Below are 115,343 nucleotides of genomic sequence, written 5' to 3' on the forward strand. Positions count from 1 at the left end.
GTGTTGCTGAACGTCTGCTTGCTGCAACTCAAGAAACAGCAATGTTGACTACGTTCAACGAAGTAAACATGAAACCAATCATGGAAATGCGTAACCAGTACAAAGAAGCGTTTGAAAAACGTCATGGTGCACGTCTAGGCTTCATGTCATTCTTCGTTAAAGCTGCGACTGAAGCACTGAAACGCTATCCAGCAGTGAATGCGTCTATCGATGGCGATGACATCGTTTACCATGGTTACTATGACATCGGTGTAGCAGTTTCTTCTGACCGTGGTCTAGTGGTTCCTGTACTTCGTGATACAGACCGTATGAACTATGCTGAAGTTGAAAATGGTATCCGTGCATACGCTGGTAAAGCGCGTGAAGGTAAACTTGCGATTGAAGACATGACTGGTGGTACTTTCACAATTACCAACGGTGGTACTTTCGGTTCATTGCTTTCAACTCCAATCTTGAACACTCCACAAACTGCGATTCTGGGTATGCATAAAATCCAGGAACGTCCTATGGCAGTGAATGGTCAGGTTGAAATCTTGCCAATGATGTACCTAGCGCTTTCTTATGACCACCGTCTAATCGATGGTAAAGAAGCTGTAGGTTTCCTTGTAACAATCAAAGAATTGTTAGAAGAACCAGCTCGTCTGATCCTTGATCTTTAATTCTAAAGAATAAATCCATGGGCTTAGGGTGATCCTCTAGGCCCATTTTTGGAGAGAATAATGTCTCAACAATTCGATTTAGTTGTAATCGGTGGTGGCCCAGGTGGCTACGAAGCTGCAATTCGTGCTGCACAGCTTGGTTTTAAAGTTGCGTGTATCGAAAAACGTATTCATAAAGGTAAACCTTCTTTAGGTGGTACTTGCTTAAACGTCGGTTGTATTCCTTCTAAAGCACTTCTAGATTCTTCTCACCGTTATGAAGATACTGTTAAGCATTTAGATGACCACGGTATTACAACGGGTGAAGTTGCTTTCGATTTGTCTAAAATGCTTGCGCGTAAAGACAAAGTCGTTGAACAATTGACTGGTGGTGTTGCGCAGTTACTTAAAGGTAATGGCATAGAATGGTTACAAGGTACTGGTAAATTACTTGCTGGTAAAAAAGTTGAGTTCGTACCGCATGAAGGCGAAACTCAGGTTTTAGAGCCTAAATATGTCATCCTTGCATCTGGTTCTGTACCAGTCAATATTCCAGTTGCTCCTGTAGATCAAGACCTGATCGTAGACTCAACTGGTGCGCTTGAATTCCCAGAAGTGCCTAAACGTCTTGGTGTGATTGGTGCTGGTGTAATCGGTCTTGAACTTGGTTCAGTATGGCGTCGTCTGGGTGCGGAAGTTGTTGTATTTGAAGCAATGGACGCATTCTTGCCAATGGCTGACAAAGCATTGGCAAAAGACTACCAAAAACTGCTGACCAAGCAAGGTCTTGATATCCGCATTGGTGCAAAAGTTTCTGGTACTGAAGTTAACGGTCGTGAAGTGACTGTTAAATACAGCCAGGGCGGCGAAGACAAAGAACAGACTTTCGATAAGCTGATCGTTTGTGTAGGCCGTCGTGCTTATGCTGAAGGCCTATTGGCTGAAGACTCAGGTATCAAACTGACTGAGCGCGGTCTGGTTGAAGTAAACGACTGGTGTGCAACTTCTGTTGAAGGCGTATACGCAATCGGTGACTTGGTACGTGGTCCAATGCTTGCACATAAAGCAATGGAAGAAGGCGTAATGGCTGTTGAGCGTATCCACGGTCATGCTGCTCAAGTGAACTACGACACTATCATTTCTGTCATCTACACTCACCCGGAAGCGGCTTGGGTAGGTTTAACAGAAGAGCAAGCCAAAGAAAAAGGTCATGAAGTGAAAACTGGTCAATTCGGTTTTGCTGTAAATGGTCGTGCTTTGGCTGCTGGTGAAGGTGCTGGTTTCGTGAAGTTTGTTGCTGATGCAAAAACTGACCGTCTACTTGGTATGCACGTGATTGGACCTGCTGCGTCTGACATCGTTCACCAAGGTATGATCGCACTTGAGTTTGTATCTTCGGTTGAAGATCTACAGTTGATGACGTTTGGTCACCCAACGTTCTCTGAAGTCGTACATGAAGCTGCTCTTGCAGTTGATGGTCGTGCGATTCACGCGATCCAACGCAAGCGTAAGTAATTCTTCAAAGAGCGGCTCCGGCCGCTCTTTTTACATTTGGTGGTTGTTTTTGAATGAATAATCATCTAAAAATAAAGATAAGTAAAATTTAAGATCCAAAAATACCAATATTGATTGATGTGAACCAAGAAATATTGGGAATACGTGTAATAACAAAGTCAAATAAGTAGTAAAAGGTTAATCAATGAATTTACATGAGTATCAAGCAAAAGCGTTATTAAAAAAATATGGGATGCCTGTACAAGAAGGTATTCTTGCTACCAATGCTGAGGAAACAGTACATGCTTTTGAGCAGCTTGGTGGGAAGTTTGCAGTATTAAAAGCGCAGGTTCACGCAGGTGGTCGTGGCAAAGCGGGTGGGGTAAAAGTGGTAAAGTCGGCTGAAGAAGCAGCTGAATATGCCAATCAGATTATTGGTTCACGTTTAGTGACCTATCAAACCGATGCAAATGGTCAGCCAGTCAATAGTATTTTGGTGTCTGAAGATGTGTATCCGGTCGAGCGTGAACTCTATTTAGGTGCAGTGGTAGACCGTTCTAGCCGTCGTATTACTTTCATGGCATCCACTGAAGGTGGTGTTGAAATTGAAAAAGTTGCAGAAGAAAATCCTGAAAAAATCATTAAAGTCGAAGTTGATCCTTTAGTAGGATTATTGCCATTTCAGGCGCGTGAAGTGGCGTTTGCACTTAAGTTAAAAGGTAGCCAGATCAATCAATTTGTTAAAGTCATGACAGCTGCTTACCAAGCCTTTGTCGAAAATGATTTTGCTTTATTTGAAATTAACCCACTCTCTGTTCGTGAAAATGGTGACATTCTCTGTGTCGATGCCAAAGTCGGTATTGATTCAAATGCGCTATACCGTCTGCCTGAAGTTGCTGCTTTACGTGATAAATCACAAGAAAATGAGCGTGAGCTGAAAGCATCTGAATTTGACCTGAACTATGTTGCTTTAGAGGGTAATATTGGTTGTATGGTCAATGGTGCCGGTCTTGCGATGGCAACCATGGACATTATCAAGCTTTATGGTGGTCAACCAGCTAACTTCCTGGATGTAGGTGGTGGTGCAACCAAAGAGCGTGTCATCGAAGCATTTAAAATTATCTTGGCAGATTCTTCTGTACAAGGTGTCTTGATTAATATTTTTGGTGGAATTGTACGTTGTGACATGATTGCTGAGGCAATTATTGCAGCGGTTCAGGAGGTAAATGTCACTGTACCTGTAGTCGTTCGTCTTGAAGGGAACAATGCAGAGCTTGGTGCCAAGTTACTGGATGAATCTGGTTTGAAATTGATTTCTGCAAATGGCTTGGCCGATGCTGCAGAAAAAATTGTTGCTGCAGTAAAAGCTTAAGGAGTATCACAATGAGCGTATTAATTAATAAAGACACCAAAGTTTTAGTCCAAGGCTTTACAGGCAAGAACGGTACATTCCACTCTGAACAGGCTATTGCCTACGGCACTAAAGTTGTTGGTGGAGTAACACCGGGTAAAGGTGGTCAATCACATCTGGATCTGCCAGTATTTAATACTATGCGTGAAGCGGTGCAAGAAACTCAAGCTGATGCTTCTGTGATTTATGTGCCTGCACCTTTTGTCCTCGATTCTATTGTAGAAGCTGTTGACTCAGGTATTGAGCTGATTGTTGTGATTACTGAAGGCGTACCAACACTGGATATGCTAAAAGCTAAACGTTATCTGGAAACCAATGGTAATGGTACGCGTCTGATCGGTCCAAACTGTCCGGGTATCATTACGCCAGGCGAGTGTAAGATCGGGATTATGCCGGGTCATATTCATCAGCCAGGTAAGATCGGCATTATCTCACGTTCAGGTACTTTGACTTATGAAGCGGTTGCACAAACCACTAAATTAGGTCTTGGACAGTCAACCTGTATCGGAATCGGTGGTGATCCGATTCCAGGCATGAACCAGATTGATTGCTTGAAACTGTTCCAGGAAGACCCGCAAACTGAAGCCATTATCATGATTGGTGAAATTGGCGGTACTGCGGAAGAAGAAGCAGCTGAGTATATCCAGTCGCATGTGACCAAGCCGGTGGTAGGTTATATCGCTGGTGTAACAGCGCCGAAAGGTAAGCGTATGGGTCACGCAGGTGCCATCATTTCTGGCGGTAAAGGAACTGCTGAAGAGAAGTTTGCAGCTTTTGAACGCGCGGGAATGGCGTATACACGTAGTCCTGCAGAGTTGGGTTCAACCATGCTTGAGGTTTTGAAAGAAAAAGGTTTGGCTTAATTTATTAAGCTGATAAAAAGCCCTCAATATTGAGGGCTTTTTTATAATTGCTATAAAAGGAAATTAAAGTCTAACTAAATGATAAGTCGAAAATTGAGTATTTAGTTATCTATACCAGCTTTAGCTTTCAGGCTTTGAGTCATCCCATTGATGTCACCACCCTGAATGCCTAATTCATTCATCAGGCTATCAATCAAAGGTGCCTGGCTACGATAACGCAAAGCACTATTCACCACCTGATCGGAGAGGGCAACATTGCTACCTTCATGATGGGTATCTGCCTGACAAGAGCCCGCATGTGTGCTATGTAAACCATTCACTTGCAGAATCTTGATGTCATCAATGTTTTCCATCGGCTTAACACTTTCACGAATGATTTCAGGTAAGTATTTCAGCATGGCTAGGCGGATTTGCATTTCCACCTGTTCAGATGACAGTACATTATTTGCTTCATTCACTGCGCGGGTACCTTCAGCATCGACTTGATACTGTTTCTCCATCGCTTGAGAAAGTAAGACTTTTGCATCCGCTTCACCTTTGGCTTTCAAGCGAACTTTTTCAGCTTCGGCTTCAGCGGCAATACGAACCGCTTCTGCATCATCAGCTGCTGCCTGTTTGCCAGCTTCTGCTGCAACGATAATGGCAATTGCATCTTTCTCAGCCTGTTCTTTCGCTGCAACCAGTTCAACCGCTTTTTGACGTTCTGCTTGCTGGATCTGGCGGACAGTGACGACTTCTTCTTCCGCTTTAACCGCTTGAGCACGTGCCTGATCAGCTAAAGCTTTGGCTTCAGATTCAGCACGGGATTTTTCTGCAATTGCAATCGCACGATCCTGTTCAGCCAGTTCAATCGTTTTCTTCTGTTCAACTTGGGCTTTTTGAATGATTTGTGCTTTCTGAATGTTTTCATTTTCAACATCACGAGCTGCCAAAATGCGTTTCAGTTCTACTTCACGTTCAGCAGCAATGCGAGCTTCTTCCGCTTCACGTTTTTTTGCAGCTTCCTGAGCTGCAATTTCAGCTAACTGTTCAGCGCGGCGAATCGAAATTTCACGTTCCTGTTGCAGTTTGGCATATTCTTCTTCACGGATAATTTGTAGACGTGCTTGCTCAGCTTCCAGATTTTTGGCTTTAATGGCCAGATCTGTATCCTGTTCAATATGATTACGCTTACGGCGACGATCTTCAATCGTTTCAGTGAGTTTGGTTAAACCTTCAGCATCGAAAGCATTTTGTGGATTGAAATATTTAAAGCCGGTTTGATCCAGACCTGTTAAAGAAACAGTTTCCAGTTCCAGACCATTTTTGTGCAGATCTTCAGATACCACTTGCTGTACTTTTTGTACGAAGTCGACGCGTTTCTCATGCAATTCTTCCATGGCCATTTCAGCGGCAACGGCGCGTAAAGAGTCGACAAATTTACCTTCCACAAGATTTTTCAGTTCATTTGGTGACATGGTCTTTTGACCAAGAGTTTGTGCTGCCGTAGCAATCGAATCGGCAGTAGGCTTTACGCGCACATAGAATTCAGCCATCACATCGACACGCATGCGATCACGGGTAATCAGCGCCTGATCATCGGCGCGACGGACTTCCAGCCGTAGGGTATTCATATTGACGGGAATGATTTCATGTAGCACCGGTAGCACCAAAGCTCCGCCACCTAGAATCACTTTTTCACCACCCCAACCGGTACGCACAAAAGAAATTTCTTTACTGGAGCGACGGTATAAACGTGCAATGATTAATCCGAAGGTGACTAGGCCAACGAATATAATCCCTGCAATAATCAAAACATTATATAAATCAAAATTTAGCATTGTTATAAAGTCTCTTTGGGCAAGCTTGATTTTTATAGGAAATTGGTTTAATTAAAGTTCAATAGCCTGAAAGCCATTTTTAGTTTTTTGAGTCAGAACCACTGTCTGACCTTGATTAAATATTTCATTGCGTTCAGGTTCGACCAGCACATAATGGGTCTTACCATGCTGATCCTGAACTTTGGCCTGAGCAGGGGAGTTAGCTTTGGCATCTCCCAGAATAATGGTAGCGGTTCGTCCGATCAGTTCATCGCTATAGATCGCGATGGTTTCATCCTGAGGCAGAATTTTGGCAGCAAGCACGGACAGCCCACGTACAATCGGCATGCATAAAAATAAACAGGCAGGGGAAATAATCCATGCATTTAAAAGCTGACTGGTAAATCGTTCGAACAGGCCTTGGATCAATAAACCGCTCAGACCATAACTGGTCAGGAAAATAATGAGCCAGATAAAGAGAGGCAGGCGACCCAGATAAAGCCAGTCGAATACTTTATTGAACAGGCCGGTCTGCTGATCAATACCTACTTCCGGATGAAGCGGTTCTTCAGGCAGAAATTGTTCGAACATATTCTGGGAACCACCTCCTAGCATCAGCAAGACACATTCCAAGGCAGCAAACATCAGCATCAGGCTTAAACTGATACTAAATACAATGTTGGAAGGATGAATGAACAGTTCCCACATGAGTTTCTGTCTCTAATTATGGTTTTATAGAAATTTTATGACCCTGTTAAAGATAACAGTTATTAATAAAATTGTAAGCAAAAAACAACAAAAATCCCAATCGGGATAGCTTGATAAAATCCAAAATTTAACAATATGTGATGAGCTTTTCTTAGCTGCAAATAAATGTCGACTATTTTATAGGTGGGCGAATCTGAGGTTTTATCTCAAGAATAGAAAAGCAATTGTGTACATTTGCTTTTCTGTCCCTAGGTAGATGTATAAAAGAATTAAAGGATGGCGGTCTGGATACGGACTTTCATTTCTAGGGCTTGTTGCAGGATATAGTTCTTCATCCATTGCACCTGTTCGCCCATTGGATTGGTTTTTACTGCAGTCTCCAGAAATTTAAGTTCAGGCTGATTAAATAGTTGTTCGTCGAGAGCCTGTTCCAATGCCTGAGTATTTGCAGACAAAGGAAGGGCCACCAAGAAAAAGGCTTTAGGATAGTTATAGAAAGCATAAAGCAGATTGAAAGCTTTTTGATCACTTCTCAGATTGCCGGCACCTATTTCGTAACCTGCCTGCTGGTTGCTATAAGTCATACCGAGCAGGTATTCCCATTGACCGTTCAGCTTACGCAGGCCAAACTGCATGCCAATCTGATCCGCGGTCAATTCATGCTGGATATAAATGTTTAAAGGACTGCCATCTTCAGTATAGGGTTCCTGAAGAACCAAAATATGTTGCTGGTGCTGGTAAATAAAACCGGCAAGTTTTGCCTGTTCCAGACGGGATTTTAAAGTATCTAAATCAAATTCGTTATAAGGCATACATAGTTTATAAATTGGAAGAACTAATCCTACTCTAATTTTTTTTCACCACGATGTGAACTGTCCGTTTAGATGATTAATATATCATTTCATTGCTAAAAGTAATCTTCCAGAGTGCTTTGACTAAACAATCAATTGTCTTTATTTAGCTAAGCTATCAGATTCATAAAAACTGATAGTTGATATTAGTGAATTTTTATATGACGTTTTAATATATGAATATCACAAAACAAGCAATCGTTATGAAAAGTTAATCACTATAATGAATATAAATTTTATAAAGTGTAATAAGTACACGTGTAATACGCAGGTTGTCCATGTCATTAAATGAGGAAAGACTTACTCATCTTAAACAGCTTGAAGCTGAGAGTATTCACATCATTCGCGAAGTTGCTGCCGAGTTTGAAAATCCGGTTATGCTTTATTCAATCGGTAAAGATTCAGCAGTCATGCTGCATTTAGCACTGAAAGCGTTTTATCCTGCAAAACTTCCATTCCCGCTACTTCATGTAGATACCGGCTGGAAATTCAAAGACATGATCAAGTTCCGTGACAACATGGCCAAAGAACATGGCTTTGATCTGATCGTGCATCAGAACAAAGAAGGTCGTGATGCGGGCGTAAACCCATTCGACTATGGTAGCTCTAAATATACTGACATTATGAAAACCCAAGGCTTGAAACAGGCACTGGATAAATATCAGTTTGATGCTGCTTTCGGTGGTGCACGTCGTGACGAAGAAAAATCACGTGCCAAAGAACGTGTTTATTCATTCCGTGATTCTAAACACCGTTGGGACCCTAAAAACCAGCGTCCAGAACTTTGGAACCTTTACAATGGTAAAGTGAACAAAGGCGAAAGTATTCGTGTATTCCCGCTGTCTAACTGGACTGAGCTGGACATCTGGCAATATATCTACCTAGAAAATATCAAACTTGTTCCATTGTACTTAGCTGCTGAACGTCCAGTCGTTGAGCGTAATGGTACACTGATCATGGTTGATGATGAGCGTATGCGCCTGAATCCAGGCGAAGTGCCACAAATGAAATCGGTTCGTTTCCGTACTTTAGGTTGTTACCCATTAACAGGTGCGGTTGAATCAACTGCAACAACTTTACCGGAAATTATCCAGGAAATGCTTTTAGCGACCACATCTGAACGTCAAGGCCGTATGATCGACCATGACGAAGCAGGTTCGATGGAAAAGAAAAAGCAGGAAGGTTACTTCTAAGAGAAATCTCCCCCTAATAATCTCCCCAAACCCCTCTTTACCAAAGAGGGGCTTAAAAAAGCGGAGGAAAGTCCTCCTTTAGTAAAGGAGGATTTAGGTGGATTTGAAGATTAGAAACGATTTCAACGTATTTGTGGAGCTATGAGCGATGTCTCACCAATCAGAACTTATTAGCCAAGACATTTTGGCTTATTTGAAACAGCACGAAAATAAAGACTTATTGCGTTTCCTGACTTGCGGTAACGTGGATGATGGTAAATCTACTCTTATCGGCCGTCTGCTTTATGATTCAAAACTGATTTATGAAGATCAGCTGCAAGCGGTTACCCGTGACTCTAAAAAAGTAGGTACCACAGGCGATGCACCTGACTTGGCGCTTCTTGTAGATGGTCTGCAAGCTGAACGTGAGCAGGGTATTACGATTGACGTAGCTTACCGTTATTTCTCTACTGAAAAACGTAAGTTCATCATTGCCGACACCCCAGGGCACGAACAGTACACTCGTAACATGGCAACTGGTGCGTCTACTGCGGATCTTGCAATTATCCTGATCGATGCGCGTTACGGTGTTCAGACTCAAACACGTCGTCACTCATTTATTGCGAGCCTTCTAGGTATTCGTAATATTGTGGTTGCAGTGAACAAAATGGACTTGGTTGAATTCTCTGAAGCACGCTTCAATGAAATTCAGGCTGAGTACAACAAGTTCGTGGATCAGCTGAGCGATCGTAAACCTGAAAATATTGTATTCACGCCAATTTCTGCATTGAACGGTGATAATGTTGTAAACAAATCACCAAATACGCCGTGGTACCAAGGTCAGACCTTAATGGAGACTTTGGAAACTGTAGAAATTACACGTAATACCAGCAAAGACGAATTCCGTTTCCCAGTTCAGTACGTTAACCGTCCTAACCTCGACTTCCGTGGTTTCTGCGGTACGATCGCACTGGGTGAAGTAAAAGTTGGTGATGAAATTGTTGCGCTGCCATCTGGCAAGAAATCAACAGTGAAAGAAATTGTCACTTTTGACGGTAATCTGGATCATGCTGTAGCTGGTCAAGCTGTTACTTTAACGCTAAATGATGAAATTGATATTTCACGTGGTAACGTGTTGGTGAAAGCTGGCGAACAACCACTGATTTCACGTTCTGCTCGCGCATCTGTGGTATGGATGAACGACCAGCCGCTGGTGGTTGGTAAACTTTATAATGTGAAGTTTGGTACTCAAACGATTCCTGCAAAAGTTGCGAAAATTAACTACCGTACCAATGTCAATACATTGGAAAAACTACAAGTAGAGCAGCTGGATCTGAATGCAATTGCTGATGTCACTATCGAATTTGATGCGCCAGTGGTATTTGACCGTTATCAAGATAGCCGTTACACAGGTTCATTCATTTTCATCGACCGTCTAAGCAACGTGACTGTTGGTGCGGGTATGGTTGAAGCTGCAGTAGAATGGACTGCCCACAACGAGCCTGTAACTGCTGAAGCACGTGCTGCACGTTTAGGACAAAAACCTGCTGCGGTAACTGTAACTGCAAAAGCGCTGGAAAATACTCAAGCGCTTGAAAGCCTGTTGATCCAACAAGGTGTAGTTGCAATTGCGAAAGCGGGTCTGACTGCTGAACAGGTTGCACTTGTTCGTGAAACTGGTGTAGTAGTGATTACTGACCTTGCAGAAGGTACAGATGTGACTTATACAGCCGATACGGTTGAAGAACTTGCTGAGAAAATCGTGGAATTGGTTCGTCTATAAGGCTAGACTGATTTGAAGAAAAAACCCGCTGTAAGGCGGGTTTTTTATTGCCTGAATTTTGAATGTTTGAAAATCATTCGGTTATTCAAAATGTGATCTTTCAATTTATATGTAGCTTTATACAATGCTCCGTAGATGGAGGGAATGTATGAAAAAATTATTATTACTAGTTGGACTATGTGTAGCTTTTGGAGCAGAAGCCAAGCAGAGCAGCCAAAGTACGGAAGCAATTAAACAGAAGATTATTCAACAGTCGATTGAAAGCTATCCGGGAAATTGTCCTTGTCCATACAATACAGCGCGTAATGGTAGTCGTTGCGGCAAGCGTAGTGCTTATAACCGTGCTGGTGGTTATGCACCGTTTTGCTATCCGGAAGATGTCAGTGATCGAATGGTGCGAGAATATAAAAGTTAAAATTTAAGTTGAGGGACTAAGATTATAAATCATCTATTTTTATACATTTAGATAAGACAGTAACTATAAAAAAAGTTCCTAGTTAATTGTTGTAATCTCAACTGAGAAAATGGCTTTATAAGGAAGGATTTTTTCACAAGTATTTCGTGCCTATTTTTTCTTCTTAAATTTAACTTTTATTGCTTCACTTGAAATAAATTCAATATTATCTATGAAAAGATATATCTTAATTAAATTTAAGATATATCTTTTCAATGTCTAGAACTTCTGATACTGCATTAAAAGAAGAGCGAAAAAACTCTCCAAAACCTCGTAAACGCCTTTTTGAAGCAGGTGAAATGAAACTGCTCGTGCTGCATTTTATTGCCCAAGCACCCAAATACAGCTATGACATTATCAAAGATGTTGCTGCTTTGGTCGGGGGGAACTATAAGCCGAGTACAGGTACGATCTGCCCAACAATTAACTACCTTGAAGAACAGCAATATAGCCAAGTGGTCATGAGTGCTGATGAACGCAAGCAATATCACATTACAGACAAAGGCCGTGAACATCTTACAGATAGTCAGGAAACTCTACAAAGAGTTCTTAACCGTTTTGAAACCCGTCGCCGCATTCAAGAAGATGAGCGCTATATCGATATCCATAATTCAATGGAAAGCCTGAAAGCTTCACTACGATTCAAACTGCAAAATGAACTTCGTCCAGAGCAGATCAGTGATATTGCTGCCCAGATTGAACAGGCTGCAATTAATATCCGTCAACTGTAGGAGCAGGACATGAAACAACATCTCTATGAAGTGACTGTTCAACATCTGGCTGATGCCCAAGGTAATCCATCAACCTATACTGAGGAGCTACAGTTTCAGGTGGGTAATCACGATGACATCTTTAAAATACTGGAAAAACTTCAAGCCAGTCAGTTGCTAGATGAGGAAAGTACCAAAGCATTTGTTATCGGCTTAAAACTGTTTAGTGAAGTCATGCTGGAAAATAAAGAGTTGCCACTCTTCAAGGAATTCATGCCGCAATTTGCCCAGTTTATGAAATCCTTAAAACAGACAGTGAAAGCCCAAAGTGAAGAACAGTAAGTATTCTAAAGGTCATTTATGAAAAAGAATCTCCCAAAATTTCACCCAAAACATCTGAACTGGTTAATGCCCTTAATCCTTTCCGGCATTATGAGCGGTGCGATTTCCTGCTTTAATATGCTGCTGAATAAAGGTTGGAGCGATGCGTTTATCTCGCTATGGTTACATGCTTGGGGGCTGTCATGGCTGGTGGCATTTCCACTGATTCTGCTTGTATTGCCGCTGGTACGCAAATTCCTGATGCAGTTTGTGCAGATGTCAGATCAATCTGCTAAATAAGAAATTGCTTATTCGAATCAGTCGGAATCGGATGACTTATTCAGAACTTGAGACAAAATAGATTTCATTTCAGACAAGCTTTTCACACCCGCAATACGATGAATAATCTGGCTATTTTTAAAGATTAGAGTGGAAGGCAAGCCATAGACATTATAGCGTAAGGTCAGAATCGGTGATTGATCGACATTGATTTTACCGAACTTAATTTCTGGGTTATGCCCAGCATATTGTGCTGCCAGTTCCTCAAAAACCGGAAAATTCTGTACACAAGGCTTGCACCAGTCAGCATAGAAACGGATCACAGCAAAGCCTTCAAACCATTCGAAGTCACTGTAATTATCTTCATTGTAGGGGATGACTGCTGACATGAATTTGCTCTCATCATTTCAAAATTAAGATTTAAACCAGCTCATAGTAAGTTCAGCTTGACCGGTATTCTCATCGATTCCTTGATTGATCATCTTAAAACCCTGCTTTTGGTAAAAATGAACTGCTGATGTATTTGCAGCATAGACATTTAAATGCAGCTGATTACATTGCTGTTTTAAGAAATTAACTAAACGGCGGCCATAGCCAGCACCTTGCTGCTCAGGATCAATGAAAAGTGCAGCTAATATATTTTCCGATTTTAATAATGAAACAAAGCCAAGCACCGTATGATTTTCTTTAAGGACATAGTTTTCTGCTAAGGGTAAATATAAATCTCGCATTTGAAGCAGCTGATTTTCCCAATAACTAGCAGGAATAAAATCATGCGCCCTTACAGAAGCCTTGAACCAGATCTCAAGAATAGCGTCGATATCCTCTGTTTTCGCTTTTGTAATTATTGTCATCAATGGTCTTATATCAATTTACTAAATAGGCAGCTGATTATACATAAGTCCATGCTGCTTCAATCCATAGCATTTCTATGTTCAAATAAGTTCGAAAAATACGAAACATGAATATTAGGGAAAGAATCCATGACGCAATACAGCATGCAACAAGTCATCATTACAGAACCGGGTGGTGTAGAGAAACTCGCTTATGAAACGGTTGCCATCCCTGAACCTAAAGCAGACGAAGTGCTGGTTAAGGTACATGCTTTCGGGATTAACCGTCCGGATATCTTGCAGCGTCAGGGTTTGTATCCAATGCCTAAGGGCGTGACTCCTGTACCAGGTCTGGAAGTTGCCGGTGAAGTTGTTGCAGTCGGGAGTGAAGTAAGCCAGTTTAAAGTAGGTGACAAAGTCTGTGGTCTGACCAATGGCGGTGGTTATGCAGAATATTGCGTCGTGCCTGAAAGCCAGACTTTAAACATTCCTGAAGGTGTGAGTTTTGTACAGGCTGCGGCGATTCCGGAAACCTTTTTCACTGTATGGGCAAATGTGTTCCAGATGGGTAAGGCTAAGGCAGGAGAGACTGTACTGATTCATGGCGGAACTAGCGGGATTGGAACCACAGCCTTAATGCTGTGCAAATCATTAGGCATCAAAACCTTCGCGACAGCAGGCAGTGATGAAAAAATTCAGGCGATTTCACATCTGACCACAGGAATCAATTACAAGACCCAAGACTTTGAGCAGGTCATCAATGAAGCTACGGATAATGCCGGTGTAGATGTGATTCTGGATATGGTGGGTGCGCCGTACCTAGAGAAAAATCTGAATCTGCTGCGCCGTGATGGTCGTCTGGTGTATATCGCATTCCTGGGCGGCGCTAAAGCTAAGGATGTAAAATTGGGTCAAATCATGATGAAACGTTTGACCATTACTGGTTCTACCATGCGTGCACGCAATACGGCTGAGAAAGCTGAAATTGCCCAAGGCCTGAAAGAGCATGTGGCACCACTCTGGGCAAAAGGTGAATGTTTACCGATGATCTATAAAACCTTCAAATTTGACCAGATTCAGGATGCGCATACAACGATGGATACGGGTGAACATATCGGTAAGATTGTGGTGGAAATCATCTAATTATTCTTGTGATAGAAATACTAAAAGCCAACTTTTGTTGGCTTTTATTTTGCATAAAAAAAAGATAACTAATTTAAATTAATTGCTTGAAATAGGGATATAAATTTTAAAAAACGGTAAAAAGTGTCGATTATTCGACACAACCTGTCAAAACTGAGGAGTAAATTAGCGCTTAAATATAATCTGACTAAATTGTTTGGTATTAGATGAAATGTCACGTATTAAAAGGAAGTATATTATGAAGATAGTGTCCACCCCTTATACGCATGAACATGGCTTTCGTGCATTGAAGCGTTTGCATAAAGCGATTATCCGTAATCAGTTACTTCGTTCCGATCTACACAAGCTGTATCAAGCCATGTTGCATCTGGAACGCTATATGGAACGGCTGAGCCACTCAGCACCGAAACCTCACTACAAACGTCGTAAAAAATCTTAAAAAAACACCTTGCTATTAGCCTTAAGTTGAAGTGAATAACTCTAATCTTGTTTTTATTTGGCTGTATAATTTTCCCATAATTTAAAAATTCTAAGCAAATGATTCATTGTGCTGCACAAGCGGCACGAAGAGGGTATTTATGAAGGGCAATGCGTCAACGCATGAGCGCCTCGCAGACCGTTTGGCAAATATTTTAACCAAACTTAATATAGGGCATCAGTTAAGTGTACAGGAGCTGGCACGAGAATTTCAGGTCAGCACCCGTACCATTGAGCGTGATTTTGTTCGTCTGAATGCGTATTTACCGCTCATACAGGATCAAAATACCAAACGCTATTATCTTGAGCCTTCATATTTAGGGCGTTTCAAGTTGCAGGATATCCAGAATTTTGCACAGTTGTCCGGAATCAGTGAGCTGTATCCGGCACTGGATATGTCTTTTATTCGTGAATTGCTGGATGAGCGGGCAAATCAGGTATTTTCGGCAAAAGGTTATTATTTTGAAGATGCCAAACAGTTTGCCGAGCATTTCAAGCTGCTTGCAGGGGCGATCTATAAACGGCAGCAGATTGAGCTGCAATATTCCGAACAAACACGGATCATCCAGCCATACCGATTGATTCATCATCATGGCATCTGGTATCTGGCTGGTGTCACTGAAGCTGAACTCAAAACTTATCGTTTAAGTCAGTTGCAGGAAGTCAAACTGGTTTTTGAAAATGAAAGCTTTGAGCATGATCCTGAAGTTCTGAAAATGCTGGCAGATGAAGACAGCATCTGGTTTGGTCAGCAAAAACAGCAGGTTTTGATGAAGGTGCAACCTGAAGTCACGGTATTTTTTAAAGAGCGCCGTTTATTTCCGGAACAGCAGATCGAACAGGAATCAGAGTCTGGAGAATTGTTAATTAGTTGTCAGATTCGTCATGAAATGCAGTTGCTGCCACTGGTACGTTACTGGCTACCGCATGTAAAGATCATTGAGCCGATTCATTTTCAGGAAAAACTGGAACAGGATCTGGAAGGTTATTTACGCTCTGCTGGATAATATTTTGAAAGCAGAGCAGGTTGGCGAATGCTTATAGAATTCTATTGAGAATTAGATTTAGCAAATTACAGGCATAAAAAAACCAGCTTTCGCTGGGTTCTTTATTTGCACCATCTTCAGTAGTAGAAGAATGGTGCCCGAGGCCAGACTCGAACTGGCACGCTTTGTGGGCGGGGGATTTTAAATCCCCTGTGTCTACCGATTTCACCACTCGGGCTTTAACAAGATTGGAGGCGGAGGTCGGAATCGAACCGGCGTCCACGGAGTTGCAGTCCGCTGCATGACCACTCTGCCACCCCGCCGCGTCTTGTTGATGCGTATATTATCAAGCTCTGAAAAAAAAACAATAGGATATTCATTTGTATGCGCATAAAAACAGCATATGGCGGAAAATATTCAGAATTATCATGTAGAATGTGCAAAATTGATTCATATCAACACTTGGGAGAAGTGCCGTGGCATTAGTTCTAGACGGTCGTGCATTAGCGAAGCAAATTGAAGCTGACTTGTTAACTCGCGTAGAAGCGCTGAAAGCAAAGTCAGGTCGTACTCCAATTCTTGCGACTATTTTGGTGGGTGACGATGGCGCATCTGCAACTTATGTACGTATGAAAGGTAATGCTTGCCGCCGTGTTGGTATGGATTCATTAAAAGTTGAGCTTCCAAAAGAAACGACTACTGAAGAATTGCTGGCTGAAATTGAAAAACTGAATGCAAATCCGGATGTTCACGGTATTCTGTTACAACATCCGGTTCCTGCACAAATTGATGAACGTGCTTGTTTCGATGCAATCTCGCTTGAAAAAGATGTAGATGGTGTGACTTGCCTGGGTTATGGTCGTATGGCGATGGGTGAAGCAGCTTACGGTTCTGCTACTCCTGCAGGTATCATGACCATCCTGAAAGAAAACAATATTGAAATCGCAGGTAAACATGCGGTAGTGGTTGGTCGTTCTGCGATTCTAGGTAAACCAATGGCAGCAATGTTGCTTGAAGCGAATGCTACAGTGACCATTTGCCATTCACGTACTCAAAACTTGCCTGAATTTGTAAAACAGGCTGACATCGTTGTAGGTGCTGTGGGTAAAGCTGAACTGATCCAGAAAGACTGGATTAAACCAGGTGCAGTGGTTGTTGATGCTGGCTTCCACCCACGTGATGGCGGTGGTGTGGGTGATATTCAATTAGTCGGTATCGAAGAAATCGCTTCTGCTTATACCCCAGTTCCGGGTGGTGTAGGTCCTATGACAATCACTACGCTGATTCGTCAAACTGTAGAAGCTGCTGAGAAGGCTTTGGGTTAATTGAAATTTTAATTAGTTACGGCGGAGTTGTATCGTTGTGACTATAGATGTAAGAAGCTCATTCGTTACTTTTGTTTCGGCAAAAGTAACCAAAACCATTTGTCATTCGTAGAACTCGTCATATTTCTTTTACGTGGTTGATACGTCGCAGAAACAGGATAGATTAGATTTCAGTCTGCTCGAACAGCTGCGAATGACATGGTCACTTATCCAATTTAATGTATAAATTCCAATAAAGATATTTTTGCATCAAGGCTTTTTTCATGAGCTGTACTGTCCAATTCCCTAAAGCCCCTGAACATCTTTTACAAGCCTTGCATGATGTGATTCCAAATTGCGAATTACACGCACAGCAACTCCCTGAAACGCCAATTTCACTTTGGCTGATTCCACCAGTCTTTCCGACAGACAAACTAGATGATGAAGTGATTCGTCGTATCTGGAATGATACGCCGTACTGGATCTTCTGCTGGGCATCAGGATTGGCCATGGCACAGTGGTTGCTGGCTGAACCGCATCATGTCAAAGACAAAGTGGTACTAGATTTTGGTGCAGGATCAGGTGTTGTTGCTATTGCAGCGAAAATGGCAGGAGCCAAACGTGTGATCTGTTGTGATATCGATCAGGTCAGTCTGAATGCCTGTCGTGCCAATGCTGAGTTAAATGATGTTGAGCTGGAATATCTGGATGATCTCTATAAAGCAGAACAGGTGGATATACTGCTAGCGGCAGATGTGCTTTATGATCAGTGTAACCGTTTCTTCCTGGATGAATTCCTGAAATTTGCACCAGAAGTCTGGGTCGCAGATAGTCGGGTGAAAAATTTTAGTCATCCGCAATATCTCAAACTGGATGAACGTAGTGCGACTACCTGGCCAGATCTGGATGAATCACCAGAATTCCGTAATGTCAGCTTCTATCGAACTAAATAACATCCAAGAATTGAAAAAGAAAAAAAAGGGCATCAAGCCCTTTTTTATGCTCTGTTTTATGAGCAGGTATAGCGAATCACACGTACAGTGGTAGGGCGAGCTTCTAATGCCTCTCGGGCACCCGGATTTTCACTGTTATATAAATCAGGTGTATTACTCAAACTGATTTGGGTGCGGCTATCCCCGAGTTGACGGCCATACTGAACCTGTTCAGGAGTTGGGTTAACTATTTCCTGACTATTAATAATCTGGATATTATAACTTTTAGAGGTTCCAAGAACTTGTCTGCAAGCAGCCTGTAACCTGTTTTCATCCTGACTTGGTCGTCCTGCTAATGTATAGCTTAAGGTTGCGGAATTTTCTGAACGTTCCAGAATTTCATAACCGGTCTGACCGTTAAATTGTTGAGGTGCCGTCTGACATGCTGTCAGGCCTAAAGTGCCGATAGTTAAACCGAGTAAAAAAACTGTTTTTTTCATCATGATGATTTCCCGTATTTTTATCAGACAAGTATGCCATAGCAATGAAATAGCGGAATGGCAGTAAACATAAAATTCCAATAAAAAAGCTTTCCGAATGTTTCCATCCGGAAAGCTCCTAAAGCAATACAGTTACTTAGTCATCAGTAATCATGCTGTGCTTTTTAGTGTCTTTCATAAAGACATAAGTGAGCAGCGACAGGCCAATCATAAAAGTAATGTAATAGAAGAAGTAATTTTCATGGCCGGCATTCTTAAAACTTAAAGCCACTAGTTCTGCGGTACCCCCAAATAGGGTGTTAGCAATTGCATAAGGTAAAGCTACACCTAGGGCACGAATGTGTGCAGGGAATAGCTCAGCTTTTACCACTGCATTAATCGCCGTATAACCAGTCACAATTACCATACCGCTCATACACAGCATGAATGCGGTTGTTGGGTTGGTAGTTGAGCCTAAGCCATTAAAGATAGGAATGGTAAATAGTACACCAAGCACACCAAAAGCAATCATGATTGGCTTGCGGCCAATCTTGTCAGAGAGTGCACCCACAACTGGTTGCAATAACATGAATACGAAGATGGCGAGGGTTGTGATTTCAGTCGCTGTAGTCTTTTCAAAACCAGAAGTATTGACTAAGTACTTTTGCAGATAAGTAGTGAAAGTATTGAAAGCTAAAGTACCACCTGCGGTCAGCATGATCACGGTAAATGCCTGTTTAGGATATTTGGTGAATAAGGCTAAGGCACCGGATTTAGGACCACCTTTTTTTGCTTGTTCAACAGCCTGTTTTGAAGATTGTGTTTCTACCAGACCGCGACGGATCCAGAACACTACAATCGCCAGGAATGCACCGATCAGGAAGGGAATACGCCAGCCCCATTCAGTGAGTTGTGCTTCAGTCAAAGTGCGTTGTAGGAAGATCAAGACACAGAGTGCCAATAGCTGACCTGAGATTAGGGTCACATACTGGAAGCTTGAGTAGAAACCACGGTGATTTTTACCTGCCATTTCGGTCAAGTAGGTGGCACTTGAACCGTATTCACCACCCACACTCAGACCTTGCAATAAACGAGCAAATAACAACAGCGCAGGGGCCAGCATACCCACTGAATCATAGGTAGGTGCACAGGCGATAATCAGGGAACCGACACACATCAAAGATACAGAAAGTGTTAAACCGGCTTTACGACCCTTACGGTCAGCGTAAATCCCCATAATCCATGCGCCAATCGGACGCATCAAGAAACCAAGTGCGAATACAGCAGCAGCCTGAAGGAGCTTGACGGTATTGTCACCATCAGGGAAGAACTGTGAAGCGAAATATAAGGTAAAGGCTGCATAAACATACCAGTCGTACCATTCGACCAAGTTACCTGCAGAACCACCGAGAATAGATTTAACCCGTGTTTTACGGTCAAGCTGCGGTGTAGCAGCTTCAGGAAGTGGCTGATTCACAACATTGCTCCAAAGGAATGCTGTAAAACACATCTTTTTTAAATTTTCATTGCTATAAAATCTAAAAAGTTATGTTTTAGTGAGAGAGAAAGTGAGGAGATTTCATATATTTATACGCCTCCAAGTTTTCTCTTTTTATAGGACTTTAGTCTTAATAAATAATGGAATTTTCAAATATTTTTATAAAACATAAATTTACCATTTGTTTAGAGTAATTGCTTGATTTTTATATTGGATTGATTGGTCAAATGCTGTTCTTTAAGGAGATTAATGAATGATGAAAAGTGGTTTTCATTTAGATGTAAAACAGATTAAAAGATTGACTTTAACCTTGCCTTAAAATAATAAAAAAAGGCCGCTTACGCGACCTTTTTAAAATTAAATCAGCAATTAAGCAGATTTGACCGCTTCAAGAAGTTCAGCTTGGCGTTTTTTCAACGCTTCTGGCAGACGATCACCCAATTTGTTGAACAATTCAGTGTGGCTTTCAAGTTCTTTGATCCATTGATCTTTGTCTTGAGAAGTTACCAGGTCAAACTGTTCTTTAGTGAAATCAGAACCAGTCCAGTTGAGCTGTTCGTAAGTAGGTACACGGCCGATTGGAGTTTCAACAGCATCAGCACGACCTTCACAACGATCGATGATCCACTCAAGAACACGCATGTTTTGACCGAAACCAGGCCATACGAAGTTGCCTTCGGCATCACGACGGAACCAGTTCACGTTGTAGATACCAGGAAGCTTGTTACCAGCAGCAGCAGCTTTTTCGCCAACTTTCTCACCCATTTCTAACCAGTGAGTGAAGTAGTCAGCCATGTTGTAGCCAGCAAATGGAAGCATCGCAAATGGGTCGCGACGAACGATACCTTGTTGACCAACAGCAGCAGCAGTTGTTTCAGAACCCATGGTGGCAGCTTTATAAACACCGTCAACCCAGTCAAATGCTTCTGAAATTAGAGGCACTGTGTCTGCACGGCGACCACCGAAGATGAACGCAGAAATTGGAACACCTGCTGGATTTTCCCAGTCAGCATCGATAGAAGGGCATTGACCAGCAGAAACTGTGAAACGAGCATTCGGATGAGCTGCTTTTTCTTCACCAGTGTGTGGTTGACCTTTCCAGTTAGTCAGATTCGCAGGTGCTTCTTTAGTCAGACCTTCCCACCAAACTTCACCGTTGTCAGTTACAGCAACGTTTGTATAGATCACGTCTTTATGAAGCGTTGCCATACAGTTTGGGTTAGTTTTGGTATTTGTACCAGGAGCTACACCGAAGAAACCAGCTTCAGGGTTGATCGCATATAAGCGACCATCTTCACCTGGTTTGATCCAGGCAATATCGTCACCTACAGTTTCAATTTTCCAGCCTTCGTAACCTGCTGGTGGAATCAGCATCGCGAAGTTTGTTTTACCACAAGCAGATGGGAATGCAGCTGCGATGTAGTGTTTTTCGCCTTTAGGGCTAGTCACGCCAAGGATTAGCATGTGTTCAGCTAACCAGCCTTGTTGACGACCCATATAAGATGCAATACGTAAAGCCAGGCATTTTTTACCTAACAATGCGTTACCGCCGTAACCAGAACCAAATGACCAGATTTCACGAGTTTCTGGGTAGTGCACGATGTATTTTTCTTTGTTGCAAGGCCAAGCAACATCTTTTTGACCTTCTTCAAGTGGTGCACCTACAGTGTGTACGCAAGGAACAAATTCACCATCTGTACCTAGAACGTCATAAACAGCTTTACCCATACGAGCCATTTTAGACATGCTAACTGCTACATAAGGAGAGTCAGTTAATTCGATACCGATGTGCGCAATGTGTGAACCCAAAGGACCCATAGAGAATGGAACCACATACAGGGTACGACCTTTCATTGAACCGTCAAACAGACCATTCAATTTTTCGCGCATAACTGCTGGATCTTCCCAGTTATTGGTCGCGCCAGCATCTTCTTTATTTGCAGAACAGATAAAAGTACGGTCTTCAACACGAGCAACGTCAGAAGGATCAGAATTTGCAAGATAAGAACCAGGATGTTTCTCTTGGTTAAGCGCTTGCATTGTGCCGTTAGCGATCATCAAGTCGATATAACGTTGATATTCTTCTGCGCTACCGTCACACCATTCAATTTTTGCTGGTTTTGTTAATTTAGCAATTTCTTCCACCCATGCAATAAGCTTAGGGTGACGAACGAATTCTGGTGCGTTCACTTGGGTCATGGTGAGGCCTATCTCAAATGTGTACAAAATTTTGTACAAAGTACAATCTGGTCAATAAAATACTGGCCAGATGAAATATGAAAAAAAGTGGCTGTATTAAAGCATAAAATCATCAAAAAAATAAGACTAAAGAAGTGCTGGATTTTATTTGGAATATTATGCTATTTTCTGTTTAAATTTATATAAAACAATAAGATATAAATAAATTCAAAATCCTAAATATGTATTTATTAGCTTTATGTGTGGTATTTATTTTAATTATTTTTATTTAAATCAAATGTTTAATTAAAATTGTTCAGTTATATTTGTTATTGATTAAATAAATGGTCGCCATTCGAATTTTACATAAAGCAACTATTAATTGTTTATGAATTGGACAAAATGCCAATAGGTGTGCATCAATCTGTGTAAAAAATGTCTAATCAATCTAAACCCTTATCCATTATTTATAATCATAATTCTGGTTTCCGTCTATTCGACCAACAAGAAAAATATGAGCAATTACTAGATATTTTTGCAGCGCATGATTTTGAGACTAAAGCCTTTGAAATCAACGATCCAGAACAGTTCAAAAAAGTCATTGCTGAAGTGCTGCAACGGCATCAACAATCGCCGGATCATGGTGTGGTCGTGGCAGCAGGAGGAGATGGAACGCTCAATTCAGTCGCCAAACACCTGCTTGAAACTGATATTCCAGTCGGAATATTGCCTCTAGGTACTTTTAACTATGCGGCAAGATTGCTGGATATTCCCTTAGATTTGGTTGAAGCCGCACAAGTCATTGCAACGGGTCAAACCAAACGTATCCATGTGGCACGCATCAATCAGGAAATCTACCTGAACAATGCTAGTCTGGGCTTATATCCCTTATTTATTAAAAAACGTGAAGACTATAATCGCATATTTGGCCGTTTCCCTTTACATGCCTATACCTCAGCACTCGATGTGTTGATTCGTGACCGTAAAGAATTAAAACTGGAAATCTGGGTAGATCAGAAGAAATATCCGGTCAAAACTCCACTGATTTTCTTTGGCAATAATCCACTACAGTTAGCAGACATGAAAATGCGGATTGCCCAAGCTGCTGAGCAAGGGAAGGTGGCTGGGGTTGTGGTCTCTAAAAGTGACAAGCTGACGTTATTCAAGCTGGTATATCAGTTAATTCGGGGCAAAATTGATCAAGCCTCCGATGTCTATAGTTTTGCTGCAGATCAGGTGCGAATTGAGTCTAAACGCAAAAAATTAATGGTTGCCATAGATGGGGAAACGGTAGAAATGACACCACCGTTAAATATTTCAGTTTTAAAAAATAGTTTAAGTGTAATGGTGCCGCATGATTCTGCATCTCTCTGATCTACATTTTGGTACAGAAAGACCTGAATGTTTGGAAGCCATCCAGCAATTTTGTCGGGATCATGCACTGGAAGCGGTGGTAGTCAGCGGCGATCTCACCCAGCGAGCACGTTTGGGACAGTTCTTTGCATGTAAACGGTTTCTGGATCAGTTGAATACGCCTTATCTGGTGATCCCGGGGAATCATGACATTCCGCTTTATCATTTATGGAATCGGCTATTTACTCCATTTACCCGTTATCAATTATTTTTCGGTGAACTCGAGCCTGTTTTAGAAACTGAACATTTTTATCTGATTGGGGTAAATTCGATTAGACGTCGATATCATACCAAAGGCCATTTATCCCTTGAGCAGATTCAAAGGATTGACCTGAAACTACAGCAGGCGACTGCTTCCAAAATTAAGATTATTGTCAGTCATCAACCTTTTTATGTGCCATTTCAGAATAAGCGGGGTTTTAAGGATATTCCCCTAATGGCCAAAATTGCACTGGAGTCCTGGTCACAGCATGGTCTGTTTGCTGTATTGCATGGGCATTTGCATCGTACCGCAGTCTATGATTTGAACCGTATATTCGAATTGGGAGGAGATCATCCGGTTTATGATGTACATGCTGGGACTTCTGCCTCGCATCGACTACATAAGAATCAGCCGAATAGCTTTAATGCAATTGATGCAACAGGAAAAATTACGCAATATTGTTTTGATGAACAGTTAAAAACCTTTGTTCCACAGCCTGATCCCATAAATAAATAGACAAAAAATACGCAATCCATCAAAAAATCAAAAAAAAACCAATTTTTTTTCATTTTTGCCCTTGAAGCGTTTTATTCCATCTCCATAAAAAGGACATCAAAAAATTTTGATGATGACCAATGGAATAAATAAGTCGTCATCGGTGATCTAAAAAAGACTTAGTCTGATGGAGTTATTTATGAGCAACATTCGTCCATTACATGACCGCGTTGTTATTCGTCGTGTTGAAGAAGAAACAAAAACAGCTGGGGGCATCTTACTTCCAGGTTCTGCTGCTGAAAAACCTGCACAAGGTGAAATCATTGCAGTTGGTAATGGTCAAATCACTGACAATGGCGTACGCGCGTTAGACGTAAAAGTTGGCGACAAAGTATTGTTCGGTACTTATGCAGGTACAACTGTAAAAGTAAACGGCGAAGAACTTTTAATCATGAAAGAGTCTGACATTCTGGCAGTATTAGAAGCTTAATCTGCGCCAGATCGTTTTACTCATTCCAATTCAGATTTTGTAAAGATACAACAATATTCGGAGTCAAATATGTCAGCTAAAGACGTAAAATTTGGTGATTCAGCTCGTTCAAAAATGATCGCTGGTGTGAACATCCTTGCAGATGCGGTGAAAGTGACTTTAGGTCCTAAAGGCCGTAACGTTGTAATCGACCGTTCTTTCGGTGCACCGCACATTACTAAAGATGGTGTATCTGTTGCGAAAGAAATTACCCTGAAAGACAAATTCGAAAACATGGGTGCGCAACTGGTTCGTGAAGTTTCTTCAAAAACCAATGATATCGCAGGTGACGGTACAACAACTGCAACTGTATTGGCTCAAGCAATCCTGAACGAAGGGATCAAGTCAGTAACTGCGGGTATGAACCCAATGGATCTGAAACGTGGTATCGACCTTGCAGTTAAAACTGTTGTTGAAAATATTAAACAAACTGCAAAACCAGCTTCTGATTCTAAAGCGATTGAGCAAGTCGGTTCGATCTCTGCAAACTCTGACACCACTGTGGGTTCTCTGATTGCACAAGCAATGGAAAAAGTAGGCAAAGAAGGCGTAATCACTGTTGAGGAAGGTTCAGGCTTTGAAGATTCGCTTGATGTTGTAGAAGGTATGCAGTTTGACCGCGGTTATATTTCTCCATACTTTGCAAACAAACAAGACACGTTGACTGCTGAACTTGAAAACCCATACATCCTGTTGGTTGACAAGAAAATTAGCAACATCCGTGAATTGATCACTGTTTTGGAAGCTGTTGCGAAAACTGGTAAGCCTCTTCTTATCATCGCTGAAGATGTTGAAGGCGAAGCGTTGGCTACACTTGTAGTAAATAACATGCGCGGCATTATCAAAGTATGTGCGGTTAAAGCACCTGGCTTCGGTGACCGTCGTAAAGCAATGCTTCAAGATATCGCGATCCTGACTGGCGGTACTGTGATTTCTGAAGAAATCGGTATGCAGTTAGATCAAACTTCACTTGAACACTTAGGTACTGCACACAAAGTGACTGTATCTAAAGAAAATACAGTGATTGTTGATGGTGCTGGTGATGCAAATCAGATTTCTGAGCGTGTTCAGCAAATCCGTGCACAAATCGAAGAATCTACTTCTGAATACGACAAAGAAAAACTTCAAGAACGCGTTGCTAAATTGGCAGGCGGTGTAGCAGTTATCAAAATCGGTGCTGCAACTGAAGTTGAAATGAAAGAAAAGAAAGACCGTGTAGACGACGCACTTCATGCAACTCGTGCTGCAGTTGAAGAAGGTGTTGTTGCGGGTGGTGGTGTTGCACTGGTACGTGCTGCATCTGCACTTGATGGTCTGACTGGTGCTAACGATGACCAAAACGTAGGTATCAACATTCTTCGTCGTGCAATCGAAGCTCCTCTTCGTCAAATCGTAGCCAATGCTGGTGATGAGCCATCTGTTGTGATCAATGCTGTGAAGAACGGTGAAGGTAACTATGGTTATAACGCTGCGACAGGTGAATATGGCGACATGCTGGAAATGGGTATTCTTGACCCTGCGAAAGTAACTCGTTCTGCACTTGAGCATGCAGCTTCTGTTGCTGGCTTGATGTTGACAACTGAATGTATGATTACTGAAATCCCAGAAGAAAAACCAGCGATGCCTGATATGGGCGGCATGGGTGGAATGGGCGGTATGATGTAATTCATTACCCGATTATATGCTCAAAAAATCCCCGCTTTTGCGGGGATTTTTTTAATTTTAAATAAAATAAAAGTGAGATTTTCATGAAAAATATAGTAGAATTTGAGACTTAAGTTGACTTATAGTCATAAATGATTGATGAAGTATTCAATTTTTTTTAAATAAATGAAAAATGTTTACTTTTGTAATATTTTTAGGCTTGGTTTTTGTAAAGTTTTGATTTATTATTTGATCAAAATATAATTGATATATATGGCAATATGAGCAATACAGTTATAAATGAGGGTGAGAATTCAGATGATCAATCTAAACTTGTATTGGTGAGTAAGGATGAATTAAAATCTTTATACCGAAAATTAAGAGAGTATGAAGATCGTTTAAAGAAAAGTGAATATGAACATAGAAAGCTATTAGCTTACTTCACTCAAAAGATTACAATTGATTAAATTCATCAATCAACTTTTTAATAATATCTTTCTGGGTATTTTTTAAAGAGCGAAACTTTAAATAATAATCCAAATCTTCAGTATCATGTTCTGAAACTTGAGGGGCAGGATTAAAATCATGGTCTCCAAATCTTAACCATTGGTTGGAAACATTAAGCCAAATTGCGAGTATTGCCAATTTATCTTGGCTAGGAATTGCCTTTCCTAACAACCAGTTATTTGCTGACTGTACTGAAATAGCTGGACCGTCATAACGATAATTAAATTCTTTTGATAAATAAGTAGGACTTATAGGATGTCTTGCATTTGTTAAAGCACTTTTCAGCCGTTCAGCAAATAGATTTTTTTCTTTTTGGCTGCTCATAAATTCCTTCTATCTATTCCTATACTTTTAAGCCTAGCCTTAAAAAGTATTTTAAATACTACAATGTTTCAGGGCCTAATTTTAAGAAAACTTCGAAAATATTTCAATTGTAACAACTTTATTTAAGATAACTTGTTGTAATTATTTGTAATGAATTTTCTTTATTTCTTAAATCAAATTTATTTAGCTCAGCTTAATTCAAATATTAGTAAATAATTCTAACAACATAAACTTTTAGTTGATGATTATAATCCAATTATATATGCAATAAAAACATAAAGTTATACATATAAATTAATATTAAACATAATAGATAAATTAATATTTAAAAAATAAATCAAATTTTGATTGATAAATTTGTTATGTTTTGTATATTATTGCCTCAGGACCGCGGTGGCGGTGGGGTATGAATGGCGTAATTCCCTTTTAACCACGCATTCGTAACAGTTTTGCTGGTTTACATGATCCTAGGGTAGGCCAGTCTTTTTATAAAAATTGAAGGAAATTTATATGAAATTTCAAAAAACCTTATTGGCAGCTGCATTAGCAGCAGTAAGTTTTGGTGCGCTAGCAGCAGTGAACCAAGCAGATGTAGTAAAATACGCAAATGCTGAAGGTGATGTTCTTGTTAAAGTAGAAGATGCTAATGACAGCAATGGGGTTGTTCAAAATGGTTGGTATAAGCTTGAAGGCAATAAGCTAACAGCATTTACAGGTGAAACAAAAGATTACACAATCGTAGTGTCTGCTGGTCAAGTCCAAATTACAGAATCAACTCCATCTACAACAGGTGGTACTACAACAGGTGGTTTAAGCTTTGATGGTAATGTAGACCAAAATAATTATTGGTCTTTTGGTGGATCAACCACCACCACCACAACAACAACAGCCGGAACTTATACTCTTGAAGGTCAGTTAGTAAATACTGACTGGCATGGTAATAATGGTCTAGTTGATGAGAAAATCACTTTTACAGGTGAAACATCACCAGCAACTACTGCAACTGATGTAGTTTCAGTTAAAAAAGATGTTCAAATTGGTAACATTACTGAAGAAGATCGTGATACAGCTGGTAAAGCTAAATACGATTTCACTTTAGCTGGAAAAAATGTTCAAGGTACTCTTGCAACAATTAAAACTGAAGCTGATGCCAATACTGCTGTAGCTGGTGTTACAGGCAATGGTTTAGCTGTCTTGGATGTGGCGAAAGGTGGAGTGGTTGATCTTGAGAAAGGTACAGTAACTACAACTTCAGTTACAGGCACTACTACAACTGCACCAACAGCAGTACTAAATGCTTACGATGATAAAGATGGTAATCGTGTAGTTGAATTTAATGGTAAATATTTCAAAGCAACTGATAATACTTTGACTGCTTACACTGGCGATACTAGTGATGCTAACTTAACTAAAGTAGGTAAAGGTACAGCTGATGAAACAACTGGTGGCGATCGTACTACTACAGTAAATACTGGTTTAGTATCAAATCTAAACGTTACCTATGGTGAGTCTGTTTCTAAAGCCCCAAATGCTGGTGAAATCAAAATTTCTAGTACAGACCCATTAGTTGCAAATGATACAAGTGGTAATAAATATACAGTAACTTCTAATGCTCCAGTATCTACATCAACTAAGGATGTAAAAACTGGCATTATTGCAGTAGATGAAGCAGGTAATAAAACTTACGGTTTACAAGCTACAAATACTACAGATGGTAAAGTTACAGCGCAAACTACAGTAACAGCAGCTGGTATTGAAACCACTGGTGACATCGCTTTTGTTGACGCTGCTACTGGTTCAAAAACTTCTGTGAAAGGCTACTTAGAAGAAACTTCTAAAGCTGTTGATGCTAAAGTTGATGCTGCTCTAGTGGAAGTTGATTCTCGTTTAACTCAATTCAATTCTACAGTAGCTCGTTTGAACAGCCGTATTGATGACGTAGAGCAAACTGCTTACCGTGGTGTTGCAATTGCTTTAGCTGCTCAACAACAAATTCCTAACATCGGTGCTGGTCAATTCGCAGTATTCGGTGGTGTAGGTCACTATGAAGGTGAAACTGCCGGTGCTTTAGGTGTTGCAAGCGTATTCGCTGATGGCCGTACTTCTCTAAGTGCTGCTCTTGGTTTCGCTGGCGGTAACGAAGTTGGTGGCCGTGTAGGTGTTTCATATGTGTTTGGCGGTAAATAATTTACCCTCAACATAGTTGAAATAAAAAATCCCCGCATTTGCGGGGATTTTTTATTAAGTTAGAAAATGATTAAGGTGATTTTTTAACTAATTTATAATTCAGATTACTCTGTATTTCCTTACCTGTTTCTATATCACGAGCTTCAACGAAATTATCACCTACATAAAACTTCCGGTTTTCAGCTTTTCCATCTAGGACGATAATAGAAGGTTGTTGAGAATCGAAAGTGAAGCTACCTTTGGTCTCAGTTTCATTATTTCCAGTTTTACCTAAATATTCCTCACTCAATTCATAAGTTTTGTCAGGATTAAGATCTAGTTCAACTTTAATCCCTTCGCAGTCAGCACACGGGAAAACACCCTCATATTCGCCTGCCCAGTTTGAGTTGACAGTAGCATTACTGCTCATCTCAGTACTCATATTGCTTTGACTATTTGTAGTCTCTGTAGTAACAGGAGCATTTGTGGTATTAGATTGAGTATCTGCACTGGCCATATCGCGGTCATTCTGTTTAGAACATGCACTTAAACTAGTAACTGTTACTACCAATAAAGCAGGCCATAATATTTTTTTCATTGAAGATCATCCTCTTGTTCTTCTGTATTAGGATTTACATTAAAAGTATGAGCTATCAATATACAGAGAGATCTTGTTAAAAATTGATTCGTTAAGTGAAACGGATTAAATATATGTAGATGAGAAACTAAGATAATTAAAATACAAAATAAGCGATAGGTTTTCTTTAGTTTTATTTTATAAACCTTAAGGTTATGATTTGATAGAAATAATTATTAATAAGAGCGGTCATGAAAGCAGAACAGGAAAATAATATCATCGCGAAAATATATGATGCTGCTTTATTGCCTGCTTTATGGCTAGAGGTCATTCAGGATATTGTGCAATATACCCAGAGTCATAGTGCAATTTTTACCGGTCTTGATCAATTCAATCCCGCCTATGACTTTGTTTATACTTACAATATCCCGGAAGAAAGTCTGGCTGCTTATCAGGATGAACGGATTCGGGTCATTGACATGAAGCTGCATATGCCTTTATGGAATGAAATTGATATGGGGGAGGCACTTAATCAGGACTGCCGTCATTATGCAGATCAACCTGGAACAGAACAGTATATCTTTTATGAAAAATGCCTTAAGCCTACAGGATAGGATATATGGCGGGAGTATTACTGGACAGAGGAAATTATCGCTGGGCAGTCATGGGACTACATCGTGCTCCGCACACTCAAGGTTTTGAAGCAGCTGAACTGAATTTTCTCAAACGGATCGGCATACATTTGCGTCGCTCTTTACAGATTCATCGGCAAATCAGTTTGGTACAACAAGACAATATCAGCTTATATACCGTATTAGACTGTTTAAAAATCGGTATTATTTTGCTGGATCAGGATCTCAAGTTATCTTATTCAAATCCACTAGCACAAAGCATGATTGAAGCTTTAACATGTCTGGAAATGGATATGCATAACCGGCTGAAAACACCGGTAGGTGATCAGGAACGTCTGGAAAGATTGCTATCGAGTGCTTTGCTGGAAGATACCAGTATGTCGAGTGAAATAGGCGGGGTCTTGGCTTTGCAGGATTCTAAAGGACAGCAATTGATGCTCACTGTTGTGCCTTTTAAAAGGTTGAGAAAAATGCAGCAATTTTCTGAAGCTCAGCATCAGATTGCTGTATTTATGACAGACAAAAACCGGCATTATTCATTATCTAGAGCTTATTTGCAGCAAGCATATCAACTGTCAAAACGTGAATTTGATTTGTGTGAACTTTTAATCAATGGCTATAAATTAGAAGAAATTGCAGTGAAATGTGGGATCACTTTAAGTTCAGTACGCACTTATTTTAAGAATATTTATGAAAAAACTGACTGCACTTCACAAATTGAGCTGATGCACTTATTGATGGGATGTACGATTCATTTTGAACATATTAATTAAACCTACCTAAAGATAATTCTTTAGGTAGGCAGTGCTCATTATCTAACGCGCTGTAATGTTACAGGACCTTCACCTTGTGGATGCAAGATCAGAGTTTCAGCCGATACATTGATGTTTGCAATGGTCTTGCTGCCATCGGAACTGTCTTGTAATCCGCCACATTCATTGGTATCGAATAAAACTTCAGTGGTCGTAAGTGTATTACCTGAGAGGATAAATTTGCCATATTCAATACCAGGCCAGCCACAATCATCTCCGCCTTCAGTGTCCAGGAAGAAATAATAGTTTGTGTCAAAGAAGGCAAATAAATGGGTGTCACTAAATCTCCATGCACCTACCAGACCATTAGCAGACTGTTTGACGCGGCTTAAACGGTATTCGGTATTGATCCCCGGTTCTGTCAGAATTAAGGTCATTCCATCATAGTTTAACGTATAAGGTTTGCCTTCTGCAGGATGTGAGAGTCCCCATTCACCATTACTGTCTTGAATAATACGCGGTGAAATTACACTGGTAGTTGCATTCCAGTTTAACTCTCCAGTTTCAATGCCAGGCGTTCCATCACCATCAGCAGCTTCTGCTTGACCTAAGGCATAACGGCCATCTTCTAAAATATGGATTAGAACAGCGCTGTTTGCATTACGGCCAATTTCCCAAGTACCGGCAATATCTTTATAGAAAGTTGACTGGAAGTTTTCTGCAGCTTTTTCAGGTGTAATCAATTTTTCTGTGGTAACTACGCCTGTTGATACCACGTCTGTAGCAAATGCTGTAGGGGCCTTAGAAAAATCTAAACTTTTATTAAGAAGGGCATTAGCAGCTTCAGTACTGATGCTAATCCCATTGTCATGATTACTATCTGTATCTAAAGACTGTAAAAGCACCATCAGATTGGTACGTGCATTTTCAGTTTGTGCTAAATCTAACGGAGTAACACGTTCTTTCGCTTCAATTTCTTGACCTAGTTGTACGTCACCAATCAGGAATTTAACCTTTTCTCCATCATTAAATTTAAATTCACCTTTTTCATTAGTAACCCCTTCCGCACCGCTGCTGGTGATATATGTTACCCCTGAGATAATTCCATCTGTCAGTACACCAGTTTCGGTCCCGACCGGAGCTGTAGGTGGAACAGGTGATGAACCCTCTGTACGATCATTATCTGAACCGCCACATGCTGTAAGTAACCCCGCTAAGGCAAGACAAATTAAAGTCTTTTTCATGAAAATCTTCCTGAAATTTATTATGTCAGCGAAGTATAGAAAGAAAGCTAAAATCGACATATCCTAAAATTAGGATGGAAAAATATATAAATCAGTAAAATAAATTGAACTCACTATTTGCTTAAAAGAGTGAGCTTGCAATAGGTAGTGAAAGAAGAAATATTCAAATAACAATAAATTGAAATTCTTCCTAAAGCTTAAAAATACAAATATATATTAATTGATGTTTTATTGATCAGGATGCACTATCTATATTCTGCTGCATTGTTAGACTGTGGCGAAATTTTGATAATGATTGTGATGTAGCTGTGTTTGAAAATTTAGCTGAGAAAACTTTAAATTTAATGGGCTGGAAAACCGATGACCAATGGCCCGAAGACCTTGATCAATGTGTGATGATTGCAGCGCCACATACCAGTAACTGGGATGCACTATATGCACGTTTGGCCTTAAAGGCATTAAAAGTGAATGTGCGTCTGACCATTAAAGACAGCTATATGAAATTTCCATTTGGGCCTTTTGTACGTGCAATGGGTGGAATTGGTATTGACCGTCGTCCCAAACAACCGGGTGAGCCACGTCCAAGCATGGTTCAGGTCATGACAGATCTATTTAAACAGCATCCTAAACTAGTCATGCTGGTTACACCGGAAGGCACACGTGCCCGTCAGGAACAATGGAAAACCGGTTTTTATCATGTGGCGATCAATGCGGGTGTGCCGATTGCGCTAGCTTATATGGATTATGCAAAAAAAGAAGCGGGCGTAGGTAAAATCATTTATCCAACAGGAAATTATGAACAGGATATGGCTGAGATCATGACGTTCTATGCCAATATTGAACCTAAATTTCCTGAAAAATTCAGTATTGATCAACGCTATTTTTAATTTCAGGAAAAATAAAAGCAGAGGGATGGACTCTGCTTTTCTGTACGATATATAAATACCGAATTTAATTTTGATTCTCTTCAGATAAAATTCCCCCCAGATTCTGGCAGGCATCTTTATAAAGATTGTATTGCTGTTCTACCACTTCATATAAAGGCAGGTCAAAAAGCTCTTCTCCTTGATGATATTGCTCAATATAAGATTCGACCTTGGTTTTGCTGCTGTATAGCATGTGTTGATAATAATCCGTCATACTACTGTGTGGCATTTGCGCTGTATCAATCTTGGCACAATTGAAGTTTTGCAGAAGCTGTTCTGACTTTTTAAGATCATTGGACATACAACCTGCCAGTAACATGCTACTGAGCAATGCCGTTAGGAGTTTCATAGAAAAAGATGAACTTTGATGGGGAGCGCACTATTGTAGAAGTAAATGCGCTATGCAAAAGTAGTTTTATTCAACAACTGGTCAAAAAATAGAAGAATGAAATTCAGAATCTCATTCTTCCTTGGCGATCTTTAACCTTTAACCAGTCCGCCATCGACAATCAGGTTTTGACCTGTCACTGCACGTGAATAAGGTGACAGGAACATCAGAATAGCAGACGCAAATTCTTCAGGTGTAATCACGCGACGTAAAGGAGTGGATTGAGCAATCAGGTCAAAGACAAAGTCAGGCGTTGCTTTACTTGCATCTGTAGTTTGCAGTAATCCGCCTGAAAGCATGTTCACGTTAATCCCATACTGACCCAGGTCTTGCGCAGTAGTTCGGGTAAAGGCCAATAGCGCCGCTTTCGCAGTCGTATAATCATGATAAGGAACGACAGGGTTTTGAACCAGGTTAGTCCCAATATTCACGATACGACCAAAATGTGCCTGTTTCATATCTTCTAATGCAGCTTGCGTCGTATTTAAACAGGCTTGAACTGCTCCACTAAACTGACGGGCCATGCTTTCCCAGGTCAGATCTTCAACTTTAGGTCGCTCATCGCCATTAAACTCAAACTGCACCAGCGCATTATTAATGACGGAATGGATGGCTTCTCCAAAATGGGCCTTGCTGGCAGTGAATAAAGCTTGTACCTGATCAGCTTGTGTTACATCTGCCTGACAGGCAAAGACCTGATCAGGATACTGATTTTGCAAAGCTTCAGCTTGGGTTTTGCTGCTATGGTAATTTACTACCACACGTGCACCTTCCTGAATCAGGAGCTGGGTAATGGCTAGTCCCAATCCACGAGCACCACCAGTCACAAGGATAATTTGATCACGAATTTGCATTGCTTATATCCGCCTGAGAATCATTCGGGCTAACATAACAGCAATAGGGCTGAAAGCAAAGTGATGTAAGGTTTTAGCGCTGCTCTATCGTGCAAATGAGTCAATGCCTTCTTTGATCAGGAGAAAGCAGCCCGAGCTGAAGAGCAAGCCTAAGACAATCTGTTTAAAACGTAATTCTGAAATTCGATGAAACAGACGTGCGCCTAAAATAGCGGGAATACTTACAGCCAGAATGAGTACCGCCATATAGGGAAGGTGAGTCTGATTTAAGGTTCCTTGCAGTAAATAGGCGGCTAAGGTAAACACCTGTATGGCAAAATTAAAATGACGCAATATATAGCGCTGCTGTTCTTTCGGCAGCTGCTTCAGCACTAACCACGCAGAGGGTACAGAACCACAGAATCCCCCTAAACCTCCTAAGATGCCGCCAACCAAACCAATCCCTGCATCCGCAGTTTTACCTGAATGTTGAATCAATTTAATCTGTGGATTAAGCAACATCAGTGGACACCAGATCACGAGAAATATACCAAGCAAAATACGAAAAGTACTCGCTTCAACGATATTCAGTAACCAGGTGCCGAGTGGGACACCGATCAGACCAGCGATTAAATAAGGCAGATATAAGGTTCGGTGCAGATGAGGAAGTCTAGGTTCATTGGATAATGAAATGAGGTGACTCCACACCGAGGCAAAAACCACTAAGGGCGCAGCAAGTTGAGGACTTAATCCCCATACCCAGAATGACATGGCAATTAATGCAAAAGCAAAACCGGTAAGTCCCTGTACAAATCCTGCGATAATTGCACCAAGAATAAAGAGTAACCAGGTCATAAAAATCAGGTTATTAGAAAAGTCTGTAGTATTCAAAATATGGCTAGAAAAACCAAGCAGATCCTTAGCTGTATTTATGCGAATCTAAGTCTAAATATGCATAAATAGTTTTTATTAAATCCGAGACAAATCCTTTAATTAAGTATGGAAAATGAACAAAATCATACAAGAGTGCAACAATGGCTCCGCGTACTCTTCATGAAATCACTTGATACTAATTGAGTGCGGTATAGAGGTGATGAACATGAAAAAAATGATATTACTGTCATCTGTATTGGCAGTAGCGCTAACAGGCTGTGTGGTTGATCCTTGGGATGAAGGTTATCGCGGTCATCATGATCGTAATGGACATTATGATCGGGATCGTGGTGATAAGGACTGGAAAAAACATAAAGATCATCGTGACTGGAAACGTGACAGAGGCGATCGGGATTGGCGTCGTAATCGTTAATCGTTACCTTCCATTTATGAAAAAGGATTCCTTTAAGGAATCCTTTTTTATTTAAGTATTTAATATAAGTAGGTCTTAAGCCGCTTTTTTCTGATACAGCCCTGCGCGTACTGTACCGGCTTTGGTATTTTTGACTAAATGCCATGAACTTGGCAGCTTCAATATACTCAGTTCACGATCTGCTTCTACATAGATAAAACCATCTTCTTTGATCAGTGGATCAGCTTGAGCAGCCAAAGTTTCCCATAGATCCAGACTATAAGGCGGGTCTAGAAAGACCAGATCAAACTGCTGTTTCAGGCTGGTTAATGCTTGTTGTGCTGTCGCAACTTTAAGTTGCGCACGTGCTTTGGTGACTTTGAGTAATTCCAGATTTTGGGTGAGGAATTGTGCCTGAGTACGATCCGGCTCAATCATCACCACTGAAGCTGCACCACGTGATAATGCCTCAAAAGATAAAGCACCTGAACCGGTACACAGATCCAAGACACAGGCATTCTGGACATCCCACATTAGCCAGTTAAATAAAGTTTCACGCACACGGTCAGGTGTAGGACGTAATCCTTCGATATTGGCAAAAGCCAATTGACGGCGTTTCCAGTCACCACCAATAATTCTAAGTTGGTTCTTCATGAATTATTCCTGATCGTCATTGGCTGCAGGAGCAGAGCGAGAAGTTGCAGGTTGCGGATTGTTTGGCTGTGCATGGGTCGCCTGACTGCCTTCTTGAGTTGGGGTAGCATTCGGGTCTGCACTTAACAGGTTTGGTCCACTTGGCAATTCGCCTGGTTTAATACCTGCTGTCATGAGACCGCCACTAATTTGATGGCCGGCAGGGTGAATCGGATTTTTATCGCGAGACAGTAACCAGTAGTCAAATAACGGTTTAGCCAGTTGTGCAGCAGAACCACCATGTCGGCCATTTTCCCAGACAACGACTACTGCAATTTCAGGGGCTTCAGCAGGTGCAAAACCAACAAACAGACCATGATCCAGCTGGCGTTCAGTCAGCAGGGCTTCATTATAGCGCTTACCCTGGGCAATACTTTTCACCTGTGCTGTACCGGTTTTACCTGCGATTTGATACATCGGCGTGCGGATTCCGCGACCTGTCCCTGACTGAACCACATCGATCATCGCATCACGCATTTTGATCCAGTCATCTGGTTGACCATTAAAGTCGATTTTACCATTAGGGGCATTATGTACTGTAAAAGGTTTGGCACCTTTACTTTCACGTAGTACGTGAGGCGTAACATGTGAGCCTTGATTCGCCGTAATAGCAGTTGCCATGGCGAGCTGTAATGGTGTGGCGGTAAATGCACCCTGACCAATACTCACTGAAATGGTTTCACCACGTGACCATTTAGATTTACGGGTACGCATTTTCCACTCAGGACTTGGGTAAAGACCTGAACTTTCACTTGGTAAATCCACACCGGTTTTTTCGCCAAAGCCGAACTGGCGCATCCAGCTATTCATTTTTTCAATGCCCATGCGGTAGGACATGACATAGAAATAGGTATCGCAGGACACCACTTGCGCCTTATGCAGATTCACAGCACCATGACCAGTTTTCTTATGGTCACGGAAGCGGTGGCTATCGCCCGGTAAGGTAAAGTAGCCCGGGTCAGAAATCGCTGTACTCCAGTCGACCAGTCCATAATGCAGACCGCCCATACCAAACATCGGTTTGATCGTTGAACCTGGAGGATATGCCCCTTGAACAGCACGGTTATAAAGTGGCTGATCCAAACTGTCACGAAGGCCTGAATAGTCTTTGCTACTAATCCCGGTGACAAATAAATTAGGGTTAAAACTTGGACTGGAAACCAGCGCCAGAATTTCACCTGTACGTGGGTCAATCGCGACAATAGCACCACGACGACCGGCCAGTTGTTCAGTGGCAATGGTTTGTAGACCATAATCCAGTGATAAATACAGATCATTACCGCGTACCGGCTCTTTACGGCCTAAGTGACGCAGAACATTACCGAAAGCATCAGCCTCAACAGATTCATTACCCGGCACACCATGTAATAAATCTTCATAGTATTTTTCTACCCCGATTTTCCCAATCAGGTTAGATCCGGCATAGAGGTCCTTATCAATTTCTTTGAGTTCTTTGTCATTAATACGGCCAACATAACCAATCACATGCGCGAAGAGTTCACCATGCGGATAATAACGGGTCATCTGCGTTTCAATATTGACGCCCGGAAATAGATATTTCACCTCACTAAAACGGGCAATATCATTTTCATTCAGATTCAGCTTGATTGACACACGCTCAGTTTTACGCGCCGTCTTGATGCGTGCCTGAAAACGTTCAATATCTTCTTCGGTTAATTCCAGAATAGGTGTAAGACGTTTCAGCGTATCATCAATATCCTGCACATCGGCGCGGCTTAAGGTAGCTGTGAAAACAGGATAATTATCGGCAAGTAAAATACCGTTACGATCGTAAATATAACCGCGTGCTGGCGCTAAAGGCTGCAGACGAATACGGTTCTGGTCAGAAGCCGTAGAGAAGGTTTCAAAATTAAAAATTTGCAAATAGGCATAGCGGCTGACCAGCAGCAGCATAAAGAAAACCACAATACCGACAGAGATCCAGACCCGACTGCTATAGATGCGCTTTTCTTGTTGTGCATTTTTTAAAGGAAAGTGCTGCTTCATACGCGATCGACTTAAGACCAGAGGGAAAGGAATCAAAGTGGAGTATTCTAGCGCAACTGTATGGGATTTGATAATGAAAAACTGGCTGTAGCAATTCCTGTGTTTAAACTTTGACTTTGCAGACATGAAAATTGTAAAGTGCTGTATACAAGAGTTTTAATAATTCTGATAAAGTCAAAATTAAATAAAAATAGGACTCTACCAAAAACTATAATTAAGGAAGATGGTGAAGGAATGAACAAAGTTTACCCTTTGTTGGCATTTGCATTCTTTGCAAATGGGGTATATGCACATGATCAAGTGAATAATACGACAAACAGAACTGAGGATCGTGAGCCTAAAGCATTTAATGTTGGGGTCGGTTTTACCCAGAAACTTATCCATCTAAACACTGAATGGGTGAATCCTTATGGGATTGCTTATGTGAAAGGTGGTGCTTTTCTCAACGATGATCGTACAGTTGGAGCACAAGTTGGCTTTCGTTATCCTGCACACCTCACCGGCAAGGACAAAAATGGTTATTATGTAGGGGCTTATGCCGGTCATATCGATAGCAAACAGGTTGATGGCAAATACGAAAGCCGTTTAGGTGGGGGCATTGATCTGGCGTATGTTTTGCTTAGTTCAGAACGGATCAGCAGTTTTAGTATCGGTATTGGGGCGGGGGAGAAATTACAGGACAGTAATGGTCGCGTTGTAGCCAAAACTGAACCCAGACTACAATTCTCCTATACTTTAAGTATCGGTTTATAGACAAAATATTCAACTTTATTAATACCTGTATTCTGTGAACAAAAAATTAAATATGGAATTTATGCATGCTTGAGTACGTCAATGAATTGTGGCAAGCCTTCTTGAATCGCCCAGATTTTTGGGCAGTGCTCAGCATTATCCCGGTGACCGCATTCGTAACATGGGCTCACGTGTGGATGGCGCTAAAAATGGTGTTTTATCCAATTAATTTTTGGGGTTTTCATGTCGGGCCTGTTCCTGTTGGCTGGCAAGGTATTGTGCCGCGTAAAGCTGGAAGAATCTCAGGAATTATCACGGATAATACCTTGTCTAAATTGGGTTCTATCCAAGAGTTCTTGCAGGCAATGGATCCGGATGATATGGCACGTATTATCGGGGAACAGGTTGGTTTTGAACTGGAACATCTGATTGATGAAGTCATGATGGACCGAAATGCGGTGTTATGGGAAAACTTGCCTTATTCAATCAAGCGCCGTATTTATGCCCAAGCCCATAAACAGCTGCCACAGGTATTAAAAGAATTAGTGACTGAACTGACCATGAACGTCGAGTCACTGGTCGATATGCGCGACATGGTGGTCAGTCAAATGGAAGGCGATCGTCGTTTAATGGTGCGCATGTTCCTGAAAGTCGGACAGAAAGAAATCAACTTTATCTGGCATATCAGTGCCCTGATCGGGATGTTCTTTGGCCTGTTCCAGATGGTGGTCTGGTTTGTGGTGCCATGGCACTGGACCGTACCGTTCTGGGCGGCTATCTGGGGCTTCCTGACTAACTGGATTGCGATCTGGATGGTATTTAATCCGGTAGAACCGCATTATATTAAATACCCGCAATTCTTTAAGCGTACAGCCGATCACAGATTCCCTTGGATTAAGCCGGTAATTCCAAGAATTGGCACCTATAACATACAAGGCGCATTTATGAAACGTCAGGAGGAAGTTTCTGACGTATTTGCAAGTGTGGTCACAGAAGATCTGATTACGCTAAAATCGATCATGACAGAAATGATGTATGGTGGTAAAAAAGATAAAACCCGCCGTATTGTCAAACGTCATATTAACGAAATTATGGAAACACCGCTGGTTCGGACCTCTTTACAGTTGTCTTTAGGACCAAAAGAGTATGCAAAACTCAAGACAGACTTGATCGATCGCTCGATTGAAATTACGATGGTGCCTGTAAGCGACCCTGCGTTTAATGCGAGCCGTGCACAGAAGATCTATCAAATGTTTAGAGACCGCATACGTGATTTGACGCCTAACGAGTTTCAGAATCTATTACGTCCTGCTTTTCAGGAAGATGAATGGATCTTGATTGTCCTGGGGGGAGTTACCGGTTTTGTTGCGGGTTTAATCCATTTGTTTGTGGCTTTCTTATAATTAGATGCCAAAGAGCAGCACACGTTTTGGTCGTGTGCAGCTGGGTATCTTATACATAGTTAAAAAATGAGGATGTTTATATATGCGCATTATCTTACTCGGACCACCTGGAGCAGGTAAAGGTACACAAGCTCAGTTGATCTGTAAGCGCTACAATATCCCACAAATTTCAACCGGTGATATGCTCCGTGCTGCAATTCGTGAAGGAACTGAATTAGGTCTACAAGCTAAAAGCGTCATGGACAATGGCGGTTTGGTTTCTGATGAATTAATCATTGGTCTGGTCAAAGAGCGTATTGCACAACCTGACTGTGCAAATGGCTGCATCTTTGATGGTTTCCCACGTACGATTCCTCAAGCTGAAGCGCTGGAAAAAGAAGGCATTGCAATTGATCATGTGATTGAAATTGATGTGCCGGATGAAGAAATCGTTCAACGTCTATCTGGTCGTCGTCAACACCCGGCGTCTGGTCGCGTTTATCACATCGTTTACAACCCGCCAAAAGTGGAAGGTAAAGATGATGAAACTGGTGAAGATCTGGTACAACGTCCAGATGACCAGGAAGAAACTATTCGTCGCCGTTTAGGTTCATACCACACTGAAACTGAACAGCTGGTTGGCTTCTATCAAGGCCGTGCAGCTTCAGGCGAAAATGCACCGACTTATGACAAGTTAAACGGTCTACGTCCAATCGAAGAAGTTCAAAAAGATCTTTTCGCGATTCTGGATCAAGCAAAATAATCGGTTTCCGATCATTTTGACTTTCAAAGAGCCCTAAGTCATATTAGGGCTCTTTTTATTGTATTGTTCAAAGGGATCTGCTGTGAAATTTGCTGTATTGGGATTGATGATTGTATTTCTGGCAGTACTGTTTGCGCTGTTCTATGTCAGCTTCAAGATGCTGAAAAAAGTACGTCAGGAAGAACGTGCTGAGAATGTGGGTAAGGTGCCTGAGCGTCAGCTGCATCCCAAATTACAGGCCGAGCTTGAGCAAAAGCGCAAGCAAGAACAGGCTGAGCAAAATAAAAAATAAAAAACTTTTCGAGTACTTAAATTAAAAAGCTGAACCTAGCGTTCAGCTTCAATATTTTTCACCGGAATTGCGCGACCTGCGCCAAATTCAAAACGGTCGGGCCAATTGCAGACATCGGCGACCACACATTCATGACACTTCGGTTTACGTGCGATGCAGCAATAGCGGCCATGTAAAATCAGCCAGTGATGTGAATCAATAATAAATTCTTTTGGAATCACTTTGACCAGACGATGCTCGACCTCAAGCACGTTTTTACCCACCGCCAACCCGGTACGGTTACCAACACGAAAGATATGCGTATCCACAGCCATGGTCGGTTGGCCAAAGGCGGTATTTAGCACCACATTCGCTGTTTTGCGTCCTACACCCGGTAAAGCTTCCAGATCTGCACGATTGTCCGGTACTACGCTGTTATGCTTCTTGATGAGCATTTCACAGGCTTTAATGACGTTCACAGCTTTGGAATTATACAGGCCAATCGTTTTGATATATTCCTTCAGCCCATCCACGCCGAGTGCATAAATCGCTTCCGGTGTATTGGCGACCGGAAACAGTTTATCGGTGGCTTTATTGACGCTCACATCCGTAGCTTGGGCAGACAGGGTCACTGCAACCAGTAATTCAAATGGACTGGAATAATTCAATTCAGTTTTTGGATTCGGACGCTGCTCGCGCAGGCGCTCAAAGAAAGTCTGAATCTGTTTTTTAGTCATGTTTTTTACAGGCTTGGCTGTTGCTGTTGTCATGATCTTATCCCTGTAAAGCCTGTAATTGCTGGGTCAGTTCTTCAAGTTGCAGACGTTTGCGTACATCCTCACGGACCGAAAGCTGTTTTTCTAACTTTTTGATTTGTGTGCGTAATTTGGCAAGCTCAATCGTGGTTTTGGCATCAAGTGTAACCACTTCATCGGCTGGTTTTTGCACGATTTCAATGACAGGAACCTGATCGACCTGAGCAGAGAACTGGGCAAATAGGGCAGTATTAATCTCGGCACGAACGACAGGGCCCTTACGGTCAATGCGACGTTTTTCTTCGCGTTGAATATGCGCATAGTAACGTTTACGCAAGTCATCCTGTTCAGCAATACGCTGAGCTTCAGTTGGCAAAGGCTGAAGATCTTCGACCAGATCAATACAGTCTACCGGGCAAGGCGGAATGCAGAGTTCACAGCCGGTACACAAGTCAGTGAGCACAGTATGCATCAATTTGCCTGAGCCAATAATCGCATCGACCGGGCAAGCACTGATGCATTTGGTACAGCCAATACATTCATCTTCACGGATGATGGCTTTCATGCGCTGAGGACGACCATCCGCCTGAATTGGCCAGACACTTTCTTCAGCAGGCAGTTTAGAACGATTTAACAATGCTGCCAGAGCATCAGCGACTGGCTGTCCACCCGGTACACATTTATTGGCATCTTCGCCCTCAGCAATGGATTGAGCATAGGGCAAGCAGCCATCACGATGACCACATAAACCGCACTGGGTTTGGGGCAATAAAGCATCAATAGACTGGACTAGAGAGATCTGCGAATTCATGAATAACCTAGGCTGCTCGGGCTGAGCCTTAGAGTGAATGAAACAAAATATGTCAATTTAACAATTTTAACATGTTTTTAAGGAACTAAGTTATGCACGATTAAAGGTCACTTTGTGCATTATTATCAGGCATAAATTAACAATTAAGCATTGATTCAATTGGTATTTAATCACACAGAAAAAATATTCATAATCAATATAAATAATTGTTATCAAATTAAATTTAAACTATTTTTCAAAAAAGTATTGTAGATTAGTTACAAAAGATATTTAATATTTTGCGCCAAAATTTAACATTGATTGTAAATTTGACCAATTTTGATCCATTTTCTGCTGAGGATTAAGCGTTGAAATACAACACACTTAATGAGTTCCTAGATTACGTAAAATCACGTGATGCACATCAACCCGAATTTCTTCAAGCTGTAGAAGAAGTGATGACCAGTTTGTGGCCATTCATTGAAAAGAATCCACAATACGCAGCACATGGTTTACTAGAACGTCTAGTTGAACCTGAGCGTGCGATCCAGTTCCGTGTTGCTTGGGTAGATGACCAAGGTCAAACACAGGTTAACCGTGCGTTCCGCGTACAGTACAACTCAGCGATTGGTCCATTCAAAGGTGGTATGCGTTTCCACCCGTCAGTGAACCTTTCTATTTTGAAATTCCTCGGTTTCGAGCAAACTTTCAAAAATGCCCTGACTACATTGCCTATGGGCGGTGGTAAAGGCGGTTCTGATTTTGACCCTAAAGGCAAATCAGAAGGCGAAATCATGCGTTTCTGCCAAGCGTTAATCATCGAGCTTTATCGTCATCTTGGTTCTAATACAGATATCCCAGCGGGTGATATCGGTGTGGGTGGCCGTGAAGTTGGTTACATGGCTGGTATGATGAAAAAACTCAGCAATGACACTTCATGTGTATTCACTGGTAAAGGCCTGACTTTCGGTGGTTCTCTGGCTCGTCCAGAAGCAACTGGTTACGGTACAGTGTATTTCGCTGAAGAGATGCTGAAAACTCGTGGCGAAAGCTTCAAAGATAAAGTGGTAACAATCTCTGGTTCTGGTAACGTTGCCCAGTATGCTGCTGAAAAAGCAATGTTCCTGGGTGCTAAAGTTGTTTCTCTATCTGACTCTGCGGGTACTGTTCACGTTAAAGACGGTTTCACTGAAGAGCTTCTTGCTGAAGTGATGGAACTGAAAAACATTAAACGTGGCCGTATCTCTGAATTTGCATCTAAACACGGTTTTGAATACCTTGAAGGTCAACGTCCTTGGGGTATCAAATGTGATATCGCGCTTCCATGTGCGACTCAAAACGAACTTGATGCGAATGATGCAGCAGCGCTTCTTGCAAACGGCGTAATTTGTGTTGCTGAAGGCGCGAACATGCCTTCTACACTTGAAGCAGTTGAGAAATTCGTTGAAGCGAAAATCCTTTATGCTCCAGGTAAAGCATCTAACGCCGGTGGTGTAGCAACTTCTGGTCTTGAAATGTCTCAAAACGCATTGCGTTTAGGCTGGACTTTCGAAGAAGTTGACGAACGTCTGCATGCGATCATGAAAGAAATTCACCGCAACTGTGTGAAATACGGTACTAAAGAAGACGGTACTGTAAACTATGTAGACGGCGCAAACATCGCTGGCTTCGTAAAAGTTGCTGATGCAATGCTTTCTCAAGGCGTATTCTAAGTCTGACTTAGTTTAAGCTTAAAAAAACCGAGGTGAATGCCTCGGTTTTTTTATGTTCAGATTTTATCTTTAAAGAGTGCCTTTGACTGTTTCACGCTCTACAGCCATGTCGAATATATAGGCATATTTAGACTGGTCAGCTGCCGGATTTTTGATTTCATAACGTTTTACCCGAATAATCTGACGCTCATTCGGTGTATGCTGAAAACCTTCAATCTGATCGTAAAATAAAGTCCAGTCTTTATCGACCTGAGTCTTTAAACCTTTTTCATCATACTTAATTTCTTTCACCTGCAAGCAGGTTTGTTGAGCTACACCCGTACAAGCTTTAGTCTGCGGCGAAACTTCCAGGAAAATGGTTTCTGCCTGACCTTGGTATTTGGTTTCCGGTGTCATTTTTCCGGTAAAGACATATTTTTGACTATCAGCTGCAGTAATACTCAGTTTCGGCTGATTGGCATCACTTAGATCCAGACTAAACGGAATATCACGCTTTTGCAGAAGCTGGCTGATAAAACGTTCCTGTTCCATTAATGGTGCATCACACGCCATCATGGTGCCCATCATGTCACCCGTACTCAGAGTATTATCTTTAACAGTCCAACTCGTGCCAAGGCCATTACAGCCAGAAGCTACACTCAGTCTGCCTTGCTGATCAAAGCTCAGAACAATCGGGCGTTGCAGCCCACGATCAAGTTCCCAAGTATAAGCGGGCAAAATTTGTGTAGGCGTTTTTAATGTAGTGGATAGAGTAGAAATAGCCGGATCTCCTGAAGTGGCAGGAAGATGTGAAGATTGACATGCAGTTAAAGCCAAAGGGAGCAGGGCAAGCGCAAAAATACTGAATTTCATTGGTTTATATTCTATGTGCTAAAGTTTCAACGTGATTATAATCAAGAGATTAACAAAAAATATGGATGCAAATCGTAGCTTTTGCTAACAAAATGTATCCATATTAAAAAGTCGGATATTAAATAGTTGGAGTTAACTGTCAGTCAAAACGGTAAATATCCATTCCCAAAGCGCCCATCGTAAAACTGCTATGCACGATGCTGAAACGGTTGCCGGTACCCATGGCAAAGAATAGCGGAGCAAAGTGTTCCAGCGTTGGGTGATTACGTTTTAACTGAGGAATAGACTGCCAGTCCAGAACGGCATCAAAATCACTATGGGTTAATTTATTGGCCACATAGTTGCGGAAGGTGGATGCCCATTCCGGAACTTCATCGCTATTTCCCTGCCAGGACAATTCACGCAAATTATGGGTAATACTGCCTGACCCGATCAGAAAAACCTGCTGCTCACGAAGTGGCGCCAAGGTCTGGCCAATCTTGTAAATCTCTTCTGCACTCATCGACATTGGTAAAGAAATTTCAACCACCGGGATGTCTGCTTCTGGATACATATGTAAGAGCGGCATCCAGACGCCATGATCACGTGGACGGGTGCTGTTGGCATGTGCAGAGAACCCGGCATTGGCCAATAAGCCCAAGACTTGCTCAGCCAGCTCTGGATTGCCGGGAGCAGGGTAGCGTAACTCATATAACTCAGGTGGAAAGCCACGGAAGTCATGCCAGGTTTCAGGACGAATACCTGTATTGACTTCCAGAGCTTCACTTTCCCAATGTGCCGACATAACAATAATGGCAGTTGGACGTGGCAGATTCAGGCTTAAACGGTGCAATGCCGGGCCAACCTGCTCAGGATTGAGCGCGAGCATAGGGGAACCATGAGAAATAAATAAGCCGGGCAAAGTCTGTAAGTTCATAAGTCAAACCACATTAATTCAATGTTTTAATCATGCAATAAAAAGAGAAGCAAAGGCAGGGGGGGATTGTTCAACAAAACGTTGCATAATCAGAACGCATCAACAGATCAGCCTGCACGGTGATAAGGATGATTATGGTTGATGCTCATGGCGCGATACAGTTGTTCAATCAGCATTACACGGACTAGCGGATGTGGCAAGGTGAGTTTAGACAGGGACCAATGCCAGGCTGCTGCTTTTCGGACTGCTTCAGAATGGCCATCTGGCCCACCAATCGCCAAGGCAATATCATGACCTTCCAGCATCCAGCCTTTCATGGTTTCAGCCAGTTTTTCCGTACTAAACTCACGGCCACCGACTTCTAGTGCAATCAGGACTTCATTCTGTTTTAAGGCATTTAAAATACTGTCACCTTCAATATTTCGGTATTTCAGAATATCGGCTTCAGAATCGTTTTTGCCCCGTTTCGCCATGGGCAATTCAACCACCTGAGTCTGTACAAAAGGCTGAATACGTTTGAAATAGTCTTCAAAGCCTGTCAGCACCCAAGCCGGCATTTTCTGGCCGATGGTTAAGATACGGATTTTCATAGAACTGGATCAATAATTAGATACTTCATTATAACGATCAAACAACACGAAGTTGAGCTAGGGAAACAAATTGAAATTGAAATCATGAATTTAATGTTGCTTTAATATCCATAATTCAAGTATCCGCTTGATAATAAAGGAATGGATAATAAGAAATGCGGACCAGTCTCATTATTAAAAGATATTGTACTTTTCTACTAATTATTCTCGGTTTAACCAGTTCAGGCATGAGCTTTGCTGCACCTGCAAATTTTTCCTCCAAACAGGCACAGACAGAACATCTGGAACTGTTTATCAAACAAATTATCAGTGTAGATGAATACCGGAATTTTAAAAATACCAGTGAATTAAACCGGGTCTCAGCATGGCTCAAAGAACAGATGCGTTTACTTGGCATTCCTTGCCAATTTCAAAACTATATTGTAAATAGCCTAAGCTATAGAAATGTGGTGTGTCAACTGAATGCCAAAGCCAAAACTAAACTGGTTATTGGCGCGCATTATGATGTCTTTAGTGATCTGTATGGAGCAGATAACAATGCTTCCGGTGTAGCAGGGGTACTGGAAACAGCTCGATTATTGGCCTTACAAAAGTCAAAACTCAAACATAATATCGAGTTTGCTTTCTATACACTGGAGGAGCCACCCTATTTCAAGACTGAACATATGGGAAGCTATCTACATGCCAAAGCATTAAAGGCCCAGAAACAAAAAGTGAAAGGTGTCATTATTCTGGATTCTATTGGTTATTATGATGAAAATCTGGTGCAGACCTATCCGACAGGATTGAAATGGATCTATCCCCGACATGGAAACTTTATTGCTGCGATTGGACATTTGGCATCGGCCGGTTTGACAGGAGATTACTGTGCGTCCATGCAACGTTTCAAGCGTCTGGACTGTCAGCGTTTTGTCAGTCCGGCATTCGCTCAGGACATGAATTTTTCTGGTTATCTGAATTATGCCAAGTTTAACTATTCAACTATGCTGATTACAGACACAGCGCATTATCGTAATCCTTACTACAATACCGAGCAGGATACCTTAGATAAACTGGATCTGACCAAGATGGCTCAGGTCGTGAATGGCTTGGTCGATATGGTGATTCGTCTTTAAAATTATCCTCGCCTAAATACAAAAACACCCTGCCAGAGCAGGGTGTTTTTCAAAGCCTTTAGGTCTTAATGACGTGCAGCTTTAGCTTCTTCACTTGCTTTCACAATTGGTGGTTTCACCAGTGCTTTCGGCATATCGATCAAAGCCAGAGGTAAAATCTCATCAATCGATTTCACAGCTTTGATTTCTAAGCCTTCTTTTACATTTTCAGGAATTTCCGCAAGGTCGCGAACGTTTTCCTGTGGAATGAACACCAGTTTAATGCCACCACGGTGCGCAGCAAGCAGTTTCTCTTTCAGGCCACCGATACGCATTGCACGGCCACTTAAGCTGGTTTCACCTGTCATCGCAATATCTGGACGAATCGCAATACCGGTGAATGCAGAAACTAGAGCAGTGGTCAGTGCCAAACCTGCAGATGGACCATCTTTCGGAGTCGCACCTTCTGGTAAATGCACGTGCACATCAGTTTCTTCAAAGCGAGACGCTTCGATACCTAGCTCAGCCGCACGGGTACGAACGACAGTCATGGCAGCGGTAATCGATTCTTTCATTACATCACCAAGTGAACCGGTGGTAATGAATTTACCTTTACCAGGAACTGCTGCAACTTCAATAGTCAGTAACTCACCACCCACTGAAGTCCAAGCCAAGCCATTTACACGGCCGATTTGAGCCTCTTCTTCCGCCATACCGTAGTCAAATTTGTGTGGACCCAAGTAATCTGGAAGATTACCCGCATTCACTTCAACCTGAAGATTTTTAGCTTTCTTGCTAACTGCTTCTTTCACTACCTTACGTGCAATTTTAGACACTTCACGTTCAAGGTTACGAACACCGGCTTCACGAGTATAACGACGCACGATGTCACGAATCGCTTCTTCATGCACAGTCAACTCTTTAGCACGTAAACCATTGTTCTTGATTGCTTTAGGAACAAGGTAACGGTCAGCAATGTTAACTTTCTCTTCTTCGGTATAGCCAGGCAGACGAATCACTTCCATACGGTCCAAGAGGGCTTCAGGAATATTCATGCTGTTGGCAGTACAGATGAACATCACTTCTGACAGGTCAAGGTCCAAATCAAGATAGTGATCATTGAACTTGTTGTTCTGTGATGGATCAAGTACTTCAAGCATCGCAGAAGCTGGATCACCGCGGTAGTCTTGAGCCATCTTGTCAATCTCATCGAGCAAGAACAGCGGGTTTTTCACGCCAACTTTGGTTAATGACTGCACGATCTTACCTGGCATCGCACCAATGTAGGTACGACGGTGACCACGAATTTCTGCTTCGTCACGTACACCACCTAGGGCCATACGGACAAACTCACGGCCAGTCGCTTTGGCAATCGATTCACCCAAGGAAGTTTTACCTACACCTGGAGGACCAACCAGACACAGGATTGGACCGCGTAATTTTTTCACGCGAGACTGAACCGCCAGATATTCCACAATACGGTCTTTGACATCGTCCAGACCATAGTGATCGGCATCCAGGATTTCCTGAGCTTTATTCAGGTTAATGCTAACTTTGCTGGCTTTGTTCCATGGCGTATCTAGAATGACTTCCAGATAGTTGCGAACTACCGCAGCTTCGCTAGAGGCTGGTTGCATCGCTTTGAGTTTACGGAACTCAGATTCCGCTTTCTTACGCACATGCTCAGGCAGATCAGCTTCAGCCAGACGTTTTTCGATTTCCGCAACGTCATCTTCTGCACCGCCATTCATATCGGAAAGCTCGCGCTGAATGACTTTCATTTTTTCATTCAGGAAGTATTCGCGCTGGTTTTTTTCCATCTGGCGTTTAACAGAGTCATGCAAAGTCTGTTCGATCTGCTGTTCTTCAGACTGTTGCAGTAGATAAGTCATCAACTCAGTTAAATGTGCATCGAACTCGTCATATTCCAGGAATTTCTGTTTCACTTCGATATTCAAAGGAACACGGGTCGCTACGAAGAATAACAGTTGCAACAAGTCTTCGATTTTATTCGCAGCTGCAATCAGCTCACGAGCATTACGAAGTTTTGCTTCAGCATACTGAGCGAACAGGGCACGCAGCTCCTGCAAGCGCGTAGCTTGAGTTGTTTCATCGACTGACACAGTCATTGGGCTAAGTTCATGCTCAGCAGTCAAATACTCATTTTCATCAATGATGGTTTTGAGCTTGGCACGATACAGTCCCTCAATCAGGACTTTAATACAGTTTTCATCATTTTCGTGATTCACAACTTGCACAATCTTCGCGACAGTACCGTATTGATATAAGTTGTCGTGATCAATTTCTTCTGTAAGCGAATCTTTTTGCGCAACTACAAATACTAGATTGTCACTGTTACGAGCCACATCAACTGCATTGATCGATTTTTCACGACCGACAAATAGCGCAATTTGCATGTGCGGATACACCACCACATCACGTAGCGCCAAAAGTGGTAATACACTTGGAACCTGAGGCTCTAAGGTTTCTTGATTCATAATAATTTCAGACATGGGCACTCCTAATGAGTGACAACGGTGTTGCCATGTTTTTAATAGTGATGGGTAATTTAAAAATTACAAGGGCTATAGCGACTAAATTGTATAAAAAATGACTAATTATGTGATTTTAAAGTACTTATGTATTTGGAAATACATTGTTTAACGCTTAAAACGTTGTAAAAGTGTAGGCGTAAGCAGGGCATCTAGAGGCTGGTCCCAAACTTCTCGGGTTAAAGGCTGTGGTATCAGCTGAAAGTCATGTGCTAACCCCAGACGAAAAGGACGGTGCGGTGCTGTTGCCAGCGTACGATCATAATAGCCACCACCCATACCAATTCGGGTGCCATATTGATCACAGGCTAATAGTGGCATAACTAAAAGATCTAGTTTTGAGACATGCAGACCACGTGTAGCCATGGGTTCACGCATTCCCAACCGATGATGAGCAAAACGCTGGGAACGATATTGATTCTGGCTGATTTCTACCCAAGTGAGTTGCTGGTTCATATTGCAAATATTGGGGAGATAAACCCGTTTATGGTGCTTAAAGCAGTATTCAATCAGTGCCTGAGTCCGAACCTCACCGAAAGCATCCAGGTAAACCCCAACAGATTTGCTTGCATGAAATTCTGGCAAAGTCCGAATCATATTTAAGATACGTTGTTGAGTCTGTTTCTGGGTAAATCGAGAGAGTTGACGGCGCTGTTTACGTAGCTGTTTGCGAAGTTCGGAAAGATTCATCGTCGTCATAAATATGGTCTTCAGGATTTTAAGGCATTAGATTAATAAAATGCCATAACTTAAATAGAGGGTAGCAACATAACGAGTATTATAGGCATCTGTATGAATTTTTGATTAAATTTTAAAAATAATAAAACACGAATCATTAATTGATTGATCTGTAATTAGATCTAGTCAACTTTTTAAAAGACGAAAAAAGATACGGGTATAGGACGCTAAACCAAGAAAAATATAATAAATTTGAGCTTTAGAAAAGAAGATAAATGATGAAATATTTTGAGAAAAATAGAAGCACTCCGAGGATGCCGCTGCATGTCATTACCCTTGAACCCTAAAGTTCAAGGTGGACGAGACGCATACTTGCTGGGTTTCCCATACCGGATGGGCATACACTCTAAATATGCAGAACTCAATCCTAAGATTTAAATATCGGCTCAGGGGAATCTGACCCGCTGGCGAACATCTCAGAGTTAGACTAAGTATAAACGATAATGCTGATGTGGCAACTCTATGCTGTTCGTGAACTGTAAACAGTTTAGTCGAACGACCGAAGTTTATACAAAAAACTCGATTATTCAGTTAGTTCTTCAACTTCTTCCAAAATAGTTTGTAACAAACGTTCGCAGTGAGCATATTGTTGCAGGGATTTATTCATCGTCAATACTTCCTGCATCAGTTCCAGTGCCACCATAATGATCAGTTTACTTGGTTCCATACGAGGGGCTTTACGGCGAAATTCATCGTATTTTTCATTGAGTAATTGCGCTGCACGTTGTAGTTCATCCTGCTGATCCGCAGTGGAGGCCAGACGGAAACTGTGACCCAATACCTTTAAGTCGATTGCGATTTGTTCACTCATGATGAAGCTTCCTCAGTCACTTCAGTAGGATGGGCCAATTGCTGAATTTCCTGTGCATTTTGGTCTTGGGCCGTTCCCAAAATCGCCAGACGTTGAATAATGGCTTCAACTTTAGCTTTGGCATTTTCATTTTTCTGGGTAAGACGTTCAGATTCCTGATTCAGCCGCTGAATTTCCTGCTGGGCATGACGCTGTTCCAGCAATAACTTTTCTTTCAGCACGCGTAACTCATTGCGTTCAGCCAGAATTTCCTGAAAACGGTTCTTTAGATCAGTACAACTTTTTTCCAGACGGCTATAACGATCTGCCAGTGCTGTAGCATCCTGGTTTAAATGCTGAAACTGGTTACGTGATTCTGTCAGTTGCTGATTGAGGTTCTGGATTTCTTGTTGTTTTTGCGCAATAAAGCTATTTTTTTGTTCAATTTGAGTTTCATGTTGCACGCTTGAAGCCTCTTGCTTCTCCCGTAAACTGGTATTCTCACTTTCAAGTTGTGCAAGTCGCGTTTTTAAAACGCCAATATGCACTTGTAGACGCTGTAATTCTTCTAACATATCGAGGTCGCACAGTGTTGCAAACAAAGGTAATATATAAAGCAGTATAGAGATTGGATAAACGAATGCAAGACGATATTTCAGGTTGGTCAGAATGGTACCGCAATTTTTCCTCAATTGAAGAAATTTCTAGCCCAAGCGAACTGCATGGTTTGCTTACCGGAATTGTCTGTGTCACTCAGGCACCTTCAAGTGATGAATGGGTACAGATTCTAGAAACGCTAGATGTTCCTGAACTGAACCCTGAAGCATTAGAATTGTTAACGGGTGAGGCAGAAGACATATTTCATGCGCTGTCTGAAGATGAGCTGGATTATCTGCCATTACTACCAGATGATGAGCATAGCTTGGCTGAACGCGTTCAGGCATTGGCTGACTGGTGTGCAGGCGTAGTGCTTGGTTTCGGTCTGGCTTCAGGGCATATCCGCAATGATGAAATGGAACTGATTGAACATTTACAAGATGTTGCAGCTGTTGAGTTTGAAGATTCTGATGACGATGCCGAAGGCGAAGAAAGCTATCAGGAGCTATATGAGTTTGTTCGTCTGATTCCGGTAAGCCTGTCCGTCGGCCGTAAGAAATTAGAAGTTGAAGAAACACCTTTATTGCAGAAATTTACGCAAAAAGCACCTACTCCAGCTTCTGCAACTGAAGCGCAATCTGTAGTTGAAATTTTCTCGCCGAAACGTCCGAGTTAAGTTCAAGCGGTTCTAAACACAAATTAAAAAACGGTTCTGAAAACCGGCATATTTTTTGCTGATCCTTCTCATGATGATAGTAAATTAATCTGACCTGTTTTCAGGACCAAATTTTAAATAACAGTAGCAATTGATAAGAAGTAAGGTGTAATGAAGAAACTGACTCAAGCCGATTTTCAGGAACGTCGTGACATCCTCGCAGGGGAAATGGGATTACGTAGTATCGCGATTATTGCCACCAGCCCGGTCGTCCTGCGTAACCGCGATGCAGATTATAAATACCGCGCGGACAGCAGTTTCTTTTACCTGACTGGATTTGCTGAGCCTGAAGCAGTTGCAGTAATTGAAACTTTTGATACGGAAGAAGAAGGCTATACCTATAGTCTGTTTTGCCGTGAACGTGATCGAGAAATGGAAATCTGGAACGGCTACCGTGCCGGAGTAGATGGCGCCGTTGACGATTATGAAGCGGACGAAGCCTATGCGATTGATCTGCTAGATGAGGAAATCCTCACCAAGCTTCAGAACAAAGACAAGCTCTTCTACCGGATTGGGCACAATGCCGAATTTGATGCACGTGTAGCCAAATGGATCGCAACAGCCAGTGGTGAAAGCCGCCGTGGTACTTCTGCACCGGCACAGATCATGCAGCTGGATCGTATCGTTGATGAAATGCGTCTGCATAAAGATGAAAATGAAATTGAACTGATGCAGCTTGCATCGGATATTTCTGCAGAAGCCCATACACTGGCTATGCAGAAAGTTCGTCCAGGCATGATGGAATATGCTTTAGAAGCAGAATTAAATTATGTCTTTGGTAAAAATGGCTGTGTACCATCGTACAACAGTATTGTTGGTGGCGGTGAAAATGCCTGTATTCTGCATTATGTAGAGAATGACAAAGAACTGAAAGATGGTGATCTGGTTCTGATTGATGCTGCCTGTGAATATCAGTTTTATGCTTCGGACATTACCCGTACTTTCCCGGTGAATGGTAAATTCAGTCCGGAACAAAAAGCTTTATATAATGTCGTACTGGATGCACAGATTGCTGCGATCAATGCTGTTCAAATCGGGAATTCTTATAAAGAGCCGCATAATGTGGCGGTTCGCATTCTGGTTCAAGGTTTACTTGATCTGGGGATTATGCAGGGGGAGATTGACGAAATTATCCAGACTGAAAGTTTCCGCCAGTTCTATATGCACGGTACAGGGCATTGGCTGGGTATGGATGTACATGATGTAGGTACTTATAAAGCTAACGGTGAATGGCGTGCATATGAAGAAGGTATGGTCGTGACCGTTGAGCCGGGTCTTTATATTGCGCGAGATGATGAAACTGTAGATGTTAAATGGCGCGGTATCGGAATCCGGATTGAAGATGATGTGGTTGCTACCAAAAATGGCCCACTAGTGCTAACTGCAAAAGTTGTGAAAACCGTGGAAGATATTGAAGCCTTAATGGCCAAAGCCCATGCTGCTTAAATGAAAGATATAAAAAAGCCGGTGATCTCACCGGCTTTTTTATATAGTAGAAAGTTAAAAATGTATTCGTGAATGATAGTAATTTTTTAATTTATTGATATTAAAATGAATATTTATAAAATTTTAAGAAAAAATGGATTAATTTCTTAGGCAAGAGGTTATCCAATAGCTAGACAGAACAAAGATACTATCGAGAAACATGCAAGACTTTTACTTACGTTAATCGCGACTTATTCAAATAAAATTAACTTTGTTAAAATTGAGAATTATAAGATGACAGGAATTCAACACAGCAATTGAGTTTTTAGCATCAAAGCAACATATTAATTCCGATTTCGTTCTCATACTTGACCTGTTCCTTAAATAAACTCAAAGAAGAGCAGGAGAAAAATGATGAGACTAAATACGCTTGACTGGATTGCTTATGCTTTAGCGATTATTGGTGGCATCAACTGGGGTCTGGTTGGTGCGTTTAACTTTGATTTAGTCGCTGCCATCTTTGGTGAAATGAGTGCACTATCTCGAATTATCTATGTATTGGTTGGTTTGTCTGCCTTGTATCTGATCTATACTGGTACAAAATTGGGTCGACGTGATGTACATCATGAGTCTCAAGCTCGAGTAGTACGTTAACTGACTAAAAGTTAATTGAAGTCATTGATATTTTTTTAATTAACTGATTTCTATAACAGATTAGTTAATCTAAAAGATATAAAGGACATTTAACAGAAACGGAGCTTAAGCTCCGTTTTCCATTTCTAAATTAGTCAACCTAGATAACATTTTAAATCGATAAAAACCGTATAAAGTGATCAAAAAATATCTATAAGTTTTTTCTATCTACCGGATAAAAATACCTAAAGAAATTAAATGGTTCTTTGCCTAATTTAATTAACCTTTTTTCTAAAACCAGATAAGTAATAGAACCTGCTAAGATAGAAGAAGTAATAAGTATAGAGCTAAATAGGTAAGGGTTTAATATATTGAGTTTGTTTAAAACCATAGCAACTGGGCTTAAAGTAAAAGGATGAATCAAATATAAAGAGTAAGATGAATCTCCAAGATGATTAAAGAATCTTAAAATTAGTGATTTAGTTTCTGTGATTAAGTCTTCTAAAGCTACGCATCCAACAAAAATGAAAAACATTGGGATCCCGATTTTTAATGATCTCAAGGTGATGAAATCAGGTAGTTTATAAAAGTTTTGATAGGCTAAGAGGGAAGCGCCGAAAAGAACCATAAATAAAGACATTAATCGTGAAAGGTTAGTATTTTTTATAATGATAAATGCCAGAACGCCTAGAGCGAATTCAAGTAGAAGGTTATGGGTTAAAAATATCAGAAATTCAGATTTAGGTTGGAGTATTAAACCTATAGCCACAACAACTGAAAAATATAGAATGATGAAAAGATATTTATATAAGTCTTTTAATAAAAAGATTAGGAAAAAAGAAAATATAAAATAATAATAAAATTCGTAGCTTAAGGTCCATCCATTATTAATTAAAAATTTACTGCCATTCGGAATTAAAAAGAAGGATTCCAAAATTCCTGTTTCACCACCAGATGAATTTATAAGATTGGGAGAAACCAGAAATACGATTAAAGCAAAAAAACTGAGAACCCAATAAAGAGGAATGATTCTGATAAATCGGTTTCTCATGAAATTTAGAAAATTAACTTTTTTATTATATGTTGTATAACACATAATAAAGCCAGAGATTATGAAAAATAAATCAACGCCAGAACCACCTATGTGATACCACTGGAGTGTATCAACATTGTATTGTTGTCCTTTAAAGGAGGTATGGCTTATAACTACCATTAAGGCAGCAATCCCCCTAAGAAATTGCACTGAATAAAGCATAGTTATTATTTTATTAAAGTATTTAATTTAAACTACCATACTCAATGTTTGTCTAACAAATATACCTTGTGAAAGACCGTGAATATTACTAATTATTTAATCAAAAATTATTACAGTTAGTTTAATATAAAAGTAGCCGTATTTTACGGAAACTTAAATATTCACTAGAGTTTTAGAAACTGTAAAAAATGAATTTTTTATTAATTATTATTATTTATTAACCCGCCTAAAATTTGTTTCAAAATTTTAATAAAAAGTAAAAGTGCTCAGCTTAATAAAATAAATTCCAGAAAACATTTATGAATTAATTCAAAGATCACGTATACATAATCCACTTCACACCAAAATTTGGGAATTTTCTATACATAAATGAAAAATATATTTAGCAGTAATTGCTAAGATTTCTGTTTAGAAACCTCAGTATTATGTTCAAATTTTAATCATTAGATAATAAAAAACCCCGGCATCCTACCGGGGTTCTGCGTATTGGTTAGCTTGGTATAACTCCTGTCGTACCTTACCGTCCTTGTGCTTATCTATTGTTATTCTTATGTGGAACTCCCTGTTCCTGATGAAATCATCATATGAAAATTCATTTAACTAAAATAGGGGTTAAGAACTTGAATAGCTGTAAGTCAAAGAGTACACAATTGATTATTAAATAGGCATGTTTTTTGTATCATTTAGAAATTAAAAACAATTACCCTTTAAAAAAAATATTATGAGAAGAGAAGGAGAAGAATGTACATACTTAATAAGTTACTTGAGCTCGACTTAGACTGTCGTTTCTAAATTGAACAGCGCGACTTTAATCCGTTCCTTCATCTTTGCTATCGCATTCGTAGCACTTGCACTATTGATCGAGAACAAATCGCTAATTTACATTTTTGCTGGCTTGCTGATGTTCTGGCAAAGATAACTGGTGCTCAAATTACATGAGTATTTTGAAAGTAAAAAAACTGATACTTGATGGCAGATTTCAAATAGCAAAATTTTGAGATTTTTTAATATAGAAATATTTAAAAAATACATGTTCAAAGCAAGTGGCTGAATTTATATAAAAATTCATTTTATTTTTCAAGCTATTTTACTATTCGATAAATTATTTTGTATCTGATCATAGAAAATTTTTATAAAATCAGTTATATATATTAAACGGAAAAATATTGAGTAATGTACATAATCTAAAATATTGAGGTAGACAATGAGCGACGCAAGACTTTTATATGTTAGTAAGTTGTATGACTGCGAAGATCCAATGAATGATCTATTCAATATTCTTACAGAAGCGTTGAATTTCAATTCACGTAATGCGATTTTTGGGGCTCTGTATTATGGAAATGGTTACTTTGTTCAATGTCTGGAAGGAGATAGGAACAAGATTGAAGATCTGTTCTATAAAAAAATCTTGAAAGATCCTCGACATAAAAATTGTGAAGTTCTGTATTTTGAAGATGTAAATGATCGACTCTTCTCAGACTGGCATATGAAATATGCCAATATCCATCAGGATATTCTTGGATTCTTTGCCGAACATAATCTGGATGAATTCAATCCTTATACCTTGAATGCCGAGACCATTCCTCAATTTATTCAGATATTGGCAAGTTTGAATGACCATGCCTATACATTGAAAGCAAGTTAATCCTTACATCATCATGCGATATAAGCTTTGGCCCTGTATCGTATGATTTTTTAAAATGAGTATTTACTTTAAATAAGTTAAATAAAAAATATTTTATAAATTCAAAAACATAAATATTGTTAATTCAAAAAAATATATCCAGATCTCATCCTTATCATTTCATACCAAGCCAAGCTTTTAAACCTAACAATCAGTGCAAAATTCTTCTGCTTTTCATCAGGCAGACGACACTTCTGTATTTTGAAAAATTTAAGTAGGCCGTTGAGGTTAGCTATAAATTAACCACAAGCAGACTTCGCTTCGAAACCGCTACCTAATTTATTATAAAAAAGAAATTTTTTAGGCTAATATAAAATTTATCATGATTATAAGTATCTATGTATATAGGTACGCCATTGAAAGGATTACAGCATGCAACAAGAAGTCATCATTGTCGGTGGTGGTATGGTCGGCTTGAGTCTCGCACTAATGTTGGCGAAAACCAATATTGCAGTCAAACTTTTGGAAGCGATCAAATATCCAGATTATGATGATGTAAATCTTGCACCCTATCATTCCAGTTTTGATGCACGTAATAGTGCCTTGTCACGCCGTAGTGTACAGATTTATCAGGAACTTGGGCTTTGGGATGCCTTGCAGGAACATGCAACGCCGATTCTTGAAGTGAATATTACTGAGCAGGGCAGTTTTGGTAAGGCGCGCTTAATTGCAGAACAGGAAAAAGTCGAAAGTTTTGGTCAGGTGATTGAAAATGCCTGGCTAGGCCGTGTGCTATTAACTCAAGTCAAAAAAGAACCTTTAATTGAACTGATTGATGGGGTTCAGGTCAGCTCTCTGACTCAAGATGCTGAGTTTGCTTATCTTGAAGCACAACGTGGTGATGCTTTATTGAAACTCCAATCCAAACTGGTGATTGCTGCTGATGGGCGCGATTCTTTCTGTCGTAAAGCGCTCGGCATTGGGGCTTCAGAACATGATTATGATCAGGTCGCTATTGTCACTACCGTTCAAACTTCTAAACCACATAATCATGTTGGCTTTGAACGCTTTAGCCACCTAGGACCTTTAGCCTTATTACCACTTCCAGGTGAATATCGTCGTTCTGTGGTCTGGCCTGTGAAAAAAGGAACAGAAGGAGAATGGCTGGGTGAAGAAAATGATCAGCATTTCCTGAGCGCTTTACAAGAAACCTATGGCGATCGTGCCGGTAAATTCCAGAAAACAGGTAAGCGCTTCAGTTTTCCATTGTCCCAGGTATTAGCAGAAAAACAGGCTGTGGGCCGAGTGGTCTTGATGGGTAATGCTGCACATACGATTCATCCAGTAGCGGGTCAGGGTTTCAACCTGTGTATGCGAGATGCGCATGTACTGGTGCGCTACCTGAAAGAGCAGCAGTCACAAGGCGCAGACTTAGGTGATGCAGCAGTATTACAGGACTATGAAAAATCCCGCTTGAATGACCAGCAAAGAGTGATCAAGTTCTGTGATTCTGTAGTCCGTGGTTTTAGTAACCAGAATCCATTCTTGAAACTGATCCGTAATACCGGACTGATTGCTTTTGATACCATTCCTGGTATCAAGCCACTGGTCGCTAACTATGCCATGGGGTTAAAAGCATGAGTCTGAATCCAAGTTCTGATGTATTAGATGTTGTCATTGTTGGTGGTGGACTAGTAGGTGGCTTGACCGCTTTATTACTTGCTCAAGGTGGTGTGCAAGCGACTGTTCTGGATGCTGCGCCTATTCTGGATGCAGACAAAACTTTAAGTGTAGCCAATCCGCGGGTTTTGGCGCTAAGTCAGGCGACTATTCATTTATTAAAAACCGTAGGTGTGTGGGAAAAACTTGCACGCCAGCAGCCATATACTGGAATGCAGGTCTGGAATAAAAATGGCTATGGTGAAATTAACTTTGGTCATTCTTCAGAAAGAACACCTTCTGTAGAGCAGGCGCTAGGCTCAATGGTGGAACCGAGTATTCTGAATCTGGCCATCCAGCAAAAGATGCTTGAAGAGGTGCAAGATTACCGCACACAGGTCAAAGTTAACCGGGTTGAACGTGGAGTAGATGTTTGGATCATTCATCTGGCAGATGGCACCCAGCTCAAAACTAAGTTGGTCATTGGCGCAGATGGCGCGAACTCCTTTGTGCGCGAGCAAGCCTTTATCGATATCGATGTACTGGACTATAAACAGGCCGGAATCAGCTGCGCAATTAGAACAGCCCAGCCACATCAGCATGTGGCCCGTCAGATTTTTCTGGAAACTGGTCCTTTGGCTTATCTGCCAATGGCGAGTCTTAAAGAAGAAGAGCAAGGCCACTGGCAATCCATAGTCTGGACATTACCTGATGATTATGCCGATGAGTATGCAGCGCTATCAGATGCTGACTTCACTCAACTATTGACCCGTGAAAGCTATCATATGCTGGGTGAAGTGCTGGAAGCGACAGCACGAGCGAAATTCCCACTCAAAGCTCGTGCTGCACAGCAGTATGTACAAGATGGCTTGGCACTAATTGGTGACGCTGCGCATGTGATTCATCCGCTCGCTGGACAAGGGGTTAATATCGGCTGTCTGGATGCTGCCGTACTCTGTGACGTGTTGCTGCATGACAAAGCGCGTGGAGTGTGGGCCCATGAACAGACCTTGAAACGTTATGAGCATCGCCGTAAAGGCCAGAATGATGCGATGATGCATAGCATGTCGGCGATTGGCTGGATGGAAACTACAGAGCTTTTCCCAGTGGTGTGGGCACGTAATTTCGGGCTGAAACAGGTCGAGCAACAGACAGTCCTGAAAGATGCATTTATGGCTCAGGCGAATGGTTTAAGTTTACTCAAAGATACACGTTATTCAGCCTAGCGGCCGAATGTAAATTTTTTAAACAAACATCTATAAAGAGTAACCATTTTGTTTAAAAAAGATACGATTTTTTGAAAATTAGGGCTAGGCGAAGACCAAAGAGATTGCTAAATTTCAGTTAATTTAAAGCTTGGTTTAATAGATAAAAGCGAAGCCATTTGTGGGGAGAGCAAAATGACAGACGTAAATGATTATGATGATGTAGAAGATCCTGTAATCGACGACGATGAAGCAAAAGCAGCAGAAAAAGGTGCTGCAAGTAGCGAAGAAGTTGTAAATGATACAGACGTATTAGAAGCTGAAACTTTGACTGTAACTGCTAAGCAGAAAAAACGTCAGGCACTTGAAGATGAAATTGCGGCTTTTCTGGCAAGCGGTGGCCGTATTACTGAAGTTCCAGCTGATGAATCCGTTGCAAGAGAATAATTGCACTCAATATTAGTAAATAAAAAAACACCACATTGATTGTGGTGTTTTTTATGGGTAAAGAAAAATTAATCGTTGGCAGAGGTTAGTTCCAAAGCACGTTGATAGGCAATTTTTTTCTTGATTCCAGTCAAATCAGCAGCCAGCTGTGAAGCTGCTTTGACAGACAGGTCTTGTAATAAACGCAGTAACAATTTATCCAGTTTTTCCTGATCCAGATCTTTTTCTTCGATAGAACCGCCAATGACCAGTACGATTTCACCTTTTTGCTGGTTATGGTCATTGGCAACAAATTCGACTAATTCACCCAGTGTCATTTTCTTGATAGTTTCAAAGGTCTTGGTAATTTCACGGGCAAAACCGACAGGACGTTCTGCACCGAATACCACTGCCAGATCTTTAACACATTCCAAAATGCGGTGGGGCGCTTCATAGAAAATTAAGGTTTGGGTTTCATCTTTCAGTTTTTCCAGAGTCAAGAGTCGTTGGCTTTGTTTAGACGGTAAAAAGCCTTCAAAGCTGAAACGGTCACTCGGTAAACCTACTGCGCTTAAAGCGGCAATTGCAGCACATGCACCCGGTACAGGAACCACATGAATATTATGTTCTTGCGCAGCACGGACAAACTTGAATCCTGGATCGCTAATCAGTGGCGTGCCTGCATCACTGATCAATGCCATATCTTCACCATTGAGCAGGCGTTGAATCAACTGATCAATCTTGTTGCTTTCATTATGTTCATGACAGGCTGTCAAAGGTGTTTGAATATTAAAGTGTTTAAGTAATTGTGCAGAAGTTCGTGTATCCTCAGCTGCAATAAGACTCACCGATTTCAATACATTAATTGCACGATAACTAATATCATCTAAGTGCCCGATTGGAGTCGCAACAACAAATAACTGAGCACTCATAGGTTTCTCCATGTGGAATAAATCGAATAATAAAAAATGGAAGATTCAAAACAAAATTCTGGGCTTGGGGTTACTGGCCTGCGTCAGCAGCGTACAAGCGGAAGTGCTGATTATTCTACCTGAAACCGGCCCCTTGGCGCGAGCCGCTTCGAGTATCAAGCAAGGATTTCTCAGTGCATATACGGCGTCCGGACAGAAAGTACCATTGAAATGGGTCAATTCAGACCAGAAAAAAATCTCTCAGTTACTCAAACAGCATGTCAGTAAAAAGACGCAAATGGTGATCGGCCCTCTGGCACGTCAGGATGTAGAGCAGCTGGTGCAGACTAAACCCAAGATTCGTACACTGAGTTTGAATGAAACTAGCCTCACGGCCCCAAATATCTGGCAATTTAGCCTGTCGAAAAAAGAAGATGCAGCTGCATTACAGAAGCAGATTGCGCTAGATGGGATTCAGCAACTGTTTGTGCTGCGTCAACCGGGCAGTGAGTCAGAACATGAACTATTGCTAATGTCACTACTTAGCCAGAGTGAGCTGCAACTGGAAATGATCGAGAAGCCGCCATTTTTTCTGAAGAGCAAGCAGGGGATACTATTGCTTGGCAATGCAGACTGGCTGGAATCCTTACATGGTTTAGGACATAAACGGATTTATACAGTCGCAAATGCAATTAATGAACAGCATGTTCCGCCACGAGGCATCAAGTTCTGCGATGTGCCGGTACTTTATTTTGCTAACTGGCCTGATGTGATGCAGGCTCATCAACAGGCACCGGTGAATATGTCCTATCAGCGCTTGATTGCTTTTGGTGGCGATGCCTGGCAAATCACCCAGTATTATTTAAACAATAAAAAAATACGCAATATTGAATTCCAGGGGCGTACTGGAATGATTCGGATATCGGATCAGGGCATACAACGTACACCATCCTGTTTTCAGCAGAGTGCCAAAGGTCTCAAGGCACTATAAGAGTCAGCGATGCAGAAACAATTAGGTGTATGGGCAGAACAACAAGCTGCGCAACTGATGCAACAACAAGACTTTCAGCTCATTGCCAGAAACTGGCATAGCCGCTATGGTGAACTTGATCTGGTCATGCAGCGTGAGCAGGAACTGGTCTTTGTCGAAGTAAAAGCACGAGCTAAAACGGGTTATGCATTGGCTTATGAATCTGTTTCCTCTGCCAAGCAACGAAAAGTCCTACAAACGGCTGTATGTTTTATTCAAAAAAATCCACAGTTTGCACATTATTACTATCGTTTTGATGTGATTTGTTTTGATTTTAATCGGTATTTTGCAAAAACCATACAGCATGATTTTTCTCAATACCCTTATGATCTGCACTGGTTTGAAAATGCTTTTACTTTTGATCAAGAGTTTATTAATCTTTGAATAAAATAAGATCGGATGCGGCAGATAAAATTTGCAGCATCATGGGAAAGTTCAAGTATGATGAAGAACATCTGGCCTTGAAAAAACAGATTATTATATTGAAATAAGACTGATTAAAATTAAGGAGTCTTGCTGAGTGGTTAAGCGTATTGCAATAACAATGCTGTGTGTCGCAAGTTTATCGGGTTGTGCCAGCTTTATTTCTAGCGGTACTGGTACGGCTCCTGTAGGTATCGAAAATGGAGCTCGGACGCTAGGACAGGTATTTATCGATTCTTCTATTGTACGTACTGCAAAAATTAATCTTTATAAACTGGATTCACGTTTTAAACAGTCAAGGGTCAATATTGAAAGCTTCCATGGCAATGTCCTGTTGACCGGGCAGGTGCCGGATGCGCATCTCAAGCAATTGGCAGAAGATAATGTCAAATCCATGAGTGACGTCAAAGCGGTGCATAATTTTATTACTGTGGGTAACCAGAGCAGCTACACTACTATCATGCAGGATACCGCCGTGACGGCGAATACCCGTGGCCTGATTATGAAAGCACCGGTAGTGTCTGACAGCAAAGTGCATGTACATACTGAAGATGGCGTACTGTATGTAATGGGACGTCTGAACAGTGCTGAAATTGATGACCTAAATCAGGTGCTGCAACAAGTGGGCAATATCACGAAAATTGTCACGCTCATCGACAACGTGGATCAGCGTTCTGGTTATAATACTAACCAGAATTTTGCAGCGCCTGCATCTTATGCACAGTCGGGTGTTGAACAGACTCCAGTCGCTATTGATCCTGATACAGTTGAACCGACTGATGTTCCATAAGATCGGTCAATTTAAAACGCAGCTGTCAGATCAGATCCTTGAAGTCCAACAACGTTATAAAGATTTCCGGATTTATGATTTTGGCAGTTATGCGCTGAACCGTTTAACCCCCAAACAGGGTTATAGTGTTGAAACTCAGTTAGCCTATGGCTTAAAAGCTCGTCAACGTTTTGATCTGTTTTTAAGTCATCAGCCTTTAGCGCATCGCCCCCTGATTGTCTTTGTCCATGGTGGTGCCTGGCTGCATGGTGATAAAAAGGATTACTACTTCATTGGCGAGGCCTTTGCCAAAGAAGGTTATGATGTGGTGGTGATGAATTATCATCTAGCGCCTGAACATATTTTCCCGATTTATATTAATGACCTGCATTTATTGCTAAATCATTTGCAGCAGCATGCAGACCAGTTAAATGTTTCTACGGAAAATCTGGTCTTAATGGGGCATTCAGCCGGGGCATTTAATGTCATGTCTGCTCTGTATCATCCGCAAAAAGCCATGATTGAGCGGGAACAGATCCGCGCCATTATTGGACTGGCAGGTCCTTATCATTTTGACTATAAAGATGATCCGATCTGTGCAGATGCTTTTGACCAGTCGACTCCGTATCAGCAGGTGATGCCATATTATTTTGTGGAAAATACCCCCACCAAACATTATCTGTTCATGGCAGAGCGGGACAATATTGTCGGTCATTTCAACAGTCAGGATCTGGACCGGGTTTTAAAAGACCATGGCAATCATAGTGAGCTGATTACCATTCCGAAACTGGGTCATATTACAATGATTGGTTCATTGTCCAGCTTATTCAGCCGGTTCTTTGAAACAAAGCCGCGTGTGATGTGGGCGCTAGAAGATGCTTTTAAGTGAAGATCTGTGATCGTGGTAATTCCCATAAAAAAGCCCGGTATAAAAACCGGGCTTTTTTAATTGAAAACCTTAGAGCCATTTACGGGTATCATCTGCGACCGGTGTACCTTGAGTCACATGCATGATCATGGCATGGGCAATACTGCCTTTAAATGGAATTTCCGGCAGCTGATCAAATTTAAAGAATTTCGCGTCGCTAATTTCTTCTTTCTGCAATTGCAGCTCACCGCCAGTATATTCTGCTTTGAAGGCAATCATCAGGTTACTCGGGAAGGGCCACGGCTGACTGGCCAGATACTGGATATTTTTCAATTTCAAGCCGACTTCTTCCAGCGTCTCGCGACGTACCGCTTCTTCAAGCGTTTCCCCAACTTCGACAAATCCGGCAATCAGACCATACATCTGGCTTTTGGTATTACGTGCATTTTTAGCTAGCAAAATTTCATCTTCACCGCGGGTAATCACAGTAATCACACAAGGTTGCACCCTTGGATACTGACGATAATGGCAAGCTGGGCAAACCATGGCATATTCAACAGCATGGGCTTCAGTCGGGGTGCCACAGTGGCTACAGAACTTGTGATTCCGGCGCCATTCCAGTAGTTGCACAGCACGGCTGGCCTGTTCAAATTGCTGAACATTCCAGAACTGTAATAATTGACGGATTGGAACCAGTTGCAAGCCTTCAGGAATTGGCTCATCTGGAAGAAGATCACGGGCAATCACCTGATCACCCGGATTCAGCAGCAAATCGCTTGCCAGAGCTTCAACTTGAGGCAGTTGAAAGTGTTGATCGACCAGCAGCTGTTGCTGCTGGAAAATATAAGCAAGTGATAATTTTTTAGACATTAGGCAACGATTTTCAGTTTCTCACTACTGTCTAATGCTACCTTAAACATGGACTGTAATACAGGCTGTTTGTTCTTTAAGTTGTCGATCATCATGTCGGCACTAGCCAATGCATCCAGCGCATGATGAATTTCTGCCGGTGTTAATGCAACCGACTGTTCAATACGGTTTTTGATAAACAGGGCAGTTGTATTGAATGCAGCTTTCACATGTTCAGCATTCAGGAACAGCATAGCACCGCCAATTTCACAGAACTGGATGGGTACAGGTTCGAGTTTGGTCAGATCTTGATCCTGCAGATAATCAGTCAGAATCTGGCTAGACAATTCAATCAATGCTTTAGTTTCATTTAACAAAGCGTTGTGTGCTTCATCCAGACGATCCAGTGAGATATTCATGTTATTCACACGTAGCTGCAAGCGGCTCGAAGTATGATGGCGTTCCAATACACCAATCGAGTTCATCGCGGATAGAATCACATTCATCAACTGCTGGGCAAAAGACTCATCTTTCAGAATATCTGCCTGGCTGAGTGAAGCTGCCTGACGGTTTAAGTCATGATAGGCTTCATTCAGATTCAGAACCTTGAAGATATTGGCCAAGCTATTCAGCTGAGTCTGGAGTTCCTGAGTTTTTTCAGGTGTCATGTGCTGATAGTTATATTCGATATCATTGCGGATCTGGGTCATTTCCGCAGTCACCAGTTCGCTAATGGTATGCATGGTTTCGAAGTCCGGACCATATAGGTGACGGCTGAACACCTGAAGTTGCATATCTGTCAGTAGATCATCACCAATATTCAGCTGGCTACGGATTTGCTGTGCAGTTGCATCTTCCTGACTAATACATAAGCTCAATACATTTGCCAGATCAGACAGAGAGGCTTTGAAGCTGTCGGCTGAACTAAAGTACTGCGCCATGTTGCGTTCAATACTGATTAAAGTACGTAAACGTGGTTCATTGATGAGCAGGTGATCAATATTATCAAAAGCAACATGCACCAGATGCCAGTATTGCTTGCTTGGATGATTTGCTGAAAGACCTGCCAGATAAGTACCGACCAGTTTGATCGCTTGCAGGTCCATCTCGCTTTCTTCCTGTTTCAGCAGTTTGTTAAGTGACAGCTTATACAGGCGTTGCACATATTTGGATTTTTCCAGACCTGGTACTTGGGGTAACTGGAAGTCTGGGGTAATCAGATCAAGCAAAGGTTCAATATGCTGACCTTCAGTGGTTAATGGTTTACCAAGCGCAAGTTCCAGACGGTTCAGGGTATCGAGCAGGAACTGTGGAATTTTCACTTCACGCAAGCAGATAAATTCGATATAGCGTTTCAGCATGGTGGTGCCTTCACTCAATGCGATCACATCCTGAGTGTTAACCTGCGCCGGATTCCCCATAATCTTGCGCATCAGTTCTGCTGAATATTGTGCAATTTGTGCCAGATTCGGCATATCAATCAGTGCCAGTACCTGTGCACATTGTTCGAACTGATTTAATGCATCGTCAATGCCAAAAGGTAAAGTCTGATCTTCTACCAAGGTGCTTACTGCTGATTCGACTAACTTGATCGAGTTATCAACCTCATTTTTTATTATCAGTAAAGCTGTTGGATCAAAATGTATAGAGGTTTGGTAAGACATGGATCTGCACCTTTCCTTGAGTATTATCTATATATGAGCCCCGCTTTATCGGACGGGGCCTCTTTGGAATTACTATAACTGAAGAACTGTATTTTAAAAGCGAAATTACTGCTTGAAATTTAGATTTTATTTGGCAAAAAGGCAAGGCGTTCCATGCTTTTCTTCAAATTGTTTGACCCATTTCTCATGTTCGGCAAGTTCTTCATCTGATGGAAGAATCACAGGCAATTCAATTTCAATTTTTACAGTGCCTGAACTGCCGCCTTGTTCTTCGGTATGTGACAGGGCATCCATATCAAAAGAGACTTGTCCACCGGTCATGGCCAGATAAACATCGGACAGAATTTCCGCATCGAGCAAGGCACCGTGGAAGGTACGGTCACGCTGTGGAATTTCATAACGACGCACGAGGGCATCCAGGGAGTTTTTCTGTCCCGGATGCTTGGATTTGGCCATTGCCAGGGTATCGGTCACTTCACAAACTTCAGAAAGCGCGACAAAGCCTGCCCGCTTGAACTCCATATCCAGGAAGTTCATATCGAAGGTCGCGTTATGCGCAATAATTTCGGCACCTTGCAGATAGTCAAACAGTACCTGTGAGATTTCTTCAAACAGCGGCTTGTCTTGCAGGAACTCGTCGGTGATACCGTGGACATTCACCGAATCGCCAACCGGTTTTTTCGGATTGATATAAATATGGATTGAGCTGCCGGTAAGTTTCCGGTTAATCATTTCGATCGCACCCACCTCAATGATCCGGTCACCATCCTGATAATAGAAACCGGTGGTTTCAGTATCCAGAATCAATTGACGGGGGCCATGCAGCTCTAAGGTCGGCGGTGTAATCACAATTTGCGGATGTAGTTCGGTTGAATCTGAAGTGACTGAAGCGGACTCATCGGTATTTTCAGTTGTTTCCAAATTTTCAGTCTGTTCCATTTCTTCTTCAGCCATTTCCATGCTCTCTTCGAGTTCTTCTTCACTATCGACAAGATCCAGCCCGAAAGGGTCGTCTAGAAGCCAGTCAGGTTCAGATTTTTTTTTATTTTCAGTGATTGCAGTCACTGATTTGGATTTTTTTAAGGTTTCATCTGCGCCCTGATTGGCCAGTTGATCGGCCATTTCATTGCCAGGATGTCCAGCATGGCCTTTTACCCAGTGCCATTCAATATCCCGACCTTGGCAGGTGGCATCCAGTTTTTGCCATAGATCCGGATTTTTAACGTCTTTCCAGTTTTTCTTTTTCCAGCCATGAATCCATTCGGTAATGCCTTGTTTGACATAATTGGAATCGGTATAAATGACCAGCTTGGCATCTTTCGGACAGAACTGGATGCCTTCAATCGCCGCGGTCAGCTCCATGCGGTTATTGGTGGTATGATCTTCGCCACCGCAAATTTTGTGTTCCTTCTGTTCGGTAATTATGTACGCACCCCAACCGCCTAAACCCGGGTTGCCGCGACAGGCGCCATCAACATATAGCGTGATAGTGTGAGACATAAATTAAAATCCGATCAAAAAAGAACTTGCTGAAGCGGATATTGTATAACGCAAATACGCTTGATGCGTCTAGATGCACCAGTTTTTTTAATTTCTTGTAACATTTAACGTGAAATCGGGGTAAATTAATGCCTTGTGTCCACGACATGCTTCACTACAATGGCATATCTAAAAAATAAATTTATATACGAATTGTTTGGATTTCTTTATGTATAAACCAACCGCAATTTTGTGGCAGCCCGCATTACCAGCATTTTTAAAATTTTCTGTACTTGGAACGGCACTCGCTTCCTTGGGACTGACGGGCTGTTCTTCTACACAAAGTGCGACCCAGAAAGCGTCAAGCAAGCAGGTTGGCTCACAATATCTAGATGCAAGCAGTTTGGATGGGCTGGAAGGTTTACTTTCTGCAACGGATATGCGTGCGGTTGAAGGTGATCGCTTACTGATTTTGAAGCATGGTGATATCTGGAAACGGATGACCGTGGGTTTCAAGATGGATCTGAATACCTGGAATCCGCGTATTGATGCACAGCGTGGCTGGTTTATCTCCCGTCAGCCGTATCTGGACCGCCTGAGTGCCCGTGCATCACGTTATCTCTATTATACGGTGAAAGAAGCAGAGCGTCGTGGCATGCCTACGGAACTGGCTTTATTACCGATTATTGAAAGTTCTTATGACCCGGCGGCGACCAGTAGTGCAGCAGCGGCAGGTTTATGGCAGTTTATTCCGAGTACCGGCCGTATTTATGGTTTGAAACAAACCTCACTTTACGATGGCCGTCGTGATGTGGTGGAATCGACCCGTGCGGCTTATGAATTCTTGGGTAGCTTATATAACCAGTTTGGTTCATGGGAATTGGCTTTGGCCTCTTATAATGCCGGTCCAGGCCGTATCCAGCAGGCGATTAACCGTAATAAGGCCGCAGGTTTACCTACCGATTACTGGTCCTTGAAACTGCCTCAGGAAACCATGAACTATGTGCCGCGTTTCCTGGCAGTTGCGCAGATTGTGAAAAATCCGGGTACTTATGGTGTGAGTTTGCCACCGATTGCCAACCGTCCTCACTTCCGTGAAGTGACTGTCGGTGCAGCCAATTTAAATGAGATTGCATCGATTACCGGTTTAAGTCGTGCTGAACTGTATCAGCTTAACCCGGGACATCGTGGTGACCGTATTGATCCGGAAAGTCCACGCCGTATTTTGATTCCGGCTGACTTAAGTCCATCGATAGATGAAAAACTGAAAAAATTGCAATCTAGCTCAAGCGGCTTATGGGCAGGTACTGTCAGTAACTCGCCTAAAACGACCACTACAGTAGCTCCAAAGCCAGCTGTAGCACCAGCATCAACCAGTACCACCATCGTACCTGCCAAGCAGACACCACCGGTGCTTGCCACTACGACTGCTAAGACTGCAACAGCGACCAAAGCTCCAACTACGACAACAACATCTAAACCAACTACGACTACACCAGCAGCAATTTCTACCACGACGACACCAAATTTAACTGCACAAACCACCAAACGGGTCAGCACACCACGTGGTTCCGAAGCACTTGCTGAATTTGCTGCAAAAAGTGAATTGCCTATTCCAAGCGCGCCACGTATTCCGGTTGCTGTGACGCCAGTTGCTTCGGTGAAGCCTATCCAGGTCGAGCCACCAATTACCGCAGCTGAACGTCAGCAAATCCAGAAAGTGGTGTCAGCAGAAGAAATTAATAAGACCGTGGATGAGCTTTTACAACCTGTGGCGACTGCAGCTGAACAGGCACAGGTCATTGAAGAGCTCAAAGCATTGGCACCTGCAGGTACAGAAATTGTTGACCCTTATGATGGCAAGATTAAACTGACTGCAATTCAGACCAGTCAGTCTATTGCCGAGCAGCAGGGCAAGGAGCTGACCAAAGGATTCTCATATCCGAAAGAAGTCGCTGTAAACACCAGTGCAGATTCAGTTGAAGCTCGACTCAATCAGGGCAAAAACTATGTCAAGACTGATTCAGAAGTCGTGGTTGTGGCACCGAAAGGTAAGCGCAGTACCTATAAGGTTTTACCGGGTGATAACCTGGCATTGATTGCAGCCAAAAATGGCGTGAACTGGCGTGATGTCGCGAAATGGAACCAGATTGATCCAAACTCTACATTATATGTGGGCACCACAATTTATCTCTATGATGCCAAGCCCGTGCAGGAAGCACCGAAAGCTAAAGAGAAACCGGAAAGCTATGTGGTTCAGGCCAATGATTCTTTGACCAGCGTTGCCAGCCAGTTCGGCCTGAGCGTTAAACAGTTGGCTGATTATAATGATCTGAGTACGACCAGCGGTTTATTTGTTGGGCAAAAGCTTTCCCTGAAAGAAAGTGCCAGCAAAGCGAAAGCTGAAGACAGTAAAAAAGCCGAAACTGCCAAAGTTCAGACCAAGTCCTATACCGTTAAACGTGGTGAGTATCTGAAATTGATTGCAGATCGCTACGCATTGTCGAATGCAGAACTTGCTGCACTAACTCCGGGTTTAACTGCGGGTAGCAGTTTGATGGTCGGACAGAAGATTAATGTTCCTCTTAATGAAGTTGAAGAACTGACTGCGAGCAGTAAGAAAACCGAAAAAGTCGAACAGAAGTTTGAGAACGTTAAGGTTGATCATACGCCAACAGAAAACTATCAGGTCAAACGTGGTGAAACCCTGTACAGCATTGCCAATCAAAGTAAATTGACGGTATCTGAACTGGCTGCGTTAAATGGCCTGTCTGCAAACAGCGGCTTACGCATTGGTCAAACCATCAAGATTCCAGCTGGTAGTCAGGTTCCTGACAGTTATACGGTTCAATCGGGTGATACACTGACCGGGATTGCAGCAAAATATAATCTGTCGATGGATCAAATTGCTAACCTGAACAATATTTCCCGTAGTGCCAATCTGCGTGTGGGTCAGCATCTAAAATTATCTGGCAGTCCTGAACCTGTGCAGGAAGTGGTCACCGAGACTCAGGAAAAGAATGTTAAATCAGATACTCACATCGTGAAATCTGGTGAAACCTTAAGCTCGATTGCCCGCCAATATCATCTGCAATTACGTTATCTGGCAGACTTGAATGGTTTGAATACCAATAGCAATGTGCGGATTGGACAGCGTTTAAAAATTAATGAAGATATTCAGATCGCCAAAAAAGAGCCGGTAGTGAAAGTCGCAACAAAATCTGCATCTTCTAAGGCGACAGAATCCTATACGGTAAAATCCGGGGAATCTCTGATTGCGATTGCCAATCGTGTAGGAGTACCCGTTACTGATCTGGCGAGCCTGAACAATCTTAGTCCACGTGCCGGTTTACGTGTGGGCCAAACGCTTCAGCTTCCAAAACTTGTCACTGAATACAAGGTGAAGCGTGGCGATACCTTGATCGGCCTGGCATCCCGTTATGGTATGGCAACCAATGAACTGGCAGAAATGAATGAACTGAAACCCAATACTCAATTGCGTATTGGTGATGTGATTAAGGTTCCAAACTAATTTCTGGATCGTGAAATTGTTTAATCCCGTCCATATCTTATGGATTCTTGCTGTCCCCTGGATCATCAGTTCCAGCGGGGCAGCAGTCATTACGACGCCTTATATTGCACTGCATAGTGTACCCAAATATGCACAGGCTAAATCTCTGCCTTATGCCAATCCGCAAGCGCCCAAAGGTGGTGTCCTGATTCAAGCAGCCGATGGCAGTTTTGATAATCTGAACAGTATGAATGGTAAGGGGAATGTCACTGAAGGGGTTAATTATATTTTTGACAGCCTCATGTCAAAATCCCTGGATGAACCCGGCGTCTATTATCCTTTGCTGGCGGAGAAAGTCAGTTTTGACCCAAAGCAGACCGCTTATATTATTTTCCATTTAAATCCTAAAGCCAGATTCAGTAATGGTCAGCCAGTGACGGCTAAGGATGTGAAATACAGTTTTGATCTGTACCAGACCCAGTCTAATTTCGGCTTGCAGATGTATCTGGCAGATATTAAAAAAACCGAAGTCCTGTCACCTTCAAAAGTTAAGATTAGTTTTAAATCTCGCCATAATCCGGAAATGGCGATGATTGTGACGCAAATGCCGATCTATTCTCAGCAGGAGTGGCAAAAGCGCAACTTCAAGGACATTAACCTGAAACCGATCTTGGGTTCTGGGCCTTATGTGATTGAACGCATTGATGCAGGACGTAGTATTTCCTATAAACGTAATCCTCATTACTGGGGCAAAGATCTGCTGGTCAATCGTGGGCGTTATAATTTTGATCGCATACAGTATCACTATTACCGTAGTCCGGAAATCAAGTTTGAGGCATTTAAATCTGGCCAGTTTACGCTGCATGAGGAAAAACAGGTCAACCGCTGGGTAAGTGATTATCGGTTTCCTGCGGTACAGCAAGGCCAAATCAAAACCTATCGTTTTCTCCATCACAATCCGATTCCAACCCAAAGCCTGATTTTTAATACGCGACGTCAGCCCTTTGCTGATATTCGCTTCCGGCAAGCTTTAACTCTGGCCTATGATTTTGAATGGCTAAATAAAGCCTTGTTTCATGGAGAATATCAGCGTCTGAACAGCTTTTTTAGTAATAGTGAACTGGCATCTACAAGCAAGCCGAGTGCTCAGGAGCTGGAAATATTACAGCCAAATTTATTAAAATTGCATCCGGTGCAACGTCAGGCGGTATTACAGGATTGGCATTATCCGCAATCAGATGCCTCCGGGTTTAACCGCAAAAATTTATTACAGGCGCGACAAATTTTATTGAATGCCGGTTACCGTTATCAGCAGGGGAAACTGGTGACTGCTCAAGGTCAACCTGTACAGATTGAATTTCTGTTGCATCAGGCTGAACAGCAGCGTCATCTGATGCCTTATCTACGGCATTTGAAACGTTTAGGAATTCAGGCTCACATTCGGATGGTGGAAACGGCTCAGTATTATGAGCGACTAAGAAATTATCAGTTTGATATGATTATGGATACCATGCCGCAATCGCTGACACCGGGGCAGGAACAGAAACAGTTTTGGGGCAGTGAGGCGGCACGTCAGCCTGGCAATTATAATTATGCCGGTATTCAAAATCCGGTGATTGATCGGGTAATTGATCAGGTGGTTCAGGCACAAAGCCGGGAGCAGCTGATTTATAGTACCCGAGCTTTAGATCGTTTATTGCGAGCCGGTTATTATCATATTCCGACCTATGGTACGGGTGAATACTGGTATGCTTACTGGAATATGTATCGGCAGCCCAAGATCAAGCCCAAGCTTTCTGCGGGTATTGATTACTGGTGGGTGGATACAGCTAAAGCCAGACAAGTGGCACCGTACTTAAAATATCGCTAGGTTTTCAGCTTTGGGGAGTGCCATGAGCACTTATATCGTCAAACGTTTGCTTCTTATGATTCCGACATTATTGATGGTTTTACTGATCAATTTTGTGGTGATTCAGCTTGCACCGGGTGGTCCAGTGGAACAGGCTATCTATCAGGCACAGCATGCAAATAATTTGGCGATCGGTGGCTTACAATATCAGGGACAGCAAGGCCTGACCCCTGAAATGCTGGAACAGATCAAGATTCAATATGGATTTGATCAGCCGGTTCATTTACGGTTCTGGGAAATGTTAAAAAGCTATGCTCAGTTTGATTTGGGCCAGAGCTTTTTTAAAGGCCAAGCTGTGACTGAACTGATCTGGGAAAAACTGCCAGTTTCACTGTCTCTAGGTTTCTGGAGTACCTTGCTCATTTATCTGGTTTCTATTCCTCTTGGCATCCAGAAAGCCAAAAAGCATGGCAGTCTGTTTGATCAAACGACGTCTTTGCTGCTGGCTGTGGGCTATGCCATTCCAGCCTTTATCTTTGCCATTTTGCTGATTGTATTTTTTGCAGGTGGTTCCTATCTGCAATGGTTTCCTTTACAAGGATTAAGCTCGGAAAATTTTGATGAATTATCTTTCTTTGGAAAAATTCAGGATTATTTCTGGCATATGGCTTTGCCGCTACTGGCTATGGTACTCGGTGGTTTTGCACGGCTGACTTATCTGGTGAAATTTTCCTTTATGGAAGAACTCAGTAAACACTATGTACTGGCAGCAAAAGCGAAGGGACTACAGGAAAGGGCAGTACTCTATCGGCATGTACTGCGCAATGCAGTGCTGGTGTTGATCGCTGGATTGCCAGAAGCTTTGCTCGGTATTTTATTTGTCGGGAACCTGTTTATTGAAATCATCTTTAATCTGGATGGTTTGGGCATGCTGGGATTTGAAGCGATTCTGCAGCGGGATTATCCGGTCATTTTTGGAACCTTGTTTATTTTTACCTTATTGGGCTTGGTGCTGCGTTTGATCAGTGATGTGCTGTATCGGGTGATTGATCCCCGGATCCATTTTGATTCACGAGGGTCAAAATAATGTCACCAATGCTACGCGCCAGTCTGCAACGTTTTAAAAATAATAAAACCGGATTTGCCTGCTTCATTGCCTTTATCATTATTTTTATCTTGTCACTTGGTGCTGAGCTGATCGCTAACGATAAGCCTTTACTGATCAAGTATGAGGATTCCTATTATTTGCCAGTAATAAAGTCATATCCTGAAACGACTTTTGGTGGTGTCTTTGAAACTGAAGCCGAGTATCAGGATCCTGCGGTACAGCAGCTGATTAATGCCAAAGGCTGGGCAATCTGGCCAGTGATCCGTTTTGCATATGACACACCCAATTTGACACTCGATATTCCAGTGCCTTCAGCACCAAGCCAACAAAATTGGCTGGGGACCGATGATCAGGGACGGGATGTGCTGGCACGGATTCTATATGGCTTGCGTATTTCCTTGCTGTTTGGCTTTGCACTGACTTTGCTGTCGGCAGGATTAGGTGTGCTGGTCGGTGCAGTTCAAGGCTATTATGGTGGCTGGATTGACCTGATCGGGCAACGTGCACTTGAGGTCTGGAGCAGCCTGCCGATGCTGTTTATGGTCATGATTCTGGTCAGTGTGTTTAGTCCGAATATTTACTGGCTATTTGTGATCATGCTATTTTTTGGCTGGACAACACTGGTGTCGATGGTGCGCGCTGAATTTTTACGGGCCAGAAATCTGGAATATGTCTGGGCAGCGAAAAGTATTGGTGCAGGGCATGGCCGGATCATGTTCAGGCATATTTTACCCAATGTGATGGGTTCCAGCCTGTCACAACTACCTTTTATGCTGACTGCCAATATTAGCGCACTAACTGCACTGGACTTTTTAGGTTATGGTTTGCCACCCGAAACCGCTTCTCTAGGTGAATTATTACTGCAGGGTAAAAATAATCTCAATGCGCCGTGGTTGGCTTTATCCGGGTTTCTGACTTTAGCCATTGTCTTGTCTTTACTCATCTATATCGGTGAAGCCATCCGGGATGCTTTCGATCCCAAAATTTAAAATGATTTTTTAAGACTGATTTAATATCTACAAATAAAATTTGTATCCATTTGACAATATGAATTGTCAATTATGGCAAGTTAGGTTATAACACATACAAAATAAGATAAACATTTCAGGAAAGTACATGACACAATTAGCCGATTCCATCCAGATCCGTAATACCCAGTTTAAAAACCGTATCATTAAAGGTGCCATGAGTGAGGCGTTGGCCAATGATGCAGGCCAACCCAATCAGGCCCATTTAAAGTTATATGAAGCTTGGGCCAAAGGTGGTTTAGGCTGTGCGATTACGGGTAATGTCATGGTGGATTTTCGTGCCAAGAATGAACCCGGTGTAGTGGTAGTAGAAACTGAACGTGACCTGGAAAAGTTAAAAGCTTGGGCGAATGTCGGCAAACGTCATGGCATGGTGCAACTGGTACAGTTGTCTCATCCTGGACGTCAGTGCCCGAAAGGCTTGAATAAAGAAACCGTAGCGCCTTCAGCTGTGCCTTTTAGTCCGGCACTGGCGATGAGTTTCGGTACGCCACGTGAACTGCGTGAAGATGAAATTTTAGATATTATCCAGCGCTTTGCGACTTCAGCTGCCATTTGCGAAAAGGCGGGATTTGAAGGCGTGCAGTTACATGGGGCGCATGGTTATCTAATTAGCCAGTTTTTATCGCCCCTGACCAATAAACGTCAAGACCAGTGGGGTGGCAGTATTGAAAACCGCAGCCGATTCTTGCTAGAGGCTTATAAGGCAGTGCGTGCAGCAACTTCAGAGAATTTTATCATTTCAGTGAAATTAAACTCGGCAGACTTTCAGCGCGGTGGCATTAGTGAAGAAGACGTTATTTATGTCTTTAAGGCGATGGATGCAGTCGGGATCGATATGATTGAAGTTTCTGGCGGAACCTATGAAGCACCTGCAATGGCCGGAGTAAAAGCAGAGAAACGTAAAGCATCAACGGTTGCCCGCGAAGCCTATTTCCTCGATTTTGCCGAAAAGATCCGTCAGGAAGTTAATTGTTATTTAATGGTGACGGGGGGCTTCCGTACCGCAGTGGGTATGAATGCAGCCCTTGACAGCGGCGCATGTGATTTTGTCGGTATTGCACGTCCATTTGCGGTCGAGCCTGATCTGGGTAACCGTCTGGTGGCTGGACAGGATGTACGTTATGCAGTTGAGAAAATTAAAACCGGTATTCCAATGATCGATAAAATGGCGATTATGGAAATCATCTGGTATGCCGCACAATTTAAAGAAATTGCCAAAGGTAATCGACCAAATCCAAAACTGTCGCCTTTAAAGGTATTTTTAAATTACGTAAAAGGTAATGTGAAAGCTGTGATTAAAGGTCAGATCAATTCACGTAAATCGGCTTAATTTGTATAATGCATTGAAGCAAAAACAGGGCATATAAAATGCCCTGTTTTTTTATGAATGACCTTTTTAAGAATAAGTCATGGCTTGAGTCTGAAAAGGGAAGAGCAACTGAGAAAGCTGACGTGTTGCCCACAAGCCCACTTCCTGATGATGCATATGCGGTGCCACGTAAGGAATCAATAAATCAATCTTTTGTTCGGCAGCAGCGCAGCGATTCAGACGGCTTTTCAGCTGATGGATCTGTTGCTGGTCAATACGGTTCAATACCGGTTCCATCTGGTTATGAACTTGAGATCTGCTACGTGATGACAGACGAGCGGCAAAAGTCTCACCTTGAATCCAGTCTTTAATAATCTGTTTTTCAGTCGCATTAAATACACCAAACATTTTGCCATCTGGATCATCAATCATTTTCCAGAACCGGCTTTGTTCTACAGGTGCATCTTTTACAATCCAGCCTTTTTCAATCATGACTTTCAAGAAGTCTGCAATCTGTGCCGGATCGGATAACCATTCATTAATGGTCTTGCCACTAAACTGGCATTTCTGGTTATGGATATATTGTCCAATCAGCGCTTTGTTCTGAAACACTTTCAAAGCCAGTTTTTCGGTATCCAGTTGCTTGATGATCTGGGTAGAACTTTTACCAATGTCATTCAGCACATAACCTTTTTTAATCAGGTCTAAATACTGAACAGGATCTTCAGCGAGTGCATACTGATCTAAATACGCTTGCAGCGATTTTTGTGCATGACCGTTGTGAGCATTATCAATAGTAATATGTACATTGAAATAATGTGGATCAAGACCGAGTTCAGATAATTCATAATTGGTAATTAACAGGTGTAAGGGCAGCTGCTCATAACCCAGATTGAAACCAATGACTAACGGCAGATATTCTGGCGGCGCATAGGCCAAAGCCAGCTGCACGGCTGCTTGTTCATAATAGCTGGCATCCAGTTGCTCAGCATAGCTGTTCAGCTCATAATGATTCAGCAAGTCCTGATACATGGTGACATGATTGGCACGGGTATGACCCATGCCTAGTTCTTCCAGATAGATATAAATCAGGTCTTTGGTTTCCGGACGATTCCAGTTTTGCACAGTTGAATACAGCCATGAGCCGTCTACCAGTTTTACAGGTGCGACTTTGGCCAGGAACTCAAATGCATGTGACACAGTCGGAAAGTATTCACGTCCTTGCTGCTGTCTACGCCGCTCTACATAAGACTGGAAGATTGCGCAGGTTTGGTGGTGCTGTTCAAGAAAATGTTGCTCTACATGTCTGGGTTGATTCAGCCATTCCAATCCAGCCACATCAACTTGCTGGATTAAATCTCTTAAATAGTTCTCAGCCTGTTCGGTCTTTACTGCCGTCGAAATCTGTTGATCTTGAAAGAAGTTGACCCAATCTTTAAAGTTATTAAATTGATGATTATAATTTTTAATAGATGATTCAGGCGAACTTAACTTTGTACTGACGAACATAATCTGATCCTTGCAGATATATTATGCTTTCTACCTTAACGGCATGCTTATACCACCGGTGTTGATTTTTTGTTCGGATTTATAGTGCGATTGCTGTAAATGAAAATGAATGGATAACGAGTTGAAGAGAAATGTAAAAGAATAAGATTTTTGAATGAATTATTTATAAACAAATAAAATTGCAATCGAGACAATTTGATCAAACGTTAAAAACAGGAATGAAGGAACAAGCAAAAAAACAAATAATAAAAAAGCCCAAGTCATCATGCTTGGGCTTTTTTATGAGAAGTTAATTAAATTAACCATCTCGAATATGGCGTCCCTACGGGGATTCGAACCCCGGTTACCGCCGTGAAAGGGCGATGTCCTAGGCCTCTAGACGATAGGGACAATGTAGAAGTGATATTTTAAACCAGAACTTTTGATCTAAAGTAATGGCGTCCCTACGGGGATTCGAACCCCGGTTACCGCCGTGAAAGGGCGATGTCCTAGGCCTCTAGACGATAGGGACTTAATAAAATATTACTTCTGAAATTGGCGTCCCTACGGGGATTCGAACCCCGGTTACCGCCGTGAAAGGGCGATGTCCTAGGCCTCTAGACGATAGGGACGTTTCAGAGGTGGGCGTATATTAGGGTGAAAACAGGGGGGTGTCAAACGCTTTTCCAGAGTTTTTTGGAAATTTTCTTTTGAGTGCATAAATTTAAAACAATATTAGCAGAATACTTGAAAAATGCAGGATTTAGGCCGGATTTTTAAGCAATTCCAGAATGGCTTCAACAACCTGAGGATGCAGTAAATAGCCAGTAATATCATGTGGACGGTGAATATGCGTACGAATGCCATGATTGATGATTTCAGGTTCAAACTTGAATGGCGGTTCGGTAAGCGGAATGGCGGTGAGATAATCATCCGTTGAGTAGAAATTGATCCAGTCGCCTTTAATTGCCTTAGGTCGTACCACCGGCTGTGCCAAGCTGGATTGAATCACCTGAAAGGCTAATGGCGAACCTAAAGTAATAAAACGCTGTACATTCAGTTCAGGGTGCTGGATGAGATGATTATAGGCAATCACACTTCCTAAAGAATGGGCAATGACAATGCAGGGTTTGCGACCACTCAGTTGTCGGGCAATCCGTTCATGCACTTTCCTCATGAAATCAGGGTTATCGAGATAAAGATAAGTTTCAATCAGAAATTTCTGCAATAGAGTGCGATGCAGAGTGGGAAAATAATTGAGTAATAAGGCAAAATCCCGAAGCGCCACATTCCTGCCGAGGGCGGTAAAATAATTGAATTTCTGTCTGAAATCCATGGTATCACTTGGGCTGGGTTGGGCGAAATCGGTAATTGTGGGCCTACGCCAACCAGGACGTGGAACAGGGGCGGGAAGCTGAGGTTGAGTAGGCTTGCGAAAAGGAAAGCTAGGCCATTCCTGGGGCATCAGGGTGCCAGCTTCTAGAATATTACGGACGTTATAACGTGAAAGCAGATCGCCATAAAATGGAATACGAATGTGACGTTTTAAATAACTAAATCTGGCATCTTGTTGATGTTTACGCATCCCTTTTTGAAGTATATGTAGCCAGCGCTGCCGGATGGAGGCAGCGCTATGATGTTGCTGATTCATTCCATGAATAAAAATAACTTTCATCGACACCCCACTGAGTTCGATAGAATTATATTTACAGTATAGAAAATATTAACGTAGCAAAAGCAGCGCTTTTTGTGGTGTTAATGTGTAAATTATCTTTGATAAAACAATAATTAACAGACATATGTATATTTATAAAAGAGTCATAAATAAACCACAAAATGAGTAGGTATGAATAAAGAATTTTACTCAGCAGAAAAATAGTACAAAGGAAATATTAAAATTAAATCTGTAAATTAAGATGCTTTTTAGAGCATTTCCAGCAGGGCTTTGATGACTTCTGGATGCTGGACATAGCCATCAATATCATGCGGATGATAAATCGAAGTACGAATCTCCTGATTAATAATCGCTGGCTGAAACTGAAAAGGCGGTTCTGATAATGGAAAGGCAGTTAAAAAGTCATCACTGCAATAAAAATTAATCCAGTCACCTTTAATAGCTTTTGGCCGATGAACAGGCTGGGGCAAATGTTCCTGAATGACCCGGAAAGCCATTGGTGATCCCATGCTGATAAAACGCTGTACATTCAGTTCCGGGTGCAAAAGCAGATAATGATAGGCAATCACACTTCCTAAAGAATGAGCCATTAGGATACAGGGTTTATCGCCATGCAGTTGCTGGCCAATTCGCTGATGCACCTGCTGCATGAATGTGGAATTTGCCAGATAAGAATAGGTTTCAATCAGAAATTTTTTGATCAGCGTATCATGCAGGCGAGGGAAATGATTCAGTAAGATCACAAAATCCCGTAATAGAGTATTCCGGCTTAATGTACTAATAAACTGCAGCTTCTGGTTAAAGGTCATGGCATCCTCAACCTTTAGCTCGGGAATTTCACAAATTTCAGGTGAATATTGATTGAGATGGGGTGGTGGCTGGGATTTAATTGGATACTGGAAAGGAAAGCGAGGCCAGTCTTGCGGCATTAAGGTGCTGGCATTTAGCACATTATGTAAATGATGACGTGACAGTAAGTCGCCATAAAAAGGGATACGGATATGCCGTTTGAGGTAGGCAAAACGTGTTTGTTGATGCGACTGTTCCAGACCATGTTTTAGCAAACTCAGCCAACGTTGACGCAGGGACGCAGAGCTAAATTTCTGCTTATTCATGCCATGAATATAAATAATTTTCATCGACACACCACGCTGGCTGCCTAGAACATTTTCAGTATAAATAAAAAAGAGCAGCCGAAGCTGCTCTTTTAGTCATTTTAATGTTTAAGCATTTTTGTGATAGAACTTGTAGTAGCTGGCATAGCACAGTGCAATAAATACCAGACAGCCAAAGAAACTGATACGCATGCTCGGATCAAACACCATACTGATACAGGTAATCAGACAGAACAGAAAACCCAGAATCGGTACGATCGGGAATAATGGCGCAGCAAAATCAAGATCCTTCGCTGTTTTACCCTGTTTGTACCATTCACGGCGGAAGTTGAACATGCTGAGACAGATGCTCATCCAGACCACTACCATGGTAAATGCTGCAATACCTAGCAAGTTCGTGAAGATAGTTTCCGGTGCGAACTGTTCAGACAGCAAACCAGGCATACCGCCAATCATGGTGACAATGACTGCAATATAAGGTACACCACGCGCATTTAGGCGTGAAAATACCGCTGGTAACTGTTTACTGTAAGACAATGACCACATCATACGGGATGCAGCAAATAGACCTGAGTTAGCAGCAGATAGCAATGCTGTGATAATCACAAAGCGGATAATATCTTCGGCATAAGGAATACCGATATGCTGGAATACTGTCACGAATGGGCTGCTACTGACACCTTCAGCTGCCAGACCTGCTTCCTGATGCGGAAGAAGGGAAGTCACCACAATAATCGTACCTACAAAGAAAATCAGTAAGCGGAAAATTGCAGTATTAATCGCTTTTGGTACATTTTTGGCAGGATCTTTGGTTTCACCCGCAGCCACACCAATCAGTTCTGTGCCAGAGAATGCAAAGTTTACAATCAGCATGGTGGTGAAGATTGGGAACAGACCTTCTGGGAACCAGCCTTGAGCTGTCAGGTTACTGAATAGCGGAGCAGTTTCCTGTCCTTGGTAGCTTACTACACCAAAAATAGCGAGTAGGCCAAGCAGGATAAAGGTCACGACAGTAACGACTTTCACCAGTGCTAGCCAGAACTCGGACTCTGCAAACCAGCGGGTAGAAATCATATTCAGTGCGAATACGAAAGCACCAAAAATCAGTGTCCACATCCACATAGAGCTATTCGGGAACCATTCCTGCATTAATAAAGCTGCAGCGGTAAATTCAGTTCCCAAGGTCACTGACCAGGTCAGCCAGTATAGCCAGGTAATGGTGTAGCCAGTCCCTGGTCCAATATAGCGTTTGGCATAGGCGCCAAATGAGCCAGATTCGGGCATATGAACGGCAAGTTCACCCAGACATAGCATAACCATGTAAGCGATGATCCCGCCAAGGAGATAAGCAAGAATGGCACCTACAGGCCCCGTTTGTGCAATGACTTCACCCGAACCTAGAAATAGGCCTGTTCCGATTGCGCCACCAAGCGAAATCATGACCAGATGTCGAGTACTCATAGCGCGTTTTAAAGGCGCAGAATTGCCCTGATGCGTAGCATCATTCGGAGATGAGTGCATAGGAGTCAAAAAATAAAAGAATGAAGCGGGTTATTGTAGTGAAAAACTACAAATCTGCAACGTATTAATATGGATTATGTATAAGACTTGATCGTGAGCGATCAGATAATGGCGTCCCTACGGGGATTCGAACCCCGGTTACCGCCGTGAAAGGGCGATGTCCTAGGCCTCTAGACGATAGGGACGTTGCGAGGTGATGGCTATATTAAGGACTAAGCCGGACTTTGTCAAAAGAGTTTTTACTAAAATGTATTTAACAGTTTAAACATTAGGCAAAACAAAAACTTTATTTTATTAAGATATTATTTTCTGAACGGATTTACCTGATATGAAAAAATAAACCCAATCGGAATTGGGTTTATTAAAGAAATTATTTCAGTTCAAAAGTTTAGAACTTAAGCTTTTTGATGATAAAGCCAGTAATAACTTGCATAACATGCTGCCATAAACAATAAACAGCCAATAAAACCAGAGAGCATTTCAGGGTCAGCTGCCATACTCAGACCGGTTGCAGTACAAGTTACAAAACCTAGAGTGGGAACTAAGGGGAACCAAGGTGTACGGAATTTTAGTTCAGAGACGCTATGACCAGACTTCAGCCATTGGCGACGGAAATTAAACTGGCTCCAGCAGATACTCATCCAGACAATCACCATGGTAAAAGCGGCCACGCCCATCAGGTTTTTAAAGATGACATCTGCACCAAATTGTTCAGAGAGCAGGCCCGGTAAGCCGCCAATCATGGTGACCCAAACTGCTACATAAGGCACGCCGGATTTGCTGACTTTGGCAAATAGTCGCGGTAACTGGTTTTGTGAAGACAATGCCCACATCATACGTGAAGCCGCATAAAGACCAGAGTTTGCAGTAGAGAGCAGCGCCGTAATAATCACAAAACGGATAAAGTCTTCCGCATATGGAATACCCATCTGGGTAAACACGGATACAAACGGACTGCTGCTTAAGCCCCCATGACCACCGACCTGTAGACCGGCATCGGTATAAGTTAGCAAGGAACTGATGACGATGATGGTACCGACAAAGAAAATCATCAGACGCCATACCGCTGCATGAATTGCTTTCGGTACATTTTTCTCAGGATTTTCGGTTTCACCGGCAGCGATCCCGATCATCTCGGTACCATTAAAGGCAAAGTTCACGATTAGTAATGTGGTGAATAACGGAATTAAACCATTTGGCAGCCAGCCATGTTCAGTCAGATTGCTGAACAGCGGTGCGGATTCATAACCTTGGAATGGAATAAAGCCAAAGATACAGCCAAAGCCCAGAATAATGAAAATCAGTACAGTCGCAACTTTAACCAGTGACAGCCAGAATTCTGATTCAGCAAAGGTACGGGTTGAGCTTAAATTGGAGAGCAGTACACCTGCAGCAAAGATCAATGTCCATAACCAGATCGAAGTTTGGGGAAACCATTCCTGCATCAGAATCGCAGCGGCAGTAAATTCGGTACCCAAGGTGGCTGACCAGCCGAGCCAGTACATCCAGGACACCATATAGCCTGTACCCGGCCCAATATAATGGGTTGCAAAGGCACCAAAAGAACCAGACACGGGTAAATGTACGGCCAGTTCACCGAGGCAGAGCATTACCATATAGGCGATCAAGCCACCAATAATATAGGCCAGTACTGCGCCCAAAGGTCCAGCTTGTGAAATCACTTCACCGGAACCCATAAACAGGCCGGTACCAATAGCGCCGCCAAGGGAAAGCATGATCAGATGACGTGTGCCCATGGCACGTTTTAACGACGGAGTTTGACCCTCAACAGACGAATGCTGTGAAGGTGGAGAGGGAGATTGCATAGCTCAATTAAAAGGAGAGATTTAAAAAAAGTATTTTAGTTTTAATTATGTGAAATATCACATAAATTGGAATTTCCTCATAAAGTTCTTCTTTTAATTTAAAAAATAAATATTTGCAAAGCCTCTTAAAAACTAGTGATCGGGAGTCTGGTATTGCTCAGTCGGTGTTTTTTCAGCAGGCGTAGTTTCTGCTCGGTTCTCAGCAGTTTTATCATCGCGACTGATCACATAAATATAAAGCGCTGAAGGTGCCAGAATAAGTAAAACAAGCAGGATTTTCTTTAGCATGGGAAAATTGATCAAAACCTAACATCAACTTGATTATAGCCTAAGCAAACGAGAAAGGGCACCAAACTCAGTCATGCGAAATTTATAACAATAGTATTGAAAGCAATAATAAGAAAAAGAGTTTTCTTGGAAAAAATGAAAGAAGAAGGGGATAAATAAGATGGCGTCCCTACGGGGATTCGAACCCCGGTTACCGCCGTGAAAGGGCGATGTCCTAGGCCTCTAGACGATAGGGACGTTTAGAAGATGGCGGTATCTTATTGATCCGCCACCAAAGTGTCAAGCAGGTGAGGTGCGAGTTTGTTTAAAATATAGCAAAACAGTTCCGCAGTCTTTTGCGTATCGTATAACGCAGAGTGTGCTTCTTTGCCATCAAACTCAATACCGGCCTGAATACAAGATTTAGCCAGAACCGTTTGACCAAACATCACCGCACTTAAAGTCACGGTATCAAACACAGAAAAACTGTGAAACGGATTCTGGTTTTTGGTTCCGGTACGGGCAATTGCTGCCTGTACAAAGCCCAAATCAAAATGCGCATTGTGACCGACCAAAACGGCATGCGTACAATTTTGCTGACGACGCACTTCATTGACCGATTTAAAAATACGTTTTAACGCGGTTTTTTCATCTTCAGCCATTGCGATCCGCATCGGATTTGACGGGTCAATCCCGATAAATTCCAAAGAGCGGCGATCCAGGTTGGCACCTTCGAAAGGATTGATATGTGCGTGGTAAGCTTCACCGGGCACAAACTGGCCATCTTCATTATAAACAATAGGAATGGCCGCAATTTCTAACAAGGCATCAGTCTGTGCATTAAAGCCTGCTGTTTCAACATCGACAACAACAGGCAAAAATCCACGGAAACGCTGACCAATGACTGGAAGAGTTTCATTTGTCACATTTTTCTCCATTGAATGGTTTTTCCTGCATATAGCGGAACGATTTGTTCACCATCCAAGTAGTCTAGACTTTCAGGAATAACTTGATCTTCTTTGACCAGCGTAATGGTTTTGGTATTACGTGGGAGGCCGTAGAAATCTGCACCAAAGTGGCTGGCAAAACCTTCTAGGCGGTCGATTTTACCTACTTGATCAAAGGCCTGAGCATATAACTCAATTGCAGTCGGAGCACTATAGCATCCTGCGCAGCCACACGCATTTTCTTTGGCATTTTTTGAGTGCGGTGCACTGTCGGTGCCTAAGAAAAATTTAGGATTACCGCTCGTTGCCACTTCAAGCAACGTTTGCTGATGCGTCTGACGTTTTAAAATTGGCAGACAATAGAAGTGCGGCTTGATCCCACCAACCAGCATATCATTACGGTTAAACAGTAAATGCTGTGGGGTAATAGTCGCAGCCACATTACGATCCTGTTCCAGTACGAAATTAGCTGCCTCGCTGGTAGTAATGTGTTCCAGAACCAGTTTCAGTTTCGGGAACTGTTTTAGTAATGGTGCTAAGACTTCATCAAGGAAACGTTTTTCACGGTCAAAAATATCGACATGATTATGCGTCACTTCACCGTGCAGCAATAAAGGCACCTGATGCTCTTCAAGCTGTTCAATGACTGAATATACTTTACGAATGTCGCTTACACCGCTATCCGAGTTGGTGGTTGCGCCAGCAGGGTAAAGTTTAATAGCATTGACATGCTCAGAATCTTTAATCTTTTTGACTTCACTTGGAGAGGTATTATCTGTGAAATACAGCACCATGCGTGGATCAAAATCGCTACCTTCAGGAACATGCGCCATAATACGTTCACGGTAGCTTAATGCTTCTTCCACAGTTTTAACCGGTGGAACAAGGTTCGGCATACAGATGGCGCGGGAAAACTGTTTAGCTAGATCAGGAACGGTGCGTTGCAGAGCGTGACCATCACGCAGGTGGGCATGCCAGTCGTCTGGCTGGAGAAGGGTAATCGTATTCAAGGCGAATTCAATCGGAGAAATAAAACAAATGATAATGCATCTATGCCTAAAATGGTAACGAGAAATATATACAAAATAAGGGATATCTATAAATTAATTTATAAAAGTATGATATTTTAAAATTAATAAAAAAATTACATAAATACTTGGCAATGGAATACAAGTACAATCTAGCAAAATTGCAAGATGAAAAAGAAAAAATAGAAGAATTAATCACACGGCAAAGTCAGCGTGTAGGCTCGGTTTTCCCTCAGAATCTGGAACAGGAGTTCTGGAGCAAAAACCTGGAGCGGGCACGTAAACATGTCGAAAAGTATGTCTGGGCAGGTGTACTGACCTATTTTATTTTTCTGCTGGTCATGATTCCGACCGACTACTGGATTATCGATTCACAATATTTCGTGCAAGATTTTGTGCGCTGCATGCTGGGGCTGATCAATGGTAGTCTCGCTTTACTTGCTTTTTATTTCTTCTCCTGTCTGCCTAAAATCAAACGCTTTTTTCCGCAGGCTTCCATGCTGCTGATGTTCTGGATGATAGTCTCGACCTCCTATCTGACCATGTCCATTCAAACAGTAAGCTTGCAACATCAGTCGATGGCGATCATCACCATTATCTACATCCTGGGGTATATTCTGACCGGAGTAAAACCTTTACAGATGTTAATCACGGGGTTGTTTGCTGCACTTTGTACGGTCTGGCTGTTATCCATGTTATCGATCGATTTTAATGCACTGGTCTTGGGGCGGATTCTGATCGGCAGTAGCCTATTGGGATGTGTGATTAGTTATATGCTTTTTGCCCGTGAGCGCATGATTTTTCTATATACCATGCGGGCTAGAATCAGTGAGAAAATTCAGCGGATTCATACCACAGAATTGTTGCATTTAAGCCAGCATGATGAGCTGACCAAAATCTCTAATCGACGAACTTTCGATGAAACACTGGATATCTTTTTTGAACGTTCTCGCCGTAATCAGCATGCTTTAGCGATTTTATTTATCGATGTGGATCATTTTAAAAACTATAACGATTTTTATGGACATCAAAAAGGGGACGATGTCATTTCCAGTATTGCCTTTACTATTAAAAATGCGATCCGGCATATGGATTTCGTGGCCCGTTATGGTGGTGAAGAGTTTGTGGTACTGCTTCCAGAAACTGATGCTCATGGTGCTTATGCAGTGGCTTCTAATATTTTTAATGCGATTGAGCGTCTGGAAATTCCGCATGAGAAATCTGGTGTGGCTGATCACATCACCATCAGTTTGGGCATCACTGTGTATCGTGGTGAAGACTTTATTGATAAGGATGTCTTATTGGGAATTGCCGATCAGGCGTTGTATCGAGCTAAACAGCTAGGACGGAATCAGATTTATTATCAGTCGATCCGCACTGCAAATCCAAATAGTGTAAATACCTAAATCGAATCCATAAAAAAACCGCTCAGATGAGCGGTTTTTTTTGACGTTAAAACAAACTTATTTGTTTTTGTCTTTTAACTGAGGTACTGCAGAACCTGTACCTACTGCAAGTAAGCCAGAATCTGTATAGATACCCAGTTTTGCACGTGTATCTGTGATGTCCAGATTACGCATAGTCAACTGACCGATACGATCCGCTGGAGAGAACATAGAATCACCTTTCTCCATAGTCAAACGCTCAGCTTCATAAGTGAGGTTAGGAGATTCAGTGTTCATGATGGTGTAGTCATTACCACGACGCAGTTCTAAAGTCACAGTACCAGTGATCGCTTTAGCTACCCAACGCTGTGCAGTTTCACGAAGCATCAATGCTTGAGAATCGAACCAGCGACCTTGGTACAGAAGACGACCCAAACGAAGACCGTTGATACGGTATTGTTCGATGGTATCTTCGTTATGAATACCCGTGACCAGACGTTCATAAGCGATGTGAAGAAGGGCCATACCCGGAGCTTCGTAGATACCACGAGATTTCGCTTCGATGATACGGTTTTCGATCTGATCCGACATACCTAGACCATGACGGCCACCAATACGGTTCGCTTCAAGAATGAACTCAACTGGATCTTCGATACGTTGACCATTGATTGCAACAGGGAAACCTTCTTCAAAAGTAATCGATACTTCTTCAGGTTTGATTTCAACTTCTTCTTTCCAGAATGCAACGCCCATGATTGGATCAACGATTTTGATACCGGCATTCAGGTATTCAAGATCTTTGGCTTCGTGAGTCGCTCCCAACATGTTTGAGTCAGTTGAGTAAGCTTTCTCTTTTGACATTTTGTAGTCAAAGCCATTGTCGATCAGGAACTGTGACATTTCTGCACGGCCACCTAATTCATCGATAAAGGTTTGGTCTAACCAAGGTTTGTAGATTTTCAGGTTAGGGTTAGTCAACAGACCGTAGCGGTAGAAACGCTCGATGTCGTTACCTTTATAAGTAGAACCGTCACCCCAGATATTCACATCATCTTCTTTCATTGCAGTTACCAGCATGGTACCTGTCACTGCACGGCCAAGAGGAGTCGTGTTGAAGTATGGAACACCACCTGTAGAAATGTGGAACGCGCCACATTGAATTGCAGCAATACCTTCTAATGCAAGCTGTAAACGGCAGTCGATCAAACGTGCTTTTACTGCGCCATAAGCTTCAGCTTTTTTTGGAATCGCATCGTAATCGTCTTCGTCTGGCTGACCCAAGTTTGCTGTATAAGCATAAGGTTCAGCGCCTTTTTGTTTCATCCACAAAAGAGCTGCAGAAGTATCTAGACCGCCAGAAAAGGCAATACCAACTTTTTTGCCTACTGGGACATTCTGCAAGATAGTTGCATTATCAGACATTGTTCATCCTAATGATATGAAATAGGCACGCCAGAAGTGGTGGCCTGAAAAAACACATATTGCATCAATTGTATCATTATTTTATTTAGGTTTGCTTTAGAAAAGAAAAACTCGTTTCAAAATCTTGATTCAATAGGCTTAGATAATCATAAAATTACCGTATTTTTGACAAACGCTTAAAAAATAGGAAAATCTGGGAAGATTCAATAACATCATTAAGAAAAAACATCTTTAGGATAGCCCTCATGAGCCCGAATATTCCTCCTTTACCTAATCTGCAACCGGCTGCCAAAAATGAAACCCTGTCGATTGTGCATGGAATCTATGCCGGTTTGCTGGTTTTTAGTACAGTTGCATTTTTATATCTGGAATATCAGCAATCCACAATTTCCATGTTGAGTCTGGGTATTGTGTTGCTACTTTTGGCTGTGCTGATTGTTTTGAACATTCAGGCCTGTCTCAAGGTCAAACAGGGCAATGGTTCAGGACGCACCTTGTCCAGAATTATGGCGATCCTGATGCTGCTCAGTTTTCCCATTGGTACAGTACTCGGCGTAATTGCCTTATGGAAATCGAGCAAAAATCAATGGCAGCAATAAATCCATCACTCAGGTACGGCATGAATATCACAATTGGTATTTGTGCCTGAGAAAGCGGACCTGATAGTCATAAAAAGCCTCTGAAAATCAGTTAAAGTACATTGATAAGATTTAAGCTTTTAGCCAAATAAGAATCAGGGATATTTTATGACAACGACGCGCTATGCAAATATTTTAAAACCATTACATCTGGGTTTCACCACGATTAAAAACCGTGTGGTGATGGGATCAATGCATACGGGCTTGGAAGATCGTTTTTATAATTATCCTAAACTGGCCGCTTATTTTGGTGAACGTGCCAAAGGTGGTGTGGGTCTCCTGATTACTGGCGGGATTTCACCTAACCGTCAGGGCTGGTTATTGCCTGCTGGCGGAACCATGAATACCTTGGGCGATGTTGCACCGCATCGACTGGTTACGCATGCCGTGCATAAGCATGGGGCCAAGATTCTGTTGCAGATTTTGCATGCCGGACGTTATGGCTATCAGCCTTTTGTGGTATCTGCCAGTCCGATCAAATCGCCAATTTCACCTTTTAAACCACGTCAGATGTCTGAAAACCAGATTCTGGATACGATTCAGGACTATGTTAAAACTGCAAAACTGGCTAAAAAAGCGGGTTATGACGGCGTGGAAATCATGGGCTCTGAAGGGTATTTGATTAACCAGTTTTTAAGCCGTCATGTCAATCAGCGTACTGATCGCTGGGGCGGAGAAATTGAAAACCGCATGCGTTTTGCAGTGGAAATTGTTAAAGCGATTCGTGCTGAAATTGGTGAAAGATTTATTATCTGTTTCCGTTTATCCTTGCTAGATCTGGTGCATGATGGCAATACTATGCAGGAAGTGATTACCGTCGCTAAAGCATTAGAGAAGGCTGGAATAACTTTACTCAATACTGGTATTGGCTGGCATGAAGCGCGTATTCCGACGATTGTCACTTCTGTTCCTCGTGCTGCATTCGTAGATTACACCGCAGAAGTCAAAAAGCATGTTGCTGTTCCAGTCATTGCATCGAATCGGATCAATATGCCAGAAACGGCTGAAGCGATTTTGGCATCGGGACAGGCAGATATGGTGCAAATGGCACGCCCGTTATTAGCAGATGCATTCTGGGTGAATAAAACTGCAACGAATCGTGTTGATGAAATTAATACCTGTATCGCCTGTAATCAGGCCTGCCTGGATCATACCTTTAAAAATAAACGCGCTACCTGTCTGGTGAATCCACGTGCCGGCTATGAAACCGAACTGGTCTATGTCAAAACCAAAAAGCCTAAAGGGATTGCCGTAGTAGGTGGTGGAGTGGCAGGTTTATCCGCAGCCACAGTCGCAGCCAGCCGCGGTCATGATGTGACTTTATTTGAAGCCACTAATGAAGTGGGGGGGCAATTTAATCTGGCCAAAGTGATTCCAGGCAAAGAAGAATTCCACGAAACCATTCGCTATTTCAAAGTGCAGCTGGAAAAAACTGGGGTAGATGTCCGTTTAAATACCCGAGTGAATCGGGAACAACTGGAACGCGAAGGTTTTGATGAGGTTATTGTGGCTACGGGCGTTGTTCCGCGTGAATTAAAAATTACCGGTAGTGATGCACCTCAAGTCCTGTCTTATGCTGAAGTATTGCGCGGCGCACCAGTAGGAGATCGTGTCGCGGTCATTGGTGCCGGTGGAATCGGTTTTGATGTATCAGAATTTTTATTAAAGCCACCGCATCAGCCGCAACCGCAGCCTGTAGATGAATGGAAACGGGAGTGGGGTGTAGATCTGCATGCAAACTATGTAAGTGAAGGCGGACTGCAGCCAGCAGAAGTGGAGCCACCTGTACGTGAAATTTATCTGTTGCAGCGTAAAACTACTGCTTTAGGAGCAGGCTTAGGTAAAACCACGGGTTGGGTTCATCGTGCCCAATTAAAAAAACATGGCGTACGCATGTTACGCGGTGTGCACTACAAATCGATTACGGATGAAGGTTTGTGGATTGAAGTGGATGGGCATGATCAGTTGCTGCGTGTAGATACGGTCGTCGTTTGTGCTGGTCAGGAGTCAGTCAAAGATGTCATGCCTTCAGAGGATCAAAAGACTTTAGCGAATTACCATATTATTGGTGGAGCAAAGCTGGCTGCTGAACTAGATGCCAAGCGTGCAATTCGTGAAGGGGCAGAATTGGCAGCAAAATTGTAAGGATTTGATGAAACTATATGCAGTTGATGAGATTCACTGTAATTTTCACTTGTCAGTCGCCTAAAAGCTCCGTATTATTGCGCACATGGAAGCGTGGCAGAGCGGTTTAATGCACCGGTCTTGAAAACCGACGAGGGCTTATACCCCTCCGTGAGTTCGAATCTCACCGCTTCCGCCAGATACGAAAAACCCCGATCATTGATCGGGGTTTTTTATTGCCTAAGTTTTATTGAGTGGGAAATTGTCTGATTTTTTAGATAAAGCAGATAGATAACAAGCTAATTGATCTAATTTCTAAGATATTTTCTTATTAAAAAAATAAATGAATAAAAACGAATGCATATAGCTTTAATTTCTAAAATTTAATCTCAGGCAATTAGCTTAAGCCTAAATTCAAAAAGTATGATCCAAATTTTTATCTGACAAGAGGATATAAAAATTTAAAGCTTATTTCATTGCCGTTATCAGTTTATTAAATAGAACATTTTTCATTATTAATTCGCTGAATGACTGAAACAGCTGAAAGTCGACTAGGATAGTAGGATAATTTTTTGTTCTTTTCGGCTTTCATTTATGTCGAATTTTAAAGTGCGAGTTAAAAATGGCAACTGAACCTCTGAACCCTAAACGTCCACTTTATATTCCCTACGCAGGTACTGCATTACTTGAACTCCCATTGCTGAATAAAGGCTCAGCTTTCTCTGTAGAAGAACGTATTCATTTTAATTTACATGGACTTTTGCCCCAAGTAATCGAATCGATTGAGGAACAAAGTCAGCGTTCGTATCAGCAATACTGCTCATTCAATGATGCAATCAATAAGCATATTTACCTACGTAACATCCAGGACACCAACGAGACGCTTTTCTATCATTTGATTGAAAATCACTTAAGCGAAATGATGCCGATCATCTATACGCCAACGGTAGGAGAAGCATGTCAGCATTTTTCCGAGATTTATCGCCGTCATCGCGGGGTTTTTATTTCTTATCCAGATCGGGATCATATTGAGCACATCCTGCATAACGTGAATCGAAGAAATGTCAAAGTGATTGTGATTACGGATGGAGAGCGCATTCTTGGTTTAGGCGATCAGGGCATTGGCGGAATGGGCATTCCGATTGGAAAGCTGGCTTTATATACGGCCTGCGGAGGCATTAGTCCGGCTTATACCTTGCCAATTACTTTGGATGTAGGCACGAACAATGAGCAGTTGTTGAATGATCCGATTTATATGGGATGGCGTCAGCCTCGTATCACCGGTGATGAATATTATGAATTTGTCGAAATGGTGATACAGGCAATTCAGCAAAGATGGCCAGATGCACTGATTCAATTTGAAGATTTTGCCCAGCATAATGCCATGCCTTTACTGGAAAAATATCGCGATCGAGTATGTTGCTTCAATGACGATATTCAGGGTACGGCAGCTGTGGCAGTAGGCAGTTTGATTGCGGCTTCCTATGCGTCAAACAAACAATTAAAAGATCAGACCATTGCTTTCTTGGGAGCAGGTTCAGCCGGTTGTGGGATCGCTGAACAGATTGTGGCAAAAATGGTGGCAGAAGGCCTGACTGATGCTGAAGCGCGTAAGCGGGTTTTTATGGTGGATCGCTTCGGCCTTATTACTCAAAACCAGCCAAACCTATTAAATTTCCAGAGAAAACTGGCTCAAGAACCAGAAAATATTGCTGAATGGGGAAATGCCGAAGAGATTATTTCTCTATTGGATGTCATCAAATATGCAAAACCCACAGTACTGATTGGGGTCTCTGGACAGCCAGGATTATTTAGTAAAGAAGTAATCACGACCATGGCTGAAAATTGTGAACATCCGATCATCTTTCCTTTATCGAATCCTACTTCTCGCGTAGAAGCTGTTCCAGCCGATATTATTCAATGGACCAATGGGAAAGCTCTGATTGCTACAGGTAGCCCATTTGCACCCGTTAATTATCAGGAACACATTTATACTATTTCTCAATGTAATAACTCTTATATTTTCCCGGGAATTGGACTAGGCGTGATTGCTTCAGGCGCTACACGAGTCACGGATAATATGCTGATGGCATCAAGTAATGCCTTAGCAGAATGCTCTCCAAAACTTCAAGACCCAACCGCCAATTTGTTGCCAGATCTGGATCAGATTCAGCATATTTCCAAGATTATTGCTCTAAGGGTTGCACAAGCTGCGGTTGAGGATGGCGTCGCTCCAAAAGTTGGTTCTGAGGTGCTGCAGAAAGCCATAGATGCGAATTTCTGGATACCGGAATACCGGGAATATAAGCGTGTGACCTTTTAATATTATTAGGGAAAGGGCAGTCTAAAATTAAGTAAAGCAGAGCGATGACATTGTTATTTCTCTGCTTCTTTGTTTGGAGAAAGCGAAGGTAATCTAAAATGTAGAAGTTTAACTCACTCAAGCAATATAGGTTAATTTTATTAAGTGGTTGAAATTAAATAAAATTTAATGAAAATTCTGTAAATAATAAAATAATATTTATAAAGTAATTAAATATATATATAAGAAAACTTGATTATTTTAAATCTTCCTGTATACTGGCCTTAACTAGAAAAAAGTCTTGTTGCAAAAAATCTTCCTTAAGTATCGTCGTTTTATTCATAATCCTTCGTTTTATCCAGATTTTAAGTTCCATTCTTTATTATTTTCAAAGTTACAACTGGTCATTCAGATGACTAAAAATTATTAAAAATTAGTAGGTTTTATTATGTCAAACTCAAATATTGTTAAAGGTACTGTAAAGTGGTTCAACGAAACTAAAGGTTTCGGTTTTATTCAACAAGAATCTGGTCCAGATGTTTTTGCTCATTTCAGTGAAATTGCTAGTTCAGGTTTTAAAACCTTAATGGAAGGTCAGCAAGTTGAATTCAGCGTAGTTCAAGGTCAAAAAGGCCCAAATGCTGTAAATATTACTGCGCTATAAGTCTGTAGAATAAAAAAGCACGCATCAGTGCTTTTTTATTGTTTTAAATAAAAGTTAAAAAGCTTTTTCTAGATTGGAAGAAGTATAAAAATAGGATACAAATTGTTAAAAATTAATGAATTAATTGCAAAATCTAAAAATGGTACAGAAATTATTGTTTCTTTGATTCCCTTGAATAAAATGCAAAATACACGTCAAGGTTTTAAGGAAATTGAAGTAGGTAAAAGAGTACTGCTTCAATCAGGAATCGAAGTTGACCTGAATCTAGACGGTCGTACATTTTATACATCTTTAAATCAATTATTTAAATTAAATCATAAAGTTATTTAATATTTAAATTATATATTGGCTAACCAATTTCTAGCCGATCTCTCTTATAATCATTACTAAAGGTTTATTTATGCTTAAGCAAAATATTAATGTGAAAGATCAATTCGGTGTTCAATACGTGATTCAGGCTACTGTTGACCCTGATTTTGTTCATACCCAATCGGATTCTAACGTTAAACATATTACGTTTGAAGGTGAAAATATTCGCCCAAGTTTTGAAATGTTTTTTCAAAGCACCATCAGCGGCAAAATTTTCAAAATTATTTAGTGGTCATATGACATGACCAAAAGTGAATATAAAAAATCCTGGTATCTTGCCAGGATTTTGTCTTTGAAATTATTCACTTCTTAATTAAACCTATTCATCGTCTTATAAATAAACCCTGAATTAATAAGCACATTTTAGTTCACACTTAAATCGACTTAGCCATCATTTCAGTGATCTATATTTTATATCTTCTACTACTTATGCTTTTAGGCATAAAACTATCATGAATCTATAAAAAATCTAATACACATCAAATCAGAAAGCCAATCAGAGTTAAAACCCGTCAAGGTTATTATAAGTTTCGTTGGTATGAACTTAAGTCATATAAATGACTGAGGATATACAGCAGGTTTAAGATGGTGAGCAAGGGCAGTTCAGTTTTGGTTTTGCTAGGACATTCAGAAGCTAAGTATTTAATCTTTTATTTTTGAATATTTAATACTCAATAGATGATCATAAAGTCAGGAGTTTACTCTATGAATAAATGTATAAAATTACTCGCCAAAAAAAATTAAGTATTACTTTTCTAGAGAGTGCATCAGCAGGTTACCTGGCTTACCGATTTTCCCAAAATAAATATTCCGGTGATATTTTATATGGCGGACTGGTGTGTTATGACATGGGTGTCAAAGAGAATATTTTAAAAATCAAACCTGAATTTATTAAACAATATACGCCGGAATCTATGGAAGTCACACAGGAAATGGTCAGAAAAGCCAAGAAAATGTTTTATTCTGATATTTATATTGCCTGTACAGGACTATTAAAAAGAGGCGGGACAGAAACTAAAGAAAAGCCAGTAGGAACTTTTTTCTATGTGATTTCTTATAAAGATGAGCTCTATAGTTTCCGCTTTCTTTGCAGAGGAAAACCGAGAGAGAAATTAAAAAAACTGGCGAGAAATATTAATCTGAGCTTAATTGAAATCCTTGAAGGCAGTCGAGACAAGAAAAATAAATAGCTATTTATTTAGTTCTCACTGATCGCTAATACACGGATCATGAAAATGTTCTGCTATAAAAAATCCCAGCCGAAGCCGGGATTTTTTTATATTAAATTGGTCAATTAGTAAGGATAGTTAGGGAGAGGGCCGTTTGCTGGAATGGTGAGCCATTGTCCTGTTGCCAGGCGATTTGAACCGCCATCTGGTTGCGCATAGAAATACAAAGGTGCGGTAGGCAGATTAAGCATGGCGACTGAAGCATGTGCGGTTGCAGTTAAAGGCAAGCCATAAAGTGCATAGAAATCTTTAAGATCATAGCCCATGATTTTTGAACTGAGTACATAAATCAGGTCAGGGCGGCTCATGTTTTTCGCATTAAATGCACCTAGTCCCAGTTTATTCTTATCTGCTTGAGAAGCTTTACTTAAATCGATCTGGTTATATAAACGTTGTGCCGTATTCAGTAGGCGTATGAACTCAAATACACCCTGAAGATCAGGTCGCGATTTACCTTGATGTAAACGGGTATAGTTCATGGCCATCTGGATATGGAAAGCCTGCATCGATACATGATAGCCATCTTGCTATAAGCGTTTTTCCATGGCGGCACGTTGTACCTCACCTGACAGACCAAGACTTCGTGTATCCTTGATATTGGCATATAAAGTTGGGTGACGGAAATTGCTGGCATTACTGTCCTGAGCATATAGATGATATTTACGCATCATGCTTAGGCCTGCCAGAATGTTGTTATTACATTCCACTACGCAACCAATAGTTTTCCCGGTTTCAGTGGAAGGGAATACCATGGTTAAGACATCCTGAACAGTATTATGTCCCAGTTCATGCACCCAGCCCCAACCGGTATCAATGCCAGTTGACCCATCTGATGGATTTCCTGAGCACAGGAAGCCACAGGTCGCAATCCAGCCCACAAAATGTTGAACACGGGGCACGATGAACTGTGCCGGTACAATCCCAGCCTAATTCATTACAACGCTGTGCCGTACTGCTATCCAGCGGCATGTTGTTATAACCGTTAGCAATGTGGTTACTGTCAAAGATTACGCCCTTAATCTGATCCACATAGGTACGTGCCGATCGATCACCAATGGCTTTTAAAGCATAGTCATTGGTCTGTTGAATTTCACCACCAACAAATTTAAAAGTGTTCCAGCCGAAGTTTCTACTTTGCAGGATGCTGGTGGCCTCGCTAATATCCGCTTCAGTGATCGTTTGAGTAAAATCATAATGCGCATATTTTGCTGCGCCTTTGATTTTTAAGGTCACCACCGAGCCTGCTTTGGCATTGCTGTAATTCAACATCAATGGTCCACCGAACGGGCTGATAAAGTCATTGCTTTGGCTGGCATCTAATTTCACGGCGAAACTATTGGGACGGCGAGGACGTTTATAGCCGCCATCATCAAAGGGATTGCCCCAGGCACGTAAATAGCTGGTCTGGACTGAAAGCTGCGCACCCTGAGCATCAACAATCTCAATACTGACAGGTTTGCCCGGAATGCTGGCACGACCAATTGTGGTAATTCCACTGCCTTGTGGAATGGTCACGGTAATGGTTTCGGCTTGAGCACTGACAGCCATGTTTTGTGCAGAGGCTGGCATATAATCGCCGGCACCATTTGGATTCACCAATGTGGTTTTGCGTTTATAGTCCGTCCAGGAGTCGCTGGCATAGGTACGCATAAAAGTCAGAGCATCGCCATTTTTCGACAGTCCGCTGTAATTCACGCCTGGACGCCAGAGATCTGCCAATAACACCAAAGCTTTTAGAATCTGATTATTATTTTTTGCGCTAAATGCAGTAATGCCTTGTGCATTTAAATTTTGTAGATTGGTAGAAGCTTTATTGATGGTTTGAATCAACGGATTATTGGCATTTAAATCACCTAGACGTGCCGCACTTGGTGACTTGAAATATTCCAACATTTGGATCGTACTATCAATGTCATTCACTTTATTCCATTGATCTGTGATAGAACGTCCTGAAGACATGAGTAAAGTATCTTGGCCACGCCAGTAATTATTGTTGGTCTCAATCTTCAATGCCGAAAAGATTTTTTCCATCGGTGTAGTGACGTTATAACCCATTGCCTGGAAATATATTGGCTTACCTGCCTCCAGATATTCCTGAATCAAGCTGGATTCAAAATTATTGGCGCCAATATTACTGCCTAAAATCATCAGGTCAGCATCTTTCCAGCAGGTATTGGTTTGATCCAGTACATTACATTGTAGAAAGGTAACTTTAACCCCTAAATGCTGGGAAAAATAATTTTCTATCATGCTCAGGTTGGTTTGTGCCAGGCCATTCACGGTAAGTTTTAATTCTTGTTTAGGCTGTGCTTGTGTTTTCCCCGTCAATAGCCAGCGAAAACCATTGTTGAGCACGGGTGCAAAATCTACCACGTCAGGACTATTCGCTGAGATCCCTCCAAGCATATTCTGGCCAAAAGCCAGCGCACGGCCTTTACCGATTTGTGATGCGACTCCCAGACCACAGCCTTTATTTGCCTGCTGACTTAAATTCCAGCCGCAGGCTTGATCTGAAACTGCAATTGGCAAAGCTGCGCTTAAATCATAAGGATAAAGATTAATCGAAGCAGTTGGCGTAAATTGCAGTTGAGGTTGCAAAACTTTGCCATTCGAACTGGTATAGAGTGAGGTAATTAAACCCTTTTGCCATGTTTGTTGTTGCTTGGCGAGCTGCAAGGCCCAGTCTAACAATGTGGTGGAATCTTGCTGAATCAAAGGTCGGGCATCACCTGTACTCAATGCCTTATTAATCCGGGTGGTCGTTGGCGTTTGTGGATTTAAAGGTGGTGTACTGCCATCAGGTGTTTCTATAGGTGAGGGGGATGATTCCTCGTTATCAGGTGGATGGGTTGTTGATGGTGGATTAACAGCAGAATCTGGTGTTTCTGCAGGAGAAGATGTTCCGCTACTGCCACCTCCACCACAGGCAATCAGACTCATCGATAGCGATAAGGCTAGTAAGGTTGTTCTCAACCTCAAATAATTTCTTTCCACAATTTTCCCCAAGGTATAACCAAAAAGACGACATTATTTTTAAAGTTGTCGTAAATATCAGATGAGAATTATAGAAGTAAGTGTCGATAAAATAGAACTAATATTTAATTTAAGTATATGTTTTTTAATGATAAATAATTATTAAAAATAATTTTAAATGTGATGTGGGGTGATTTAATTTTTATTTGTTTTAATTAGGCCGCAGTTTAAAAATAGCCTCAACCCGAGTTGAAATTTCATGTTCTATCAGTTTTGACTTCGAACTTGAGCAGGGCTAGCGCGATTCTTTCTACATGTTGATAAGCAGGTTGCTCTAACTCCTCACCGAAAATATCCGGATCAATTTCCTCATAACACCAGTCAATATTTTGATGCTGTTTCATCAAAGCTTCCAGATGCTGTAAGAAGCGATTGCCATCCTGACAAATAGTGACGCCAGTATATAAAAATAGACGTCCATTAGGATTGAGTCGCTGTAAACCCTGTTTGATAATCTTAAAAGACAATTCATTGCCATCCAGTTCATTGCCTCCATGACGGTATTGCCGTTGATCTGGATCAATTAAATAAGGAGGATTGGCAAAAATCAGGTCAAACTGACCTTCAAGACCAGAAAATAAATTACTTTGCACAGGATGAATCGTATCAAAACCTGAAAAATCGATATTAATCTGGCTATAGAGAAGAGCTTTAGGATTCAGATCTGCGACAAAGATTTCCTCATGATCTGGAAAATGTTTAGCTATATGAATTGCAGCAGCAGAAGTGCCACAGCATATTTCAGCCGCCCGTTTAAAAGAATTGGCCTGGAAAGATAAATACTGCTTTAAATGATAGGCAAAACGGTAAGTATCAGGACCAAAAAAAACAGCGTCCTGTTGGGTCGTAGGAAAGGCTGAATGAATAAATAATTCGTCTTCAAGTGAAGCGACTCTGATCAGACTTTTATATGTATTATCCTCAACTTCTAGAAGCTGATGTTCTAACAATAACGAAAAAAGAACAGGATCAAGATCAGTAATTGTAAATTCCAGATTCCAGCCAAAGATATCCTGTAGGGTTTTCTGTTTATTTTTTTCGCTTCTTTTGCGATCCAGAATCCGTTGATGGGAAAGTGGCGTAATGGCGGTAAACTGATATTGCTGTTGTTTTAAAAAATTTAATAGAAAGTGCAGAGCTTGTTGCTGGCTGCTTTGGATTTCTAAAATCTGGTTCATTAGATGTGCTCTTCGGTTTATTCAGAATAAATGAAAAGGTGCATACACCTGTTTAATCTATACAAGATAATGACCAGAACAGCCATTCGCTATATTGATTCAATCAAAATGGATCATATTAATCTTCGCCCAAAATTTACTGTTGTTCGGTAAAAAACTGATGTGAATTGGTTTAATTTGTATAGTGGGATATTGAAGCTCACATCCTCGTAAGGAGTGAATCACTTTTATTTTTATATGTTTTCTATAAAAATGCCGACTGATCAAAATGATGAGTCGGCATAGACTGAATATAAATAGAAATTTTAATGAGCAGCTTCTGGTAAATCAAACCAGATCACTTGAGCATCTTCAATCGCCTTAATTTCTGCATCATCCATAAAGGCAATCGCACCACCAGCTTCAACTGTATATTCTGCAATTTGTACTGAGCCAGAAATCACATGTACATAATTGATATGCTGAGTCGCTTTGATGTCCAGACTTTGGCCTTTATGGATCACTGCGGTTTTGACTTCTGCATTTTGACGAATGTGCATGGGTGCATTGTTATTCGGTCCACAAATTAAATGCCATTGATTTGGTTGTTCTTTTGCGTCCAGACGAATTTGCTGATAATTTGGCTGAGCATCATGTTCATTCGGAATGATCCAGATTTGCAGGAGATGCACCTGTTCATCGCCCTGGTTCATTTCACTATGACGTACACCGGTTCCAGCACTCATCAGTTGCCATTCACCTGCTGCAATACCGCCATGATTGCCCATACTGTCCTGATGAGTAATCGTGCCTTTCAATACACAGGTCAGGATTTCCATATTGTCATGCGGATGGGTACCAAAGCCCTGATGTGCATCAATCAGATCATCATTAATAACGCGTAAGGCACTCACGCCCATATAGTTCGGATTGTACCAGTTGCCAAATGAGAAGCTGTGTTTAGACTCCAGCCAGCCCATTTTTACATGACCACGATTTTCACTTGGATGTAGAAAAGCTTTCATGAATTTATCTCACTTTAATTTTTAACTTGAGATCATCATAACGTTGTTTTAATTCTTAAAAAATTATAAACAGGCGACAGATCATTGCATTTTTGCAACGATGTAAGAGAAAGCAGGTATAAAAAAGCCCACTCGTAAGCAGGCTTAGGTATTTAAATAAAGATTATTCAAGGAAACGCACTGTTACACCTGATTTCACTTTACGGCCTAAATCATTCGCATCCCAGTTAGTCAGACGGATACAACCATGTGACGCAGTTTTAGAGATTGCAGATGGATTTGGCGTACCATGAATACCAAATGATTTTTTGCTTAAACCGATCCAGATATTACCTACAGGACCGTTTGGACCAGGTGGTAAAGAAAGTGGTTTCTTGTTGTTGCCTTGAACAAAGTTAGATGGTGAGTAGCTATACCATGGGTTTTTCGCTACGCCAGTCACTTTATAAGTTCCTGTTGGCGATGGAGTACTCGAACTGCCAATCGTTGCAGGGAAAGAAGCGATCATCTGGTTACGGCTATTGAACAGATAAAGCTGCTTAGCACCTTTATGCGCCACAATTAAATGAATATCTTCAGGAACTTCATTGCGGATATTGGCAACAATCAGCTTTTCCCCAGCTTTTTTGAAGGTAGCTTTTGGATTTAACTTTTTCAAAAAGTCTTCATCCATATGGAATTTTTCACCCAGCATTTCAGTTACGCGAGTGTAATACAGACCTTTCATTTTTGCCTGTAAGGCATAGTCAGAAGGAATAGACTCGGCATAAGGACCTTTCAGGTCTTCTTCAGTGATGGTGTATTCCACAAAAGCAGGCTTAGAACCCTGTTTAGCCAATAGGGCATCCCAAGTTTCCTGAGTCAATGTACCGGTTGGTTTAATACCATTCATTTGCTGGAAAGATGCGATCGCTTTCAAGGTATTTTTACCGCTAGTACCGTCAATCGCACCTGGAGAAGCATGGGCATTATTTAACATGACATGCGCACGTGCATATACCGGAAATTGGCCTTTACCAATATCTTCATACCAGCTTGCATTATTAAGGCCGTCTAAAGTCCAAGATGCTTTCGCAGCAGCAGAATTCGTCGCTGCTTTAGTCGTGGTTGGAGCAGCACCGATATCGGCAGTCTGGTCTTCAGTATCTTGTAATACATCTAATGCTTCAGAAGCTTTCTTCAGATCTTGTTGTTCTTGAGCACTAATTCGAGTTTCTGCTTGTGCTGCCGAAGCTTCAGTTGCTAAAGGATCAATCGGATCCTGAACCGCAACATCAGTGACAACTTGGGGGTTTAATGGTTGTTCAGCAGTAGACGCAGCGAAAACAGTACCTGCGAAAATGCAACCTAGACTCACAGCGAGCATTGTGCGAACTAACATGTAACTCAACCTTAAAAATATTTCGTTAACTATGTGAAAAAACACTATAAGTATTACAGAAAAAATGTGGAGATGCAGTAGTTCTTTTGTGTAATTCCTCACATTTGATCACTTAACATGATCGGTTTTTAAAGTCATGAGAAGTTATTCAAAATGCAGCCATTTTGTTATGATGTGGGCAATATCAAAGATAGATAGGAAAGTGAATGACGACCTTAAAAAATGATCGTTTTCTGCGCGCATTGTTACGTGAACCTGTAGATACTACCCCTGTATGGATGATGCGTCAGGCAGGCCGTTATTTACCAGAATATCGAGAAACACGTGCCAAAGCAGGGGATTTCCTTTCTCTTTGCAAAAATACTGAATTTGCCTGTGAAGTGACTTTGCAGCCTTTACGCCGTTATGAGCTGGATGCAGCCATTTTATTTTCTGACATTCTGACTGTACCAGATGCTTTAGGTCTGGGTCTTTATTTTGAAGCAGGTGAAGGTCCGAAATTCCACAAAACTGTGCGGACTGAACAGGATGTGGCTAATTTATCCAAATTTAATGCCAAGTCTGACCTTGATTATGTAATGAATGCAGTATCGACTATTCGTTCGGCTTTGGGGGGGCAAGTACCATTGATCGGCTTCTCCGGCAGCCCGTGGACCTTGGCGACGTATATGGTTGAAGGGGGTTCGAGTAAAGATTTCCGCTTCACTAAAAACATGATGTACGCACAGCCAGAAGTTCTGCATGCTTTATTAGAACGTTTAGCAGATGCTGTGACTGAATATCTGAATGCCCAGATCGATGCCGGTGCTCAGGCAGTGCAGATTTTCGATAGTTGGGGCGGTGCACTTGCGCATCGTGAATATATTGAATTTTCACTCAATTATATGCAGAAAATTGTGGCAGGTTTGCAACGTGAAAAAGATGGCCGCAAGATTCCAGTGATTCTGTTTACCAAAGGTGGTGGCCAATGGCTAGAGCCTATGGTCGCGACCGGTGCAGATGCTTTTGGTCTGGACTGGACTACACCGCTTAATGTTGCGCGTCAGACTGTTGCAGGCCGTGCCGCACTACAAGGCAACCTGGATCCGGCAACTTTATATGGCACTCCAGACGCGATTGCTAAAGCAACCAAGTTGATGCTGGATGATGCCTATGCTAACGGTGAAAAAACCGGTTATGTAGCCAACTTAGGTCATGGCATTACCCAGTGGGTGGATCCAGCCAATCCTAAAGTATTTATTGATACCGTACATGAGTACAGCGCTAAATACCTTTAGGATGTAAACCTTGATCGACTTTTTTAAATCAGGGTTTGAATTTATCTATAAGGCAGCTTCGGCTGCCTTATTTGGGATTCTGCTCCTGCTTGCTTTTGCACAAACCGCATCAATGGGTAGTGAACTATTTTACGGTTTCTATCGCTATGACTATCTATTATTTTTCGCTTTACTGATTCAGGTGGTATTGCTCTATACCAAACTGGAATCCTGGGCCGAAGCCAAAGTAATTGCCTTGTTCCATATCATGGCGATGGTCATGGAAATTTTCCTGACCCATCCGGCGATTGCATCCTGGCAATATCCACAACCTGCGATTTTTAAAATACTGACGGTGCCTTTATTTGCGGGTTTTATGTATTCGGCTGTCGGCAGTTTTTTTGCACGTTCCTTACGCTTATACCAAGTTTCATTTGAAAAATTGCCGCGCTTTAGCCACATGCTGGCCTTGGCAGTCTTGTCCTACATCAACTTCATGAGCAAATTCTTTATTCCGGACTATCGCTTGCTGTTATTTGTCTGGAGTGTAGTGATGTTCTGGAAAACCAGAATTCGATTTCAGTTGAATCAGCATGCTTTTCAGCTGCCGATGTTACCTGTCCTGTTGATTTTGGCCTTTATTATCTGGGTGGCTGAGAACATCAGTACCTTTTATCAGATCTGGCTATATCCAAGCCAGGTAGAAAAATGGCACATGGTCGGTTGGGGCAAGCTCGGTTCCTGGTATTTACTTTTATTGCTCAGTCTGGTGCTGGTATTAAAGATTCTAGGACAGCGTAATTCTCAAGGTAACTGGAGCCTAAAAACCCGGTAAAATTATTCTGTTTATCTTTATGTAAATTGGACATTTTTTTCATTGCGCCAAATTAGACTTCCCGCTACTCTCCTGAATGTGTAATGAAGATTACATCATTAGCGTAATAACAAAAGATGCATGAGAATAACCGGAGAATAAGTATGTTAAAAAAGATTATGCTCGCTGTGGTATTGGCAACGGGTTCTGGTATGGCGATGGCGGATAGAGATGTAGGTTGTGGTATTGGTAGCCAGGTATGGGCAGGCCAGTCAGGCATTATTCCTAAGCTGCTTGCAGGTACAACAAACGTCCTGTTTACTAACCAGTGGCTGGGTATTACTTTCGGTACTTTAGGATGTAGCCAGGGCGGTACAGTAACGGCTCAAGTCGTGACTTTTACCAATGAAAATGCTGAGGCATTGGCACGTGATATGGCCGTAGGTGAAGGTGAAAGCCTGAATGTACTGGCTGAACTGCTAAATATCAAGGCAGAAGACAAAGCACGTTTCTTCACTGTATCTAAGCAGAATTTCTCTGAAATCTATTCAGAAGAAAACCAGAATACTTTACAAGTGTTAAGTACTCTACAAACAGTCATGGCTAAAGATGAAGTATTAAAAGCTTATATCTAAGTATCGCTGTAAAAACCCTGCTGTCCTGGCAGGGTTTTCTTATAAATAAAAACTGAAAAGAACCGTTGACTGAATGAAATATGCTTTTTTGCTCTCAGCCTTGCTGTGGAGTCCCCTAAGTTTTGCATCCGAAATTTCTCCAGATATTCAAGCTTATCTAGAACAAGCCACACAAAAAAAATTGCACCAGACCGCGACCTGGCAGCGTTTGATGTATGTCAATGCTGAAGGAAAAAGTGAAGTCAGCTATGCTGGCTATTTTCTGGCAAAGCAGAGCAAGACAGACCTGCAACTTGAATTGGAGCAAAATATACAGGCATTGTTTGAGCCAGCAGAACCCAATCAGTCTGTACGATGTAAATTTCCGGCGCGTAGTCAGTGGTTAATGCAACAGCTGAATATTCCTGAACAGCAATTGCCTGAAGCGAGTTGCCCGGATTTTGAGCGCTGGATGAATGAAGTCAAGCCTTATCAAGCGACCCTGATTTATGCCACCGATTATATGGGTAATCCCAGCTCCATGTTTGGTCATACTTTGCTGCGTCTGGATCCCAAAGACCAGCAGCAACTGAATCTGGTTTCTTATGCAGTCAATTATGCTGCCACAGTTGACAGTAATGATAACTGGTCCTTTGCCTGGAAAGGGCTGACCGGACAATATCCGGGTGAATATTCCTTGATGCCGTATTACCGCAAAGTCAAGGAATATGGTGACTTTGAAAGCCGTGATTTATGGGAATATGAACTTAATCTGACGCCTGAAGAAACCGGGTTTCTGGTGAAGCATCTCTGGGAAATGCAACAAGTAAGTTTCCCTTATTATTTCATTAATGATAACTGTGCCTATCGTCTATTAGGGCTTTTTGATCTGGTGCGTCCTGAACTGAACTTGCAGCAGCAATTCGATACCGCCGCGATTCCGGTCGAAACTTTAAAAGTTGTGGAACAGCAGGGACTGATCAGGAAAAAGATTTACCGTCCGGCGCTGGAAACTCAATTGCTGGCTCAAGCCCGGCAACATGGCAAATCCTTGGCAAAAACTGCTCATCAGGTAGCCTATGCAGAAACCTCTGAAATGAAAGCCATAATGCAACATTATCCGGCTGAAGATCAGGCCAAGATTCTGGAAATGGCCTACGACCATTTATATCTGGATTTTCTTCGTCAAGAAGTCGATGAATCTTTTGCCCAACTGCGCTTTCGCAAATTATTGGGCCTAAGAAGTCAGTTGGCGATAGACAAACAGCGTCAGCAGCCAGAGCGTCCAAAAATAGATCCGGTTCAAAGCCATCATGCCCGAAATATCGTTCTTGAAACTGGGCAAGTACAGGGTGAGACTTTTGTGCAGTTGGGGCATCGTCAGGCTTATCACGACCTCATGGATCCGCAAGGCGGGCTGCGTACAGGAACCCAATTATTATTCCTTGATGGTGCATTGCAGTATCGTGATGACCGCGTGAAGCTGGAGCATCTGGATCTACTTACAGTAAATTCCTATAACCCGATCAATGCATTTAAAGCGCCGTTATCTTGGGGTTTTAGTCTGGGCTGGAAACAGGAAGCACTGGATCAGCATGGTCAGTTTAGTACCGAGCAGCAGCATGGTGTAGCCAATTTTCAGGTTCAGGGTGGCTATAGCTGGGCAAATGAAGCACGTGAACATCTCTGCTATGTGCAATTACAAAATCATGTACAGGCCGGAAAAGCGCTAGACGAAGGATGGCGTATCGGTATGGGCCCAACTGTCGGTTGCCAGAATATCTGGACAGATCAGATCAATAGTCTGGTACAGGTGGAATTACCGTATTGGGAAGACTCCCATCAGTGGCAGCTGAAATTAAAAAGCCAGTTACAATATGCATGGAATGCACAAAATGCCATTCGGGCGGGCTGGGAATATCAGCAACAGGAATCGAAAGGCTGGGAAAAATGGAGTCTGGGTTTAGTCCATTATTTTTAATTTGGCTAACATGACCTCGAATATTGAGTAAATGAAGTTTATAGATCAAATGACTTGTATTTGAATGTTTAAAATAAATTCATGTTCGGAGACTTCTACCGATATTATCAAAGATTGTATTCAGTAATTGGGTTAAAATGCCTGAATATTGTTGTATTTGTCACATAATATCACTGCGAATCGCAAAGTATCGGGAAAAGTTATATGAATAATGAGTGTATGGCTATGCTGGCGGAGCAGTGGGAGCAGATCTGTCAAAATTATTCATCGGATGATTTGCTACACGCATTTCAGTTTATTCAAGACCACTCTTTGGTACTGGTAGAAGAATTCTATAAAAATATGCTTCTGGAAGAAGAAGCATCTCAGTATTTTACTGATGAGCTGATTCAGCAGCGTTTACGCGATACTTTACATCAATGGCTTTCAGAAAGTTTTAGTGTAGCGCTGAATAAGCGTTATGCAGAGGCTGTGCAAAAACAGAATATCGTTGGACATGTGCATGCACGCGTCGGGATTCCATCCTGGCTGATTATGCGCGGTGTACGAGAAATTCAGCGCAAAATGTTTGAATTGCTGAGTTTAAATCCGCAGCCGAACATGCTTACTACCTGTAGTTATATTGTACAAATCATGGGATTTGCCACAGAAATTATGTGTCGTTCCTATGAGGCGAAATCAGTTCAGAATCAGGAAATGAAGCACAGTTACCGGGTATTTTCTGCAATGCAAGATGTCGCGGTACAAAAAGATAAACAGCGCAGTTCATTGCTGGATTGGGAAAATGAGCTGATGTTCAAGGTCTTTTCTGGAACTACAGGCATTAGACATCAAATGCTGTCCAAGTCAGAATTTGGCTTATGGTTTATTCATAAGGCGTCTTATGCCTTTACCGGTTCTGATCAGGTCGATTTAATTATCGAGCGAATTTATCAGATCGATACGCTGAATCAGGCAGTGCTGGAATGTACTGAAAAAGATCAGATGCTGAATCTGATTCAAAGTATTCGTGACTTAAACCGTGAAATACAGCACTTGGTCGATCAATTATTCCAGGTTGCAGATTACATCGAATCTGGAAATGACTCTCTAACCCAGTTATTGAATCGCCGTTATTTAAATACCATTATTTCACGTGAAATCAATTTCTCTCGTGATAACCAGACACCATTATCCTTGCTAGCGATTGATGCCGACTTCTTCAAAGCCATTAATGATAAATATGGTCATGCAGCCGGCGATCTGGCCTTAAAATTTATTGCTGATGCCCTACAGAAATACATTCAGGGCAGTGACTATGCGTTCCGTGTCGGTGGTGAGGAATTCCTGCTGCTGCTGGTCGATTCCGATGAAAGACGTGCACTGAATATTGCTGAAAATATTCGTAAATATGTAGAGCATGGCTTGATCAGTACGGCTCAAGGACAGCAATTTAGACTCACGGTTAGTATCGGCTGTGCGCTATTTGATGGTCACCCAGATTACCAAAGATTCCTGGATGCCGCAGATGCTGCACTGTATATGGCTAAAAATACAGGGCGTAACCGGGTCTATCTGGCGCAACCTTCTCAAATTCAGGGCACACAAAAAGCATCTGTCTAATTTGAAATTTGCTGCTGAATTGCAGCCTGAAATTGCTGTTTTTGTCGCACATATTCGGGATGGACTTTGGCTTCATCCCATTTTTGTTTAAATATTTTCGCTGCAGCAGCTTTAACCGGATCTTCAGAACTGCGCGGCAATTCCTCACGCCCATGCGCACCACTTAAACCCTTTTTATCATCTGGAACTGGCCCATCGTATTTTTTGCCGCCTTTGTGATTGGCATAACGCCGGGCACGGGTATAACCCATTTGTAAAAACTTGCGTGCCATATCGGCACCGACGAAATCTTCCTGTTTTAAATATTCCAGAAATAGGGCATAAATTTTTTCACTACTGGCTTGGGCTTTTTCAGCATCTGCAAAACGCCAGTGGGGCAGAATTTCCGACTTATAAGGCTCTACTAAAAGCACGCCTTGCTCACCGTGTCCGATCCGGTATAAGTCCGGCCGTTTACGGAAATCAATTTTTTTAAAATCTAGACTATAGTCAAAACTATTTGAATGAACACGTGAAGGGCGTTTAGGCGGATCAGGCTGTTTTCTACTCATGGCTGTTTCCAGAATTTATACACTTGGATCATGCAGCTTTCTAAACAAAAGATCTGTATTTAAACATGGCAGGAAATGTAGTCAGGAAATTAATTATGCAGCATCAATTTGTTTATTTTTAAAACTAGGGAAGTTAAGTTAATGAGACAACTTTTTGAAAAGAATGTAGGGATAAAATTTTAAGAAATTGAATGAATACGTAGAAAAGTTAAGGAATTGATTGCAAAATTCCTTAACTGATGAAGATATTGAATTCGTACTTATCTTTTAACTTTCTACCACGACATAATATTTTTTAACGGCTTCAACCACTTCAAAAGTGCCAATAAAACCGGGTGGAATAATGCCGGCTTCACCTGCCTTGATTTCAACAAAGGATTGTCTTTGAGCATCATGTAAACGGACGATCCCTTCGATTACCTGAAAGAATTCCTGTTTATTCTCGGCAAATACGATATTCCACGCACCCACTTCACATTGCCAGATTCCGCAATCCATATTGGGATGTTGATAGGCACTCTGGGTCAGGCGTTTAGGATTGCCTTTAACCAGCCGGTCTGGCCGTGGATAATCGATACTTTCTTCAGCCTGGCCTAAACCTTGACCCGCAATCCAAATAGATGGCATTTTCATAACCTCATCGTGTAAAAAAGCCCCAATATCAATTGAGGCTTTCATGTATGAATCTATATTAATAACTTTCTGGTACAGCGCCTAAAAACTCACGGCGGACTTCTTTATCGGTTTTAAAGTCACCGATAAATGACACCGTACGCGTCGTCGATTCCTGTTTGCCAACACCACGCATCATCATACACATATGTGCTGAATCAATCATCACAGCCACACCACGTGCATTGGTGACTTCAGCAACCGCTTCTGCGATTTGCTGGGTCAGATTTTCCTGAATCTGCAAACGACGGGCAAACATTTCAGTAATTCGGGCAAATTTAGACAGCCCCAATACCTTGCCTTCAGGTAAATAGGCAATATGTACACGGCCATAAAATGGCAATAAATGGTGTTCGCAGAGTGAATAAAATTCGATATTTTTCACTAAAACCATTTCACGGTTATCTGATGGAAAAACCGCACTATTGGTCACTTCTTCCAGAGTCTGGCTATAACCTGAGGTTAAATACGAAAACGCTTTCGCAGCACGCACGGGCGTATCTTTGAGACCAGGGCGATTGAGATCTTCACCAACGGCAGTAAGAATGTTTGCGTAAGATTGCTGCATAGTCATATGACGTATTCACTTAAACTGAGAATGAACAAGGACGGCATTGTAGCAGAAATCTTTTACAATGCCTTATTTTGGGGGTAAATCCGCTTACTGTTTAAACTTTGGATTTTTTTCTGCACGTTTTAGCAAAACTAAAACTGCGCCAGTGCCACCCTGTTTTTCAGGCGCACTGACAAAGGCCAGAACATCACGGTGCTGACGTAACCAGCCGTTGACATAAGTTTTTAAAATCGCTTCCGGCCCTTTGCCATGTACGATCTTGATCACGTTCTGGTTTTCATCTTTGGCGATCTGGATAATCTGAAGCACAGCCTGACGTGCCTCTTCGACCGTACAACCATGCAGGTCGACAGCTTCGAACCAGCGCAGATTGCCTGCTTTTAAATCTTCAAAAACCTTATGCTGCAAGGTCGCAATGCGGTAGCTTAAGCTCGCTTGACTGCCAACCGGATTGAGCATGGCTTGAGTATCAGACAGGACGGTTTCATCGGTATGCATGGGGCCTTCGGCAGCAGCACGCTTAGCCAAAGTTTGCGCATCGACTTTTTTCTTGGGAGATTTTTCTATTTTCGCAATATTGCCGGCATCAATTTTTTGTACGCCTTGCATCTGCTTGCGAAATAGATCGAGGTCTTCCTCCTGTTCCTGCTCCGCTGTTTTCACGACAGGGGCAACAGGTTCAGCCTTAGGCTGAGGATGACTAATTTGCTTTTTAAGATCTTTGAGTAAATTGTACTGATCTTTAGAAAGCGAAGAATCGTGTTTGCTCATAATCTGGAAACGGGGGAGATACTGAATTTGGTAAATTATAGTCTTAAATGACTGAAAGGAGAAATGAATTGCACTAAATACAACATATCCCAAACCCAGCATTAATTTCTCAATAGTTTTCTAAGATTGTATAGCTTGATGAACTTTAAATAGAAAATAATTCATGAATATTCTCCTTTTATCATCTTAACAGTTGCCTCGATGGAACATCTCTCTTTAAATATAAATCAATCAAACCTGGAAAATAAAAAAATGAGTTATTCAGGCAGTTGTTTGTGTGGCGATGTCCAGTTCAAAGTAAATACGAATATTCAGGCCATGTATCATTGTCACTGCAGTTTATGTCGTAAACAGAGTGGTACGGCCGCAAATGCAGCAACTTTAGTTCATCAGCAATATTTTGAATGGACCTCAGAACAGACTTCAATTTCCTGCTATCAAAAAGAGACCGGATTTCGTTCTCATTTTTGTCAACACTGTGGCTCGCCTGTACCGAATCAGGTAGGTACAATTGCATTGATCTGGATTCCTTTAGGGCTTCTGGATCAAGCACCCAAAATTCAGCACAGACTGAGTTTTTGTCTGAACTCGAAGGTGGATTGGGCAGATGAAATCAAGGCGGATGAGTCCTATTCTGAACTGCCAGAATTTGAAAAATTAATCTCTTATTTTGATCATTCAACTCAGTATTAAATGAATTTGGTT

Annotated in this window: 107 protein-coding genes, 8 tRNA genes, 1 other RNA gene and 1 pseudogene (1 of these 117 only partly in view); 60 read left to right on the forward strand and 57 right to left on the reverse strand. The window is 41.8% G+C overall.

Translation table 11 applies throughout. The annotated features are described in order from the left end of the window. From odhB to sucD, 4 genes are all read left to right on the forward strand, one after another. A protein-coding gene (odhB, locus tag FTV14_RS01360; protein WP_005234619.1) for a 2-oxoglutarate dehydrogenase complex dihydrolipoyllysine-residue succinyltransferase crosses the window boundary here: on the forward strand, positions 1–659 show its 3' portion. It extends 562 nt beyond the left edge of the window; only the last 659 of its 1,221 coding nucleotides appear in the window; the start codon falls outside the window, past its left edge; its stop codon occupies positions 657–659. A 60-nt stretch (positions 660–719) separates the two neighbouring features. Next, positions 720–2,153 (forward strand): dihydrolipoyl dehydrogenase, encoded by a 1,434-nt coding sequence (gene lpdA / locus FTV14_RS01365; protein WP_004782973.1) that lies wholly within the window; start codon positions 720–722, stop codon positions 2,151–2,153. A gap of 184 nt (positions 2,154–2,337) precedes the next feature. Then, positions 2,338–3,504: an ADP-forming succinate--CoA ligase subunit beta gene (gene sucC, locus FTV14_RS01370; protein WP_180053156.1), complete on the forward strand. Its 1,167-nt coding sequence runs from the start codon at positions 2,338–2,340 to the stop codon at positions 3,502–3,504. Between the two features lie 11 nt (positions 3,505–3,515). Further along, positions 3,516–4,406: a succinate--CoA ligase subunit alpha gene (sucD, locus tag FTV14_RS01375; protein ID WP_004782969.1), complete on the forward strand. Its 891-nt coding sequence runs from the start codon at positions 3,516–3,518 to the stop codon at positions 4,404–4,406. A gap of 101 nt (positions 4,407–4,507) precedes the next feature. Here the strand turns inward: sucD and FTV14_RS01380 are convergent, their stop codons facing one another. The 3 genes from FTV14_RS01380 to FTV14_RS01390 all read right to left on the reverse strand — a co-directional run bounded on the left by FTV14_RS01380 (position 4,508) and on the right by FTV14_RS01390 (position 7,725). Then, complete coding sequence (locus FTV14_RS01380) at positions 4,508–6,226, reverse strand: flotillin family protein (RefSeq protein ID WP_180053157.1); 1,719 nt, start codon at positions 6,224–6,226, stop codon at positions 4,508–4,510. Positions 6,227–6,277: 51 nt separating this feature from the next. After that, complete coding sequence (locus FTV14_RS01385; protein ID WP_004782965.1) at positions 6,278–6,913, reverse strand: YqiJ family protein; 636 nt, start codon at positions 6,911–6,913, stop codon at positions 6,278–6,280. A gap of 269 nt (positions 6,914–7,182) precedes the next feature. Then, entirely contained in the window at positions 7,183–7,725 is a 543-nt protein-coding gene (locus FTV14_RS01390) for a hypothetical protein (protein ID WP_034704963.1), read from the reverse strand. A gap of 317 nt (positions 7,726–8,042) precedes the next feature. On the opposite strand from FTV14_RS01390, the gene cysD reads away from it, so the two are divergent. The 6 genes from cysD (at position 8,043) to FTV14_RS01420 (ending at position 12,504) form a co-directional block, all read left to right on the forward strand. Then, positions 8,043–8,957: a sulfate adenylyltransferase subunit CysD gene (gene cysD, locus FTV14_RS01395; RefSeq protein ID WP_034170514.1), complete on the forward strand. Its 915-nt coding sequence runs from the start codon at positions 8,043–8,045 to the stop codon at positions 8,955–8,957. A 148-nt stretch (positions 8,958–9,105) separates the two neighbouring features. Further along, positions 9,106–10,719, forward strand: a complete 1,614-nt coding sequence (gene cysN / locus FTV14_RS01400; protein ID WP_180053158.1) for a sulfate adenylyltransferase subunit CysN — start codon at positions 9,106–9,108, stop codon at positions 10,717–10,719. Positions 10,720–10,867: 148 nt separating this feature from the next. Then, a complete protein-coding gene (locus tag FTV14_RS01405; protein WP_180016796.1) occupies positions 10,868–11,134 on the forward strand; it encodes a hypothetical protein in 267 nt (88 codons plus the stop codon). A gap of 254 nt (positions 11,135–11,388) precedes the next feature. Beyond that, complete coding sequence (locus tag FTV14_RS01410) at positions 11,389–11,904, forward strand: PadR family transcriptional regulator (protein WP_180053159.1); 516 nt, start codon at positions 11,389–11,391, stop codon at positions 11,902–11,904. A gap of 9 nt (positions 11,905–11,913) precedes the next feature. Further along, entirely contained in the window at positions 11,914–12,225 is a 312-nt protein-coding gene (locus FTV14_RS01415; RefSeq protein WP_180002281.1) for a DUF3861 domain-containing protein, read from the forward strand. 18 nt (positions 12,226–12,243) lie between these two features. After that, the gene (locus tag FTV14_RS01420; protein WP_034704953.1) at positions 12,244–12,504 is read left to right on the forward strand and encodes a DUF2798 domain-containing protein; all 261 of its coding nucleotides are present in this window, start codon (positions 12,244–12,246) and stop codon (positions 12,502–12,504) included. 17 nt (positions 12,505–12,521) lie between these two features. On the opposite strand, the gene FTV14_RS01425 is transcribed toward FTV14_RS01420, so the two are convergent. Next, complete coding sequence (locus FTV14_RS01425) at positions 12,522–12,872, reverse strand: co-chaperone YbbN (RefSeq protein ID WP_034704950.1); 351 nt, start codon at positions 12,870–12,872, stop codon at positions 12,522–12,524. 24 nt (positions 12,873–12,896) lie between these two features. Beyond that, positions 12,897–13,337, reverse strand: coding sequence for an N-acetyltransferase (locus tag FTV14_RS01430; protein WP_180053160.1), 441 nt, complete (start codon positions 13,335–13,337; stop codon positions 12,897–12,899). Between the two features lie 129 nt (positions 13,338–13,466). On the opposite strand from FTV14_RS01430, the gene FTV14_RS01435 reads away from it, so the two are divergent. The 3 genes from FTV14_RS01435 (at position 13,467) to FTV14_RS01445 (ending at position 15,943) form a co-directional block, all read left to right on the forward strand. Beyond that, positions 13,467–14,459 carry an NAD(P)H-quinone oxidoreductase gene (locus FTV14_RS01435; RefSeq protein ID WP_180053161.1) on the forward strand — a complete coding sequence of 331 codons (993 nt, stop codon included), beginning with the start codon at positions 13,467–13,469 and terminating at the stop codon, positions 14,457–14,459. A 238-nt stretch (positions 14,460–14,697) separates the two neighbouring features. Further along, a complete protein-coding gene (locus FTV14_RS01440; protein ID WP_004782944.1) occupies positions 14,698–14,898 on the forward strand; it encodes a hypothetical protein in 201 nt (66 codons plus the stop codon). Between the two features lie 139 nt (positions 14,899–15,037). Next, the gene (locus FTV14_RS01445) at positions 15,038–15,943 is read left to right on the forward strand and encodes a YafY family protein (protein ID WP_180053162.1); all 906 of its coding nucleotides are present in this window, start codon (positions 15,038–15,040) and stop codon (positions 15,941–15,943) included. Between the two features lie 131 nt (positions 15,944–16,074). Here FTV14_RS01445 and FTV14_RS01450 read toward each other — a convergent pair. Then, a tRNA-Leu gene (locus FTV14_RS01450) sits at positions 16,075–16,160 on the reverse strand. A gap of 11 nt (positions 16,161–16,171) precedes the next feature. Further along, positions 16,172–16,245 (reverse strand) — tRNA-Cys (locus FTV14_RS01455). A 153-nt stretch (positions 16,246–16,398) separates the two neighbouring features. Between FTV14_RS01455 and folD the strand changes: the two genes are divergently transcribed. Together folD and FTV14_RS01465 are read left to right on the forward strand one after the other, a co-directional pair. Next, on the forward strand, positions 16,399–17,247 hold the full coding sequence (gene folD / locus FTV14_RS01460; RefSeq protein ID WP_180033413.1) for a bifunctional methylenetetrahydrofolate dehydrogenase/methenyltetrahydrofolate cyclohydrolase FolD: 849 nt from the start codon (positions 16,399–16,401) through the stop codon (positions 17,245–17,247). 263 nt (positions 17,248–17,510) lie between these two features. Then, positions 17,511–18,179, forward strand: coding sequence for a methyltransferase (locus FTV14_RS01465; protein WP_180053163.1), 669 nt, complete (start codon positions 17,511–17,513; stop codon positions 18,177–18,179). Positions 18,180–18,235: 56 nt separating this feature from the next. Here the strand turns inward: FTV14_RS01465 and FTV14_RS01470 are convergent, their stop codons facing one another. The 3 genes from FTV14_RS01470 to FTV14_RS01480 all read right to left on the reverse strand — a co-directional run bounded on the left by FTV14_RS01470 (position 18,236) and on the right by FTV14_RS01480 (position 22,334). Then, complete coding sequence (locus FTV14_RS01470) at positions 18,236–18,658, reverse strand: hypothetical protein (RefSeq protein WP_034590028.1); 423 nt, start codon at positions 18,656–18,658, stop codon at positions 18,236–18,238. 136 nt (positions 18,659–18,794) lie between these two features. Beyond that, complete coding sequence (locus tag FTV14_RS01475) at positions 18,795–20,147, reverse strand: MFS transporter (protein WP_218945520.1); 1,353 nt, start codon at positions 20,145–20,147, stop codon at positions 18,795–18,797. A 357-nt stretch (positions 20,148–20,504) separates the two neighbouring features. Continuing rightward, on the reverse strand, positions 20,505–22,334 hold the full coding sequence (locus FTV14_RS01480) for a phosphoenolpyruvate carboxykinase (GTP) (RefSeq protein ID WP_034706283.1): 1,830 nt from the start codon (positions 22,332–22,334) through the stop codon (positions 20,505–20,507). A 414-nt stretch (positions 22,335–22,748) separates the two neighbouring features. On the opposite strand from FTV14_RS01480, the gene FTV14_RS01485 reads away from it, so the two are divergent. From FTV14_RS01485 to groL, 4 genes are all read left to right on the forward strand, one after another. Further along, the gene (locus FTV14_RS01485) at positions 22,749–23,687 is read left to right on the forward strand and encodes a diacylglycerol kinase family protein (RefSeq protein ID WP_180053164.1); all 939 of its coding nucleotides are present in this window, start codon (positions 22,749–22,751) and stop codon (positions 23,685–23,687) included. Then, positions 23,668–24,444, forward strand: coding sequence for a metallophosphoesterase (locus FTV14_RS01490; protein WP_180053165.1), 777 nt, complete (start codon positions 23,668–23,670; stop codon positions 24,442–24,444). The genes FTV14_RS01485 and FTV14_RS01490 overlap by 20 nt, the downstream gene beginning before the upstream one ends. A gap of 178 nt (positions 24,445–24,622) precedes the next feature. Then, positions 24,623–24,913, forward strand: coding sequence for a co-chaperone GroES (gene groES, locus FTV14_RS01495; RefSeq protein WP_004646315.1), 291 nt, complete (start codon positions 24,623–24,625; stop codon positions 24,911–24,913). A 69-nt stretch (positions 24,914–24,982) separates the two neighbouring features. Then, positions 24,983–26,617 (forward strand): chaperonin GroEL, encoded by a 1,635-nt coding sequence (gene groL, locus FTV14_RS01500; protein ID WP_005234685.1) that lies wholly within the window; start codon positions 24,983–24,985, stop codon positions 26,615–26,617. A 432-nt stretch (positions 26,618–27,049) separates the two neighbouring features. Here groL and FTV14_RS01505 read toward each other — a convergent pair whose 3' ends face one another. After that, entirely contained in the window at positions 27,050–27,427 is a 378-nt protein-coding gene (locus FTV14_RS01505) for a hypothetical protein (protein WP_179992096.1), read from the reverse strand. A gap of 510 nt (positions 27,428–27,937) precedes the next feature. On the opposite strand from FTV14_RS01505, the gene FTV14_RS01510 reads away from it, so the two are divergent. Next, on the forward strand, positions 27,938–29,614 hold the full coding sequence (locus FTV14_RS01510; RefSeq protein ID WP_180053166.1) for a YadA-like family protein: 1,677 nt from the start codon (positions 27,938–27,940) through the stop codon (positions 29,612–29,614). Positions 29,615–29,684: 70 nt separating this feature from the next. Here the strand turns inward: FTV14_RS01510 and FTV14_RS01515 are convergent, their stop codons facing one another. Continuing rightward, the gene (locus tag FTV14_RS01515) at positions 29,685–30,191 is read right to left on the reverse strand and encodes a copper resistance protein NlpE (protein ID WP_179992094.1); all 507 of its coding nucleotides are present in this window, start codon (positions 30,189–30,191) and stop codon (positions 29,685–29,687) included. A 230-nt stretch (positions 30,192–30,421) separates the two neighbouring features. Here FTV14_RS01515 and FTV14_RS01520 point away from each other — a divergent pair. Continuing rightward, positions 30,422–31,575: pseudogene (locus FTV14_RS01520) on the forward strand (helix-turn-helix transcriptional regulator). Between the two features lie 38 nt (positions 31,576–31,613). On the opposite strand, the gene FTV14_RS01525 reads toward FTV14_RS01520, so the two are convergent. Then, positions 31,614–32,798 (reverse strand): hypothetical protein, encoded by a 1,185-nt coding sequence (locus tag FTV14_RS01525; RefSeq protein ID WP_179992092.1) that lies wholly within the window; start codon positions 32,796–32,798, stop codon positions 31,614–31,616. 308 nt (positions 32,799–33,106) lie between these two features. Between FTV14_RS01525 and FTV14_RS01530 the strand changes: the two genes are divergently transcribed. Beyond that, complete coding sequence (locus FTV14_RS01530; protein WP_180053167.1) at positions 33,107–33,685, forward strand: 1-acyl-sn-glycerol-3-phosphate acyltransferase; 579 nt, start codon at positions 33,107–33,109, stop codon at positions 33,683–33,685. A gap of 64 nt (positions 33,686–33,749) precedes the next feature. Here the strand turns inward: FTV14_RS01530 and FTV14_RS01535 are convergent, their stop codons facing one another. The 3 genes from FTV14_RS01535 to FTV14_RS01545 all read right to left on the reverse strand — a co-directional run bounded on the left by FTV14_RS01535 (position 33,750) and on the right by FTV14_RS01545 (position 35,800). After that, a complete protein-coding gene (locus tag FTV14_RS01535; RefSeq protein WP_034170495.1) occupies positions 33,750–34,073 on the reverse strand; it encodes a hypothetical protein in 324 nt (107 codons plus the stop codon). 131 nt (positions 34,074–34,204) lie between these two features. Further along, a complete protein-coding gene (locus tag FTV14_RS01540; RefSeq protein WP_180053168.1) occupies positions 34,205–34,966 on the reverse strand; it encodes a 3-oxoacyl-ACP reductase in 762 nt (253 codons plus the stop codon). Between the two features lie 84 nt (positions 34,967–35,050). Further along, the gene (locus FTV14_RS01545; protein ID WP_180053169.1) at positions 35,051–35,800 is read right to left on the reverse strand and encodes a sulfite exporter TauE/SafE family protein; all 750 of its coding nucleotides are present in this window, start codon (positions 35,798–35,800) and stop codon (positions 35,051–35,053) included. 244 nt (positions 35,801–36,044) lie between these two features. Between FTV14_RS01545 and FTV14_RS01550 the strand changes: the two genes are divergently transcribed. After that, entirely contained in the window at positions 36,045–36,251 is a 207-nt protein-coding gene (locus FTV14_RS01550) for a hypothetical protein (protein WP_004782913.1), read from the forward strand. Between the two features lie 75 nt (positions 36,252–36,326). Here the strand turns inward: FTV14_RS01550 and rsmD are convergent, their stop codons facing one another. Beyond that, positions 36,327–36,884 (reverse strand): 16S rRNA (guanine(966)-N(2))-methyltransferase RsmD, encoded by a 558-nt coding sequence (gene rsmD / locus FTV14_RS01555; protein WP_180053170.1) that lies wholly within the window; start codon positions 36,882–36,884, stop codon positions 36,327–36,329. 3 nt (positions 36,885–36,887) lie between these two features. Next, the gene (gene mrdA / locus FTV14_RS01560; protein WP_180053171.1) at positions 36,888–38,930 is read right to left on the reverse strand and encodes a penicillin-binding protein 2; all 2,043 of its coding nucleotides are present in this window, start codon (positions 38,928–38,930) and stop codon (positions 36,888–36,890) included. Positions 38,931–39,164: 234 nt separating this feature from the next. Here mrdA and FTV14_RS01565 point away from each other — a divergent pair, with 234 nt between their 5' ends. The 4 genes from FTV14_RS01565 to FTV14_RS01580 all read left to right on the forward strand — a co-directional run bounded on the left by FTV14_RS01565 (position 39,165) and on the right by FTV14_RS01580 (position 42,099). After that, positions 39,165–39,683 carry a hypothetical protein gene (locus tag FTV14_RS01565; RefSeq protein ID WP_034170492.1) on the forward strand — a complete coding sequence of 173 codons (519 nt, stop codon included), beginning with the start codon at positions 39,165–39,167 and terminating at the stop codon, positions 39,681–39,683. A 65-nt stretch (positions 39,684–39,748) separates the two neighbouring features. Beyond that, complete coding sequence (locus tag FTV14_RS01570; RefSeq protein ID WP_034170491.1) at positions 39,749–41,065, forward strand: membrane protein; 1,317 nt, start codon at positions 39,749–39,751, stop codon at positions 41,063–41,065. 82 nt (positions 41,066–41,147) lie between these two features. After that, positions 41,148–41,807 carry an adenylate kinase gene (adk, locus tag FTV14_RS01575; protein WP_004782907.1) on the forward strand — a complete coding sequence of 220 codons (660 nt, stop codon included), beginning with the start codon at positions 41,148–41,150 and terminating at the stop codon, positions 41,805–41,807. An 82-nt stretch (positions 41,808–41,889) separates the two neighbouring features. Next, on the forward strand, positions 41,890–42,099 hold the full coding sequence (locus tag FTV14_RS01580; RefSeq protein WP_004782905.1) for a hypothetical protein: 210 nt from the start codon (positions 41,890–41,892) through the stop codon (positions 42,097–42,099). 35 nt (positions 42,100–42,134) lie between these two features. Here the strand turns inward: FTV14_RS01580 and nth are convergent, their stop codons facing one another. Both nth and FTV14_RS01590 read right to left on the reverse strand, forming a co-directional pair. Continuing rightward, positions 42,135–42,848 carry an endonuclease III gene (gene nth / locus FTV14_RS01585; RefSeq protein ID WP_180053172.1) on the reverse strand — a complete coding sequence of 238 codons (714 nt, stop codon included), beginning with the start codon at positions 42,846–42,848 and terminating at the stop codon, positions 42,135–42,137. Between the two features lie 4 nt (positions 42,849–42,852). Continuing rightward, positions 42,853–43,644, reverse strand: coding sequence for an RnfABCDGE type electron transport complex subunit B (locus FTV14_RS01590; RefSeq protein WP_180053173.1), 792 nt, complete (start codon positions 43,642–43,644; stop codon positions 42,853–42,855). A 347-nt stretch (positions 43,645–43,991) separates the two neighbouring features. Here FTV14_RS01590 and gdhA point away from each other — a divergent pair, with 347 nt between their 5' ends. After that, positions 43,992–45,335: an NADP-specific glutamate dehydrogenase gene (gdhA, locus tag FTV14_RS01595; RefSeq protein WP_004782901.1), complete on the forward strand. Its 1,344-nt coding sequence runs from the start codon at positions 43,992–43,994 to the stop codon at positions 45,333–45,335. A gap of 69 nt (positions 45,336–45,404) precedes the next feature. Here the strand turns inward: gdhA and FTV14_RS01600 are convergent, their stop codons facing one another. The 3 genes from FTV14_RS01600 to rlmH form a co-directional block, all read right to left on the reverse strand. Further along, positions 45,405–46,187 (reverse strand): META and DUF4377 domain-containing protein, encoded by a 783-nt coding sequence (locus FTV14_RS01600; protein ID WP_180053174.1) that lies wholly within the window; start codon positions 46,185–46,187, stop codon positions 45,405–45,407. A gap of 139 nt (positions 46,188–46,326) precedes the next feature. After that, the gene (locus FTV14_RS01605) at positions 46,327–47,103 is read right to left on the reverse strand and encodes a dioxygenase (RefSeq protein WP_004782897.1); all 777 of its coding nucleotides are present in this window, start codon (positions 47,101–47,103) and stop codon (positions 46,327–46,329) included. Positions 47,104–47,210: 107 nt separating this feature from the next. After that, positions 47,211–47,693: a 23S rRNA (pseudouridine(1915)-N(3))-methyltransferase RlmH gene (gene rlmH / locus FTV14_RS01610; protein WP_004782895.1), complete on the reverse strand. Its 483-nt coding sequence runs from the start codon at positions 47,691–47,693 to the stop codon at positions 47,211–47,213. Positions 47,694–47,848: 155 nt separating this feature from the next. Here rlmH and FTV14_RS01615 point away from each other — a divergent pair, with 155 nt between their 5' ends. After that, entirely contained in the window at positions 47,849–48,808 is a 960-nt protein-coding gene (locus FTV14_RS01615; protein ID WP_180053175.1) for a M28 family peptidase, read from the forward strand. A 65-nt stretch (positions 48,809–48,873) separates the two neighbouring features. Here the strand turns inward: FTV14_RS01615 and lon are convergent, their stop codons facing one another. From lon to FTV14_RS01640, 5 genes are all read right to left on the reverse strand, one after another. Beyond that, the gene (gene lon / locus FTV14_RS01620; protein ID WP_034703702.1) at positions 48,874–51,300 is read right to left on the reverse strand and encodes an endopeptidase La; all 2,427 of its coding nucleotides are present in this window, start codon (positions 51,298–51,300) and stop codon (positions 48,874–48,876) included. A 147-nt stretch (positions 51,301–51,447) separates the two neighbouring features. Beyond that, positions 51,448–52,029 carry a 5-formyltetrahydrofolate cyclo-ligase gene (locus FTV14_RS01625; RefSeq protein ID WP_159123362.1) on the reverse strand — a complete coding sequence of 194 codons (582 nt, stop codon included), beginning with the start codon at positions 52,027–52,029 and terminating at the stop codon, positions 51,448–51,450. Between the two features lie 289 nt (positions 52,030–52,318). Further along, a non-coding RNA gene (ssrS, locus tag FTV14_RS01630) (6S RNA) lies at positions 52,319–52,503 on the reverse strand. Positions 52,504–52,600: 97 nt separating this feature from the next. Next, positions 52,601–52,888 carry a cell division protein ZapA gene (locus tag FTV14_RS01635; RefSeq protein ID WP_005234746.1) on the reverse strand — a complete coding sequence of 96 codons (288 nt, stop codon included), beginning with the start codon at positions 52,886–52,888 and terminating at the stop codon, positions 52,601–52,603. Further along, positions 52,885–53,442 (reverse strand): hypothetical protein, encoded by a 558-nt coding sequence (locus tag FTV14_RS01640; protein ID WP_004782884.1) that lies wholly within the window; start codon positions 53,440–53,442, stop codon positions 52,885–52,887. The genes FTV14_RS01635 and FTV14_RS01640 overlap by 4 nt, the downstream gene beginning before the upstream one ends. A 65-nt stretch (positions 53,443–53,507) precedes the next feature. On the opposite strand from FTV14_RS01640, the gene FTV14_RS01645 reads away from it, so the two are divergent. The 3 genes from FTV14_RS01645 to FTV14_RS01655 all read left to right on the forward strand — a co-directional run bounded on the left by FTV14_RS01645 (position 53,508) and on the right by FTV14_RS01655 (position 56,258). Further along, positions 53,508–54,140, forward strand: coding sequence for a UPF0149 family protein (locus FTV14_RS01645; RefSeq protein ID WP_034703706.1), 633 nt, complete (start codon positions 53,508–53,510; stop codon positions 54,138–54,140). Positions 54,141–54,290: 150 nt separating this feature from the next. Continuing rightward, complete coding sequence (gene pepP, locus FTV14_RS01650; RefSeq protein ID WP_180053176.1) at positions 54,291–55,625, forward strand: Xaa-Pro aminopeptidase; 1,335 nt, start codon at positions 54,291–54,293, stop codon at positions 55,623–55,625. A 393-nt stretch (positions 55,626–56,018) separates the two neighbouring features. Beyond that, entirely contained in the window at positions 56,019–56,258 is a 240-nt protein-coding gene (locus FTV14_RS01655; protein ID WP_034703714.1) for a DUF378 domain-containing protein, read from the forward strand. Between the two features lie 190 nt (positions 56,259–56,448). Here the strand turns inward: FTV14_RS01655 and FTV14_RS01660 are convergent, their stop codons facing one another. Beyond that, positions 56,449–57,492 carry an acyltransferase gene (locus tag FTV14_RS01660; protein ID WP_257219736.1) on the reverse strand — a complete coding sequence of 348 codons (1,044 nt, stop codon included), beginning with the start codon at positions 57,490–57,492 and terminating at the stop codon, positions 56,449–56,451. Between the two features lie 1,204 nt (positions 57,493–58,696). Between FTV14_RS01660 and FTV14_RS01665 the strand changes: the two genes are divergently transcribed. The 4 genes from FTV14_RS01665 (at position 58,697) to FTV14_RS01680 (ending at position 62,427) form a co-directional block, all read left to right on the forward strand. Beyond that, the gene (locus FTV14_RS01665; RefSeq protein ID WP_004782875.1) at positions 58,697–59,137 is read left to right on the forward strand and encodes a BLUF domain-containing protein; all 441 of its coding nucleotides are present in this window, start codon (positions 58,697–58,699) and stop codon (positions 59,135–59,137) included. A 411-nt stretch (positions 59,138–59,548) separates the two neighbouring features. Then, positions 59,549–60,757 carry a 2-octaprenyl-6-methoxyphenyl hydroxylase gene (gene ubiH, locus FTV14_RS01670; protein WP_180053178.1) on the forward strand — a complete coding sequence of 403 codons (1,209 nt, stop codon included), beginning with the start codon at positions 59,549–59,551 and terminating at the stop codon, positions 60,755–60,757. Then, positions 60,754–62,001, forward strand: coding sequence for an FAD-dependent monooxygenase (locus tag FTV14_RS01675; RefSeq protein WP_166138271.1), 1,248 nt, complete (start codon positions 60,754–60,756; stop codon positions 61,999–62,001). Before ubiH ends, FTV14_RS01675 begins: the two co-directional genes overlap by 4 nt. A gap of 174 nt (positions 62,002–62,175) precedes the next feature. Continuing rightward, positions 62,176–62,427 (forward strand): hypothetical protein, encoded by a 252-nt coding sequence (locus FTV14_RS01680; protein ID WP_004782870.1) that lies wholly within the window; start codon positions 62,176–62,178, stop codon positions 62,425–62,427. A 68-nt stretch (positions 62,428–62,495) separates the two neighbouring features. Here the strand turns inward: FTV14_RS01680 and rsmI are convergent, their stop codons facing one another. Further along, positions 62,496–63,338, reverse strand: coding sequence for a 16S rRNA (cytidine(1402)-2'-O)-methyltransferase (gene rsmI / locus FTV14_RS01685; protein ID WP_004782868.1), 843 nt, complete (start codon positions 63,336–63,338; stop codon positions 62,496–62,498). Between the two features lie 10 nt (positions 63,339–63,348). On the opposite strand from rsmI, the gene FTV14_RS01690 reads away from it, so the two are divergent. The 4 genes from FTV14_RS01690 to FTV14_RS01705 all read left to right on the forward strand — a co-directional run bounded on the left by FTV14_RS01690 (position 63,349) and on the right by FTV14_RS01705 (position 66,428). Continuing rightward, positions 63,349–64,308, forward strand: a complete 960-nt coding sequence (locus FTV14_RS01690) for a penicillin-binding protein activator (protein WP_180053179.1) — start codon at positions 63,349–63,351, stop codon at positions 64,306–64,308. Positions 64,309–64,317: 9 nt separating this feature from the next. After that, entirely contained in the window at positions 64,318–64,731 is a 414-nt protein-coding gene (locus FTV14_RS01695) for a YraN family protein (protein ID WP_159123344.1), read from the forward strand. A gap of 136 nt (positions 64,732–64,867) precedes the next feature. Next, positions 64,868–65,560 carry a BON domain-containing protein gene (locus FTV14_RS01700; protein WP_180053180.1) on the forward strand — a complete coding sequence of 231 codons (693 nt, stop codon included), beginning with the start codon at positions 64,868–64,870 and terminating at the stop codon, positions 65,558–65,560. Beyond that, positions 65,550–66,428, forward strand: coding sequence for an alpha/beta hydrolase (locus tag FTV14_RS01705; protein WP_180053181.1), 879 nt, complete (start codon positions 65,550–65,552; stop codon positions 66,426–66,428). The genes FTV14_RS01700 and FTV14_RS01705 overlap by 11 nt, the downstream gene beginning before the upstream one ends. A 69-nt stretch (positions 66,429–66,497) precedes the next feature. Here FTV14_RS01705 and nudC read toward each other — a convergent pair whose 3' ends face one another. The 3 genes from nudC to dnaQ form a co-directional block, all read right to left on the reverse strand. Beyond that, the gene (gene nudC, locus FTV14_RS01710) at positions 66,498–67,277 is read right to left on the reverse strand and encodes an NAD(+) diphosphatase (RefSeq protein ID WP_180002315.1); all 780 of its coding nucleotides are present in this window, start codon (positions 67,275–67,277) and stop codon (positions 66,498–66,500) included. Continuing rightward, entirely contained in the window at positions 67,277–68,920 is a 1,644-nt protein-coding gene (locus FTV14_RS01715; RefSeq protein WP_180052532.1) for a chemotaxis protein, read from the reverse strand. Before FTV14_RS01715 ends, nudC begins: the two co-directional genes overlap by 1 nt. Positions 68,921–69,046: 126 nt before the next feature. Beyond that, positions 69,047–70,420, reverse strand: coding sequence for a DNA polymerase III subunit epsilon (dnaQ, locus tag FTV14_RS01720; RefSeq protein WP_180010790.1), 1,374 nt, complete (start codon positions 70,418–70,420; stop codon positions 69,047–69,049). A gap of 208 nt (positions 70,421–70,628) precedes the next feature. Between dnaQ and FTV14_RS01725 the strand changes: the two genes are divergently transcribed. The 5 genes from FTV14_RS01725 (at position 70,629) to FTV14_RS01745 (ending at position 79,228) form a co-directional block, all read left to right on the forward strand. Continuing rightward, entirely contained in the window at positions 70,629–73,931 is a 3,303-nt protein-coding gene (locus FTV14_RS01725; RefSeq protein WP_180053182.1) for a LysM peptidoglycan-binding domain-containing protein, read from the forward strand. 16 nt (positions 73,932–73,947) lie between these two features. Next, on the forward strand, positions 73,948–75,780 hold the full coding sequence (locus FTV14_RS01730) for an extracellular solute-binding protein (RefSeq protein WP_180053183.1): 1,833 nt from the start codon (positions 73,948–73,950) through the stop codon (positions 75,778–75,780). A gap of 22 nt (positions 75,781–75,802) precedes the next feature. Then, a complete protein-coding gene (locus FTV14_RS01735) occupies positions 75,803–76,846 on the forward strand; it encodes an ABC transporter permease subunit (protein ID WP_180048103.1) in 1,044 nt (347 codons plus the stop codon). Beyond that, positions 76,846–77,856 (forward strand): ABC transporter permease, encoded by a 1,011-nt coding sequence (locus FTV14_RS01740; protein WP_180053184.1) that lies wholly within the window; start codon positions 76,846–76,848, stop codon positions 77,854–77,856. Before FTV14_RS01735 ends, FTV14_RS01740 begins: the two co-directional genes overlap by 1 nt. A gap of 127 nt (positions 77,857–77,983) precedes the next feature. Continuing rightward, positions 77,984–79,228: an NADH:flavin oxidoreductase/NADH oxidase family protein gene (locus FTV14_RS01745; protein ID WP_180053185.1), complete on the forward strand. Its 1,245-nt coding sequence runs from the start codon at positions 77,984–77,986 to the stop codon at positions 79,226–79,228. 66 nt (positions 79,229–79,294) lie between these two features. On the opposite strand, the gene FTV14_RS01750 is transcribed toward FTV14_RS01745, so the two are convergent. The 13 genes from FTV14_RS01750 to pyrC all read right to left on the reverse strand — a co-directional run bounded on the left by FTV14_RS01750 (position 79,295) and on the right by pyrC (position 89,056). After that, positions 79,295–80,716: an iron-containing redox enzyme family protein gene (locus tag FTV14_RS01750; RefSeq protein WP_180053186.1), complete on the reverse strand. Its 1,422-nt coding sequence runs from the start codon at positions 80,714–80,716 to the stop codon at positions 79,295–79,297. Between the two features lie 314 nt (positions 80,717–81,030). Next, a tRNA-Glu gene (locus FTV14_RS01755) sits at positions 81,031–81,106 on the reverse strand. Between the two features lie 45 nt (positions 81,107–81,151). Then, positions 81,152–81,227 (reverse strand) — tRNA-Glu (locus FTV14_RS01760). 24 nt (positions 81,228–81,251) lie between these two features. Beyond that, positions 81,252–81,327, reverse strand: a tRNA-Glu gene (locus FTV14_RS01765). Positions 81,328–81,458: 131 nt separating this feature from the next. Further along, complete coding sequence (locus FTV14_RS01770; protein WP_180053187.1) at positions 81,459–82,370, reverse strand: alpha/beta hydrolase; 912 nt, start codon at positions 82,368–82,370, stop codon at positions 81,459–81,461. 248 nt (positions 82,371–82,618) lie between these two features. Continuing rightward, on the reverse strand, positions 82,619–83,509 hold the full coding sequence (locus tag FTV14_RS01775; protein WP_180053188.1) for an alpha/beta fold hydrolase: 891 nt from the start codon (positions 83,507–83,509) through the stop codon (positions 82,619–82,621). Between the two features lie 84 nt (positions 83,510–83,593). Beyond that, positions 83,594–85,006, reverse strand: coding sequence for an amino acid permease (locus FTV14_RS01780; RefSeq protein ID WP_180053189.1), 1,413 nt, complete (start codon positions 85,004–85,006; stop codon positions 83,594–83,596). A gap of 109 nt (positions 85,007–85,115) precedes the next feature. Next, positions 85,116–85,191, reverse strand: a tRNA-Glu gene (locus FTV14_RS01785). Positions 85,192–85,401: 210 nt separating this feature from the next. Continuing rightward, positions 85,402–86,832: an amino acid permease gene (locus FTV14_RS01790; protein WP_159123358.1), complete on the reverse strand. Its 1,431-nt coding sequence runs from the start codon at positions 86,830–86,832 to the stop codon at positions 85,402–85,404. 132 nt (positions 86,833–86,964) lie between these two features. Further along, positions 86,965–87,120: a hypothetical protein gene (locus FTV14_RS01795; RefSeq protein WP_004782839.1), complete on the reverse strand. Its 156-nt coding sequence runs from the start codon at positions 87,118–87,120 to the stop codon at positions 86,965–86,967. Between the two features lie 161 nt (positions 87,121–87,281). Further along, a tRNA-Glu gene (locus FTV14_RS01800) sits at positions 87,282–87,357 on the reverse strand. A 20-nt stretch (positions 87,358–87,377) separates the two neighbouring features. Further along, positions 87,378–88,037, reverse strand: coding sequence for a ribonuclease T (gene rnt, locus FTV14_RS01805; RefSeq protein WP_034704922.1), 660 nt, complete (start codon positions 88,035–88,037; stop codon positions 87,378–87,380). Next, complete coding sequence (gene pyrC, locus FTV14_RS01810; protein WP_004782837.1) at positions 88,022–89,056, reverse strand: dihydroorotase; 1,035 nt, start codon at positions 89,054–89,056, stop codon at positions 88,022–88,024. The genes rnt and pyrC overlap by 16 nt, the downstream gene beginning before the upstream one ends. Positions 89,057–89,208: 152 nt before the next feature. Here pyrC and FTV14_RS01815 point away from each other — a divergent pair, with 152 nt between their 5' ends. After that, positions 89,209–90,480, forward strand: coding sequence for a GGDEF domain-containing protein (locus FTV14_RS01815; RefSeq protein ID WP_180053190.1), 1,272 nt, complete (start codon positions 89,209–89,211; stop codon positions 90,478–90,480). A gap of 57 nt (positions 90,481–90,537) precedes the next feature. On the opposite strand, the gene argG is transcribed toward FTV14_RS01815, so the two are convergent. Beyond that, entirely contained in the window at positions 90,538–91,881 is a 1,344-nt protein-coding gene (gene argG / locus FTV14_RS01820; protein ID WP_005234795.1) for an argininosuccinate synthase, read from the reverse strand. 245 nt (positions 91,882–92,126) lie between these two features. Here argG and FTV14_RS01825 point away from each other — a divergent pair, with 245 nt between their 5' ends. From FTV14_RS01825 to FTV14_RS01860, 8 genes are all read left to right on the forward strand, one after another. Further along, positions 92,127–92,480, forward strand: coding sequence for a hypothetical protein (locus tag FTV14_RS01825; RefSeq protein WP_004782834.1), 354 nt, complete (start codon positions 92,127–92,129; stop codon positions 92,478–92,480). A gap of 147 nt (positions 92,481–92,627) precedes the next feature. Continuing rightward, positions 92,628–94,664 carry an NADPH-dependent 2,4-dienoyl-CoA reductase gene (locus tag FTV14_RS01830; protein ID WP_179992064.1) on the forward strand — a complete coding sequence of 679 codons (2,037 nt, stop codon included), beginning with the start codon at positions 92,628–92,630 and terminating at the stop codon, positions 94,662–94,664. Between the two features lie 87 nt (positions 94,665–94,751). Continuing rightward, positions 94,752–94,842, forward strand: a tRNA-Ser gene (locus FTV14_RS01835). A 423-nt stretch (positions 94,843–95,265) separates the two neighbouring features. After that, on the forward strand, positions 95,266–96,966 hold the full coding sequence (locus tag FTV14_RS01840) for an NAD-dependent malic enzyme (protein WP_034704912.1): 1,701 nt from the start codon (positions 95,266–95,268) through the stop codon (positions 96,964–96,966). A gap of 427 nt (positions 96,967–97,393) precedes the next feature. Next, complete coding sequence (locus FTV14_RS01845) at positions 97,394–97,609, forward strand: cold-shock protein (protein WP_004782814.1); 216 nt, start codon at positions 97,394–97,396, stop codon at positions 97,607–97,609. A gap of 102 nt (positions 97,610–97,711) precedes the next feature. Continuing rightward, positions 97,712–97,939, forward strand: a complete 228-nt coding sequence (locus FTV14_RS01850) for a hypothetical protein (protein ID WP_004782813.1) — start codon at positions 97,712–97,714, stop codon at positions 97,937–97,939. A gap of 70 nt (positions 97,940–98,009) precedes the next feature. After that, complete coding sequence (locus FTV14_RS01855; protein ID WP_180053191.1) at positions 98,010–98,207, forward strand: hypothetical protein; 198 nt, start codon at positions 98,010–98,012, stop codon at positions 98,205–98,207. A gap of 484 nt (positions 98,208–98,691) precedes the next feature. Next, a complete protein-coding gene (locus FTV14_RS01860) occupies positions 98,692–99,168 on the forward strand; it encodes a CinA family protein (protein ID WP_180053192.1) in 477 nt (158 codons plus the stop codon). A gap of 104 nt (positions 99,169–99,272) precedes the next feature. Here FTV14_RS01860 and FTV14_RS15960 read toward each other — a convergent pair whose 3' ends face one another. The 6 genes from FTV14_RS15960 to FTV14_RS01880 all read right to left on the reverse strand — a co-directional run bounded on the left by FTV14_RS15960 (position 99,273) and on the right by FTV14_RS01880 (position 105,803). Then, positions 99,273–99,713, reverse strand: a complete 441-nt coding sequence (locus tag FTV14_RS15960) for a hypothetical protein (RefSeq protein WP_257219737.1) — start codon at positions 99,711–99,713, stop codon at positions 99,273–99,275. 21 nt (positions 99,714–99,734) lie between these two features. After that, positions 99,735–100,106, reverse strand: coding sequence for a hypothetical protein (locus FTV14_RS15965; protein ID WP_257219738.1), 372 nt, complete (start codon positions 100,104–100,106; stop codon positions 99,735–99,737). Continuing rightward, positions 100,018–102,186: an ImpA family metalloprotease gene (locus tag FTV14_RS01865; RefSeq protein ID WP_257219739.1), complete on the reverse strand. Its 2,169-nt coding sequence runs from the start codon at positions 102,184–102,186 to the stop codon at positions 100,018–100,020. Before FTV14_RS01865 ends, FTV14_RS15965 begins: the two co-directional genes overlap by 89 nt. A 251-nt stretch (positions 102,187–102,437) precedes the next feature. Further along, the gene (locus tag FTV14_RS01870) at positions 102,438–103,418 is read right to left on the reverse strand and encodes a class I SAM-dependent methyltransferase (protein WP_180053193.1); all 981 of its coding nucleotides are present in this window, start codon (positions 103,416–103,418) and stop codon (positions 102,438–102,440) included. Positions 103,419–103,723: 305 nt separating this feature from the next. Further along, entirely contained in the window at positions 103,724–104,422 is a 699-nt protein-coding gene (locus FTV14_RS01875; protein ID WP_180053194.1) for a pirin-like bicupin family protein, read from the reverse strand. Positions 104,423–104,585: 163 nt separating this feature from the next. Then, on the reverse strand, positions 104,586–105,803 hold the full coding sequence (locus tag FTV14_RS01880) for a L,D-transpeptidase (RefSeq protein WP_180053195.1): 1,218 nt from the start codon (positions 105,801–105,803) through the stop codon (positions 104,586–104,588). Between the two features lie 206 nt (positions 105,804–106,009). On the opposite strand from FTV14_RS01880, the gene hemE reads away from it, so the two are divergent. The 5 genes from hemE (at position 106,010) to FTV14_RS01905 (ending at position 112,070) form a co-directional block, all read left to right on the forward strand. Continuing rightward, positions 106,010–107,080, forward strand: coding sequence for a uroporphyrinogen decarboxylase (hemE, locus tag FTV14_RS01885; protein WP_180053196.1), 1,071 nt, complete (start codon positions 106,010–106,012; stop codon positions 107,078–107,080). A gap of 10 nt (positions 107,081–107,090) precedes the next feature. Continuing rightward, positions 107,091–107,894: a DUF817 family protein gene (locus FTV14_RS01890; RefSeq protein WP_179992058.1), complete on the forward strand. Its 804-nt coding sequence runs from the start codon at positions 107,091–107,093 to the stop codon at positions 107,892–107,894. A 143-nt stretch (positions 107,895–108,037) separates the two neighbouring features. After that, positions 108,038–108,508 carry a DUF3015 family protein gene (locus FTV14_RS01895; protein ID WP_004782788.1) on the forward strand — a complete coding sequence of 157 codons (471 nt, stop codon included), beginning with the start codon at positions 108,038–108,040 and terminating at the stop codon, positions 108,506–108,508. Between the two features lie 73 nt (positions 108,509–108,581). Next, positions 108,582–110,468, forward strand: a complete 1,887-nt coding sequence (locus FTV14_RS01900; protein WP_180053197.1) for a DUF4105 domain-containing protein — start codon at positions 108,582–108,584, stop codon at positions 110,466–110,468. A gap of 204 nt (positions 110,469–110,672) precedes the next feature. Then, complete coding sequence (locus FTV14_RS01905) at positions 110,673–112,070, forward strand: diguanylate cyclase (protein ID WP_180053198.1); 1,398 nt, start codon at positions 110,673–110,675, stop codon at positions 112,068–112,070. Here FTV14_RS01905 and FTV14_RS01910 read toward each other — a convergent pair. From FTV14_RS01910 to FTV14_RS01925, 4 genes are all read right to left on the reverse strand, one after another. Beyond that, positions 112,067–112,621, reverse strand: a complete 555-nt coding sequence (locus FTV14_RS01910) for a DUF4385 domain-containing protein (protein ID WP_180053199.1) — start codon at positions 112,619–112,621, stop codon at positions 112,067–112,069. The two genes, FTV14_RS01905 and FTV14_RS01910, sit on opposite strands and share 4 nt — an antisense overlap. 267 nt (positions 112,622–112,888) lie before the next feature. Continuing rightward, a complete protein-coding gene (locus FTV14_RS01915; RefSeq protein ID WP_180053200.1) occupies positions 112,889–113,248 on the reverse strand; it encodes a cupin domain-containing protein in 360 nt (119 codons plus the stop codon). Positions 113,249–113,312: 64 nt separating this feature from the next. Then, positions 113,313–113,861, reverse strand: a complete 549-nt coding sequence (gene folE / locus FTV14_RS01920) for a GTP cyclohydrolase I FolE (protein WP_171064799.1) — start codon at positions 113,859–113,861, stop codon at positions 113,313–113,315. Between the two features lie 93 nt (positions 113,862–113,954). Continuing rightward, positions 113,955–114,638 (reverse strand): Smr/MutS family protein, encoded by a 684-nt coding sequence (locus FTV14_RS01925; RefSeq protein WP_034590020.1) that lies wholly within the window; start codon positions 114,636–114,638, stop codon positions 113,955–113,957. 252 nt (positions 114,639–114,890) lie between these two features. On the opposite strand from FTV14_RS01925, the gene FTV14_RS01930 reads away from it, so the two are divergent. Next, on the forward strand, positions 114,891–115,331 hold the full coding sequence (locus FTV14_RS01930) for a GFA family protein (protein WP_159124403.1): 441 nt from the start codon (positions 114,891–114,893) through the stop codon (positions 115,329–115,331). The last annotated feature ends 12 nt before the right edge of the window (positions 115,332–115,343 follow it).

Origin of the sequence: Acinetobacter sp. YH12236 (assembly GCF_013417645.1) — a bacterium.
In the GTDB taxonomy this organism is placed as follows: Bacteria; Pseudomonadota; Gammaproteobacteria; order Pseudomonadales; family Moraxellaceae; genus Acinetobacter.

Bases quoted from the DNA above. Each gene is read 5' to 3' on its own strand.
- FTV14_RS01565 (WP_034170492.1), top strand. From the start codon at position 39,165: ATGAACAAAGTTTACCCTTTGTTGGCATTTGCATTCTTTGCAAATGGG.
- FTV14_RS01900 (WP_180053197.1), top strand. From the start codon at position 108,582: ATGAAATATGCTTTTTTGCTCTCAGCCTTGCTGTGGAGTCCCCTAAGT.
- FTV14_RS01855 (WP_180053191.1), top strand. From the start codon at position 98,010: ATGCTTAAGCAAAATATTAATGTGAAAGATCAATTCGGTGTTCAATAC.
- FTV14_RS01705 (WP_180053181.1), top strand. From the start codon at position 65,550: ATGTTCCATAAGATCGGTCAATTTAAAACGCAGCTGTCAGATCAGATC.
- nth (WP_180053172.1), bottom strand. From the start codon at position 42,848: ATGACAACAGCAACAGCCAAGCCTGTAAAAAACATGACTAAAAAACAG.
- sucD (WP_004782969.1), top strand. From the start codon at position 3,516: ATGAGCGTATTAATTAATAAAGACACCAAAGTTTTAGTCCAAGGCTTT.
- FTV14_RS01830 (WP_179992064.1), top strand. From the start codon at position 92,628: ATGACAACGACGCGCTATGCAAATATTTTAAAACCATTACATCTGGGT.
- FTV14_RS01410 (WP_180053159.1), top strand. From the start codon at position 11,389: ATGTCTAGAACTTCTGATACTGCATTAAAAGAAGAGCGAAAAAACTCT.
- FTV14_RS01420 (WP_034704953.1), top strand. From the start codon at position 12,244: ATGAAAAAGAATCTCCCAAAATTTCACCCAAAACATCTGAACTGGTTA.
- cysN (WP_180053158.1), top strand. From the start codon at position 9,106: ATGTCTCACCAATCAGAACTTATTAGCCAAGACATTTTGGCTTATTTG.
- FTV14_RS01895 (WP_004782788.1), top strand. From the start codon at position 108,038: ATGTTAAAAAAGATTATGCTCGCTGTGGTATTGGCAACGGGTTCTGGT.
- FTV14_RS01445 (WP_180053162.1), top strand. From the start codon at position 15,038: ATGAAGGGCAATGCGTCAACGCATGAGCGCCTCGCAGACCGTTTGGCA.
- FTV14_RS01740 (WP_180053184.1), top strand. From the start codon at position 76,846: ATGTCACCAATGCTACGCGCCAGTCTGCAACGTTTTAAAAATAATAAA.
- FTV14_RS01880 (WP_180053195.1), bottom strand. From the start codon at position 105,803: ATGTTAGTTCGCACAATGCTCGCTGTGAGTCTAGGTTGCATTTTCGCA.
- FTV14_RS01780 (WP_180053189.1), bottom strand. From the start codon at position 85,006: ATGCACTCATCTCCGAATGATGCTACGCATCAGGGCAATTCTGCGCCT.
- groL (WP_005234685.1), top strand. From the start codon at position 24,983: ATGTCAGCTAAAGACGTAAAATTTGGTGATTCAGCTCGTTCAAAAATG.
- sucC (WP_180053156.1), top strand. From the start codon at position 2,338: ATGAATTTACATGAGTATCAAGCAAAAGCGTTATTAAAAAAATATGGG.
- ubiH (WP_180053178.1), top strand. From the start codon at position 59,549: ATGCAACAAGAAGTCATCATTGTCGGTGGTGGTATGGTCGGCTTGAGT.
- rnt (WP_034704922.1), bottom strand. From the start codon at position 88,037: ATGGAGAAAAATGTGACAAATGAAACTCTTCCAGTCATTGGTCAGCGT.
- FTV14_RS01735 (WP_180048103.1), top strand. From the start codon at position 75,803: ATGAGCACTTATATCGTCAAACGTTTGCTTCTTATGATTCCGACATTA.
- FTV14_RS01485 (WP_180053164.1), top strand. From the start codon at position 22,749: ATGTCTAATCAATCTAAACCCTTATCCATTATTTATAATCATAATTCT.
- rsmI (WP_004782868.1), bottom strand. From the start codon at position 63,338: ATGAGTGCTCAGTTATTTGTTGTTGCGACTCCAATCGGGCACTTAGAT.
- FTV14_RS01815 (WP_180053190.1), top strand. From the start codon at position 89,209: ATGGAATACAAGTACAATCTAGCAAAATTGCAAGATGAAAAAGAAAAA.
- FTV14_RS01570 (WP_034170491.1), top strand. From the start codon at position 39,749: ATGCTTGAGTACGTCAATGAATTGTGGCAAGCCTTCTTGAATCGCCCA.
- rlmH (WP_004782895.1), bottom strand. From the start codon at position 47,693: ATGAAAATCCGTATCTTAACCATCGGCCAGAAAATGCCGGCTTGGGTG.
- FTV14_RS01925 (WP_034590020.1), bottom strand. From the start codon at position 114,638: ATGAGCAAACACGATTCTTCGCTTTCTAAAGATCAGTACAATTTACTC.
- FTV14_RS01475 (WP_218945520.1), bottom strand. From the start codon at position 20,147: ATGTGTTTTACAGCATTCCTTTGGAGCAATGTTGTGAATCAGCCACTT.
- FTV14_RS01635 (WP_005234746.1), bottom strand. From the start codon at position 52,888: ATGAGTGAACAAATCGCAATCGACTTAAAGGTATTGGGTCACAGTTTC.
- FTV14_RS01470 (WP_034590028.1), bottom strand. From the start codon at position 18,658: ATGAAAAAAACAGTTTTTTTACTCGGTTTAACTATCGGCACTTTAGGC.
- FTV14_RS01605 (WP_004782897.1), bottom strand. From the start codon at position 47,103: ATGAACTTACAGACTTTGCCCGGCTTATTTATTTCTCATGGTTCCCCT.
- FTV14_RS01790 (WP_159123358.1), bottom strand. From the start codon at position 86,832: ATGCAATCTCCCTCTCCACCTTCACAGCATTCGTCTGTTGAGGGTCAA.
- FTV14_RS01545 (WP_180053169.1), bottom strand. From the start codon at position 35,800: ATGACCTGGTTACTCTTTATTCTTGGTGCAATTATCGCAGGATTTGTA.
- FTV14_RS01695 (WP_159123344.1), top strand. From the start codon at position 64,318: ATGCAGAAACAATTAGGTGTATGGGCAGAACAACAAGCTGCGCAACTG.
- FTV14_RS01490 (WP_180053165.1), top strand. From the start codon at position 23,668: ATGATTCTGCATCTCTCTGATCTACATTTTGGTACAGAAAGACCTGAA.
- rsmD (WP_180053170.1), bottom strand. From the start codon at position 36,884: ATGAAGAACCAACTTAGAATTATTGGTGGTGACTGGAAACGCCGTCAA.
- FTV14_RS01510 (WP_180053166.1), top strand. From the start codon at position 27,938: ATGAAATTTCAAAAAACCTTATTGGCAGCTGCATTAGCAGCAGTAAGT.
- FTV14_RS01660 (WP_257219736.1), bottom strand. From the start codon at position 57,492: ATGCTTTATTCAGTGCAATTTCTTAGGGGGATTGCTGCCTTAATGGTA.
- groES (WP_004646315.1), top strand. From the start codon at position 24,623: ATGAGCAACATTCGTCCATTACATGACCGCGTTGTTATTCGTCGTGTT.
- mrdA (WP_180053171.1), bottom strand. From the start codon at position 38,930: ATGAAGCAGCACTTTCCTTTAAAAAATGCACAACAAGAAAAGCGCATC.
- FTV14_RS01825 (WP_004782834.1), top strand. From the start codon at position 92,127: ATGAGCCCGAATATTCCTCCTTTACCTAATCTGCAACCGGCTGCCAAA.
- FTV14_RS01480 (WP_034706283.1), bottom strand. From the start codon at position 22,334: ATGACCCAAGTGAACGCACCAGAATTCGTTCGTCACCCTAAGCTTATT.
- FTV14_RS01535 (WP_034170495.1), bottom strand. From the start codon at position 34,073: ATGAAACTCCTAACGGCATTGCTCAGTAGCATGTTACTGGCAGGTTGT.
- FTV14_RS01415 (WP_180002281.1), top strand. From the start codon at position 11,914: ATGAAACAACATCTCTATGAAGTGACTGTTCAACATCTGGCTGATGCC.
- FTV14_RS01655 (WP_034703714.1), top strand. From the start codon at position 56,019: ATGAGACTAAATACGCTTGACTGGATTGCTTATGCTTTAGCGATTATT.
- FTV14_RS01405 (WP_180016796.1), top strand. From the start codon at position 10,868: ATGAAAAAATTATTATTACTAGTTGGACTATGTGTAGCTTTTGGAGCA.
- FTV14_RS01930 (WP_159124403.1), top strand. From the start codon at position 114,891: ATGAGTTATTCAGGCAGTTGTTTGTGTGGCGATGTCCAGTTCAAAGTA.
- FTV14_RS01910 (WP_180053199.1), bottom strand. From the start codon at position 112,621: ATGAGTAGAAAACAGCCTGATCCGCCTAAACGCCCTTCACGTGTTCAT.
- dnaQ (WP_180010790.1), bottom strand. From the start codon at position 70,420: ATGTCTCACACTATCACGCTATATGTTGATGGCGCCTGTCGCGGCAAC.
- FTV14_RS01875 (WP_180053194.1), bottom strand. From the start codon at position 104,422: ATGAAAGCTTTTCTACATCCAAGTGAAAATCGTGGTCATGTAAAAATG.
- FTV14_RS01915 (WP_180053200.1), bottom strand. From the start codon at position 113,248: ATGCCATCTATTTGGATTGCGGGTCAAGGTTTAGGCCAGGCTGAAGAA.
- FTV14_RS01540 (WP_180053168.1), bottom strand. From the start codon at position 34,966: ATGCAAATTCGTGATCAAATTATCCTTGTGACTGGTGGTGCTCGTGGA.
- FTV14_RS01860 (WP_180053192.1), top strand. From the start codon at position 98,692: ATGTATAAAATTACTCGCCAAAAAAAATTAAGTATTACTTTTCTAGAG.
- FTV14_RS01745 (WP_180053185.1), top strand. From the start codon at position 77,984: ATGACACAATTAGCCGATTCCATCCAGATCCGTAATACCCAGTTTAAA.
- FTV14_RS01550 (WP_004782913.1), top strand. From the start codon at position 36,045: ATGAAAAAAATGATATTACTGTCATCTGTATTGGCAGTAGCGCTAACA.
- FTV14_RS01725 (WP_180053182.1), top strand. From the start codon at position 70,629: ATGTATAAACCAACCGCAATTTTGTGGCAGCCCGCATTACCAGCATTT.
- FTV14_RS01750 (WP_180053186.1), bottom strand. From the start codon at position 80,716: ATGTTCGTCAGTACAAAGTTAAGTTCGCCTGAATCATCTATTAAAAAT.
- FTV14_RS01525 (WP_179992092.1), bottom strand. From the start codon at position 32,798: ATGAAAAAGACTTTAATTTGTCTTGCCTTAGCGGGGTTACTTACAGCA.
- FTV14_RS01905 (WP_180053198.1), top strand. From the start codon at position 110,673: ATGAATAATGAGTGTATGGCTATGCTGGCGGAGCAGTGGGAGCAGATC.
- pepP (WP_180053176.1), top strand. From the start codon at position 54,291: ATGAAGAAACTGACTCAAGCCGATTTTCAGGAACGTCGTGACATCCTC.
- FTV14_RS01385 (WP_004782965.1), bottom strand. From the start codon at position 6,913: ATGTGGGAACTGTTCATTCATCCTTCCAACATTGTATTTAGTATCAGT.
- FTV14_RS01645 (WP_034703706.1), top strand. From the start codon at position 53,508: ATGCAAGACGATATTTCAGGTTGGTCAGAATGGTACCGCAATTTTTCC.
- FTV14_RS01600 (WP_180053174.1), bottom strand. From the start codon at position 46,187: ATGAAATTCAGTATTTTTGCGCTTGCCCTGCTCCCTTTGGCTTTAACT.
- FTV14_RS01870 (WP_180053193.1), bottom strand. From the start codon at position 103,418: ATGAACCAGATTTTAGAAATCCAAAGCAGCCAGCAACAAGCTCTGCAC.
- FTV14_RS01440 (WP_004782944.1), top strand. From the start codon at position 14,698: ATGAAGATAGTGTCCACCCCTTATACGCATGAACATGGCTTTCGTGCA.
- FTV14_RS01665 (WP_004782875.1), top strand. From the start codon at position 58,697: ATGAGCGACGCAAGACTTTTATATGTTAGTAAGTTGTATGACTGCGAA.
- FTV14_RS01465 (WP_180053163.1), top strand. From the start codon at position 17,511: ATGAGCTGTACTGTCCAATTCCCTAAAGCCCCTGAACATCTTTTACAA.
- nudC (WP_180002315.1), bottom strand. From the start codon at position 67,277: ATGTCTAAAAAATTATCACTTGCTTATATTTTCCAGCAGCAACAGCTG.
- FTV14_RS15960 (WP_257219737.1), bottom strand. From the start codon at position 99,713: ATGCAGGCTTTCCATATCCAGATGGCCATGAACTATACCCGTTTACAT.
- FTV14_RS01770 (WP_180053187.1), bottom strand. From the start codon at position 82,370: ATGAAAGTTATTTTTATTCATGGAATGAATCAGCAACATCATAGCGCT.
- FTV14_RS01390 (WP_034704963.1), bottom strand. From the start codon at position 7,725: ATGCCTTATAACGAATTTGATTTAGATACTTTAAAATCCCGTCTGGAA.
- FTV14_RS01840 (WP_034704912.1), top strand. From the start codon at position 95,266: ATGGCAACTGAACCTCTGAACCCTAAACGTCCACTTTATATTCCCTAC.
- FTV14_RS01615 (WP_180053175.1), top strand. From the start codon at position 47,849: ATGCGGACCAGTCTCATTATTAAAAGATATTGTACTTTTCTACTAATT.
- argG (WP_005234795.1), bottom strand. From the start codon at position 91,881: ATGTCTGATAATGCAACTATCTTGCAGAATGTCCCAGTAGGCAAAAAA.
- FTV14_RS01715 (WP_180052532.1), bottom strand. From the start codon at position 68,920: ATGTCTTACCAAACCTCTATACATTTTGATCCAACAGCTTTACTGATA.
- folE (WP_171064799.1), bottom strand. From the start codon at position 113,861: ATGCAGCAATCTTACGCAAACATTCTTACTGCCGTTGGTGAAGATCTC.
- FTV14_RS01435 (WP_180053161.1), top strand. From the start codon at position 13,467: ATGACGCAATACAGCATGCAACAAGTCATCATTACAGAACCGGGTGGT.
- FTV14_RS01680 (WP_004782870.1), top strand. From the start codon at position 62,176: ATGACAGACGTAAATGATTATGATGATGTAGAAGATCCTGTAATCGAC.
- FTV14_RS01590 (WP_180053173.1), bottom strand. From the start codon at position 43,644: ATGAATTCGCAGATCTCTCTAGTCCAGTCTATTGATGCTTTATTGCCC.
- lpdA (WP_004782973.1), top strand. From the start codon at position 720: ATGTCTCAACAATTCGATTTAGTTGTAATCGGTGGTGGCCCAGGTGGC.
- FTV14_RS01430 (WP_180053160.1), bottom strand. From the start codon at position 13,337: ATGACAATAATTACAAAAGCGAAAACAGAGGATATCGACGCTATTCTT.
- FTV14_RS01775 (WP_180053188.1), bottom strand. From the start codon at position 83,509: ATGAAAATTATTTATATTCATGGCATGAATAAGCAGAAATTTAGCTCT.
- cysD (WP_034170514.1), top strand. From the start codon at position 8,043: ATGTCATTAAATGAGGAAAGACTTACTCATCTTAAACAGCTTGAAGCT.
- adk (WP_004782907.1), top strand. From the start codon at position 41,148: ATGCGCATTATCTTACTCGGACCACCTGGAGCAGGTAAAGGTACACAA.
- FTV14_RS01845 (WP_004782814.1), top strand. From the start codon at position 97,394: ATGTCAAACTCAAATATTGTTAAAGGTACTGTAAAGTGGTTCAACGAA.
- FTV14_RS01625 (WP_159123362.1), bottom strand. From the start codon at position 52,029: ATGAATCTTTCCGAACTTCGCAAACAGCTACGTAAACAGCGCCGTCAA.
- FTV14_RS01380 (WP_180053157.1), bottom strand. From the start codon at position 6,226: ATGCTAAATTTTGATTTATATAATGTTTTGATTATTGCAGGGATTATA.
- FTV14_RS01505 (WP_179992096.1), bottom strand. From the start codon at position 27,427: ATGAGCAGCCAAAAAGAAAAAAATCTATTTGCTGAACGGCTGAAAAGT.
- FTV14_RS01795 (WP_004782839.1), bottom strand. From the start codon at position 87,120: ATGCTAAAGAAAATCCTGCTTGTTTTACTTATTCTGGCACCTTCAGCG.
- FTV14_RS01690 (WP_180053179.1), top strand. From the start codon at position 63,349: ATGTGGAATAAATCGAATAATAAAAAATGGAAGATTCAAAACAAAATT.
- FTV14_RS01425 (WP_034704950.1), bottom strand. From the start codon at position 12,872: ATGTCAGCAGTCATCCCCTACAATGAAGATAATTACAGTGACTTCGAA.
- hemE (WP_180053196.1), top strand. From the start codon at position 106,010: ATGACGACCTTAAAAAATGATCGTTTTCTGCGCGCATTGTTACGTGAA.
- FTV14_RS01675 (WP_166138271.1), top strand. From the start codon at position 60,754: ATGAGTCTGAATCCAAGTTCTGATGTATTAGATGTTGTCATTGTTGGT.
- FTV14_RS01640 (WP_004782884.1), bottom strand. From the start codon at position 53,442: ATGTTAGAAGAATTACAGCGTCTACAAGTGCATATTGGCGTTTTAAAA.
- FTV14_RS01515 (WP_179992094.1), bottom strand. From the start codon at position 30,191: ATGAAAAAAATATTATGGCCTGCTTTATTGGTAGTAACAGTTACTAGT.
- lon (WP_034703702.1), bottom strand. From the start codon at position 51,300: ATGTCTGAAATTATTATGAATCAAGAAACCTTAGAGCCTCAGGTTCCA.